98 protein-coding genes, 1 pseudogene and 1 riboswitch are annotated in these 115,343 nt (G+C 67.3%); of the genes and pseudogenes, 52 read left to right on the plus strand and 47 right to left on the minus strand.

Annotated features, from left to right (window positions below):
- Positions 1-139: 139 nt before the first annotated feature.
- The 3 genes from AC3ERS_RS29165 to AC3ERS_RS29175 form a co-directional block, all read right to left on the minus strand.
- Positions 140-5,701 (minus strand): DEAD/DEAH box helicase, encoded by a 5,562-nt coding sequence (locus AC3ERS_RS29165; RefSeq protein ID WP_431971322.1) that lies wholly within the window; start codon positions 5,699-5,701, stop codon positions 140-142.
- On the minus strand, positions 5,698-6,591 hold the full coding sequence (locus AC3ERS_RS29170; protein ID WP_431971323.1) for a hypothetical protein: 894 nt from the start codon (positions 6,589-6,591) through the stop codon (positions 5,698-5,700). Before AC3ERS_RS29170 ends, AC3ERS_RS29165 begins: the two co-directional genes overlap by 4 nt.
- A gap of 188 nt (positions 6,592-6,779) precedes the next feature.
- Positions 6,780-9,629: a hypothetical protein gene (locus tag AC3ERS_RS29175; RefSeq protein ID WP_431971324.1), complete on the minus strand. Its 2,850-nt coding sequence runs from the start codon at positions 9,627-9,629 to the stop codon at positions 6,780-6,782.
- Between the two features lie 814 nt (positions 9,630-10,443).
- Here AC3ERS_RS29175 and AC3ERS_RS29180 point away from each other — a divergent pair.
- Both AC3ERS_RS29180 and AC3ERS_RS29185 read left to right on the plus strand, forming a co-directional pair.
- Complete coding sequence (locus tag AC3ERS_RS29180) at positions 10,444-10,989, plus strand: DUF4365 domain-containing protein (protein ID WP_431971325.1); 546 nt, start codon at positions 10,444-10,446, stop codon at positions 10,987-10,989.
- The gene (locus AC3ERS_RS29185; protein WP_431971326.1) at positions 10,986-12,245 is read left to right on the plus strand and encodes a recombinase family protein; all 1,260 of its coding nucleotides are present in this window, start codon (positions 10,986-10,988) and stop codon (positions 12,243-12,245) included. Before AC3ERS_RS29180 ends, AC3ERS_RS29185 begins: the two co-directional genes overlap by 4 nt.
- A 662-nt stretch (positions 12,246-12,907) precedes the next feature.
- Here the strand turns inward: AC3ERS_RS29185 and AC3ERS_RS29190 are convergent.
- Positions 12,908-14,092, minus strand: a complete 1,185-nt coding sequence (locus tag AC3ERS_RS29190) for an NAD(P)/FAD-dependent oxidoreductase (RefSeq protein ID WP_431971327.1) — start codon at positions 14,090-14,092, stop codon at positions 12,908-12,910.
- Positions 14,093-14,320: 228 nt separating this feature from the next.
- Here AC3ERS_RS29190 and AC3ERS_RS29195 point away from each other — a divergent pair, with 228 nt between their 5' ends.
- The 3 genes and pseudogenes from AC3ERS_RS29195 to AC3ERS_RS29205 all read left to right on the plus strand — a co-directional run bounded on the left by AC3ERS_RS29195 (position 14,321) and on the right by AC3ERS_RS29205 (position 16,031).
- A complete protein-coding gene (locus AC3ERS_RS29195; RefSeq protein WP_431971328.1) occupies positions 14,321-15,502 on the plus strand; it encodes an NAD(P)/FAD-dependent oxidoreductase in 1,182 nt (393 codons plus the stop codon).
- Positions 15,503-15,548: 46 nt separating this feature from the next.
- Positions 15,549-15,713 (plus strand): annotated as a pseudogene (locus AC3ERS_RS29200) (RNA polymerase subunit sigma-24); the annotation flags it as partial.
- A gap of 126 nt (positions 15,714-15,839) precedes the next feature.
- Positions 15,840-16,031, plus strand: a complete 192-nt coding sequence (locus tag AC3ERS_RS29205; RefSeq protein WP_488186870.1) for a hypothetical protein — start codon at positions 15,840-15,842, stop codon at positions 16,029-16,031.
- 32 nt (positions 16,032-16,063) lie between these two features.
- Here AC3ERS_RS29205 and AC3ERS_RS29210 read toward each other — a convergent pair whose 3' ends face one another.
- Positions 16,064-16,684 (minus strand): TetR/AcrR family transcriptional regulator, encoded by a 621-nt coding sequence (locus tag AC3ERS_RS29210; RefSeq protein WP_431971330.1) that lies wholly within the window; start codon positions 16,682-16,684, stop codon positions 16,064-16,066.
- A gap of 100 nt (positions 16,685-16,784) precedes the next feature.
- Between AC3ERS_RS29210 and AC3ERS_RS29215 the strand changes: the two genes are divergently transcribed.
- Complete coding sequence (locus tag AC3ERS_RS29215) at positions 16,785-17,597, plus strand: SDR family NAD(P)-dependent oxidoreductase (RefSeq protein WP_431971332.1); 813 nt, start codon at positions 16,785-16,787, stop codon at positions 17,595-17,597.
- 192 nt (positions 17,598-17,789) lie between these two features.
- Here the strand turns inward: AC3ERS_RS29215 and AC3ERS_RS29220 are convergent, their stop codons facing one another.
- A complete protein-coding gene (locus AC3ERS_RS29220) occupies positions 17,790-18,683 on the minus strand; it encodes an NAD(P)H-binding protein (protein WP_431971333.1) in 894 nt (297 codons plus the stop codon).
- Positions 18,684-18,750: 67 nt separating this feature from the next.
- Here AC3ERS_RS29220 and AC3ERS_RS29225 point away from each other — a divergent pair, with 67 nt between their 5' ends.
- A complete protein-coding gene (locus AC3ERS_RS29225) occupies positions 18,751-19,557 on the plus strand; it encodes a LysR family transcriptional regulator (protein ID WP_431971334.1) in 807 nt (268 codons plus the stop codon).
- A gap of 141 nt (positions 19,558-19,698) precedes the next feature.
- Here AC3ERS_RS29225 and AC3ERS_RS29230 read toward each other — a convergent pair whose 3' ends face one another.
- Positions 19,699-22,581 carry a helix-turn-helix transcriptional regulator gene (locus AC3ERS_RS29230; protein ID WP_431971335.1) on the minus strand — a complete coding sequence of 961 codons (2,883 nt, stop codon included), beginning with the start codon at positions 22,579-22,581 and terminating at the stop codon, positions 19,699-19,701.
- A 135-nt stretch (positions 22,582-22,716) separates the two neighbouring features.
- Between AC3ERS_RS29230 and AC3ERS_RS29235 the strand changes: the two genes are divergently transcribed.
- From AC3ERS_RS29235 to AC3ERS_RS29245, 3 genes are all read left to right on the plus strand, one after another.
- Complete coding sequence (locus tag AC3ERS_RS29235; protein WP_431971336.1) at positions 22,717-23,877, plus strand: epoxide hydrolase family protein; 1,161 nt, start codon at positions 22,717-22,719, stop codon at positions 23,875-23,877.
- 166 nt (positions 23,878-24,043) lie between these two features.
- Complete coding sequence (locus AC3ERS_RS29240) at positions 24,044-24,943, plus strand: RNA polymerase sigma-70 factor (protein ID WP_431971337.1); 900 nt, start codon at positions 24,044-24,046, stop codon at positions 24,941-24,943.
- A 21-nt stretch (positions 24,944-24,964) separates the two neighbouring features.
- Positions 24,965-25,786, plus strand: coding sequence for an SDR family NAD(P)-dependent oxidoreductase (locus tag AC3ERS_RS29245; RefSeq protein WP_431971338.1), 822 nt, complete (start codon positions 24,965-24,967; stop codon positions 25,784-25,786).
- Between the two features lie 144 nt (positions 25,787-25,930).
- On the opposite strand, the gene AC3ERS_RS29250 is transcribed toward AC3ERS_RS29245, so the two are convergent.
- Positions 25,931-26,341, minus strand: coding sequence for a RidA family protein (locus tag AC3ERS_RS29250; protein ID WP_431971339.1), 411 nt, complete (start codon positions 26,339-26,341; stop codon positions 25,931-25,933).
- Between the two features lie 78 nt (positions 26,342-26,419).
- Here AC3ERS_RS29250 and AC3ERS_RS29255 point away from each other — a divergent pair, with 78 nt between their 5' ends.
- A complete protein-coding gene (locus AC3ERS_RS29255) occupies positions 26,420-26,812 on the plus strand; it encodes a winged helix-turn-helix transcriptional regulator (RefSeq protein WP_431971340.1) in 393 nt (130 codons plus the stop codon).
- Between the two features lie 101 nt (positions 26,813-26,913).
- Here the strand turns inward: AC3ERS_RS29255 and AC3ERS_RS29260 are convergent, their stop codons facing one another.
- Both AC3ERS_RS29260 and AC3ERS_RS29265 read right to left on the minus strand, forming a co-directional pair.
- Positions 26,914-27,909 carry an alpha/beta fold hydrolase gene (locus tag AC3ERS_RS29260; protein ID WP_431971341.1) on the minus strand — a complete coding sequence of 332 codons (996 nt, stop codon included), beginning with the start codon at positions 27,907-27,909 and terminating at the stop codon, positions 26,914-26,916.
- A gap of 283 nt (positions 27,910-28,192) precedes the next feature.
- On the minus strand, positions 28,193-29,119 hold the full coding sequence (locus tag AC3ERS_RS29265; RefSeq protein ID WP_431971342.1) for an MBL fold metallo-hydrolase: 927 nt from the start codon (positions 29,117-29,119) through the stop codon (positions 28,193-28,195).
- A gap of 125 nt (positions 29,120-29,244) precedes the next feature.
- Here AC3ERS_RS29265 and AC3ERS_RS29270 point away from each other — a divergent pair, with 125 nt between their 5' ends.
- Positions 29,245-30,135 carry a LysR family transcriptional regulator gene (locus tag AC3ERS_RS29270; RefSeq protein WP_431971343.1) on the plus strand — a complete coding sequence of 297 codons (891 nt, stop codon included), beginning with the start codon at positions 29,245-29,247 and terminating at the stop codon, positions 30,133-30,135.
- Positions 30,136-30,172: 37 nt separating this feature from the next.
- On the opposite strand, the gene AC3ERS_RS29275 is transcribed toward AC3ERS_RS29270, so the two are convergent.
- The 5 genes from AC3ERS_RS29275 to AC3ERS_RS29295 are packed head-to-tail and all read right to left on the minus strand — an operon-like array spanning position 30,173 to position 35,425.
- The gene (locus AC3ERS_RS29275; RefSeq protein WP_431971344.1) at positions 30,173-31,126 is read right to left on the minus strand and encodes an STM4011 family radical SAM protein; all 954 of its coding nucleotides are present in this window, start codon (positions 31,124-31,126) and stop codon (positions 30,173-30,175) included.
- Positions 31,123-32,463, minus strand: coding sequence for an STM4012 family radical SAM protein (locus AC3ERS_RS29280; protein ID WP_431971345.1), 1,341 nt, complete (start codon positions 32,461-32,463; stop codon positions 31,123-31,125). The genes AC3ERS_RS29275 and AC3ERS_RS29280 overlap by 4 nt, the downstream gene beginning before the upstream one ends.
- The gene (locus AC3ERS_RS29285) at positions 32,460-33,302 is read right to left on the minus strand and encodes an STM4013/SEN3800 family hydrolase (protein WP_431971346.1); all 843 of its coding nucleotides are present in this window, start codon (positions 33,300-33,302) and stop codon (positions 32,460-32,462) included. Before AC3ERS_RS29285 ends, AC3ERS_RS29280 begins: the two co-directional genes overlap by 4 nt.
- Positions 33,299-34,441, minus strand: coding sequence for an STM4014 family protein (locus tag AC3ERS_RS29290; RefSeq protein WP_431971347.1), 1,143 nt, complete (start codon positions 34,439-34,441; stop codon positions 33,299-33,301). Before AC3ERS_RS29290 ends, AC3ERS_RS29285 begins: the two co-directional genes overlap by 4 nt.
- A 3-nt stretch (positions 34,442-34,444) precedes the next feature.
- The gene (locus AC3ERS_RS29295) at positions 34,445-35,425 is read right to left on the minus strand and encodes an STM4015 family protein (RefSeq protein WP_431971348.1); all 981 of its coding nucleotides are present in this window, start codon (positions 35,423-35,425) and stop codon (positions 34,445-34,447) included.
- Between the two features lie 153 nt (positions 35,426-35,578).
- Between AC3ERS_RS29295 and AC3ERS_RS29300 the strand changes: the two genes are divergently transcribed.
- The 4 genes from AC3ERS_RS29300 (at position 35,579) to AC3ERS_RS29315 (ending at position 38,761) form a co-directional block, all read left to right on the plus strand.
- Positions 35,579-35,905 (plus strand): hypothetical protein, encoded by a 327-nt coding sequence (locus AC3ERS_RS29300; RefSeq protein WP_488186269.1) that lies wholly within the window; start codon positions 35,579-35,581, stop codon positions 35,903-35,905.
- Between the two features lie 22 nt (positions 35,906-35,927).
- Complete coding sequence (locus tag AC3ERS_RS29305) at positions 35,928-36,956, plus strand: DUF6745 domain-containing protein (RefSeq protein WP_431971350.1); 1,029 nt, start codon at positions 35,928-35,930, stop codon at positions 36,954-36,956.
- A 228-nt stretch (positions 36,957-37,184) separates the two neighbouring features.
- Positions 37,185-37,592: a YciI family protein gene (locus AC3ERS_RS29310; protein ID WP_431971351.1), complete on the plus strand. Its 408-nt coding sequence runs from the start codon at positions 37,185-37,187 to the stop codon at positions 37,590-37,592.
- A complete protein-coding gene (locus tag AC3ERS_RS29315) occupies positions 37,589-38,761 on the plus strand; it encodes an RNA polymerase sigma factor (protein WP_431971352.1) in 1,173 nt (390 codons plus the stop codon). The genes AC3ERS_RS29310 and AC3ERS_RS29315 overlap by 4 nt, the downstream gene beginning before the upstream one ends.
- Before the next feature lie 184 nt (positions 38,762-38,945).
- Here the strand turns inward: AC3ERS_RS29315 and AC3ERS_RS29320 are convergent, their stop codons facing one another.
- Together AC3ERS_RS29320 and AC3ERS_RS29325 are read right to left on the minus strand one after the other, a co-directional pair.
- Positions 38,946-39,737: an alpha/beta fold hydrolase gene (locus tag AC3ERS_RS29320; protein ID WP_431971353.1), complete on the minus strand. Its 792-nt coding sequence runs from the start codon at positions 39,735-39,737 to the stop codon at positions 38,946-38,948.
- A gap of 136 nt (positions 39,738-39,873) precedes the next feature.
- On the minus strand, positions 39,874-40,305 hold the full coding sequence (locus AC3ERS_RS29325) for an SMI1/KNR4 family protein (protein WP_431971354.1): 432 nt from the start codon (positions 40,303-40,305) through the stop codon (positions 39,874-39,876).
- Between the two features lie 140 nt (positions 40,306-40,445).
- On the opposite strand from AC3ERS_RS29325, the gene AC3ERS_RS29330 reads away from it, so the two are divergent.
- The 3 genes from AC3ERS_RS29330 to AC3ERS_RS29340 all read left to right on the plus strand — a co-directional run bounded on the left by AC3ERS_RS29330 (position 40,446) and on the right by AC3ERS_RS29340 (position 43,436).
- On the plus strand, positions 40,446-40,619 hold the full coding sequence (locus AC3ERS_RS29330; RefSeq protein ID WP_431971355.1) for a hypothetical protein: 174 nt from the start codon (positions 40,446-40,448) through the stop codon (positions 40,617-40,619).
- A 397-nt stretch (positions 40,620-41,016) separates the two neighbouring features.
- Positions 41,017-42,726 (plus strand): cutinase family protein, encoded by a 1,710-nt coding sequence (locus AC3ERS_RS29335; RefSeq protein ID WP_431971356.1) that lies wholly within the window; start codon positions 41,017-41,019, stop codon positions 42,724-42,726.
- A 239-nt stretch (positions 42,727-42,965) separates the two neighbouring features.
- The gene (locus AC3ERS_RS29340; protein ID WP_431971357.1) at positions 42,966-43,436 is read left to right on the plus strand and encodes a GNAT family N-acetyltransferase; all 471 of its coding nucleotides are present in this window, start codon (positions 42,966-42,968) and stop codon (positions 43,434-43,436) included.
- Here the strand turns inward: AC3ERS_RS29340 and AC3ERS_RS29345 are convergent.
- Both AC3ERS_RS29345 and AC3ERS_RS29350 read right to left on the minus strand, forming a co-directional pair.
- Positions 43,399-45,009 (minus strand): ABC transporter permease, encoded by a 1,611-nt coding sequence (locus AC3ERS_RS29345; protein ID WP_431971358.1) that lies wholly within the window; start codon positions 45,007-45,009, stop codon positions 43,399-43,401. The two genes, AC3ERS_RS29340 and AC3ERS_RS29345, sit on opposite strands and share 38 nt — an antisense overlap.
- 17 nt (positions 45,010-45,026) lie before the next feature.
- Complete coding sequence (locus AC3ERS_RS29350; RefSeq protein WP_431971359.1) at positions 45,027-45,941, minus strand: ABC transporter ATP-binding protein; 915 nt, start codon at positions 45,939-45,941, stop codon at positions 45,027-45,029.
- 82 nt (positions 45,942-46,023) lie between these two features.
- Here AC3ERS_RS29350 and AC3ERS_RS29355 point away from each other — a divergent pair, with 82 nt between their 5' ends.
- From AC3ERS_RS29355 to AC3ERS_RS29380, 6 genes are all read left to right on the plus strand, one after another.
- Complete coding sequence (locus AC3ERS_RS29355) at positions 46,024-46,605, plus strand: TetR/AcrR family transcriptional regulator (RefSeq protein ID WP_431971360.1); 582 nt, start codon at positions 46,024-46,026, stop codon at positions 46,603-46,605.
- A gap of 39 nt (positions 46,606-46,644) precedes the next feature.
- Positions 46,645-47,361: a haloacid dehalogenase type II gene (locus tag AC3ERS_RS29360; RefSeq protein ID WP_431971361.1), complete on the plus strand. Its 717-nt coding sequence runs from the start codon at positions 46,645-46,647 to the stop codon at positions 47,359-47,361.
- A gap of 123 nt (positions 47,362-47,484) precedes the next feature.
- Complete coding sequence (locus AC3ERS_RS29365; RefSeq protein ID WP_431971362.1) at positions 47,485-48,375, plus strand: DMT family transporter; 891 nt, start codon at positions 47,485-47,487, stop codon at positions 48,373-48,375.
- Positions 48,376-48,414: 39 nt separating this feature from the next.
- Entirely contained in the window at positions 48,415-49,065 is a 651-nt protein-coding gene (locus tag AC3ERS_RS29370) for a class I SAM-dependent DNA methyltransferase (RefSeq protein ID WP_431971363.1), read from the plus strand.
- Positions 49,066-49,199: 134 nt separating this feature from the next.
- Positions 49,200-50,549 carry a WS/DGAT/MGAT family O-acyltransferase gene (locus AC3ERS_RS29375; protein ID WP_431971364.1) on the plus strand — a complete coding sequence of 450 codons (1,350 nt, stop codon included), beginning with the start codon at positions 49,200-49,202 and terminating at the stop codon, positions 50,547-50,549.
- A 258-nt stretch (positions 50,550-50,807) separates the two neighbouring features.
- On the plus strand, positions 50,808-51,926 hold the full coding sequence (locus tag AC3ERS_RS29380) for an NAD(P)H-dependent flavin oxidoreductase (protein ID WP_431971365.1): 1,119 nt from the start codon (positions 50,808-50,810) through the stop codon (positions 51,924-51,926).
- Here the strand turns inward: AC3ERS_RS29380 and AC3ERS_RS29385 are convergent, their stop codons facing one another.
- A complete protein-coding gene (locus tag AC3ERS_RS29385) occupies positions 51,927-52,904 on the minus strand; it encodes a DUF5996 family protein (protein WP_431971366.1) in 978 nt (325 codons plus the stop codon).
- 373 nt (positions 52,905-53,277) lie between these two features.
- Positions 53,278-54,054 (minus strand): FadR/GntR family transcriptional regulator, encoded by a 777-nt coding sequence (locus tag AC3ERS_RS29390; protein WP_431971367.1) that lies wholly within the window; start codon positions 54,052-54,054, stop codon positions 53,278-53,280.
- A gap of 107 nt (positions 54,055-54,161) precedes the next feature.
- Here AC3ERS_RS29390 and AC3ERS_RS29395 point away from each other — a divergent pair, with 107 nt between their 5' ends.
- Entirely contained in the window at positions 54,162-55,631 is a 1,470-nt protein-coding gene (locus AC3ERS_RS29395) for an ABC1 kinase family protein (RefSeq protein WP_431971368.1), read from the plus strand.
- Positions 55,632-55,738: 107 nt separating this feature from the next.
- Here AC3ERS_RS29395 and AC3ERS_RS29400 read toward each other — a convergent pair whose 3' ends face one another.
- Positions 55,739-56,338 (minus strand): DUF459 domain-containing protein, encoded by a 600-nt coding sequence (locus AC3ERS_RS29400; RefSeq protein ID WP_431971369.1) that lies wholly within the window; start codon positions 56,336-56,338, stop codon positions 55,739-55,741.
- Between the two features lie 97 nt (positions 56,339-56,435).
- Here AC3ERS_RS29400 and AC3ERS_RS29405 point away from each other — a divergent pair, with 97 nt between their 5' ends.
- The 3 genes from AC3ERS_RS29405 to AC3ERS_RS29415 all read left to right on the plus strand — a co-directional run bounded on the left by AC3ERS_RS29405 (position 56,436) and on the right by AC3ERS_RS29415 (position 60,509).
- The gene (locus AC3ERS_RS29405; protein WP_488186871.1) at positions 56,436-57,224 is read left to right on the plus strand and encodes a 2OG-Fe(II) oxygenase; all 789 of its coding nucleotides are present in this window, start codon (positions 56,436-56,438) and stop codon (positions 57,222-57,224) included.
- Positions 57,211-57,951: an SDR family oxidoreductase gene (locus AC3ERS_RS29410; protein WP_431971371.1), complete on the plus strand. Its 741-nt coding sequence runs from the start codon at positions 57,211-57,213 to the stop codon at positions 57,949-57,951. Before AC3ERS_RS29405 ends, AC3ERS_RS29410 begins: the two co-directional genes overlap by 14 nt.
- Positions 57,952-58,136: 185 nt before the next feature.
- Positions 58,137-60,509, plus strand: a complete 2,373-nt coding sequence (locus AC3ERS_RS29415) for a lysylphosphatidylglycerol synthase domain-containing protein (protein ID WP_431971372.1) — start codon at positions 58,137-58,139, stop codon at positions 60,507-60,509.
- 13 nt (positions 60,510-60,522) lie between these two features.
- Here AC3ERS_RS29415 and AC3ERS_RS29420 read toward each other — a convergent pair whose 3' ends face one another.
- Positions 60,523-61,215 (minus strand): methyltransferase domain-containing protein, encoded by a 693-nt coding sequence (locus AC3ERS_RS29420; RefSeq protein WP_431971373.1) that lies wholly within the window; start codon positions 61,213-61,215, stop codon positions 60,523-60,525.
- Positions 61,216-61,321: 106 nt separating this feature from the next.
- Between AC3ERS_RS29420 and AC3ERS_RS29425 the strand changes: the two genes are divergently transcribed.
- Positions 61,322-61,903 (plus strand): TetR/AcrR family transcriptional regulator, encoded by a 582-nt coding sequence (locus AC3ERS_RS29425; protein WP_431971374.1) that lies wholly within the window; start codon positions 61,322-61,324, stop codon positions 61,901-61,903.
- A gap of 156 nt (positions 61,904-62,059) precedes the next feature.
- Here the strand turns inward: AC3ERS_RS29425 and AC3ERS_RS29430 are convergent, their stop codons facing one another.
- A complete protein-coding gene (locus AC3ERS_RS29430) occupies positions 62,060-62,662 on the minus strand; it encodes a cysteine hydrolase family protein (RefSeq protein WP_431971375.1) in 603 nt (200 codons plus the stop codon).
- Between the two features lie 81 nt (positions 62,663-62,743).
- Positions 62,744-64,315 carry a fatty-acid--CoA ligase FadD5 gene (fadD5, locus tag AC3ERS_RS29435; protein WP_431971376.1) on the minus strand — a complete coding sequence of 524 codons (1,572 nt, stop codon included), beginning with the start codon at positions 64,313-64,315 and terminating at the stop codon, positions 62,744-62,746.
- A gap of 463 nt (positions 64,316-64,778) precedes the next feature.
- On the opposite strand from fadD5, the gene AC3ERS_RS29440 reads away from it, so the two are divergent.
- Complete coding sequence (locus AC3ERS_RS29440; RefSeq protein WP_431971377.1) at positions 64,779-65,750, plus strand: NAD(P)H-dependent flavin oxidoreductase; 972 nt, start codon at positions 64,779-64,781, stop codon at positions 65,748-65,750.
- A gap of 53 nt (positions 65,751-65,803) precedes the next feature.
- On the opposite strand, the gene AC3ERS_RS29445 is transcribed toward AC3ERS_RS29440, so the two are convergent.
- Positions 65,804-66,781 (minus strand): MBL fold metallo-hydrolase, encoded by a 978-nt coding sequence (locus tag AC3ERS_RS29445; RefSeq protein WP_431971378.1) that lies wholly within the window; start codon positions 66,779-66,781, stop codon positions 65,804-65,806.
- Positions 66,782-66,977: 196 nt separating this feature from the next.
- Between AC3ERS_RS29445 and AC3ERS_RS29450 the strand changes: the two genes are divergently transcribed.
- On the plus strand, positions 66,978-67,274 hold the full coding sequence (locus AC3ERS_RS29450; protein WP_431971379.1) for an acyl carrier protein: 297 nt from the start codon (positions 66,978-66,980) through the stop codon (positions 67,272-67,274).
- Positions 67,271-72,361 (plus strand): SDR family NAD(P)-dependent oxidoreductase, encoded by a 5,091-nt coding sequence (locus AC3ERS_RS29455; protein ID WP_431971380.1) that lies wholly within the window; start codon positions 67,271-67,273, stop codon positions 72,359-72,361. The genes AC3ERS_RS29450 and AC3ERS_RS29455 overlap by 4 nt, the downstream gene beginning before the upstream one ends.
- Before the next feature lie 236 nt (positions 72,362-72,597).
- On the opposite strand, the gene AC3ERS_RS29460 is transcribed toward AC3ERS_RS29455, so the two are convergent.
- The 3 genes from AC3ERS_RS29460 to AC3ERS_RS29470 form a co-directional block, all read right to left on the minus strand.
- Positions 72,598-72,993, minus strand: a complete 396-nt coding sequence (locus AC3ERS_RS29460) for an RNA-binding S4 domain-containing protein (protein ID WP_431971381.1) — start codon at positions 72,991-72,993, stop codon at positions 72,598-72,600.
- 75 nt (positions 72,994-73,068) lie between these two features.
- Positions 73,069-73,725 carry a C40 family peptidase gene (locus AC3ERS_RS29465; protein WP_431971382.1) on the minus strand — a complete coding sequence of 219 codons (657 nt, stop codon included), beginning with the start codon at positions 73,723-73,725 and terminating at the stop codon, positions 73,069-73,071.
- 15 nt (positions 73,726-73,740) lie between these two features.
- Positions 73,741-73,913: riboswitch (cyclic di-AMP (ydaO/yuaA leader) on the minus strand.
- A gap of 208 nt (positions 73,914-74,121) precedes the next feature.
- Entirely contained in the window at positions 74,122-74,403 is a 282-nt protein-coding gene (locus tag AC3ERS_RS29470) for a hypothetical protein (protein ID WP_431971383.1), read from the minus strand.
- Positions 74,404-74,552: 149 nt separating this feature from the next.
- On the opposite strand from AC3ERS_RS29470, the gene AC3ERS_RS29475 reads away from it, so the two are divergent.
- From AC3ERS_RS29475 to AC3ERS_RS29505, 7 genes are all read left to right on the plus strand, one after another.
- Complete coding sequence (locus AC3ERS_RS29475) at positions 74,553-75,734, plus strand: AAA family ATPase (RefSeq protein ID WP_431971384.1); 1,182 nt, start codon at positions 74,553-74,555, stop codon at positions 75,732-75,734.
- A gap of 197 nt (positions 75,735-75,931) precedes the next feature.
- Positions 75,932-77,884: an acyl-CoA dehydrogenase family protein gene (locus AC3ERS_RS29480; protein ID WP_431971385.1), complete on the plus strand. Its 1,953-nt coding sequence runs from the start codon at positions 75,932-75,934 to the stop codon at positions 77,882-77,884.
- A 397-nt stretch (positions 77,885-78,281) separates the two neighbouring features.
- Positions 78,282-79,244, plus strand: a complete 963-nt coding sequence (locus tag AC3ERS_RS29485; RefSeq protein WP_431971386.1) for an alpha/beta fold hydrolase — start codon at positions 78,282-78,284, stop codon at positions 79,242-79,244.
- Between the two features lie 262 nt (positions 79,245-79,506).
- A complete protein-coding gene (locus AC3ERS_RS29490; protein WP_431971387.1) occupies positions 79,507-79,794 on the plus strand; it encodes a hypothetical protein in 288 nt (95 codons plus the stop codon).
- 469 nt (positions 79,795-80,263) lie between these two features.
- Complete coding sequence (locus AC3ERS_RS29495) at positions 80,264-81,094, plus strand: hypothetical protein (protein ID WP_431971388.1); 831 nt, start codon at positions 80,264-80,266, stop codon at positions 81,092-81,094.
- Between the two features lie 27 nt (positions 81,095-81,121).
- Positions 81,122-83,062 (plus strand): fumarate reductase/succinate dehydrogenase flavoprotein subunit, encoded by a 1,941-nt coding sequence (locus tag AC3ERS_RS29500; protein WP_431971389.1) that lies wholly within the window; start codon positions 81,122-81,124, stop codon positions 83,060-83,062.
- A 2-nt stretch (positions 83,063-83,064) separates the two neighbouring features.
- The gene (locus AC3ERS_RS29505) at positions 83,065-83,811 is read left to right on the plus strand and encodes a succinate dehydrogenase/fumarate reductase iron-sulfur subunit (protein ID WP_431971390.1); all 747 of its coding nucleotides are present in this window, start codon (positions 83,065-83,067) and stop codon (positions 83,809-83,811) included.
- Between the two features lie 81 nt (positions 83,812-83,892).
- On the opposite strand, the gene AC3ERS_RS29510 is transcribed toward AC3ERS_RS29505, so the two are convergent.
- From AC3ERS_RS29510 to AC3ERS_RS29525, 4 genes are all read right to left on the minus strand, one after another.
- A complete protein-coding gene (locus tag AC3ERS_RS29510; RefSeq protein WP_431971391.1) occupies positions 83,893-84,090 on the minus strand; it encodes a hypothetical protein in 198 nt (65 codons plus the stop codon).
- A 154-nt stretch (positions 84,091-84,244) separates the two neighbouring features.
- Positions 84,245-84,478, minus strand: coding sequence for a DUF397 domain-containing protein (locus AC3ERS_RS29515; protein ID WP_431971453.1), 234 nt, complete (start codon positions 84,476-84,478; stop codon positions 84,245-84,247).
- 2 nt (positions 84,479-84,480) lie between these two features.
- Positions 84,481-84,684, minus strand: coding sequence for a DUF397 domain-containing protein (locus AC3ERS_RS29520; protein ID WP_431971392.1), 204 nt, complete (start codon positions 84,682-84,684; stop codon positions 84,481-84,483).
- Positions 84,681-85,526 (minus strand): helix-turn-helix domain-containing protein, encoded by an 846-nt coding sequence (locus tag AC3ERS_RS29525; RefSeq protein ID WP_431971393.1) that lies wholly within the window; start codon positions 85,524-85,526, stop codon positions 84,681-84,683. Before AC3ERS_RS29525 ends, AC3ERS_RS29520 begins: the two co-directional genes overlap by 4 nt.
- A gap of 462 nt (positions 85,527-85,988) precedes the next feature.
- Here AC3ERS_RS29525 and AC3ERS_RS29530 point away from each other — a divergent pair, with 462 nt between their 5' ends.
- Complete coding sequence (locus tag AC3ERS_RS29530; protein ID WP_431971394.1) at positions 85,989-86,279, plus strand: hypothetical protein; 291 nt, start codon at positions 85,989-85,991, stop codon at positions 86,277-86,279.
- Complete coding sequence (locus AC3ERS_RS29535) at positions 86,279-86,485, plus strand: hypothetical protein (protein ID WP_431971395.1); 207 nt, start codon at positions 86,279-86,281, stop codon at positions 86,483-86,485. The genes AC3ERS_RS29530 and AC3ERS_RS29535 overlap by 1 nt, the downstream gene beginning before the upstream one ends.
- A gap of 1 nt (position 86,486) precedes the next feature.
- Here AC3ERS_RS29535 and AC3ERS_RS29540 read toward each other — a convergent pair whose 3' ends face one another.
- On the minus strand, positions 86,487-87,416 hold the full coding sequence (locus AC3ERS_RS29540) for a DNA-3-methyladenine glycosylase family protein (RefSeq protein ID WP_431971454.1): 930 nt from the start codon (positions 87,414-87,416) through the stop codon (positions 86,487-86,489).
- A gap of 335 nt (positions 87,417-87,751) precedes the next feature.
- A complete protein-coding gene (locus AC3ERS_RS29545; RefSeq protein WP_431971396.1) occupies positions 87,752-90,592 on the minus strand; it encodes an FAD-binding and (Fe-S)-binding domain-containing protein in 2,841 nt (946 codons plus the stop codon).
- A gap of 323 nt (positions 90,593-90,915) precedes the next feature.
- On the opposite strand from AC3ERS_RS29545, the gene AC3ERS_RS29550 reads away from it, so the two are divergent.
- Together AC3ERS_RS29550 and AC3ERS_RS29555 are read left to right on the plus strand one after the other, a co-directional pair.
- The gene (locus AC3ERS_RS29550) at positions 90,916-92,796 is read left to right on the plus strand and encodes an ABC transporter ATP-binding protein (RefSeq protein ID WP_431971397.1); all 1,881 of its coding nucleotides are present in this window, start codon (positions 90,916-90,918) and stop codon (positions 92,794-92,796) included.
- Between the two features lie 332 nt (positions 92,797-93,128).
- Positions 93,129-93,623, plus strand: a complete 495-nt coding sequence (locus AC3ERS_RS29555) for a hypothetical protein (protein WP_431971398.1) — start codon at positions 93,129-93,131, stop codon at positions 93,621-93,623.
- A gap of 54 nt (positions 93,624-93,677) precedes the next feature.
- Here AC3ERS_RS29555 and AC3ERS_RS29560 read toward each other — a convergent pair whose 3' ends face one another.
- On the minus strand, positions 93,678-94,673 hold the full coding sequence (locus AC3ERS_RS29560) for an oxidoreductase (protein ID WP_431971400.1): 996 nt from the start codon (positions 94,671-94,673) through the stop codon (positions 93,678-93,680).
- 108 nt (positions 94,674-94,781) lie between these two features.
- Positions 94,782-95,849: a DNA polymerase IV gene (locus AC3ERS_RS29565; RefSeq protein WP_431971402.1), complete on the minus strand. Its 1,068-nt coding sequence runs from the start codon at positions 95,847-95,849 to the stop codon at positions 94,782-94,784.
- Positions 95,850-95,943: 94 nt separating this feature from the next.
- On the opposite strand from AC3ERS_RS29565, the gene AC3ERS_RS29570 reads away from it, so the two are divergent.
- Both AC3ERS_RS29570 and AC3ERS_RS29575 read left to right on the plus strand, forming a co-directional pair.
- A complete protein-coding gene (locus AC3ERS_RS29570) occupies positions 95,944-96,525 on the plus strand; it encodes a TetR/AcrR family transcriptional regulator (protein ID WP_431971403.1) in 582 nt (193 codons plus the stop codon).
- Positions 96,522-96,965 (plus strand): PaaI family thioesterase, encoded by a 444-nt coding sequence (locus AC3ERS_RS29575; RefSeq protein ID WP_431971404.1) that lies wholly within the window; start codon positions 96,522-96,524, stop codon positions 96,963-96,965. Before AC3ERS_RS29570 ends, AC3ERS_RS29575 begins: the two co-directional genes overlap by 4 nt.
- Positions 96,966-97,031: 66 nt before the next feature.
- Here AC3ERS_RS29575 and lon read toward each other — a convergent pair whose 3' ends face one another.
- Positions 97,032-99,407: an endopeptidase La gene (gene lon / locus AC3ERS_RS29580; RefSeq protein ID WP_431971455.1), complete on the minus strand. Its 2,376-nt coding sequence runs from the start codon at positions 99,405-99,407 to the stop codon at positions 97,032-97,034.
- Between the two features lie 268 nt (positions 99,408-99,675).
- On the opposite strand from lon, the gene AC3ERS_RS29585 reads away from it, so the two are divergent.
- The 6 genes from AC3ERS_RS29585 to AC3ERS_RS29610 all read left to right on the plus strand — a co-directional run bounded on the left by AC3ERS_RS29585 (position 99,676) and on the right by AC3ERS_RS29610 (position 105,403).
- Positions 99,676-101,031 (plus strand): DUF445 domain-containing protein, encoded by a 1,356-nt coding sequence (locus AC3ERS_RS29585; RefSeq protein WP_431971405.1) that lies wholly within the window; start codon positions 99,676-99,678, stop codon positions 101,029-101,031.
- A gap of 110 nt (positions 101,032-101,141) precedes the next feature.
- The gene (locus AC3ERS_RS29590) at positions 101,142-101,933 is read left to right on the plus strand and encodes a TIGR03084 family metal-binding protein (protein WP_431971406.1); all 792 of its coding nucleotides are present in this window, start codon (positions 101,142-101,144) and stop codon (positions 101,931-101,933) included.
- A 358-nt stretch (positions 101,934-102,291) separates the two neighbouring features.
- A complete protein-coding gene (locus tag AC3ERS_RS29595; protein WP_431971407.1) occupies positions 102,292-102,957 on the plus strand; it encodes a hypothetical protein in 666 nt (221 codons plus the stop codon).
- Between the two features lie 54 nt (positions 102,958-103,011).
- The gene (gene lhgO / locus AC3ERS_RS29600; RefSeq protein WP_431971408.1) at positions 103,012-104,190 is read left to right on the plus strand and encodes an L-2-hydroxyglutarate oxidase; all 1,179 of its coding nucleotides are present in this window, start codon (positions 103,012-103,014) and stop codon (positions 104,188-104,190) included.
- Positions 104,191-104,283: 93 nt separating this feature from the next.
- A complete protein-coding gene (locus tag AC3ERS_RS29605; RefSeq protein WP_431971409.1) occupies positions 104,284-104,784 on the plus strand; it encodes an SRPBCC family protein in 501 nt (166 codons plus the stop codon).
- Between the two features lie 10 nt (positions 104,785-104,794).
- Positions 104,795-105,403, plus strand: coding sequence for a ribonuclease H family protein (locus AC3ERS_RS29610; RefSeq protein WP_431971410.1), 609 nt, complete (start codon positions 104,795-104,797; stop codon positions 105,401-105,403).
- 97 nt (positions 105,404-105,500) lie between these two features.
- Here AC3ERS_RS29610 and AC3ERS_RS29615 read toward each other — a convergent pair whose 3' ends face one another.
- The 9 genes from AC3ERS_RS29615 to AC3ERS_RS29655 all read right to left on the minus strand — a co-directional run bounded on the left by AC3ERS_RS29615 (position 105,501) and on the right by AC3ERS_RS29655 (position 115,025).
- On the minus strand, positions 105,501-106,268 hold the full coding sequence (locus AC3ERS_RS29615) for a hypothetical protein (protein WP_431971411.1): 768 nt from the start codon (positions 106,266-106,268) through the stop codon (positions 105,501-105,503).
- A gap of 129 nt (positions 106,269-106,397) precedes the next feature.
- On the minus strand, positions 106,398-107,576 hold the full coding sequence (locus tag AC3ERS_RS29620) for an MlaD family protein (protein ID WP_431971412.1): 1,179 nt from the start codon (positions 107,574-107,576) through the stop codon (positions 106,398-106,400).
- Complete coding sequence (locus tag AC3ERS_RS29625) at positions 107,573-108,664, minus strand: MCE family protein (protein ID WP_431971413.1); 1,092 nt, start codon at positions 108,662-108,664, stop codon at positions 107,573-107,575. Before AC3ERS_RS29625 ends, AC3ERS_RS29620 begins: the two co-directional genes overlap by 4 nt.
- Before the next feature lie 8 nt (positions 108,665-108,672).
- The gene (locus AC3ERS_RS29630; protein ID WP_431971414.1) at positions 108,673-109,782 is read right to left on the minus strand and encodes an MCE family protein; all 1,110 of its coding nucleotides are present in this window, start codon (positions 109,780-109,782) and stop codon (positions 108,673-108,675) included.
- Positions 109,782-110,780 carry an MCE family protein gene (locus AC3ERS_RS29635; RefSeq protein WP_431971415.1) on the minus strand — a complete coding sequence of 333 codons (999 nt, stop codon included), beginning with the start codon at positions 110,778-110,780 and terminating at the stop codon, positions 109,782-109,784. The genes AC3ERS_RS29630 and AC3ERS_RS29635 overlap by 1 nt, the downstream gene beginning before the upstream one ends.
- On the minus strand, positions 110,777-111,820 hold the full coding sequence (locus AC3ERS_RS29640) for an MCE family protein (protein WP_431971416.1): 1,044 nt from the start codon (positions 111,818-111,820) through the stop codon (positions 110,777-110,779). Before AC3ERS_RS29640 ends, AC3ERS_RS29635 begins: the two co-directional genes overlap by 4 nt.
- A complete protein-coding gene (locus AC3ERS_RS29645) occupies positions 111,817-113,295 on the minus strand; it encodes an MCE family protein (protein ID WP_431971417.1) in 1,479 nt (492 codons plus the stop codon). The genes AC3ERS_RS29640 and AC3ERS_RS29645 overlap by 4 nt, the downstream gene beginning before the upstream one ends.
- Before the next feature lie 7 nt (positions 113,296-113,302).
- Complete coding sequence (locus AC3ERS_RS29650) at positions 113,303-114,166, minus strand: MlaE family ABC transporter permease (RefSeq protein WP_068060715.1); 864 nt, start codon at positions 114,164-114,166, stop codon at positions 113,303-113,305.
- 4 nt (positions 114,167-114,170) lie between these two features.
- Positions 114,171-115,025, minus strand: a complete 855-nt coding sequence (locus tag AC3ERS_RS29655; protein WP_431971418.1) for an MlaE family ABC transporter permease — start codon at positions 115,023-115,025, stop codon at positions 114,171-114,173.
- Positions 115,026-115,343: the final 318 nt, after the last annotated feature.

Here is a 115,343-nt window from a genome sequence, read left to right on the forward strand (position 1 = left end):
CCCGCGCCCCCGAACCTGAACCGGCGTCCGACACCTCTCTCGTCCTGATCTCCTTTGGCGCGGGATATTCGGTCCTAAAGATGGACAGGACCGTGAGCGGTCGAGATCGTGACGCCGGTGGCGAGAACAGCCTAAGTCGCTATGACAGCATCTTGAGGACCTGGGCCGTCGCAAACGGCAAATTCCTGGCGATTACCATATCGTCGATCAGCGGCACTTGGATTCCGCCGAACTCCTTGGCATCGGCAAGTTCCTTGGTCGGCGGCATATCTGGCGTCAGCGGTCCGTGCACGCCTATAATCCACTGCTGCGCACCGCGCATTGCGAGTATCGGCGCCTCTACAGTCCCGATACCCGGCACGTCAACCGCCGCCTTCCGCGCAAAATGAATGTCGCTTAGATCGCGGCTGTCGAGGTCGGTGAAGAGCTTGTCAGCGGCCAGATCGAACCTGATCTGGTCGAGCGTCGGAACCGTGCCGTACAGAAGGTGCCGAAGCAAACTGGCACCGACTTTGCGGTCGAGCAGGCCGTGCTCGAAGCGGTTTCGGAAGCTCCGGAGACACTGGTAGCAGGACTCGTCGCAGTTAGCCGGGCAGGACTCCAGTCGCTCCAGTGTCTGCTCGAAGATTGTCAACCCGAAATCACGCACCCGCCGCGTGAACCCCGCGCCACCGGCAAGCGTGTCGTACAGGTAGATCTCTGCTTCCAGGCCCTCATGCCCGCGCGGCGTGAGCGCTGGTCTGTACTCGGCCTGTAACTCGGTTGCCTCGACGCCGAGACGCTTCGTGGCCGCGATCGTCAGTGCTTCGGCGATCGTTCGGAGCGCGACGTGGGTAGACAATAGCGCGGGCTGAAGCTTAACCGGACTATTTACCCGCAGCCGTACGAGCAGGACGTCCGAGATGAAGTCGGTACCGAGCACCAAGCCGCGCGTCGACATCGAGCCAGGGCAATCCGGGTTGTCCTCATCGGGGTATGGCTTCTTGTGCGTACCGAAGACCTCGCCAGTGGCTTGCGCCGTTGGCTCCACGAGACCGCACATTGTGCAGTAGTTGTAGCCCTCGTTTCTCGGCCCAGTGTTGGTCACCAGCAATGTCGACCGCTGGTATGTCTGTTCCAAGCCGTCCGTGACGGCAGTCCAAGCGCTCTCTTCGCTCGGCCCTTCGGCGACCAGCTTGGCGCGGGTCGCGTAGCTTATCGCTGGCGCGTCATCTGGGCTAGTGCCGGGCTCCTTGGTAACTCTGTGGGCGAACCCTGGCGGACGCATCCAGTTCATCGCCTCGCCGAACTTTCCCTCCGAGCCACACGCCGGGCAGTCCCGCTTCTCACCACGCTCGGCCTTACTCGGTGGTAGGTGCATCGCATAGTGACATATCTGGCACTCGAAGTAGAGCCAACGCTGTTGCCATGCCTTGGACCGATCCGAGTGCACCGAGGAATAGATCGCCCCCGACGTCCACTCCTTATTGTCGATCCAGACGACCTTGCCTGGCGCGTACTGGCTGAGTGCGACCGGGAGCCCTTGGCTCGGGGCGTAGCGAAACTCCGTGTGGAAGCGCTCAGACTTGTTGGCATCGAACACGTGAAAGGATACGACGTCTGTCGGGAACGCATAGCGCGGGAGGACACCCTTGTAGAGCAGTTTGTCCAGCAGGTTGGTCTGGCTGCGGGGCTCGCTCGGCAACTCAGCCCCATCCTCGGCTGGCCCATCGGCTTCAACGTCCATGTCTTGAGAGTCCGCGTCGCCTTCCCCCGGGTCGGGCGACTCCCTGTCCTCTACAACGAGCGCCCAGTCGATGTCTTCGAGCGTCATAGTCACGATGCCGTCGAGGATCATAGTCTTGGCGGGGCCCAGTTCTGCGGGCAGCCATCCCGCCACTTCTGCACGAAGCGCCGCCTCACATTCCTTGAGCCATTCCTCGAAGTCAGTTCGATTGAGGGTCGAGGACTTGCCGAGAAAAGCCTTGACGCTGCCGAGCACCTCAAAGAGCTGAGGCTGCTCCTCTGGGGCGATCGTAGGGAGACGATCCTGGTGGTACCGCTGCAGCAAGTACGCTGTGACATGCCGTCGGGCAATTTCGCCGTTGTCCATCGTGAGGATCGGGTCCTCGACCTTCCCGCGAATCATTGAAGCGGGGTCGCGGAAGTAGTGATCATCATGCGTGTCCGCGCTGCCGAAAGCGAGCACCGTTGCGACTGCGGACCCGCGGCGGCCCGCGCGACCAGCTCGCTGTTGATAGTTTGCCCGTGACGGCGGCATGTTTCGCAGGGCGACGCCCGATAAGCTGCCAATATCGATTCCGACCTCCATGGTCGTGGTGCACGAAAGGACATCGATCGCCGGCTGCTCCTGCTCAGTGGAACCAGGCAGCGTGACATTCACGTCCTGGAAGAGCAATTCATACTGCTCCGCCCGCGAGAAAACCTCGTCGGACTGCGCTACGTTTAGCTGGGCTGTGTGCTCACGTGCAATAATGCTCATCGGTGTCTCGGGCGGTTCCTTCAGCGCCCGTACAGAACTGGCGCGATAGTAGCCCTTGCGCGCCTGAAAGACCTCATCATGATCCGGGTCCAATGTTCGGACAGTGTCCTGGCCGCAACTCACGCACTTCGCGCGTCCCGGGAACGGACGCTGCGTGTACCTGCACCGCTCGCAATAGGCCCACATCCCTCCCGTACTCAAGGCGACCTTGCTAGCGGAGAGGCGGAACTTCCCACCGGACACCGGCTCACACAAAGCCAGCTGCAGCAGGGGAAGCCACGCGCGAGCGAACTTCTTCTTCGCAGGAGGGGTGCCGAGCCACCGATCCAACGCCGCAAAGTTGCCCTTGTGCGGTTTGACGCCCCCTTTTATTTTCCACCACTCCCCCTCGGTCATTGAGGAAAACCAAATCCCTGGTGATGGATTCGACCAATGCGATAGCCACAATCGAACAAGCGCCAGCCGCGCCTCATCGGTGGTCGCGATGCCGTCGATGGCGGGGAGCTTCGCCAGCAGATTTTCGGTCAGTGTCCCGGTCTCGCGGAGCGACGCCAAGCCCAGCGACGAAAGGCCGTAGTATTTGTCGGTCAGCGTCGCGTAGATGGCCCGAAGTAACGACAGTGGCGGCACAGTATTAAGCATGATTAATTCGACCAAGGCAGCGTGGTTACCGTCCAGCGCACCCTTGTCGATCGCCTTACCAACATCATTGAGAACGTGGATGGATTCGGCCTGCCGTAGCTCCGGTCGAAGCCGGACCGACAGCCGATTTGCTCCGACCATTACAGCGAGAAACAGGTTTTCAAGGTTCAGTTGATTGCTAATGACCTGTTGCGCCTCAAGGTCACGCCATCCCCGAAGGATCAGCGGACGGATAACGTCGCGCATCGAGTAAGTCTGTAGATTTGGCGCCAGCCGGGCCGCTACCTGACGGGAATCGGCGAAAGCCAGCACTTTGCGACCCCGAAGGGGCGCAAAGTCCGAGTATTCGCGACTTGGCGGTTGCACTTCAATCTGACGAGTCACGAGTGCTTGGAAAGGCTGGTCACCCTTCGTCTGGTGGTCCTGCACCGATGACCGTCCAAAGCCCGCCAACCGTCCGCATACGCCGCACGGCTTGAACTCACCGTTAGCCTTCGTCTCCTCCTCGTCATCATCCCCAAATATGACTGTCTCGCCGCCACGCAGCTTAGGAATGGCGAGCGTCCGGAACCGCGAACCTAGCTTCTCAGGGTTGAGTCGGCCCGTGACGAGATCGAGATCAGCAGTCTCAATATCTGCATCGCGCGACGGATTTTCGAGTAGGAGGTCGAGAGCGAACAGTTCGGGGATGGTGCCCGCCGCAGCTTGGAAGGCACCGCCCTGTTCGTGCCACAAGAAGGTCGGCTCAGTCAAGTCGTCGGTATAGGCGCGAGCATAGGACGAGCCACAGTGCCGACATGTGTAGTATTCGAAGACTCGCGCTCCACAACCACAGGTCGCCTGGGGTTGTGCGTAGAGTTTTCCGATAGGCCCCCGCCCTGGAAGCTCTTCGTCGTTAAGCTCGGAGCAGTCAGGAGCGAGACACGCCCAAAGTCCAGGCAGACCTCGGAAGAACGCATGCACACGACATGGAAGGAGCCCGGGCTCGTCTGGTCCAGGACGGGCAGCGCTCCCTAAGGCGATGAGCGTTGTGACTGCCCGATCGGCGAGCAAAGCATCGGTGTCCGGGAATAGGGCGGGCCCGAGTTCGCTGACTGGCTGAGCTTTCTGCATGGTCTCGTTCACCGCCATGCTCATCGGGCCGAAGCTCTTGAGCGCGTCATACAGTAGTTCCGCGACCGGTGTGGCGCCTGGCGTGACGCCACGATATGCAAGCAGGCCAGTAACTGCCTCAAGCCGCTCAGGATCGTTGTTCCCGTCGTAATAGTCCGTAATCGGCACTGCCGCCAGCGCAACTGCATCTTCGGGCTTCCCGGGAACCGCGCCCGTCCGCAACCTCAACTCGCCCTCGACCGTGCGGAACTCGGTTTCATCCTTGCCGCTAAGTTGGGCGGCAAACTCACGGGCGTACCCAGCACTCGCGAAACTTGCGCTGGTAGTGATGACCTGCAACCGCTCGGGATCGATACCAAGACGCGCCCGAAGACGTCGGAGCAGGAGCGCAACCTCGGCGCCCGCGGCACCGCGGTAGAGGTGTGCCTCGTCGACGATCAGGAGGAAACGCTCGTCGGGATTGTCTGCGAGCCACTGTTGAGTAGTGTCAAAGACCGGCCGCTCGAGCGGCCGCATGAGCATGTACTCCAGCATTGAGTAGTTCGTGATCAGCACATCCGGCGGCGCGGCGAGCACTTCGTGGCGGGTCAACAATTCAGGGTCTTCAGGCTGCATAACTGCGCGAATGAACTCGCCAGCGTTGTTTTGCCAGCGCGTGCCCTTCTCGCCGTACCACTTCTTGATATCGGGCTTGGCCGGCCACTTACCACGAGACTGCAGCTTCTCGATCAATTCGACCGCTTGGTCGTGCCATTGCGAACTCGAATCCTTCGCACGGTCGTAGAGCAACACATAAAAGTCTTCTATGGATCCGAGTCGCTGCTGGTCCCGCTTGGCAGTGCGCACCCCGGGGTACAGCGTCCGGCTGGTGTAACGGGCGAAGCGAGCCGGACGGCCGGCCCACGCCTCAAACTGCGATGTCACCCGCGGGTCGCCCAGCAGGAGTCGCATACGACCGAGTTGGTCGTTCACCAGTGCGTTCATTGGGTAGAGGACTATGGCCCGCACCGCGGCGGTTCGGAACGATTCGGGGTGATGCGCCGCTTCGCCTGCGAGCTTTGCCAGCATCGGTAGCAAGAACGTTTCCGTCTTGCCAGAACCGGTACCTGTAGTCACCGCGAGACTGGAGCCGTCGCGAGTTGACCACTCCAGCGCTTGTGCCTGGTGGGTGTATGGCGGGTCATACAGCAAGGCATCAAGGCCGCCTGCCTTCTGTGTCAGGGGCACGAACAAGTCCCGGACAGCAGCGTCTAGATCAAGCTCTGCAAATGTCCGATTCGTGGTGTAGCGCGGTGTGCTCTCGATGTACGGTTCCCGGAATAGCACACCTTCGGACTCTAGAAGTTGACGACGTTGTTCGATGACTGTCGGATGGCCTACGTGGTACGTCGCCTCGATGTAATCCCGGAGCGCTGCCTGAATCTCGGCAACTGTTTCGGCGATCGTTGGCCCATCAACTGTCACTGTGGTCCCTCCTTTACTGCATCCATCCAGAGCATGTCACTCAGCAGTCGTTCTAGGGCTGGCATCGCCCCACTGGGTATGCGGAACGAGAACAAGGCACCCGACGGTTCTACGAGCGGCAAACTGACCAGCTGAAGGTAACGTTCGGTGAACCCGGGGATCGGCGAGAAGAACTCGACGGCGGTCGCACTACCTACCGCGGGCGCCTTCCGATAGAACTGCGGCACGCCGCGCACCGCATCCATTGCCATTTGCGTCCTCCAGGCTTCGTCGCGTCCGGGGGTCGTTGGATTATCGATCGGAAACTCGACGAGCTTCTGTAACGACCCGGCCTCCAGCCTGACGAGGCACCACAGGTCTGCACCGTACGCCTGCGGTCGGCGTGCCACGAAGTCACCGGTGTCCCCCGGCTTCGGAGGACGCCACCGTCCCCTGTAATACCGGACCGGGGTGCGCGGATCCAAGACACGAAGCTCCGAGATCTCACCACTCGGCCTGGCGGCGTCCAAGTGCTTACGGAGCCGATGCAAGAGAGCCTGAGCATCTTCGCGGCGCGGGCTCGCGACCCACTGCTCACGATCGATCAGCTGGAGTCCAGCGGCAGACATTCGCTCGGCCGCTGTCTCGGGATCAAGGCGGATGCTCCGGAGGTGCGCATCCTGCTCGATCGCATCACCGAGTTCTTTGTCCACGAGCGGCGCCCCGAACGGTCGAATCCCGAGAAGAAGGTAAGTTCCGGGCTCACGCTCGATGTACGAAGGCGGACCGAGGTACAAGAGCCGGACAGAACTGTCTACGTTGTGACGGAGTTCGAGCAAATCTCCCCCTGCCACAAGAAGATCGACCAACCCCGCCAAATCGTCACGCGTGACGGCGTCATCGGCACTCACGGGCCGGACAGCCCCGAGGACGGCGTCGACCAGGCGGCTGGAGCTAGTCGGGCACATGAACGACGCAGCACGCCGCAGAGAAGCTGCAAGCCCCTCAGTAGCAGTAAGCGCTATGCGGTCCGGATCAAGGCCAAGTACCCGAGTAGCCAAGTTGGACGCTTCATCCGGGGACAGGCTCGACACTCTCATCAGAAGCCTCGCCCTGCAGTCTCAGTATTGATGGACCTAGTGCCGAGTACAGCGAAGCGTGCCGCGCGCAATAACACTGGCGACGCCACGACCCACTCCAGTAGATAATCGAGGTCGCAAGCGTTCCATTCGGTTACATCGCCCGGTCGTCCGGCGAGGGTCAGTACGAATCGTGCAGCTGAGGGCGTCTTGATCCCGTTTCTGCGGAAGGTGGACTTCATTACCTCAGCGAAGCCAGCCTCCAGTGTCTGTGGGGTGAGCCATAGATACAGGTTGCGCCCGATCTCGGCAGCGAGAAACCTATGTGCGGCCGATACGCCGACAGCACTCTGCATCTCGTCCAAGTGGTCCACTAGTTCGTCGGCTCGCTCGACCGAGCGTTCCACCTGCGCCCAGTGCGCGCCGCAAATCGACATGACATTGGCTCGCGCGATAGCTTCGAGTGCGACGTGCTGCTGGTACACCGCGAACGGGTCTGCCGGCAACTGCGCTGTTGCCCACCTCCGGTGCGCATGGATAAACCGCCTAATGTCGTTCGGCGACTTCCCATAGCAGGGCACATACGGCTGGAGCTTTCCGAGGGCAAACACCGCATTCGGGTTCGTCGGCGCGATCACCAGGACCTCGGATTCATCAGACGTGGCACGCAGCAAGCCCCCTCGCGGCGGAAGCACAACGTCTACTCCAAAGGTATTGCTGATTGCATCGAGCGGTGCATCTACGGCAAAGAACTCGACCGTCGCGCGACCGCCATCCGTACGGTCGTGCAACGTAGCAACAACGGAGCCATCGCGCTCCTTGCCAAACCGCCAACGAAACGGTTGAAAGCCCCGCTCACAGCTGAGCGAGACAGCGCCGACGCCCCAGCGGGACACAGTGAGCACGCAGGACTCAGCCTCGTCATACGAGTCCTTGAACAGTTTGTCGTTGCGGATGGACTTCGTGCAGGCCGTCCAAGCTTTTTCAGTGAGCGGCAACCGTACCGTTCGTCGGATCTTCACCAACTCGCTACCTTCACCGCCCAGCAAGCTTACGGTCAGATCTGCCGCGGCACCTGGAGGTCCATCGACGACAACTGTTGCGCGCTCGTCCCATAGCTCGGCGAGCGTTGGTCGCGCTGGCGACGCCAGCAGCCGCATGCCTTCGCCCCTGGTAGCACCTTCTGGCCGCACCTGCGGATCGCGGATCGTGATTGCCAAAGAGCCCTTCGCCAGTTCCTGGCCAAAATTCCGGTGAAATGTCGCGGTGACATCGTGAGTACCAACATCGAGTCCTTCTAGGGAGATGATCAACTCGGACTCACCGCCAGGCCACTGCACGAAGTGCGAATCGTTATCCACCATGAGAAGGCAATGAGACGGCAGCGAGTCAGCGCGGATCCCGACGATGGCGGGTTCACCCGGGAGCCATTCGACCGCGCCCTCGCCGTCCCAAGCACTGGCCACTATGCCGACTGGCCGGACTGCGAGACCCGACAAAGTAGAGATACCGTGCGTCACCAAGAGCGCGGTGTCAGCATCAGTTAGGCGATTTGGCATGTCGATCTCGTACGCACTCACCCCAGATGCCCGAATCGGAACCTGTCGACACCATGAAACGTTCGGGGCAGCCTGGGTCTCCAGCCCGACCAGGATGTAGCGATGGCCAGCGCGGACGATCTGTCGCTTAACTTCGATTGCAAGCCCGGCGCCCTCGCAGCGGTATAGCCACCACGGACCACGCGTCATGACGCATTGATCCTCTATCAGGCTATTCACCGGGTCGGTCCCATGCTCCAACTGCACGAACGGCTTCGATGGATCCGGCCACATGTCGAAGCGTACTTCCTGCCCGCCGAAGATCAACGCTCCGGTGGGAACCGGTCTCCGTGCGCCAGTCACACGCGCGCGCATCGTCCGCAGTTCGTCGTATGCCTCCGGCAATCGCTCGCTCAGCGGTATCAAGTCCGGCAATTCGGCATAAGCGTTCCAAACGCCGTCGAGATAGCGGAGAAAGAACCGGGGATCGGTGGGCGCCGGCAATCGCTCCCGCTTAGTCTGGTAACCCTCCCTTTTCGAGTCAGTGGCCTTCTTGAATCCTGATGCTCGCACCCGGCTTGCGGCCTGTTGTGCCGACGCCAGCCACAAGCGTGACTGTCGCTCACGCGACAGCCCGTCTACCAGCCGCTTAAGCGTCGAACTGACAAGATACGGCGAGCTCTCGTCTTCTCCCGACAGCAGCGCGGCCGCGACTTGGCCAAGGAGCGCCGTATTTTGGCAGAAGATCCGAAACCGCTCGGTGTACCCCTGCGACCGAACGGCTAGCCGAATGCCGAGTTCGACGGGATCGTCGAGGAGCGATGAGGATAAGCCCGTACGGAACTCGTACAGAAGTTGCGCGAGCTGGCGCTGCAGGTAGGTTGGCAGTACAGCATGCGCGATGGGCCATGCGATTATCGTGAAGTTCTTGGCGAAGGCTCCGGTTGGCACTGCACCGCCATATTCGTCTGCAAACTTCAGGAACCGGTCCTTGATCCAGCGCCGTTGATCGCTGTGCCACCCTGGCGTCGACTCCTCGAAACTCGGCCAGTACTCGTCGCCGACGTAGTCGTACCCCGACTCCGCCGCGTAGACGACGAACGGCAGCCACGACAGACGATGCCTAGCAGAAAACCCCTGGGAGACAGCGTTCCGAACACCGCTGAGCAGAAGATCATAGTCCGTGGCCCCCAGATCGTGCTCCAATGCGAAAACCGGTGACGCTGGCTCCAATTGTTTGCGTGCTTCACTTAAGATCCGGAAGTGGCTGTCGAGCTTGGCGTGGACGTACCGCAGGACCTCGACAGGCTCGCTCGAAAGTTCAACAGTCATAGTTGGAACAACCTCCATTCCGAGCGGCCTACTGAAAATCCTGGGTAGTTCCCAGCTTGCCGCAAGACCGCCTCCCATGTCGGTGTAGTTCGTTTGCGGCGTGTCGGAACCGGTTGTGCCGCACAATGTTCGGCTCGTGACCAGCGGGTTGTTGAACCGGTCTGCGCCGGAAGAGCTGAAGGTTCCGGTCGCGCCACTGCTGCCCAAGTTCACCCCGCGCCCGCAGGGCAGGAGCACCGCACCAAGCGACGAGAGGACAGCGCATCGGCAATTCGCTGTATGGACCGATGAGCCAATGGCAGCGCCTGCATCGCGTGCTCGTCGACGAGCTTGGCGGCCATGGATTGAATGATGCGTCGCGGGTGATGATTGCCACGACGTCGGTGGGAGCCGAACGGGGCATAGACCAGGGTCGAGCCCAGCCGACTGCGGCAAGCTTGCTCGAAGATGTACGTGTGTCTGCCACGCTGAAATCCCCCTGTCGGTGGGCGCTTCGGCGGCCAACATGGACAACGCCGAAGCGTTGAAACTGCTCGTGTAGCCGTCCCGGCGATCCGGTCGCGACGCAGTCCGAGGCGACGCCAGTCCGGCAAGGTGCACCGCGGTCGTCGAGTTGCAGCGATAGATTCAGCCTTGAAGTCGATAACGTAGATTGCGCCCGACCCCCACATGGTGGCGGCCGGTGAGCGGCAGCCACCCGAGTGGCACTGCTGCTCAAACACGTTGCCGCTCAGCGCTCGCCGAAGATCGCAGATGCTCGACGAGATTCCACATCTACTAGGCAGCGCAATCAGAGCTGTGGTAGATAATCTGCGTGACCGATGTTCTACCTACAGTGCACGATTCGGATGTGCCGTATGGGAGTCTGGCACCGCCACAATGCAAAGAGCAGCTTTCAGTCGTTTACGCCCATGCTGTGGCAACTGCCGCACGGTGCAAGTTGGAGCATATCCGAATTGATGATGAAACAGTCGATGCAACGGTTCGACAGGTCGCCGACCATAAAAAATATAGAAAAACCTCCATTGATATCCAGTTGAAATGCTCCTCGTCGACGGAGGAAAATGATGAATACGTCAAATGGCGGCTTAAAGACTACAACTACGACGACCTTCGCGACCCCTGTCGAATGAATCCAATTATCCTGATTGTGGTCATGGTTCCAAAGAATTTTGAATCATGGGTCAGTTTCGATCCAGATAGATTCAGAATAGAAGCACGCGGATACTGGATTTCTCTTCGCGACTGGGGAAGTATCTCAAATACTACTCGTACAATAAAAGTTCCAAAAAAGAACCGGTACGACGTATCGTCCTTGCTGGGCATTATGAAACGTGTCGGCGATGGAGGTACGCCTTGAAATCGGAGCTTCTTAACGAATCGCTTCCAGTCGACCTCAAAATTACGCCGCATATCCTAGGGACATTCCTGTCAAGTTCGGGATGGATTCTCGAGGATGCAGACGATATATCCGAGACTTGGCATCACGGCGATGCGCAAGATCGTCCGAGTATCAGACTACCTACCACAACGCGACTGCGCGATTTCCCGATCCGATTCAATGAATCACTGAGGACACTCTGCGAGATAAATGACTGGAGCATTGAGCAACTTGCCAGTGCGGTGATTCAAGTTCGATCGGACGTGCTACTTTTGCGAGCCGATGAACTTATCCGGTACGACAGCATTCCAATAGTCCAGGCGCAAGACCTTATCGTCGGCTCGGTTAAATTGCTCACCGCAGCCGCTCGATCAACAATTGAGCCGCGGCCGACACATCGCGGTCGGGCCTCAAGTGCAGTGCGAGCGTTCATGAACGATGACGTTCGAATGGGCCATACTCAGCGTGGAAGTTTTGTCGTTTCGATTGTGACAACCCTCGGAGATGGCGACGCTATCAACAGTCAAGATGGCGTGGATTACAGCGGAGAAGAAGGCAGCAGCGCTGGTCGCAACTTAGAAGCTGGCATCGTTTCTCGTGAGAGTGCTTCCAGAACGAATCCCGAATCCGAAAGTCGTGACCTCTCAATTGCTTCCTTTCAGCGTCGCGTCATGTCGACTTTGGCGAGGGCGCTGGCGGTGGTGCCAAATTTGAACATTAGCAGTGGCACCGCTGACCTGGACTTGGCAGTTGATTCTGGCGTAAGCGCCGAATTGTGCGACGCATTGCATACAATGACGAGATTTGAAGGATTACGCGCACTCGACATTAATTTCAAGTGGGCGCCTGCCGAACCTGTGCATCATCCACCTGTTACCCGGCTGACTTTGGACAGAGACACAATACCAGGACTTCAATACTTGACGGAAACGTTCCGGCAACGTGATGCACCGCCTGTCAGGCAAACTATCTACGGATACGTAGTCAGACTGGAGCGTGATCAGTTTACAGACAACGAAGACAAGTCAATCGCACTTATCCGGGGAGTTATAGGACGCAGCGAGCGGCGGCAGATACGCGTAGTTATCGATGGGGCGCTACATGCGATGGCAATTTCTTCGTACCAAAATAAAATTCCCGTTCTTCTGACCGGCGACTTGGAAAAGATCGGCCGAGACTACTGGATGACTGGCGAAATTAATCTAGTCCATGCACCGTTCAAGACCGGATACTAGACATAAGAAGCCTCATGCAGTCGTCACACCACCTATCGTAATTCATCCGATCACAACTGCCGACCTAGTCTCACCAAAAAGCCGGGGCGACCGGCGGGTCAGGAGGCTTCCCAACCGCAACCACAATCCGCCAGACGGAATCGGGAGGGCAGTAGCCGCGGCGGGCTGCGCCGCGAATGGACCGGGTGCCTACGCACCTAACGGGCGCTGCTCGTCCCCAGAGCTCGCACCCGCGGACGGGCAAGAAGTTCGTCCGTCCCGAAAACCTGATCGTCAAACGACCCGCTGAGGTCGCCGACCGCACGGATGCCGGGCACTGGGAATCTCAATGTTGTTGTCAAGCGGCGGTTTTTGTCGTTTGGGTGGCGCTTCGTGTTGTGGCGGCTTTGGTCGCGTGGCACTGCCCAGAGCACTTCGACGCTGCGGTGGGCCGGAGCGTAGGTTCTTGCGGGCGCGGGCGGACAGTTGAACTTTCGACGCGAGGATAGGAAATGAAGCGCTTCGTGAGACAACAGAAATCACCATGCGGTGAGACACGATGAAGTAGCACTGGTCACAGCATCAGCAGATGAAGTCAGCGCTGAGACCCTACAGTTGTAGGTCTCAAAAAATGTGACGAACTGTGTGGTCGAGTCCGACACCTTGCCCCGTCCGGCGCGGCGTCACGCGGTGAGGGCGCGGGTCGGCTCGGCTGTGGTGATGTGTCGGCGACGGGACGGGAGCATCGATGTCGGGTGCGAGATGCTCCAGACCGCGCTCTTGCAGATGAACTCCTTGAGTCGCGCGGCCGCCTTGCCGGTGAGAGCGGAGGGCTTGGGCTGGTCTTCGGGGGTGACCCACTGCACGATGGCGTCGCGGCGGCCGAGGCTGATGCACTGGGCGGTGTAGCCGATCGAATTGCGGGGGATCTTCCGGCCGGTCAGGCGTGCGGCGATGGCATCGGCGGCCTGGTAGGCCGTAGGGACTCCCGAGGCGCACGACATACGCAGCGGATCGCCGTTCGCCCCGGGAGCGAGCGCGGCGTCGCCGACGGCGTAGACGTCGGGGTGCGAGACCGACCGCATCGTGTCGTCGACGACGATCTGCCCGGTCGCCGACACCTGCAGGGTGGTGGCCGCGGCGATCGGGTGGACGGCGAAACCGGCTGTCCATATGGTCATTTGGGCCGGAATCGTGCGACCGCCGGTGGTGACCGCGCCGGTTCGCTGGACGCGGGCGATCTCGGTGTTCTCGTGCACACCGATGCCGAGCCGGTCGAAGACTTTGCGCAGGTGCTGTTGGGCCTTGCCGCTGAGCCAGGCGCCGAGGCCGCCGCGAGCAGCGAGGACGACGTCGAGATCCGGTCGGGCTTCGGCGATTTCGGTGGCGGCTTCGATACTGGTGAGTCCACCACCGACGATCAGTACCGTCGCACCCGCTCCCAGGCTCGCCAGACGCTCGCGCATCCGTAGCGCGGACTGCTTGCCTGCGATGTCGTAGGCGTGTTCGGCCACACCGGGCACACCGCAGTCGGCGGCTGCGCTGCCGAGGGCGTAAACGAGAGTGTCGTATGCGATCTCGCGTGAGCCATGGGCGGCGACGATGTCGACCGTCTTGCGGTCGGCATCGACCGCGGTCACCCGTGCCAGCTGCACTCGCACACCCGTGTCCGCGAAGACGTCGGTCAGCACGCGGCTCTTCAGCTCCTGACCTGCCGCCAGCTGGTGCATGCGGACCCGCTCGACGAATTCGGTATCGGCGTTGACGAGGGTGATTTCGACATCGGCGGGGTGCAGCCGCTTGGCGAGGCGACCGGCGGCGTTGGCTCCGGCGTATCCGGCGCCGAGAACGACGATGCGGTGGGTCATGGTCTCACTCCTGTCTGGGTGGTGTTCGCATCCTGAACCGGACAGCGGCGCGAAACCTGACAGAAGCGGACTGTGATCTAGGTCATCACCCCTCGACGAGGAGTCCGTGTGCTCGCATGACCGACGCGAGATGTTGCGTGTCCCAGGTCACAGCAATGGATTGTCACGTTCTCCGGGCCCGCCCTGTCCCCTAGCCGACCCCAACGAACGAGCCCCAGGGAGCAAGCGATGAACACCACCACTGTCCACCAGATAGTTGTCCTCGGCGGCGGCTACACCGGCCTGATCGCCACGGCTCGGCTGGCCCGCTACACCCGCAAGCTGAACACCCGCATCACCCTCGTGAACCCCTCGCCCCGCTTCACCGAGCGGCTGCGCATGCACCAGGTCGCCACGGGTCAGGAACTGACCGACTTCCAGATCTCGGACCTGCTGAAGGGCACCGGCGTGGAATTCCACCAGGCCGCCGCCACCGCCATCGATACCGCCGACCGCATCGTCACCCTCGACGACGGTGGGGTCCTCTACTACGACACGCTGGTCTACGCCCTCGGCAGCGCCACCGACACGAGCACCGTTCCCGGTGCGGCGGATTATGCCTGGACCCTCAACGATCCCCGTCTGGCACACCGCTTCTCGCAGCGGCTGACCGAGATCGCCGCCGTGGGTGGCACGGTCACTGTCTGCGGTGGCGGACTCACCGGAATCGAGGCGGCCGCCGAGATCGCCGAGGCGCACCCCGGGCTGACCGTCAACCTGGTCAGCGCGGCCGAACCCGGCTCCATGATGGGCGAGAAGGCCCGCGCCTACCTGAACCGTGTCCTGGACCGGCTGGGTGTGGTGCGCATGGTCGGGGTGAAGGTCACCAAGGTGCTGCCCGACGCCGTGCGTCTGGACACCGGTGAACTCGTCCCCTCGGACCTGATCCTGTGGACCACCGGGGTGCGAGTGCCGCCGCTCGCCAAACAGGCCGGAATCGCCACCGACGCGAAGGGACTCATCATCACCGACCCCACCCTGCGCTCGGTGTCGCACCCGGAGATCCATGCCATCGGAGATGCCGCCCTGGTGCGGCAGGCCTGGGGGCAGATCCACGGCACCTGCCAGAGCGGCGTGGTCACCGCCGACTACACCGCCACCGTCATCGCCCGGCTGCTGCGCGGAAAGACGGTGAAGCCGTTGCGCTTCGGCTACTTCCACCAGCCGGTGAGCCTGGGCCGCAAGGACGGGGTCATCCAGTTCACCAACGCCGATGACACCCCGAACCGCTGGTACCTCAAGGGCAAGGCCGCGGTCATCTACAAGGAGCAGGTCAGCGGCACCCCGCCGGTGGCCGCCAAGGTGAGCCGCTACGTGAAACTCCCTGTGCAGCTGTCGAAGGGCGGCCGCGCCACCCGTAAGACCGCATGACGATCCGGGGTCCGGGGCCGAGGAACCACCAGGTTTCTCGGCCCGCCCATGTCTTCCCGAACCGCTGATCACGGCGCCGAACGCCGCTGAGGAGACCGAAGTGGCCGATACCGTGTCGACGGCCATGCTGGTCGTCCTCGAAACCCTCGACCCCACTGAGCGCGCCGTATTCGTGCTGGGTGAGATCTTCGGCTACTCCTACGCCGACATTGAGCCCCATCGGATGGGTCTCGGTACGTGGCTCGTGTTCGAGGTCGTCCTCCGGAATCAGGCGGACGCCCGGCTCGACCGGTGGTGAGATCCAGAGGGTTCCGTCATCGCTGCGACACACCTCGTGGTGGCCGTGACCGTGGGCTTCCTCGACGTAGACGCGCAACCCGTCGAGCACCAGTTGCGTGCTGCCCTCGGCAGCGAGCTCGTCGCCATGGACATCCCAGCCGCCGAACCGCGCCCCCGCATCACACAGCACCAGGAAGAGCCCGTCGTGCACGGGATTTCGGATGGATCCGAGGTAGTTCACGATGGGTAGCTTATGAGCAGAAGCCGCGGAAAGACCGTGCCCTAGCTGTCGCGGACGGCGGTGAGCACCCGGTCACAGAGCCGTTCGAGTTCCTCGATCCCGCCCTGGCCTTCGTGCTCGAGCCAGACAGCGGTGGCTGTGTCGAGGCACGCCAGCGCGGTGGCCACGATCGCTTGGCCGCGTAGACCGGGCGGGGCATCGCTGTCGCCGAGTCGCCGTTCGACCTCGGGTGCGAGTTGTTCCTGCCAGCGCAAGTGCTTTTCGAGGTGGGCGGCCCGCAAACCAGGGCTGGCGGCGACCAGCCGGGCGATCGCGAGACCGCGCTGGGGTGTCGCCCGGATGTTCAGCGCGGCGAACGCATGCCGCAGTGCCTCCCAGATCGGTTCGTCGTCAGGGCGCGCACGCAGCCCTTCGAGGATGACGGGGCCTTGCTCGGCCAGATCGCCGAAGACGATGTCCTCCTTCGTGCCGAAATAGCGGAAGAAGGACCGGCGGGAGATCCCGGCCGCGGCGACGACCTGGTCGACGGTGGTGTTCTCGAATCCCTGGTCCAGGAACAGTGCCAGAGCGACGTCCACGATCTCCTCGCGAACACGACGGCGGGTCCGCTCCCACATCCGGCCCGTGGCCGTCGCCTCCGGCTGGTCCTGATGCCTCGTCACACCACAACCGTATCCGATGTGATGCCTGCCTGAACCTGTGCGTCCATCTGGCACTTGATGCTAGTTTGGCACTCGATGCCAGATGTTCTAAGGAGTTCGTATGCCACTCGACCACCACGGCGCGCTGACGCTCGTAACCGGCGCCAGCTCGGGAATCGGCGCGGAGTTCGCCCGTCAACTCGCCCGCCGCGGCTCCGATCTCGTCCTCGTCGCACGCCGCGAGGACCGGCTCGAGGCCCTGGCCGCCGAACTGGAGGCCGCGCACGGCGTCGCCGTCACGGTGCTCGCCTGCGACCTCGCCGAACCGGGCGCCGCCGCACGCCTGGCCACCCAGTTGCACGACCGTGGTCTGCGGCTGACCGGGCTGGTGAACAACGCAGGCTTCGGCACCCACGCGCCGTTCATCCACGAAAACCCCCAACAGATCCGTGCCGAGATCGCCCTCGATGTGCAGGCAGTCGTCGAATTGACCAGGACCTTCATCGATGATCTGCGCACATCCGATCGCGGTGTCCTGGTCAATGTCGCGAGCATGGCCGCCTATACCCCCATCCCACGGATGGCCGTCTACGGCGCCGCGAAGGCATTCGTACTCAGCTTCACCGAGGCCCTCTGGTACGAACACCGCGGCACCGGGCTGCGGGTGCTCGCTCTGTCACCGAGCGCCACCCGGACCGAGTTCTTCGACACCGCAGGCCCGCAGGCGGCGGCCGGCCAGCGGCTGCAGACGCCACAGCAGGTCGTCGAGACCGCACTGCGCGCGCTGGATCGGCGCGACCCGCCGCCCAGCATCGCTGTCGGCAGGATGAACCGACTGGCCGCGACGCTGAGCCGACTGGCCAGCCGCAAGCGGTCGGTCATGATGATGGGTGCGCTGACCGCCCGCGCCGCCGCGACGGCAAGCGCCCGGTGAGCGTGGCGCTTGTGCTCGTCGGCGGCGGCGTCGGCGGACTGGCCGGGCGGGTGCGTTCGACGGTCCGCGCGAGCAGAGAGTGGAGCCCGTCGACACCGACCTCGTCCTGGGCACCTCGACCAGAACTACAGCCAGCGCGCTACCGAGCAGCTCCAGCCCGCAGATGCCCGATGATGAGGACGGTCTTGGCGCTCATGCCCGGACCGCCGGCGCGAGAATCTGCTCGCACCACTCGCGGAAGCTCGTCGGGCTCGCGGTCGCAGCGGTGCGCGGCACGCCGTGGTCGAGGCCGTTGTTCTTGGCGTGCATCATGTCGACGTAGGCGGTCGCGATCGGATCGCTGACGCCTCGCGCGGTCAGTGCGGCGCGGAAGTCGTCGAGAGACTGCCGCTGGTAGCGGACGGGGCGACCGAGCACCTCGGACATGGTGTGCGCCATATCGTTCGGTGCCAGATCCTCCGGTCCCAGCAGCGCGACCTCGCCCGTCCCCGACCAGGAGCGGTCGAGCAGCAGGCGGGCGGCTGCGGCGGCGATATCGCGGGTGGCGACTATCGGTGCCGTGCGGTCGGCGTCGGCGGTGCCGGTGAACACGCCGTCGTCGCGGATCGAAATCGCCTGCCACAGCAGGTTGTCCATGAAGGACGGGTTCGCCAGCGCCCGATAGGCCACGCCGGAACTCGCGATCAGATCGTCCATTGCCAGCGACGCCGTCACCTGCCCGGCGCGACCCGCGACGGGAGTACTGCGCCCGAGCGCCGAGACGCCTACGACGCGCCCGACGTCGTGGGTGGTGAACGCCTTCACGGCGGCGCGCGTGAATCCGGAAAACGCGGCATCCAGGTTCGGCGCATGGAGATCGGGCGGGACCAGCCAGAAGACGGCGTCCGCGCCGGCGAAGGCCCGGTCCACGACATCGGCATCGCCGTGCGATCCGGTGACGATATCGACGCGGGAGCGGATCGCTTCCGGGAGCTTCCCGGGATCGCGCACAATGACGCGCAATTCCTCACTGCGAGTGGATGTTTCGAGCAGGATGTCGAGCAGTCGGCTGCCGATGTGACCTGTGGGGGCGGTGATAACGATCATGCTTCGAGTCTGGTGACGGTTCGTCGCGACGTCCAAGACCCTTTCCGTAGATTGATACCGTGAGGGTATGGATCTGGATCTGCGCAAGCTCCGCTACTTCGCCGCGGTGGCAGAGCACCGGCACTTCGGCCGGGCGGCGGAAAAGCTCTACATCGCCCAGCCTGTACTGAGCCGTCAGATCAAGGCTTTCGAGCAGGAATTGGATTGCGCGCTGCTCGTGCGAACCACCCGCAACGTGGAGCTGACCGCTGCCGGGAAGCAGCTCTACGAAGAGGCGCAGGGGATCCTCGCGGCCGTCGACGCGGCGGTGCGGCGCGTGCACGATGTCGACCGCGGCGCGCGACGGCTGGTGATCGCCTTCTCAGCCGGATTGCGTGTATCGGAGGCGATCCGGGAATTCGCGGTGCGCCACCCGGAGGTCGAGACCGATGTCGTCCCTGCGCGCTGGTGGGAGCGTGACACACCACTGCGGGACGGACGGGCTCAGATCGGTTACCTGCGACGACCTTTCGATGAATCCGGGTTGCGCACCATCCCGGTCGGTCACGAACCCCGGGTTGCCTGCATGCCCGCGACCCATCCGCTCGCGTCGCGCAGGCAACTCACCCTGGCCGATCTCGACGGTGAGCGGATGCTCGACGTCCAGAACAGGCGGACGTTGTCACTGGAAGAAAAGTTCGAGCTCATCGCCTCCGGGCACGGCCTGATACTCGTCCCCCTGAGTGTGGCACGCGCCTACGTCCGCCCCGACCTCGTCCACCGCCCCGTCACCGACGCCCCCGAGGCTGAGACATGCCTGGTCGTCGCCGCGGACCACCACGACAAGCTCCTGCGCGAATTCCTCGACATCGCCATTGCGACACTGCGGCACTGAATCGGCGACGGGCCGGTATGTCATCGCATGCGAAGACTCGGCGGCCCGGCCGAGAACGCGGCGGTGATCGAAGCAACTGCACCGACTGCCCGGCCGTTCGTCGGCACGTTTCGGCCGCCGCGTCGCCGGGCGCGGGCGGACCTACGAGATCATGTTGTGCCGGTGGGCGATTGCGGCTGCTTCGGTGCGGCTGGACGCGCCGAGTTTGGTGAGGATTCGGGAGACGTGGACCCCGGCGGTGTTGGGGCTGATGAACAGCTCGGTGGCGATGCTTCGGTTGCTCATCCCTTTGGCGACCAGGCGCAGCACATCGAGCTCACGGGCGGTGAGACCGAAACCGCGCGGCGCGGCGTTCGGACTCGGAGAGCCAGCAGGGGGATTGTCCACGGTGAGGCGGGCGCGGAGGGCCAATTGCTGTGCGGCATCCAGAATCGGGACCGCCCCGAGCTCGGTGGCGCGCGATACGGCTAGTCGCAGCGCAGCGATTGCCGATACACGATTGCCCTCGGCGACACCGGATTCTGCCGCGGCGAGTAGAGCTTGCGCGTGTTCGTAGGGTTGGCTCAGGGCGCCCCAGGCATCGGCAGCCGTTGACCAGTCGAGTGCGGTTCCCGTGGTGTGCGCGCGGAATACGGCGGAGTGCGCGATGGCGACCGGTGAAGTCTGCGGCATCGAGTCGGCCAAGGCCCGCAGCTCGGCCGGGACCTGCGGTACTCGGGCGCTCAATGCCAGCAATGGCCAGGTTTCGTGCGGATGGGCGGTCAGCACGGCCGTGCCGTCGGCCACCGATTGATCGAGAATCGCTCGCGCCGCTTCCATATCCCCGTGCTGCATGGCGAGTGCGGTGCGTAGGACGTGCAGCTGGATGCGATACTGCTGCGCCCAGACACCGTCGCCGAGCAGTGTTGCGGCCTGCGCGGCCAGCCTCTGCGCCTGCTCTGTATCACCTTGTGCCAAAGCTATTTTGGCGTAAGACAGCCGCAGCGCCGCCACGCTCAGCGGCGGCAGCTGCGTCAGCTGCACGTCATCGACCACGCCGAGCGCTTCGGGCCAGCGGCCGAGCGCGGTCAGCGCTTGGGCCCACTTCACGAACAGGATCGGTCCCGATTCCTCGAAGCGGAAGGCGGCCTGCGCTGCGCGGAGTCCTCGTTGGACCACGCCGATCGCGGCCTCGTATCGGCCGGCCCCTACCAGTACCGCCGATTCCCACACCGCGACGTCGACGGCGATTCGAGTGTCCGAGGACAGCTCGGCGGCAAGCCTGGCCTGTTCGAAACACACTATGGCGGTGTCGATGTCGTCCGCGGACGCCAATCCTCGGTAGGCGTGGGCGCGGGCGGTCAATCGCGCGATCCGCACCGGGTCCGGGGTCGGCCCGTAGCCGGGACCGAAGTCCAGTCCCGCATCCGCGATGTCCGCCGGAGATTCGACGGTGCGCAGGACCGCGGTGGCGTCCTCGGCCGCGCCGGCCGGATCGCCCGTGAAAACGCGATGGACGGCGCGGGCAGCCAAGACTTCTGCGCGGAGAAGTGTCGGTGGCTGTACGGGCAGAAGTTCCAGGGCACGGTCCACATCGGCGCCTGGGCCCGCTCCGGTGCGGCTGCGCAGCGCGGCGCGCAGTAGATACAACCGGGCGGCCCGGGACGGGTCGATGGCCGGGTCGACGGAGGCCAACGCGTCATCGACGGCGGCGATGCCGCGCACGACTTCGCCGCTACGATCGCAGGCAGCCGCAAGCTGTTCCAGCGCAGCACTTTTCGTTGTACCTAGAAGTTCCGCGGCAGCTAGGCGGTCCCACAGGTCCACAACCCGTTGCAGGGGATCCAGCTGGGCAGCGGCGTCGTCGAGGACCGCGGCGGATTTCCAGTAGGCGATCAGCGCCTGCCGCAGGTCATCAGAGGCCTCGGCATGGTGGGCCAGCTCGGCGTAGTAGACCGGCGAGGGCAGCGTCGCGCGGCGAGTGCGCAGGATCTCGACCAGTCGAGCGTGCATGCGGGCGCGTTCGGCAGGCAGCAGGTCCTCGTAGACGGTCTGGCGGATCAGCACATGCCGAAATTCGTAACCGGTGTCGGTGGTGAGCAGCAACTGCCGATCGATCAATTCTCGGACGGCCGCGAGCAGGGACGCGGCGGGCAGCTCGCTGAGGGCGGCCAGCATGTCGTGTCGCACAGGTGAGCCGATGACCGCGGCCGCGGCAACGACGACGCGGCCGGCGTCGCCCAGCCCCGACAAGAAACTCAGCAGCAGGTCGGTCAGATCGGCGGGGATACGCTCCGGCGATCGGCTCAGCGCCTCGATGAACAACGGATTTCCGCCGCTGCGCTCGAAGACCCGGGCGATCGCCTCCGGTGCAGGTTCGCTGCCCAGCAGCGCTGCCAGCTGCCGCCCGACCTCGTGTCGTGTCAGCGGCTGGGGGGCGACGATGCGCACCGCGGGGTTGCGGCGCAGCTGGGCGACCAGGTCACGAAGCGGCCCGGATTCGGCGGGCCGGTAGGTGCCGATCAGCAATACCTGTCGCTCGGCCAGATTGGCCACCAGGAATGCCAGCAATTCCCGGGTGCCCTGGTCGGCCCAATGCAGATCCTCCAGCACGAGCACGACCGGTCGCTGCGTACCCAGCTGCTCGAGCAGCATCAAGACCTCACCGAACAGCTGGGTGCGATCCGACTCGATGGCAGGCAGCCCGGATCGCACCGCCAGCTGCGGCAGCCAACGCGCCAGCGCGGGCTGCGGCGGCAGCAACGCAGCCACTCCGTCGACGCCGAGCCGGCGCACCACGCTCGGCAATGCGGCGACGAAGGGCGCGAACGGCACTGCGGTGCTGCCGAGTTCGGGACAGCGTCCGATCAGGGTGAGCACCGACGGATCGAGGCGGCGGCTGAACTCCGCCACCAACCGGGATTTCCCGATCCCGGCCTCACCGCCGATCAACACCGCGGCCACCTGCTCATCGCCGACCGCATCCGCCAGCTCCGCTACCTCCGCGGCACGGCCCACCAGCACGCCACTGACCACGCCACTCACACGGCGATCATTGCGCATCAACCACTCGGCTCGACAGTCCGCGGGCTTCTTTACCCGGCTGGATCAGGACAACGGCCCGAGAATAACGAGATTTCGTGATTCGGCGGCGCCCTCGTTACCGGAATTGTCTATGTCATGAGCAGCAACGAGATCCGCCCCTTCCGCATCGACATCCCGCAGGCCGACCTGGACGACCTGCGCGACCGCGTGACCCGCACCCGCTGGATCGATGAGGTCTCCGCAGCCGGTTGGGAGCGCGGGGTGCCGACCGCCTACCTGCGCGATCTGGCCGCGTACTGGGCCGAGAAGTTCGATTGGCGCGCAATCGAATCCGGCCTCAACGCACACCCGCAGTTCACCACCACCATCGACGGCCAGAACCTGCACTTCTTGCACATCCGCTCGCAGCATGCCGACGCCATCCCGCTGCTGCTGATCCACGGCTGGCCCGGCACCGCGGCCGACTTCCTCGACCTGATCGGCCCGCTGACCGACCCGGCCGCACACGGGGAGCCCGAGGCCCCGGCCTTCCACCTGGTCATCCCGACCCTGCCCGGCCACGGATTCTCGGGCCCGCTCACCGAACTGGGCTGGCACGACGGCAAGGTCGCTGCCGCCCTGGCCGAGCTCATGGCCCGACTCGGCTACGACCGCTACGGCGTCCAGGGCGGCGACCATGGTGCGTTCCTCGCGCCGCGCCTGGGCCGCGAGCACGGCGAGCACGTGATCGGGGTGCACGCGAATGCCCTGGTCACCTTCCCGACCGGCGATCCCGCCGATATGGCCGCCCTCACCGATGCCGACAAGCAGCGCCTCGCGGGCATGAAGGAATTCCAGGACAACGGGTCGGCCTACATGAGCTTGGCGGGTTCGCGCCCGAACACGTTGGCGCAGTTGCTCGCCGATTCGCCGGTCGCGCAGCTGGGCTGGATCGTCGAGAAGTACAAGGAGTGGACCGATGCCGCCGACGAACTGCCCGATCAGGCCATCGGCCGCGACAAGATCCTGACCACGGTCACGATCTATTGGCTCACCGATACCGCTCGCAGCGTGGCCAACTACTACTACGAGCGGTTCCACGACGGGTCGATATTCGCGCCCAAGCCCAAGGGCACCGTGCCGACCGGTGTCGCCGTCTTCACCACCGCCGATTTCGCGATCCGCCGTTTCGCCGAGAAGGCGCACAATATCGTGCACTGGTCGGAGTTCTACTCCGGCGGCCACTTCCCGGCCCTGGAAGTGCCCAACCTGCTCGCCGGTGACCTCCGCGAGTTCTTCGGCGGCCTCACCCACTGACACCAGCTATGGCGGGTCGCCTTGGTACAGACCGAAGCGGCCCGCCATCTCCGTGGGTTCCGGATTGACATGACACATAGGTCCGGTGTGTTGTGCGTGGGGCAGTCGAGCGAGCGGACAGGAATCATCCATGGTCGAAGTACGTCCTGGGGATCGTGGTGCGGCCATGAACGAAGCCAGTCGCGAGGATCCCGCCCTTGCGGCCTTCGGGATCCATCGCAACCTGCTCTTCACGGTCGCCTACGAGATGCTCGGCTCGGCCGCCGACGCCGAAGACGTCGTGCAGGAGACCTGGCTGCGATGGGCGGCAGTCGATCTCGACACGGTACGAGACCAGCGTGCCTACCTGGTGCAGATCACCACCCGTCAAGCCTTGGACCGGCAACGCACGCTCGGCCGCCGCAAGGAGACCTATGTCGGCCCCTGGCTACCCGAGCCGCTGCTCACCGCGCCCGACGTGGCCCAGAACATCGAGTTGGCCGACAGTATCTCCACGGCAATGCTTCTGGTGCTCGAGACCCTCGCCCCGACCGAGCGGGCGGTATTCGTCCTGCACGAGGTGTTCGACCTGGGGTACGACGAGATCGCGGCCGCCGTCGACAGGAACCCCGCGGCCGTCCGCCAGATCGCGCACCGCGCCCGCAGGCACGTCGATGCCCGTCGCCCGCGTTCGGTGGTCTCCCCGCGCCAGACCCGGATGGCTCTCGAGTCGTTCCAGCGCGCTCTCGAAACCGGAGACCTACAGGGCCTGCTCGACGTACTCGCCCCCGATGTCGTTTTGATGAGCGACGGTGGTGGCATCAAGCAGGCCGCACTGCGGCCCATCATCGGCGTCGACAACGTGGTCCGGTTCATCCTCGGCGGCACTTCCAAGACCGAAGCAATGATCGCGATCGACTCCACCGTGGTCAACGGCAACCCGGCACTCGTCTTCCGCCTGGACGGCGCTCTCGACGGCGTCATGGCGTTTCGTGTCGAGGACGCCCGCATCACCGGCCTCTACTTCGTCCGCAACCCGGAGAAGCTGAACCGCGTCGAATCCGAGACGCCGCTCACCCTGCGATGAAATCGCAGGTAGCGGCGGATTGTGCAGACGAGATTCCCGTCGAATTATGACCTCGTTCACACACTGTCACGGGCGCGCGAGACGGTTCGTCTAATGCGCATGACGAACCCAGAACAGACCTCGGTGCTGATTACCGGTGGCAACAAAGGACTCGGTCTCGAAGCGGCTCGGCGGCTCGGGGAACAGGGTTGGACGATCTTCCTCGGCTCGCGTGACGAAGGTCGCGGACGGGCAGCCGCGGACAAGCTGACCGCCGGTGGCGCGAACGTGGTGATGGTCCCGCTGGACGTGACCTCGGACGAATCGGTGACCGATGCGGTACGGCTCGTTCGCGAGCACACCGACCAGCTGGACGTGCTGATCAACAACGCAGGCGCACCGGGCAAGGGTGTCGCGCCCGCGGATGCCACAGTCGAGGAGATTCATTCCGTCTACGACACCAACGTGTACGGACCGATCCGGGTGACACACGCGTTTCTGCCCCTGTTGCAGGCGGCGGAGAATCCGCGGGTGGTGATGGTATCCAGCGGTGGCGGTTCCTTCACGGTCGTGACCGATCCCGAGCAGCCCTTCTCGAAATTCCACGAGCTGGCCTACAGCTCGTCCAAAGCGGCGCTGAACATGATTACCGTCCGATACGCCCAGGCGCTCCCGAAGATCAAGTTCAACATCGCCACCCCCGGAGAGATCGCCAACCGCAAGTTCGCCGCCACCGACATGAACAACCACACCGGCGCGCTGACTGTCACCGAGGGCACCGACTCGATCCTCCGTCTTGCGATGATCGACGCCGACGGGCCGACCGGGATTTTCATCGACCGTCTCGGCCCCGTTGCGTGGTGACCGTCGCGTAGCCACGACCTGCGGACGACGCCGCGGACCCGGTCCGAGTGGCGAATGCGGGCCAGGTCCGGCGAGGTGGCACCGAAACGGGTGGGGCCCAACGGACATTCGAACGAAGCCCCACCCCTGTCGGCGGTGTGGATCTCAGTCGAGTACGGCGAACGCCTCGACCTCGACGAGCACGTCGGGCTCGAAGAGGTAGTCGACGCCGATCGCCGACACGGGCGGCAACGGCCGCGGTATTCCGAGCTCGTCTGCGACGCGCTCGATGCCCGCGACGAAGTCGTCGTACTTGTCCGGGCTCCAGTGGGTGACGAAGAACCGGAGGCGTACGACGTCGGCGAAACTCGCTCCGGCGCCGGCCAAGCCGCGTGCCGTGTTGCGCAGCGCGTGCGCGACCTGGCCGGTGAGGTCGTCTGGCGCAACGGGTTTGCCCTCGGCGTCGCGGGCGATCTGACCGGCCACGTGCACCTGTCGAGTACCCGTGCTGATCGAAACATGGTGGTACGGAACGGGAGCGAACATGCCCTCGGGGGTCAGCAGCTGCACTGCCATGGTGTGTCCCTTCACAGTCGGAGTTGGTATCCGATGTCTACCTGGTACTCGAAGGGAACTTCAACGAGACTAGGTGTCATGACGGAAACCGCTCCACACAGTTCGGACAGTCCTCAGCTCACCGAGCAGCATCGCGAGCTGCTCGACCAGGTGCTAGACAAGTGGTCGTTGCAGATCCTCGACGCCCTGTGCGAGCGGCCGTTGCGCTTCAACGAGCTCCGGCGGGCGATCCCGATCGTGACGCAGAAGCCACTCACGGCGGCACTGCGGCGCCTCGAGCGCAACGGGATGGTCGAGCGCATCGTCACGAGTACGCGACCTGTCGCCGTCGAGTACCGAATCACGCGGATCGGGAAGTCGTTGCAAGACCTCATCGACGCACTCCTGCACTGGACCACCGACACATTGCCCGCCGTCGAGCGCGCACGTGCGCGCTTCGACGACCAGGTTCGAGCTGAAGAAATGCCATGACTGTGAGACTGGAAGCGGCAGCGTGCGACCAGATCTGGAGCCGCAGGTCACTACGTCGGCAGCTGCCACGACTTCCGAGACCCCACAACGGCGACTGCCGGTCATGAATCGAGGAAGCGCAATAGCTCCGCGGTGACGAACTGGGGGTTCTCCTCGATGAGCCAGTGCCCTGCGTTCGGCACGTCCACCGCGCGCACGATGTCGGTCATACGCGGAGCCACGGTGGCTCGGACCGGGTCGAGTTGCCCTTGGGCGGTCATGAGCAGGGTCGGGACATGTATCGGTACCGCTGCCGCGGTGTCGCGAACGTCCTTGTCGAGAGCGCGGTAGAGCTCGAAGCCGCCCGACAGGACCTCGGGCCTGCGGTAGGTCCGCGCGTACTCGTCGATCTCGGCGTCGGTGAAGGGGGACCGATCCGAGGTGCCGCCGAATGCCGTGCCGCCGAACGAGACCTGGGGATAGAACAGTGCCAGGTACTCGCGGACGTCGCCGCCGACGACCACCTCGGGAACCCGTCGCTGGGAATGAAAGGCGATGTGCCAGCTCAACGAGCGGTACGTGGACGCGTCGATCGCGGGCCCGGGTAGCGGAAGATCGAAGTAGCCGAGACGCGCTGTGTCGGCAGGGAATTGGGCGGCGTAGTGGAATGCCACCGCGGCGCCGAAATCGTGCCCGACGACGCGAGCGTCACGCACCCCGAGCCGATCGGCGATGAGGGTGTGTACGTACCGCGCCAGGGTGGCTTTGTCGTAGCCGCTCGGCGAGCCGGTGCTGTCACCCAGTCCGGGGAGGTCGATGGCATAGACGGTGTGATGCTCGGCGAGTGCGGGCATGATCGGCCACCAGCCGTACCAGGTCTGTGGCCAACCGTGTATCAGCACCACTGGCGTGCCGCTGCCGCCGGTCACGTAATGCATACGGACGCCGTCGATGTCGGCGAACTCGTGTCGGAAGGTCTTGTCGAACTGAGGATCTCCCTGCGTGGCGGCGGCGTAGGAGGGCACATCACCGGGCGTCGGCGTGGAACAGGCCGCGGTGACGATCGTGAGCAGGAGGATGAGCGCGACGGCTGCCGTCCGCGCGGATGCCGTGATCATGTTTTCCTGTCCTGGAGAAGGAGTCAGCGCCTGGACGCGCCGTCGAGCGATCCGCGGAGGATGTCCGCGGGGCGGCCGGTCTCCTCGATCACGTGGGTGAGTGCTCAGCGGACGCTGGGTGCGGGGTGTCCCGGTGCTCATCGAGGTCCTTCCGTCGAGAGGCGCCCAGTCTCGCTCGGCTCACGACGATCTGGCACGAAAACTTGCTGTTCCGGCAAGATGGGCTCGCGTGCGCTGCGCGCAGATACTCAGCGATCGCCTCACGGCGCGAGCCAGCGGTGAGTCATTGCTCGGGGACGCCATTGCGGTGGGCATGCGACGCTGCGTGCTCGGCGCACAGGCAGCCGACGCCTTGCTCGATCCACTCCTGCCCCACCCAGTCCGGATGCCGTTCGATCATCAGGGCGCGCACTTCCTCGATGATCGTGTCCTGGCTCATCGACGAGTCGCGGCGGATCCAGGTCTCGTCGCGCAGCAGCCGCAGGTAGTCACCGACATCGGTGAGCAGGCGCTGGCCACCGATATCGCCGTGGCCGGGAACGACCACCTTCGGCTGTTCGGCGGCCAGCCGCTGCATCACCTCGATCCAGCCGATGCCGGACACGTCGGTGTCGTGTGGCGGGAACCAGGGGAAGATCGCGAATTGTCCCGCCTCGACCAGATCTCCGGTGAACATCACCTCGGCGTCGGGGATCGTCACCACTTGGTCGCCCTTGCTGTGCGCTCGGCCGGTGGCGCGCATCTGCACCACCCGGCCGCCCAGGTCGAGGTCGTAGCGGTCGTCGTAAACGATGTCCGGGGTTGCCAATTCGACGTTCTCCAGGTGCCGGGCGATCGACGACCCGAGCCCTCGGAACATCTCGAGGTAACCGGCGCCCTTGGTGGCCAGGTCGGTGGCCTGCGCCTGGTTGATCAGGAAGGTCGCCGCGTCGCTGAATACCTGTGCGCCGAAGGCGTGCTCGGGGTGGAAGTGAGTCGTGGTCAGATACAACGTGCGGCCTGCGGCGTAGTCGGTCGCGAACTCGAGCACCTTCTCGGCGTTCGCCGGACCCATTCCGGTCTCGACGACCAACACCGAATGCGTGCCGCCGATAATCCCGATGTTGGGGACCAGCTGCACGTTTCGGTTCGGCACGACCACGAGATCGCGGGCGATTTCCCGCACTCCCGTGATCTCTACAGCGGGTTCGGGCAGCACGTATTCGGTCATGGCGTCGGTACTCCTCGGAAAAGGCTGGGCCGCAACACCGGGTTTTCGTCGCGGCCGATTGGACTTCTCCAGTCCAGCGCGGCTCGGACCGCGTCGTCCAACACCTCTTTCGTTCACTCGATACCGTGCCGGTATCGTCGCCGGTGATGGACCTGCGCGCTCTGCGATACTTTGTGGCCGTTGCCGAGGAACGCCACTTCGGACGCGCCGCCGCCCGTCTCCACATGTCCCAACCGCCACTGAGCCGGGCCATCAAACGCCTCGAGGCCGAACTCGGCGCCGATCTGCTGCATCGCTCCAGCACCGGAGTCGCACTCACCCCGGCCGGAGCCGTGCTCTACGACGAGGCGCGCGCACTGCTGGAGCAGGCCGAGCGGGTGCGCGCCCGGGTCGGCGCCGCCGCCGGACCGGCCGCCCTCACGATCGGCATACTGGCCGACAGCGCCGAACAGGCCGGTACCCGCCTCGCCGCCGCCTTCCGCGAACGCCATCCCGAGATCCACATCCGCGTCCGCGAAGCGGATCTCACCGACCCGACCACCGGTCTGCGGAATGACCTCGTCGATGTCGCGCTCACCCGCCTGCCGTTCGACGACGCCGGCATCGACACCGTGATGCTGCGCTCCGACCCGGTCGGGGTAGTGCTGCGCAGCGATGATCCACTCGCAGGCCACGAAACCTTGCGGCTGAGCGACCTTGCCGATCGCCGCTGGTTTCAACTGCCCGAGGGAATCGACCCCGTCTGGCGCGCCCATTGGAACGCCACCGAGCCCGGCGGTGAACTCCGGCGCGGTCCCGTCGTCCGCACTGTCCACGAGTGCCTGCAAGCAGTGCTCTGGAGCGGCACGGTCGGGCTGACACCGCTCACCCATGCGCTACCCGACGGCCTCATCGCCGTCCGGCTGACCGATATGCCGCCCAGCAGCCTTGTCGTCGCGTGGAACAGCACCGCCGCAAACCCTCTCATCCGGTCGTTCGCACAGATCGCCGCGGCGACCTATCGCTCGCCGCCGTAGTGAGCCTCAATTCCGACTCGACGGTGGGATCGCTGGTTCAGGTGGACGTTGCCGTCGTCGAGGCGAGGGGAATCGAGGTGCGCGCGGGGATCGCGGGAAGGCCCAGCGAAGTTTCGGCGCGCACGCGGTTAGGCCGACTCTCGACGGTGGGGATTCTTTCGAGCACTCCTCCCGCGAACACCTCGTAGAGCGGCACGGTTTCCAGGTGGACGTAGCCGATGTGGCAATCGCATTCGGTGCGGGGACAGGGGCGGGGAGCAAGGGCAGCACGGTAGGAGCCGTCGTAGAGGTTGCCCAGGGTATCCGGAACGAAATGGCAGCGGCGGACGTCGCCGTCGCCGTTCACCGAGATGACCGAGGAGCCGGTGCGGCACGGAAGACCGGCTGAGGGATGGGGATTGCGGCTGAAGGGGAAGAGGGGGTCGAGAGCGGTCCAGTCGGCCGCCGCGGCGTCGGTGTAGGTGTGGCCTTCGGCGGCGTTGACCCAGAGATAGACGTGCTCGGGTAGGTCGGCGCGCAGGCGGCGGGCGTGCTCGAGATGTTCCGGGAGGCCGACGATTCCGACGCTGAAACGTACACCTGCGCGCGCTATCCGGATGGTCTTGTCCAGAAAGCGATCGTAGGGGGTCTGGCCAGGGTGGTAGGTGCACCAGAGGGCGACGGTACCGAGGTCGGCGTCGGCGAGCCATTCGGTACGGCAACTCAGGTTGGTCTGGATGGCAACGCGATCGATGTGCGGCTGGTGCGACAGTTCGATCATGGCGCGGCGATACCAGGACCGCACGAGCCCTTCGCCCCACGGGGTGAACAGTATCGAGAGGCGGTCGCCGGTCTGCGCACACGCCCACGCGGTGAATCGTTCGAGGGCGGCGCGGTCGGCGCGGAGCTGGGCGGCCGAGTCGCGGCGTTTGGCGAAGGGGCAGTATGGACAGTCGTAATCGCAGGAGGCCAGCGGTCCGCGATAGAGGATGGTGAGATCCACCGCGGTCACCGATGTTCGTAGGCGGCCATGGCAGCGCGTACCGCGGGGGAGAAGAACTCGGGGCCGATGGCGTCGGAGTAGGCCAGACCCTCGGCGGTCAGCCCCAAGTGGCCCGATCGCGGGTCGGCCAGCCAGCCTCGCTCGGCGAGAGTGTCGAGTTCGGCGGCGAAGCTGTCGTGCGGTTCGTGGCCGAAACGCAGCCGGTAGTCGGCCACCGCGAAACCCTCGGCTTGGAGCAGCGATTGCAGCAGGTAGCGACGCTCGGGCTCGTCGCCATCGATCACCCTTCCGTATCCGGCGTGGGTGAAATCCGTTGTGGTCACGTAGGTATCGATGATCGCGCGGACTTCGCGCGGGGCGACGGCGTAATCGAACGAATAGTGCGTGCTAGAGGTATAGGAGCGCGCTCCGCATCCCAGGCCGATCATGCCGTCGGTCTGGCAGGCGTAATCGTCCGGTCCTTGCGGCGGCGCGTCGACGCGGCGGAACATGCGCATGGAAACCTGCTCGTAGCCCTCCGCCAGGAGGTGGTCACGGCCCTCGGCGTAACGCCGCAGCCGCTCTTCGTCCCACACGCGTTCGGCCACAACCGGATCGGCGTGCCGACCGAGCCCGGTCAGCGGGCGGACGTAGAGCGGGTAGAGGTAGATCTCCTCGGGTCGCCACGCCAGTGCGGCATCGAGCGACTCTCGCCAGGTCGCGGCGGTCTGACCGTCGATGCCGTAGATGAGGTCGATGTTCAGCACCGGGATGGCGGTGTCCCGGATTCGCCCCAGCGCGGCTTCGACATCGGCGCGTCGCTGCGGCCGAACGGCGGCGCGTGCCTCCCGTTCGACGAAACTCTGCACACCGAGGCTCAGCCGGGTCGTCCCGCGCTCGGCCAGGACCGCGAGGCGGTCGGCGGTCGCGGTGCTGGGCGATGCCTCGACCGAGAGCGGGATCGTGCGCAGGTCGGCGCCCATGATGTCCTCGGCGATGTCGCACAGCCTGGTCAGCTCGTCTGCTTCGAGGAAGGTGGGAGTGCCGCCCCCGATCGCGGCGATGGCGAAACGCGGGGTCTCGGCATCACCCAGGGCCGCGCGAACGGCCTCGGCTTGGCGGGTGAGCGCGTCGAGGTAGCGGCCGGTGAGACCCTCGGGCGCGCCGACGCGGGTGAACAGATTGCAGAAACCGCAGCGCACCTCGCAGAACGGGATGTGCAGATACAGCGACAGCGCACGCCGCGATTGCCCGGACCAGAGGTCGGTGAGCGCGGGGCGCGGAGCGAGTGGGCGGTAGGCGGTCTTGTGCGGGTAGGCGTAGACGTAGTTCTGATACGGCCGGGGCAGGGTGATCGTGCGGGTCATGCGGGTGGCTCCAGGAAGAAATGTCCGTAGGGGACGGTCCATACCGATTCGTGTCCGAGCCGGTGCCCGGTGAAGCCGTCGTCGCCGTAGGCGGTGCCGTGATCGGAACACACGATGGCGAAACAGCGTCGCCGCGAACGCATCACGTCGAACAGTCGGCCGACGTGCCGGTCGATGTATTCCAGCGCTGCCGCGTGGGTGGCGCGGTTGTCGCCCGCCTCGCGGGTCGCGCCGGGCAGGTGAAACCAGTTGGGCTGATGCAGGGCGGAGGCGTTGACGAACAGGAACAGTCGCCGCTCGGCAGGCAATGCCGCTACCACCTGCTCGGCGCAGGCCACCTGCGCCTCGAAAGAGGTGGGCGAGGCGACGGAGAACGCTGGTTCCCAATGGCTCTCGGCGAACATACCCGGCAGGACGCTGCCGAGCGCGCCCTGCTTGTTGAAGAAGCCGACGCCGCCGATGCAGGCCGTGTGATAACCGCGCGCGGCCAGCGCGGTCACCAGATCGGGCTCGTCGAAGACGAAGGTGCGCTCGGCGGTGGTCTCGCTGCCCGCGAAACGCGCGGCGAACAGCCGTGGGTGCGGGCCCGGTGTCGCCGGTGTCGGCAGGAATCCGGCGAAGATGGCGTGATGTGCGGCGTAGGTGAAATTGCCTGGGGCGTGGCGTTTCTGCCAGCCACCGCCGGGGAGGTGCGCGCTGATATTCGGTAACCGGCCCGCCTCCGCCAGTTCGGACGCGACGTCGTAACGCAGGGTGTCGAGGGTGAGCAACAGCAGATCGTCTCGGCCGATCACGATGTTCATGTCCGGCTCCTGCGCCGGAGCCTGTGCGATCGTCACAGCGAGACTCCTTCGAACGCGCCGAGCAGTTCTGGCGAACCGGACTGCTGGGCACGGTGATATCGACCGGTCGCGGCGACGACCTGAGCTGTGTAGGTATCCAGTCCTGCGGCCGGGCCCTCCGGCAGTCCGGTGAGCCGGGGCAGCAGATCCCCGAAGGCGTTGACCTCGGCGACCATGAACCGTCGCCACCCGACGGCGGGCAGCACATCGACACCGACACACAGTGTCGCCGGAAAACAGGCGGCGGCCTGCTCGCAGATCGACAGTGCCGTGGCCCAGTGCTCACCCGCGGCGGCGCGGAATCTCGCCAGATCGCCACGTGCACCACCCAGGTGCAGGTTGGTCAGCGGTGTGCGGCTCGTCCTGACGACGGCGTGTGTCGCGCGCCCGCCGACCACCACGACCCGCAGGTCGGCGGACCGGCCGTCTTGGGAGACCTTGGGAATCCAGCGTTCCAGGTGCAGTCCGTCCGGTGCGAGCCGGTCGATGATGGTCGCGATCTCCCGTTCGGCGGTGTAGCGACGCACGCGCAGCGAGTTGTGCAGGTGACCCTCCGGCGTGATCTCCACCGAGGTGGTCGCGCGCAGCCGTCCGTCGCGGCTGGATTCGATGGCCAGCACCCCGGAGGCCGACGAACCGTGCGCGAGTTTGACGAACACGCGCGGCATCTCGGCCTCGCGCATGAGACGCCGCACATCCGCCCAGCCGCGCACCGAGGCGCGTCCGCCGGAGGTGGGCGAGGACGGCACCGGCACCCCCGCGCGCGACAGCCGCGCATGGCACAGCCGCTTGTCGAACAGCACGGCCAGGTCAGCGGTGTCGTCGAGCCGGAAACCGCCGCGCAACGAGCGCGCGGCGTCGAGGAACCGCGCGTACCAGCGAGCCGAACCCTCCACCCGTGTCGGCTCGGAAATCCCCCGCAACAGCCGATCGACCCCGGGATTCTCGCCGGGCGAATCCAGCCGCACGATCTCGTCGCCGCTGAAATCGGCGCCGCCCTCGCTCAGCACGTCTCGCCATTCGACCACTCGGATTTCCGCCGACCCCGCGGCGCGGGCGGCGTCGGTGAACATGCCGACGCGCCGGTTCTCGCCGTTACCGACGATCACCCAGCGCGGCGGTGTCGAGGCGGACACGGCTCATTCACCGACGGAGACGAACCGCCAGACGGTTCCGTCTTCCTCGTCGCTGTCCTCCTCGGCGTCGTCGGAGTCGAGCTCCAGGCGGACACCGGCGGGCTCCAGCGTCTCGCGCAGCCGGGTTCGCATCTCGTCGGACAGATAGTTGTAGTGCATGTCGAGCACACTCAGATGGCTCAACGGCTGACCGGTCAGCAGCGCCGCCACGCCGTCGTCGGTGAGGACGCCCATCGAGATGTCCAGGCTCTCCAGCCGGGCCACCACGGGCGCCGCGGCGAGGGCGGCGCAGACGTCGTCCTGGGTTTCGCTGTTGCGCAATGCGAGATGCTTCAGCGCGGGCAGGCGGTCGCCCGACAGGATGGGCGCGAGGTCGGCCACCTCGCTGTCTCCGCCGTACTCCGACGTGCCGAGCCACAGGTCCAGGTGCGCGAGTGCGGGCAGGTCGCTTGCCGCGATGCCGCGCACGACGCCGGCCGGCAGGCCGCCGCTCTCCACGACGAGCGTGTGCAGGCGTTCGTGCCGCACGGCGGGGAACTCCAGGTTCTGACCGCCGCGAACGCCGAAAACCTCCAAGCCGGAGAAGGTTTCGAGTAGTGGGGTGACCAGGCCCTGGTTGATCCAGGACATCTCGCACTCCTCCATGACGATGTCGCCGAGGAACAAGGCGCGCAGCGCGGGTAGCCGGTCCTCGGCCGCGCACAGGGCCTCGATCACCTCGTCGGGCCCGTTGCCGTACACGTCATCCCACGTACCGACGATCAACGCGGTGATCTTCGTCGTGTCGACCGCACCGAGGAAGCGAGCGAAGCACTCAACCCACGTCTCCTTCGCGTCATAGGTTTCCACGCTCAGACGCCATGCGACCGCGTCCGGCTCCGGCAACACAACGCTGTTCTGCTTCTTCTTCGCGTCGGTCTCGGCATCGGGGAAGGTGAAGGCGGGCAGGCCGCCGAACTCCTGCAAATGGTCGCCGATGGTCATGTGATGTGCCCGCCCCTTCTGGCAGTGCCGTGATCGTCACGAGGTTTCTACCAAGCCGCACCGACACCGGAGCGGGCCGGGCAGTTTGTCGGTGTCCGTCGCTACGGTCTCGGGTGAACGGCGCCGAATTCGCGCCGTGACGGGAGGAACTTCATGTATCGGCAAGGCGATGTCCTGATCGCGCCTCTTGCGGAAAATGCTGTACCGCAAGAACTTCTGCACGCCCCTTCGGTGGCGCGTGATCCACGCGGTCGGCTGGTGCTCGCACTGGGCGAGGTCACCGGGCACGCGCACGCCGTGCAGGGGCCGGGCAAGCTGATCCGCGAATCCGGTGCGACGGGACCGATGCTGCTGCATCTACCCGAGGGCGGACGCGTCGTCCACGAGGAGCACGCGGCGATCACGTTGCCGAAGGGGTGGTTCCGGGTGGTGCGCCAGCGAGAATACGTGCCCGGCTCGGTCCGCATTGTCGCGGACTGACCGCGCAAGCGAAAGGCATTCGATGACAACAGGATTCAGCGAGTACGCGACAAAGCGCGACGAATGGCGTTCGGTGTCGGCGGCCACCGGGCCGGGGGATCGGGCGGCGGCCGAGAACGGGGTGCGGGCGGCCTACCGGCAGGCCGGGCTCGATACACCGGAAACCATTGTGTGGGCACGCTCTCCCCTGGAGGCGGTGCGAATACTACGGGCTACGCGGGACACCGGCGCGTCGGTCCGCGAGGCGCTGCGCAACGGCCCGCTGGCGGCCGAACGCGCCCGCGTCGACGCCGAACTCGGCCCCACGAGTTTCAGTGAGCACTGGCGTGAGACCGGCGCGGACCTCTGGGAGCTGACCGCCGCTGTGGTCGACCGAATCCGGGCCGGTGTCATGGATGAGATGACCGGTAACCGCCAGGAGCGGAACGCGATTCGCCTGCTGCTGCTCGATGCCGTCCTCGGTCAGCACGATGCCGCGTGGCTCTCGGCGTTCGGTACCGAGCCCGGTGAGCCGTTGGCGGCGGCGGCAGTCGTCGCCCGCGAGGCGGGCTGGTGGTGGCCGTACGAGAAGATCGCGGTGATCAGCGAGCGGCCCACCACACTGCACCGCGACGAAGCGGGACGACTCGACAATGGAGACGGCCCAGCCCTCGCCTACACCGACGGGTTCGCCCTGTTCGCCTGGCGCGGCATGCCGATCCCCGCCGAATTCCTCGACGATCTGCGCGCATTGACGGCCGAGCGCATCCGCGACGAGGAGAACGCCGAACTGCGCCGGGTGATGCTCGAGTACTACGGCTACGACCGCTACCTCGACGAATCCGGTGCGCGACCGATCCACCGTGACGAGACCGGCGTGCTCTGGCGCATCGAACTCGACGGCGACGAGGACGTGGTGATGGTCGAGGTGATCAACTCGACGCCCGAACCCGACGGCACCAGCCGCACCTACTGGCTGCGCGTGCCGCCGGATACCGAGACCGCGCGCGCCGGCGTCGCGTGGACCTTCGGACTCAGCGCCGAAGAGTACGAGCCGCTCCGGCAGACGTAGAACACCTCGGTCCGGGAACCGAGGGCCCGGAGAAACGCCACGAATTCGGAATCGACTCCAGTAGCCGCGCGGCGAGACGGAGGCGGAGTTCGTGCGCGGCCGTCGCCGAAATGAACAGGCCCTACGAAAAGATGCGGAAAATTTCGACCGCGGATGTCGAGAACGGCGTCACGGCTCCGTCCCAGGGGTGAGCGACCGACTAGGGTCGCAAGCCGAAGGGAGAACGTCATGGCCAAGTACCTGTTCCTCAAGCACTACCGAGGCGCGCCCGCGTCCGTCAACGACGTGCCGATGGATCAGTGGACGCCCGCGGAGATCGAGGCGCACCTGCGGTACATGAACGACTTCGCGGCCCGCCTGGAAGAGAGCGGCGAGTACGTCGACAGTCAGGCCTTGGCGCCGGAGGGCGCGTGGGTCCGCTACGACGGCGAGGGCAAGCCTCCGGTGACCGACGGCCCGTTCGCGGAGACCAAGGACCTGATCGCGGGCTGGATGATCATCGACGTCGACTCGTACGAGCGCGCCGTCGAGTTGGCGGGCGAGTTGTCCGCGGCGCCCGGCGCGGGCGGCAAGCCGATCCACGAGTGGCTCGAGGTTCGGCCGTTCCTGACCGCTCATTCGACCGTCACCGAATGACGGCCGCCGACGCGGTGGACGAGGCCCAGCTGCGGGATCTGATCCCCGGCGTCCTGGCGGCCCTCCTCCACCGCGGGGCAGACTTCGCGACCGCCGAGGACGCCGTCCAGGAGGCACTGGTCCGTGCGGTCGAGACGTGGCCGAACCAGCGCCCCGGCGACCCCAAGGGCTGGCTGATCACCACGGCGTGGCGTTGCTTCCTCGATCTCGCCCGATCCGACGTCGCGCGCCGCCGCCGCGAGCTTCGGGTCTCCGACGAGCCGCCGCCGGGACCGACGACCTCCGTGGACGAAACGCTGGAGCTGTACTTCCTGTGCGCGCACCCGAGCCTCACCCCCGCGTCGGCCGTCGCGCTGACGCTGCGTGCCGTCGGCGGCCTCACCACTCGCCAGATCGCGCAGGCGTACCTGGTGCCAGAAGCGACGATGGCCCAGCGGATCAGCCGGGCCAAACGCACGGTGAGCGCCATCCGGCTGGATCGTCCCGGAGACCTGCGCACCGTGCTTCGGGTGCTGTACCTGGTGTTCAACGAGGGGTACAGCGGCGATGTCGACCTCGCCGCGGAGGCGATCCGGCTCGCCAGGCAGCTGGCCGCGACCACCGACGACCCGGAGGCCGCGGGACTTCTCGCACTGTTCCTGCTCCACCACGCGAGACGCCCGGCCCGCACGCGCGCCGACGGCAGCCTCGTGCCGCTGTCCGAGCAGGACCGCGGCCGCTGGCGGCGCGACCTGATCGCCGCGGGCGTGGCCGTGCTCCAAGCCGCGCTGGCCCGGGACCGGCTGGGGGAGTACCAGGCGCAGGCCGCGATCGCGGCCCTGCATGCCGACGCGCAGACAGCCGACGAGACCGACTGGGTGCAGATCGTCGAGTGGTACGACGAGCTGGTCCATCTCACCGACAGCGCGATCGTGCGGCTCAATCGCGCCGTCGCCGTCGGTGAGGCGGACGGACCGCGGGCGGGGCTCGCCGAACTCGCCGAACTCGACCCGAAGCTCCCGCGGTACACCGCCGCGGCCGCCTATCTCCACGAGCGGGCCGGCGACGTCGCCATGGCGGCGGAGCTCTACGTGGAGGCCGCCGCGCAGGCGCCGAACCTCGCCGAGCGCAACCACCTCACACTCCGGGCGGCCACCCTCCGCCAACGTCTTTCGGGCGAAGGCGGCTGAGCGCCCCTTACGGTCACGGGTTTGTCGGCGGCGGCGAACAATTCCGCGCACCGGTCCCAGCTGCTGGCCAGAAACCGAAGCCCGTGCACGAAAATGACCGGGGCGCGGCCGCTTTCGTTGGCGCGGTCGATCTGTGCGCGGGCGTGCGCGTGGATCGAGGTCGGTGTGGTCGGGTGCCGCTCCTTCACTCGCCCGCTGCCTGTTCGATGACCGCCGCGACAGCGTCCGGTTGGGAGACGAGGGCGGCGTGCGAGGCGTTCAGCTCGCTGGTGCGCGCGCCGATGCGCTGGGACATGGCGCGTTGTGCGCTGGGTGGGATCACGTGGTCCTGGCCGGAGACCACGTACCAGCTGGGTGTCTTGGTCCAGGCCGCGGGGCCGGACAGTTCGATATTGGCGATGACCGCCAGGGAGCGCTGATGGGCGAGCATGTCAGCGGCGGTCGCGGCGTCGACGTCCTGGGCGAAGACCTCGTGGAAGTAGGCCGGTTCGACATAGGCGTCCAGCCCGGTGCCGGTCAAGGTGAAGGCCAGCGCCGGCGGCAGCAGCTGGCTGCCGGGAAAGCGGATGGGATCGAGCGCGAGGGCGATCGGCTCACCCTGCTGCGGGGCGAAGGCGGCGACGTAGACGAGCGCCCGCACGTCCGGATCATCGACATTGGTGATCACCGCGCCGCCGTAGGAGTGCCCGACGAGCACGATCGGCCCGTCGATCGCCGTGAGAGACCGTTCGATCGCCGCCGCGTCGCTGGCGGGTCCGCGTAGCGGGTTCTCCGGCACCACGACTCGATACCCGTCGGCGCGGAGTTCGGCGGCGACACCGTCCCAGCTGGTGGTGTCGGCGAACGCACCGTGCACCAGCACGATGGTCGGTCGCGCGGGTTCGGCGGTGGCGACCGAGGGCACGATGCCCACTGTTTCGACCGCGATCAGGCTGAGGGCGAACAGCAGCGACTTGTGCGTACGGGTGAATCGCATCGAAGTGTCCCTTCTCGAGTCGACCGTGCAGGGCAGGTGAGGGTACTGCTGTAGGCGGGTGCGCGATCCGGGCCGAGATGCAGCCGAATCGATCACAATAACGGTCGTCGCGCCCACCGCGACGCCCTGCGGTTACTCATCGCTGGGCGTTTCGCATGCGATCGATCCTGGCTTGCATGAACTCCTTGAAGCTTTCGTATCGCACGTAATCGCCGCCGCCCAGCTCCCACACAGGAGCGGTCGAGCAGTTGTCGCCGGAACACCCGGTCGTCGCGATGTAATAGTCTCCCGAGGCGCCGCCGATGACGACGAGTCCGTCGAAGGATTCCATCTCCAGCTCTTCGGGCTGGATCTCATATTCGCGAAATACGTTCAGCAGGATATTCCGGTCGGCTGAATCCTTGGACAGATCGAAGGTCGAGTAAAGACTGTCGGCGCCGGAAAAGAACTTCCAACCATTGGCGTTTCCGAGCCAATCCTTGTACTGCTCGTCGAACGCGACCCCGGCTCGCCGCTCGGCTTCCTGCACCTCCGCCGGAGAAGCCGGAGGATTGGGGGCGGTCAGCATCCATGACGACACCTTCCCCGCGGCCCGGTCTGCCTCGTACCACCGCTTCTGCTCCTGTGTAAGAGGCCGTGATCGCGAACTGCCACCAGTCATCTGGTGCGGCTTCGGGCGGGCTGGAGCAGGTGCAGCACACGGCCATCGTGGCCGCCAGATTGGGATACCGGTCCAACGTCTCGTCGGTCTTGGTGATCCGCAGCGGCCATCCGTCGTCCGTGGTGGTCTCGCGTGACTTGTCCGCCAACGGCTCCGCGGCCGCGATACCGCTTCCGACGATGACCACCGTGCAGGCGGTCAGCAAACCGAAGAACCTGTGATGACGCCCCGAATACGCATACATCCCCCAGATGCAGGCATGGACGAGCAATTCACACTTGACGAATCCCCTTGCACAGTAAGCGAATTCCCCGACAGAACTGCCCCTTACAATGGGCCACGCTAGCACAGCGCTCTTGGCCGGGCGAGCCTTCGCCGCCGAGCCAGGAGTCGATCACGGTGATCGCGGTGGCCTGGACCGAACGATGCCGACGCGATGGTCGGCGACTCGAGTCGGAGGCATTGCCGAGTCGGCTACGGATGCGGCTGCGGCTGCCTGCCCGACGTCAGGGCGGAATCGATCACAGTAACGCTCGCCGCCCCGCCCACGACGTCCTTGGTGACACATGGCCCGTCGGGGGGCCTGTCCACCTGTCGGTAATGGAATGGGATCGGACCATGGCTCTTCGCGAGTTCTTCGCGCGGCATCGTATTGCTTCGGCCGTCGCTGCACCAGCTGCCTTGGGGGTGGCGGCGATCGTCGCTGCCTCGTTCGCAGTCACGTCATCACCGCATACCGCGGACACGCAGCTCAAGGCGTCCGTCACGGAATGCCACGACATGGTCACCATCTCGGTGGCCGGTCGCGGTGACACGCCCCAGGCGGGGACCACGAGACTGCTGGTCGACGCCAACGGGAACGAGTTGCCCGCCGCGTTGGCCGGCGACCACAACAGCCGCTGGGTCGACCCGGTCGTGAACGCTCCGGCCGACGACGTGGACCCCGGCTCGTACGCCGCGGTCTACATCGCGTACCCGGCGAACATGTCCACCTACGAGGACGCCGTCGACGCGGGCGTCGAGAACACCCAGCAGGTGATGCGGGAGATCTCGGAGGCCTGCCCCGACACCAAGTTCTCGATCGTCGGATACAGCGAGGGCGCCGACGTCGTCCGCCGCGTCGCGATGAACATCGGGCATCAGCCGGAGGGCGATCACGGGATCGTCGATCCGGACGACGTGCTCGGCGTCGTCATCCTCGCCGACTCGGGCCGCTCGGCGGGCGACGGGCCGTTCCCCGGCTCCGAGGACCCCTTCCGCAACCCCGACGGCTTCGACCAGCAGTATCAGGACGGCAGGAAGCCCGTCTCGGGTCAGGGCGCGCTGCCCGGCACCAGCGGTGACTTCGGTGCGCTGAACGGCAAGATCGCGTCGTTCTGCTCCGAGGGCGACCTCACCTGCGCCGCGCCGGAGAACATCTCGCTGTTGCAGCTGGTGGTGAACGTCGGCAGGCAGGTGAACGTGGATCAGCTCGAGCGCGAAGGACTCAATCAGACGACCGGAATGGACGTCGCCGTGGTCCTCGGCCGCATCGCGATGGCGGCGTTCGCCGACATCCAGTCGCAGCCGAACTGGATGGCCAGCGACGAGACCTTCCTCGAAGTCCTGCTGCGGGTCTCCGATCCCGAGTACAAGCCGGGCGACAAGCCGAAGGAGCCCGCGAAGGCGGACTCGATCTCGACCGAGCAGATGTCGCCGCTGGCGTACCTGCCGCAGAAGGTGCTGAACGAGATCATCGGCCTGATCGTGACCAACCAGAACACGATCCCGGTGGTCATGAGCGACCCGTACAAGCTGACGCTCGGCCCGGACCACACCGGCCACCACTTCGACTACTGGCGCGACGCCGACGCCGGTGAGGGCAGGCCGCTGACCTCCGCCGAGTACGCGGCCGCCTGGCTCACCCACCTGGCGAAGCAGGCTCAGGCCGGCGAGACCGTCGACAAGTCCTCCCAGCCGGACGCGGCCGACTTCGCGGCCGCGAACGAGGCGGTGGCGTCGGCCACGGCGAAGCCGAAGGCCGCCGCCACCACGACCTCTGCCGCGCCGACCACGACGGCCGCGCCGACGAAGACCGGTGCCGCCGTCGCGTCGACCACCGCGGCTCCGACCACCACGGCGCCGACGACCACGACTCCGGCCCAAACCCCCAGCGCGACAACTACGCCGGAGACGACCAACCCCCAGGCGCGGACGTCGGTCGCGGCACCCGCCGAGACCGTGGCCCCTGCTGAGCCCGTGGCACCGACCACCACTCAGCCGACCACGACCCAACCCGCCCCCACCACAACGCAATCCCCGGCGCCGACCACCACCGGCGCGAGGTGAGCTAGCCGCGATATCCGCGACGCCTTCACGATCGAGCATCGATCGTGAAGGCGTCGTGCGTTGTGGATGCGCCAATGACGCCCAGCCGGTGCGCCACAGAGGCTTTCACATCCGCAGACGTGCGGACGGGTGTGAGAAGTACGCGATTGTCGGGGGCGGAGGGGGAGTGGACGTCGGAAGATGGGGTGGTGGCGGGTTGTTCAGTGGAGGTTCGGCGGCTCGGGGGCGAGGAGTGGACCGTGCTGCGCGAGGTGCGGTTGCGGGCGTTGGCGGATGCGCCGGGGGTTTTCGGAGCGAGCCTGGGGGAAGCGCGGCGGCGTGGTGAGGGGGAGTGGCGTGCTCGGGTAGTCGAGCGAGCGCAGTTCGTCGCGGTGGTGAACGGCGAGGTCGTGGGGGCGGTGGCGGGTGTGGCCGAACACGAGAGTTGCTCGGTGCATGTGATGTCGATGTGGGTGGATCGCCATCTGCGGGGAGCCGGGGTCTCGGACCGATTGGTCGAGACCGTGGTGGGTTGGGCTGGGAGCGAAGGGTTCACGCTTGTCCGTCTGGAGGTGACGGACGGCAACACGGCGGCGGAGCGCCTTTACCGGCGACACGGTTTCGTGCGGAGCGGGCGGTCGGGCGTCATCTCGGAGGGCGACCCTCGGGTGGAGTTCGAGATGGTGCTCGCGGTCACTGACCGAGGGCCCGTCGAAGATGCGGCTTCGTGATCGAGAACGAACCGCTGCGCATCGGGATGTCGCGGTGGGTGAATCCGCGCACGGCGGCCGCGGTCGATCCGATTGCGAGGGCGAGAGCTAGCGCGAGCGACCACAAGTCGGCAGGCTCGAGCGGTGTGCGCCCGACCCATTCCAGCGGGGACAGCTGTCGCGACCATTCGGGTAGGCGCAGGGTGTCGGCGAGGGTGGCGATGACGGCGACGAAGACGAACGCACCCCAGCCCACCCCGAGCCATTGCGGGCGAATCCCGTAAAGCGCCAATGCGATTCCGAACAGAACGAGTACCCCGGGAAGATAGGCCAGCGTCGCGAAGGTGAGACGCGGGATCGCCGACGAATCACCGACCGCGAGCGCATCGCTCACCCCGAGTGCCAGCCCGCTCACGGCGAGGACGATCGCGGCACCGCCACCTACCGCCACCGCTTCGGCGAGCAACCATCGCCAGCGCGACATCGCGCCGGACAGCACGGGTTCGAGCCGATCACCGGGTTCCTCCTCGGCGGTCCGGCCGACTCCTTGCACCGCGAATCCGGCGGCGATCAGCACGAGCTGAACCACGACGAAGGACAAGTAGGCGTCGGGATCCGCGCTGCCGCCGCCGAGTACGTCTCGCAGGGACGAGTTGTCTTCCATCACGGTGCGGATGGCGTCGGCGAGCGCGCCGAACGAGCTGGCGACGAGCGCACCGATCACGCTCCACACGATGACGTTGCCGCGATGCTTGCGGATCGCGAAGCCCATCGGCCGCAACAACATCGGCGTCGCGGCGGCGGGGCCCCGACGCGCGGCGAACACGCCCGCGCCGAGATCTCGCCGCCCGGCGATCGCGCACGCCGCGCCGACCAGCGCCACCGCGAACGCCAGCGCCAGCAGCACCGGCCACCACCGCGCCGCGCCGAACGGCCGCGCCTGCTCGGCCCAGCCGATCGGCGACAGCCACACCAGCCCGTTGCCGCGCACGTCGCCGATACCACGCGCGAGGAAGGCCGCGACAAGGATGCCGAGACAGAGAGCGGTCACGCTCCGCGCCGCGGCGACAACCTGCGCCGACAGGGCTGCGATCGCGGCGAAACACCAGCCGAGCGCGGCCGACGACACCGAATAGAGCACGGCGGCATGCCAATCCAGACCCACGCCGACGAGTACGGCGATCATCGCCACCGCGACGACTCCCAGCGCCACCCCCGCCGCAACGACGGCCGCGGCGACGCCCACTACGCGCCCGATCGATCCGGCGCGCAACAGTTCGGTCCGCCCGGATTCCTCTTCGCGGCGCGTCATTCGCGTCACCAGGTGAATGCCCATGAGCGGAAAGGCGAGCGCGCTGAGGAATCCGAATTCGTAGGCGATGACGCCGCCGAGATTCTCGAGTCCGTAGGGCTTTCCGTTGATCGCGAACAGGGCCGTGCCGGATTCGGTGGCCTCGCGGTATCCGGCCAGCTCGGCGGGCGTCCCGTACAAGCTGTCCAACGACCACACGGTGCCCGCGAACACGGCCGCCAATCCGACCACCCAGCACACGATTTGCCGCCTGTTGCCGCGCCGGCCGAGGGCGATCGTCACCCAGAATCCGTGCATCGCTATACCCCCACCGATTCCGCGTCCGCGTAGTTGCGCAGGAACAGTTCGTCCAGACTGGGCGGGTTCGCGGTGATCGACACCAACCCGGCCGCGTGCAGACAGCCGATCGCCGCGTCGACGTGCCCCGCGTCGACACCGAAGGCGACGGCGTATCCCGCGCCGTCGTTGTCGACGCGCACCCCGCTCACGCCGGGCACGCCGTCCAACCCGCTCGGTCGTTCGAGCGTGACGGCGTGCACGTGTGTGGTTGTGTGGCGGCGCAATTCGTGCAGCGTCCCGCTGGAGACGGTACGCCCCTGCCTGATGATGCTGACCCGGTCGGCGAGCGCCTCGACCTCGGCGAGGATGTGGCTCGACAGCAGGACCGTGCATCCCGCGCGTTTGCGTTCGGCCAGTGTCTGCTGGAACACCTGCTCCATCAGCGGGTCCAGGCCCGATGTCGGCTCGTCGAGGATCAGCAGCTCGCTGTCACAGGCGAACGCGGCGATCAGCGCGACCTTCTGCCGGTTGCCCTTGGAGTAGTCCTGGCTCTTCTTGCCCGGATCGAGTTCGAACCGCTCGACGAGGTCGGCGCGGCGGGCCGGATCGAACCGGCCGCGTGCGGCGGCGAGCACGTCGAGGCATTCGCCACCGGTGAGACCTGGCCAGAGCGAGACGTCGCCGGGCACGTAGGAGATGCGGCGGTGCAGGCGCACCGCGTCGCGCCACGGGTCGCCGCCGAGCAGGCGGGCCGTGCCGCCGCTCGACCTGATCAGACCGAGCAGTATCCGGATCGTCGTCGACTTGCCCGCGCCGTTCGGGCCTAAGAATCCGTGCACCTCACCCAGCTCGACCCGCAGGTCGAGGCCGTCGAGCGCGGTGAAATCGCCGAACCGCTTGCGCAGTCCGATCGTCTCGATGACGGGAGCGGGCATGCTTGCACCACCCTTTCAGCATTCAAGTGTGTACTTATGGTACACACCGTAGGTGCGCACGACTAGGCCCTAGGATGAGGTCATGCCGCTTCCCCGATTCACCCGGCTGCCCGCCGACGAACAGCGCCGCATCCTCGACGTTGCGCAGCGCGTCTTCGCGGAAGACGGCGTCGACACCGCCTCCTACAACCAGATCATCGCGGCGGCGGGCATCTCGAAATCCTCGGCGTACAACTACTTCGACGGCCGCGAAGACCTGCTGTACACCGCACTGGACGACGTCGCGACCCGCCTGGCCGGGGTGCTGGGCAGCTGGCAGCGCGTCACCGACGACGCCGCGTTCTGGGCGCAACTGACGACCGTCGAGCAGCGGCTGCGCGCCCACGTCGAGACCCATCCCGCCGATCTGGCCCTGATCGATCCGGCCTTTCTGCTGCGCGAGCAGGGCGCGTTCCAGTCGTGGATCGCCGACTTCGTCGAGAACGGCGTCGCCATCGGGATCATCACCGTCGCAGTCGACCGGAGCTTGCTGGTCGCCGCGACCGCGGCCGTGCTGCGCGCCGTGGACGGCTGGGGCGCGGCCGAAATCGCAGCGGGGCGGGTACCCGATCCGGAACAGCCGTGGATCCTGCTGCGCAACCTGTGGGGAACTCCTCGCCGGTGATCCGGGCGGCGATGGCCGCTCGCGTGATTGGATTTCAGGGTGGGTGATACGAGTGGAGTGCGCGCGCTGTTGTTCGACGTGCAGGGGACCGCGACGGATTTCCATTCCACGGTGCTCGGCGCGTTGCGCGAGACGAGCGCGGGGCGGCACTCGGACGTGGATTGGGTGGAGTTCGTGGACCGTTGGCGCGCGGAGTATTTCGAGGTGTTGCGGGACGCCGAAGTGAGCAGGGATCGGTGGACCACGGTGCACTCGGTGTACCGCGACGCGCTGAATCGGCTGCTCGCCGCCTACGGCGTGACGGATCTCGACGAGGCCGAGCGGGAGTCGCTGACGCGGGCCTGGCAGCGCATCGTGCCGTGGCCGGACGCCGTCGCGGGCCTCGCCCGGCTGAAGACGCGATACACGCTGGCGACCTTGTCGAACGCGGATGTCTCTGCGGTGGTGAATATCTCGAAGCTGGGCGGATTGCCGTGGGACGCGATCTTCACCGCGGAAATGGCGGGCGCGTTCAAGCCGGACCCGGCGACGTATCGAATGGCCGCGACCTATCTGGGCCTGGCTCCGGAGCAGATCATGATGGTCGCCTGCCACAAGTACGACATCAGGGCGGCGGGCGCGCTCGGTTTCCGCACCGCGTTCGTGGCGCGGCCGCTGGAGTTCGGCGCGGGCGGCGCTGTCGACGTCGAGTTCGAGGACGAATTCGACCTCAACGCAACGGATTTCCTGAATCTGGCCGATCAGCTCGGCTGTTGACTCGCGCGTCCGTACAGCGGGCGAAATAGATCTGTCGGATCATGGGATCACCCGCTACGCTCCTTCTGAATCGAAAGCGAGCGAGAGCATGAGAACTGCGATGCGGGCTCGGGGGACGGCGCGATGACCAGGCGCGGTTGGCTGCTGTTCCTGGCTATGGGCGTGATCTGGGGTGTGCCGTACGCGATGATCGCGGTCGCGGTCGAGGACTTCGATCCGGTGTTCGTCGCTTTCGGCCGCACGCTGATCGGCGGCCTGCTGCTGTTGCCGATCGCCCTGTACACCGACGCGCTGCGACCGGTGCTGCGGCGCTGGCGGCCCCTGCTGCTCTACACGCTGGTGGAGATCTCCGGCCCTTGGCTGCTCATCGGGTACGCCGAGACCACCCTCAACAGCTCCACCGTCGGGCTGCTGATCGCGGCGGTGCCGTTGATCGCCGTGCTGATCCTGACTCGCCTCGGGCACGAAACCATCGACGCGCGACGCGTTCTGGGCCTGATCGTGGGATTCGCGGGCGTGGCCGCACTGGTCGGACTCGACGTGGATCTGTCCAACCCCGCCGCGATCGGAGCCATCGCGCTGACCACCATCGGGTATGCGGTCGGGCCGATCGTCATCAATCGTTCACTGGCCGATCTGCCGCCGATGGGCGTGGTCACCGCGTCGCTGCTGGTGGCGACGGTGCTCTACACGCCGTTCGCCGCGCTGCGCAAGCCGGAGCATTTCCCAGCGGACGCCGCGCTTTCGGTGCTCGGCCTCGCGATCGTCTGCACCGCGGCGGCGTTCCTGCTGTTCTTCGCACTGATCAGCGAAGTGGGTCCGGCGCGCGCCACGGTGATCACCTACATCAACCCGGCGGTGGCTATCGTGCTCGGCGTGACGCTGCTCGACGAGCCGCTCACCGCGGGCATGGCGATAGGATTCCCGCTGGTCGTGCTCGGATCGTTCCTCGGAACCAGGCAGTCTCGCGCCGCCGCTCCGCAGGACGACCCCGCGCTGTCCGCGACGCCCTGAGACGTACGAAATACCGTTTCGCGCAAAGGAGTTCCGGTCTTGACCCATGCCGATGTCGACGCCACCCGCACCGCCTACGACGACATGGCCCAGCTCTACACCGACTTCGTCCGCGGCCATCTGGCGACGCAGCCGTTCGACCGCGCCGTCCTCGGCGCATTCGCGGAGCTGTTGCGGGCCGATGAGTCCGGGCCGGTCGCGGACCTCGGCTGCGGCCCGGGAAGGATTGCAGCACATCTGGTCTCGCTGGACGTCCCGACCTTCGGCATGGACCTCTCGCCACGCATGATCGAACTGGCCCGCGCGGAGTACCCGGGTCTGCGGTTCGAGGTGGGCTCGATGGAGGAACTGACCATCGAGGACGGCGCGTTGGCGGGACTCGTGGCCTGGTACTCGATCATCCACCTGCCGCCGGAACGGGTGCCCCACGTGTTGCGCGAGTTCCATCGGGTGCTCCGCACCGGAGGGCACGCACTGCTGGCGTTCCAGGCAGCGGACGCCGCCGACACCGTGCTTGGCTTCGACCACAAGGTGACTCGCGCCTACCGCTGGTCACCCGACCGGCTCGCCGAGCTGTCGCGCGAAGCGGGTTTCACCGTGATCGCCCGAATGGTCTGCGCACGGCGGCCCGACGAACGATTCGATTCGGGATACCTGATGCTCGCCAAGGTCGCCGATCCGGTGCGCTGATAATGCGCACGTCCCCGGACCCAGCCGGGTAGCTTTGGTACGGGTGCCCAGGTTTCTGTGGTGCGTCCCACCCGACAGCGTGGTCGATTGTTCATCGCACAAAATCTCCACCGTCGTCAGGGGGCGACACATATATGGAACTCATCGCACCGGTTGATGCCCTGTTCTTGTTGGCCGAATCCCGCGAGCACCCGATGCACGTCGGCTCGCTGCAACTGTTCGAACCGCCGGAGGGCGCCGGGCCGGAGTTCGCCGCGCAGACGCACCAAAAGCTCTTGTCCTGCCGCGAGATTCACCCCACCTTCCGCAAGCGCCCGGCCAAACTCCTCGGCTCGCCGCAGCTGGCCTGGACGCTCGAGGACGAGGTGGAACTGGACTACCACGTTCGCCGCATCGCGCTGCCCGCCCCCGGCGGCCAGGAGCAGCTGATCGAGCTGGCCTCCGGGCTGCACAGCGCCCTCCTCGATCGGCACCGTCCGCTGTGGGAGATCCACCTGATCGAAGGATTGCAAGGCGGCCGATTCGCGCTCTATTCGAAGATGCACCACGGCCTGATCGACGGCGTTTCCGCCCAGCGGCTGCTCCAGCGCACCTTTACCGACGATCCGTACTCGACCGAGGCCCGCGTGCCGTGGAATCTGCCGCGCTCGGGACGCAAGAAGGAGCCGCAGCGGTCCGGATTGCTCGGCGCGGCAAAGAATCTCGTCGCGGCCGCCGCTTCCGGTCCGCCGCTGCTTCGGGCCGCGCGGGCCGCGTTGCGCGAGCAGCAGGTGACCCTGCCGTTCGAGGCGCCCAAAACCATGTTCAACGTGCCGATCGGCGGCGCCCGCCGCTCCGTCGTGCGCTCCTGGCCGATGGAGCGAATCAAGCAGGTGCGCAAGGCGACCGGGACGACGATGAACGACGTCGTGCTCGCGATGTCGTCGGGTGCGCTGCGCGGCTACCTCGCCGAGCGAGGCGCGCTGCCGGACAAGCCGCTGATCGCCATGGTGCCGATGTCGCTGCGCGCGGCGGACGACACCGAGACCAACGGCGTGAAGGTCGGTGCGCTGCTCTGCAATCTCGGCACCCATCTGGCCGATCCGATCGCCAGGCTGCGGACGGTGAGCGAGTCGATGCAGAAGAGCAAAGAGGTCTACAGCGAGCTCTCGCCCGCCCAGTCGATGGCGCTCTCGGCGCTGATGGTCAGCCCGATCGCGCTGAACCTGGTGCCCGCGCTCGTTCCGTGGACCACGCCGCCGTTCAACATCGTCATCTCCAATGTGCCCGGCCCGCGCGAGCCGATGTACTGGAACGGCGCGCGACTGGACGCCATCTATCCGCTGTCCATCCCGTTCGACGGCCAGGCCGTGAACATCACGCTCACCTCCAATGCCGACAACCTGGACTTCGGCTTGGTCGGCTGCCGGCGCAGCGTGCCCCAGCTGCACCGCATGCTCGACCACCTGGAGGACGCGCTCGCGGAGCTGGAGAACGCGATCTGACGTCGGACGCGACCCAGCTCGAGAAGGGGTACCGCGACAAAACTAGAACGTGTTACTGTCGATCTATGGTGCCCCCACCGGTCGATGACGACGCCGCCGCGGCATGGCGATACCTGCGGTGTGCGGCGGATTCGGCCGGTCGGGGCGTCCGTCCGTCGCGCGCGAGGCGAACCCGGCGCGGCCACCATGTAACCCGTTCTAGGACGACCGCGGCCGCCGTGATCCGGTCGCGGCGTGGATAAGGGAGACCAGCACCCGATGCGTACCGAAATCTGCGACCGGCTGGGGATCGAGTTCCCCATCTTCGCCTTCACCCACTGCCGCGACGTGGCGGCCGCGGTCAGCAATGCCGGTGGGCTCGGCGTCCTCGGCGCGGTGGGCTTCACCGCCGAGCAGCTCGAGGTCGAGCTCGCCTGGCTGGACGAGCACGTCAACGGCGTGTACGGCGTCGACCTGGTGATTCCCTCCAAGTACGAGGGCAAGGGCATCGACGACCTGACGCCCGAACAGCTGGAAGCCAAGCTCGGCGAGCTGGTGCCCCAGGGCCACCGGGATTTCGCGGAGAAGATCCTGGCCGACCACGGCGTGCCGCACCTGCCCGCGGAGGAGCACCACAACCAGCTGCTCGGCTGGACCGCGACCACGGTGGCCCCGCAGATCGAGGTCATCCTGAAGCACCCCAAGGCCAAGCTGGTCGCCAACGCGCTCGGCACGCCGCCCGCGGACGTGATCGAGCAGATCCAGGGCTCCGGCAGGCTGATCGGCGCGCTGTGCGGTTCGGTCAAGCATGCGATCGATCACAAGGCCGCGGGGCTGGACTTCGTGGTCTGCCAGGGCACCGAAGGTGGCGGGCACTGCGGCGAGATCTCGTCCATGGTGCTCTGGCCGCAGGTCATCGACGCGATCGGCGATATGCCGATGCTCGCGGCAGGCGGCATCGGCGACGGCCGCCAGGTCGCCGCGGCCATGGCGATGGGCGCGGCGGGCGCGTGGACCGGTTCGCTGTGGCTGACCGTCGAGGAGGCCAATGTGCCGCCCGCGCAGATGCAGACCTACATCGACGCGAGCAGCCACGACACCGTGCGCTCGCGCTCGTGGACCGGCAAGCCGTGCCGCATGCTGCGCAACGACTGGACCGACGCCTGGGAGTCGGCCGAGACCCCCGACCCGCTGCCGATGCCGCTGCAGATGATGGTGGCGCTGGACGGCGTCAAGCGCGGCCACCGGTATCCGGAGGCCGCGAAGGACGTCAACTTCAACCCGGTCGGTCAGGTGGTCGGCATGATGACCAAGGTGGAGCGCTCCGCCGACGTGGTCGCCCGGCTGATCAACGAGTACGTCGAGGCGTGCGATCGCCTGAACAAGCTCAACGGCTGATCACTCGGGCCATTCCGGCCAGCGCGGCGCCTTCTGCTCCAGCACCGGATCGGTGACGCCGCCCCAGCAGGCCAGCTGGTCGGCATCCCATCCGGCGAGCTCGGAGCCGTTGGCGTAGACGGATTGGAAGAATTCGAGCGCGGCGCCCACCGGGTCGGCGGTGCGGCGCGCGTCCGCGTAGGCGTAGTACGCGGCGTGGCTCGATCCGGACGCCACCCACCGTGCGCCCGCGGGTTTCAGCGTGCGGTCGGTCAGCCCGTCCGGTTCCGGCGCGACGTAAGAATAGAAGGTCGGCTCGGGCAGTTTGTCGTCGCCGAACCAGAAACCGGCGCTGATCACCTCGCGCGAATAGGCCTCGCGGGTCACCGAATCGACGGTCGAGGGCAGGTCGATCCGGCGCGGCGAGAACCGCTGCACCGCGAGATCGAAGGTGTGCCAGAACAATTGGACGGGGCTGATCTTGCCGGAGTAGGTGGCGCTGAACTCCTCCAGTATCCGGCCGACCTGGCTGTGCACGCGAAACGCCCTGCGCGCCTTGTCCGGATCGTAGGCGGCGTGGTCGGTGTCGTCTTCGAACGGGCGACCGGCGTCGGGCAGATCGAAGGGGTGCGGGTGCGGCATGACGACCTCGATGCCGAGGTCGCCGAGCCCGCCCATGACATCGGTGTAGAACGTGGCCACGGACTGCTGGAGGAGGTCGATCTCCACCTCGATGCCGTGATCGGTCGCAATGCGCAGCACGTGGTCGAAGAAATCGAAGGAACAGGTGAAGACCGGCCCGGTGCGGGCGGTACCGAGCGGGACGGTGGTCCAGCCGCGGGCGGTGAGCCGGAAGGTCATGTGCCACCAGTGGTTGCGGCGGATGCCTTTGGCGAGGGCGACCTTGCCGACCACCTGGGCGAAACGGTGCAGCGTCTCCTTGGTCGGACGCCAGGATTCCAGCGGTATGTCGGGCAGCGAATCTGCTGACTCGGTCATGACGGAAACGGTACGACCGAGTCGGGCAATTCGCCAGCAAATCGCGGATGCGGCCTGCCCGCCCCGTCATCGACACCCGGCCAGTCCGATGACGGGACGGCCCGGCGCCGTGAGCGTCGGCGCCGGGTCTGCGGGTCGCCCTCCGCGCTCGAAGGACCGGCCGCACCGATCACCCTTCCCCGTGATCGGACCGCGGCAGCGGGAGCCTCGAGCGCGCCGGGCGACGCCGTCCAGCCAGATTCAGGATACCTGTCTCAGACGCAATGATCGACTATCTGTAATGAACAAGTGACCAACTCATTCGGAGGTCACCGCGCGCGGAACCGCGCGAAGCCATCAGACTCAGACAGTCCGATTCGTGCGTTTTGCCGGATCAGGCGGTGGCGGCGTGCGCGTCCTCGACGTCGGCTTCCCCGCCGCCGAGCAGCTCGTCGAACCGGGCGATGACCTTGTCGTGGTACATCCCGAACAGGTCCTCGAACAGCGCGAGCTGCGCCTCCGACGGGCCGGAGCCGGATTCCCACACCGCGACGAGCGCCCGCCACACCAGTACGTGCAGGTCGGCGGCGCCCGCGAAGTACGCCTCGATCGCCTCGGGCACCTCGAGCACCATCTCGCCGATCGTGTTGAGAATCGCGCGCTGCATGCTCAGCCCGAGCGCGGTCAGCAAACGCCGAACCAGTGCGACCTCGATGGCCAGAATCTGGCGGAAGTCCGGAACCTCCAGCCGGGCAAGGGCTTCCAGTTCGTCGATGGCCGCCTTCAGCTCGGCCGGGTCGACCTCCTGTTCGCTCGCGGTGTAGGCGAGCAGCGCCTCCATGACGATGCCGCGCTGCACATCGACGATGTCGTGGAACATCTCGATCGCGACATCCGGCATCGGCACCGAGAACCGGAACAGGTGGCGGTACACGTCGAGGCCGCCCGCCTCTCGCACATCGCGGATCGTGAAACCCTTACCGCGACGCGCCTCGACGAATCCATACGATTCCAGCCTGCCCAAGGTCAACTGCGCGGTCGCGCGATTCATATCGAATTCTTCGGCGACCTGGCGGACCGACGGCATCAAATCCCCCGGCTGATATTCCCCCGCGGCAACCCGGCGCGCCAGCTCGTCGGCAACGTCGGCGACTACCGTCTGGGATCCCATCGGATGCCACCTTTCGACTGTGTTCCAATACGTCCCAGACAGTCTAAGCCCTGCTGTGCGAGACTGCACCTGTGTAACACTGATCCGCCCACAGTGTGAGGTGATTCATGACCATTCGACGTGGGCCCGCTCCCTCGGACGACGAATCACGCGGTAGACGCCTCTTCGCGGTGCCGTCGAATGGCGCGCCTCCAGTCCGCCGGTCGGTGCGCAACGCCAGGTTGGCCGGGCTGCCGGTGGCCTTCGCGGGCCGTCGCGCCGTCGGCGTCGGCAAGCGGGCGCTCGGCCGTTCCGCCGCCGAAGTCGACCGCGAGATCCAGTTGCGCACCGCACAGCACATTTTCGAGGTGCTCGGCGAACTCAAAGGCTGCGCGGCGAAACTCGGCCAGCTGCTCGCGATCTACGAGCTCGCGCTGCCGCCGGAACTCGCCGAGCCCTACAAGATCGCGCTGAGCCGCCTGCACGACGCCGCGCCCGCCATGCTTCCCGGAGCCGTGGACGCCGCCATGTCGGCGAGCATGGGCCCGGACTGGCGTTGGTATTTCCGGGAATTCGACGAACGCCGCGCGGCGGCCGCCTCGATCGGCCAGGTGCACCGCGCGGTGTGGCGCGACGGCACGCCCGTCGCGGTCAAGGTGATGTATCCCGGCGGACGCGCGGCGGTGACAGGAGACCTCGAGCAGCTGCGCCGATTCACCGGGCTGGCCGCCGTCTTCCTGCCGGGCGCCGACATCACGGGCGTGCTCGACGCGATCACCGAGTGCGTGCTGGAGGAGCTCGACTACGCCGCCGAGGCGCGCTATCAGGAGGCGTTCGCGGCCGCCTACGCCGACGATCCCGATATCCGCGTCCCGCGGGTGATCGCCAGGCACGGCGACGTGCTGGTGACCGAATGGCTGGACGGCACGCCGGTCACCCGCGTCATCGAGTCCGGCTCGCAGGCGGAACGGGATCGGGTCGGCATGCTCATGGTTCGTTTCATGGCGTCCGCCTGGCCGCGCAGCGGCCTGCTGTACGGCGATCCGCATCCGGGTAATTTCCGGGTGCTGCCGGACGGCAGGCTCGGCGTGGTCGATTTCGGCGCGTGCGCGGTCTGGCCGCCGGAGGGGTTCGACGAGATGGCACGGGATTGCGTCCGCGCGGTGTTCCGCGGCGGGCCGCGCGAGCTGGAGGCGGCGACGCGGCGGCACGGTTTCGTCGAGCCCGGCCGCGCCTTCGACGCCGAGGCGCTGTTCGCGACCATCGCGCCGTGCACCGAACCGTTCGAGCACGACACCTACCGGCTGAGCACCCGCTGGTTGCGCAAACACGTTCTGCGACTGACCGATCCGCGACTGTCGAACATCATCCGGCAGCTGACCATGCCCGCCTGGATCACCCCGTTCGCGCGCTCGATGCTCACGCTGATCGCCGCGCTGTGCCAGCTGGGCACCGAGGGGCCGTACCGGGCCGAGATCGCGCGGTGGTTCCCGGAATTGGACGAGATCGCGCACGGTCCCGCCGACGAACAACCGGTAGCCAGCGCCGCGACACCACTGTTCCGCGACCGGGAGACGGTCTCGGCGCCGGTGGGCTGACCTGGTCGAATAACGAATTCCCGCCGCGCGTTTGCGTCTGAGACAGCAATGTGCGGCTTGTTCGCAGGCGAGATGCCACCTTTTCATCGAGGGCATCCGCGAGAAACTCAGCGGGACAACCACTCCCGCCAGGCGGGCAGGATCAGCGCCGCCATCGCGTCGTAGCCGCCCGCGCCGGGGTGCGCGCCGTCGCCCGCGCGCACCTCCCGCATCCACACCTCGTTCGCGCGTAACGCGTGGTGCACGCGCACGTACGGCGTCCGAGCCGCGGCGCAGATCTCGGCGAAGCGTTCGTCGAGGCGCGCGGTGCGGGCGTTGTGGGCGTCGTCGTCGATCGGCGGCGGCGCGACGAGCAGCGCGGGCCAGCCGCGCTCGGCGGCCGTGGTCAGCATGCCGGTCAGATTGGCCGCCGTGGCGTCGGGTTCCACACGCGGCGAACCGTTCTCGTGCGTGGCGTCGTTGACGCCGAACGAGAAGACCACCCGCGCCTCGGTCCCCTCGGGCAGCCGCGGCGCGCACTCGGCCTGCCAACGCGCGGCGATATCGGCCGAGGTCTCGCGGCGGACGCCGAGGTTGTATCCGGTGAAGGGCACGGCGTCGGCGTGCGCGGCGACGCCGAGCCGCCCCGCCCAGCCATGACAGAGCGGATCGCCGACGCCCGCGACGAACGAGTCACCGACGAAACAGATGCGAAGATCACGAGCCACCGGTCGATCCTCCCGTGTCCCTTCTTGTGCCGAGATCCCGGCCGCTCGAAATTCGGCCGACGAAGGCAATAAGATCACCGTGTTCGTCCGGGAGGGAGTGACGTTGTCAGGGGAATCGGTGAGTCAGGCGCCCGCGCCGCCCGCGTGGTTCACGGAATTGTTCGCCCATCGGCGCTGGATCCGCAGGTCCGGACCGTTTCCGCACGTGTATGTACGCGATGTCTTCGTCGACGACTTCTACCAGCGGCTCGCCGCCGAATACGAACGCGTGCGCGTTGCGCGGGCGGGCTCGTTCGAGAAGGTGGCCGACAACTACAGCGCCGACGCGATCCCGCTCACCGACCTGCGCAACGGACCGCTCGCACTGTTCACCTCGCGGGAATGGCACGACCTCATCGCGTCGGTGGCGGGCGTGGAAGTGACGGGCGACGTGGAGGGTTCGATTCACCACCACGCGCCGGACAGCCCCGCGGGCTGGCCGCACAACGATCTGAATCCGGCGTGGTTCTCCGGCTCGGCTCCCGGGCCGGGTGAGGTGCGGTTGCCCGATTCGAGCGTGAACACCAAGACCGGGACGAAGTCCGAGGGCGTCACCGCGCGGGAGACGGTGCGCGCCGTCGCGGTGCTGTTCTATCTGGGCAATCCGGGATGGCAGCCGGGCGATGGCGGGGAGACCGGGCTGTACGCCAACATCGCCGATCCGACGCCGACGCTGGCGGTGCCGCCGCTGGACAACTCGATGGTGGTGTTCGAATGCACCCCGCGGTCCTGGCACACCTACCTCGGCTACAACCGGGCGCCGCGCAGCAGCATCGTGATGTGGCTGCACCGGCCGAAGGAGGACGCGATCCAGCGTTGGGGAGGAGACCGCATTGTCTACTGGTGAATCGGCCCGCGGCGGCCGCCGGGTCTGCCTGCTCACCGGGGCGGGCGGCACGCTGGGCGACGCCTTCTGCCGCGCCCTCTACACCTCCTACGACATCGTCGCCGTCTGCGGCGCTCGCATTCCCGCGACGCCCTCGCAGCACGAGTGGTTCGTGGATCCCTTCGATCCGCAGGCCGACGTGCCGGAGAACGACTCCCGGGTCTTCCTGATCCGTTCCGATCTGACCGCGCCCGGCGAGGTCGAGCGCGTCATCGACCTGGCGCTGGCCAAGTTCGGCGGCATCGACCTGCTGGTCAACAATGCCGCGAGCCTGCGGCTGCATCCGCAGGGGCTCGTCGACGGGGATTCCGCGATCGACGACTTCGAATCCCAGTTCGCGCTGAACGTGGGCGTGCCGCTGCGGCTTTCGGCCCGGCTGGCGCAGCGCGGCTGGATGCACGACCTCGACGGCAACCGGGCGCGCAACCGCAACATCGTCAACGTCTCCAGCCTCTCCGGCTCCAAGGTGTACCCGGGCGGCCAGGCGGTGTACGCCGCGTCGAAGGCGGCGCTGAACCATCTGACCCGGCACCTCGCGGCGGAGTTCGAGGAGTTCGGCGTCCGCGCCAACGCGGTGGCTCCGGACAGCTTCCCCGCTCGGGTTCCGACGGAGAAGGTGCTCCAGGCGATCGTGGAACTGGACGCGGGCGCGATGAACGGAGGCGTGTACAGCGTCGTCGCGAACTGAGCCCGCCGGGCCCTCGCGGCGCCGCCTCTGGCAGTGTGAGCAGGGGCCGAAGCGGCACCGCGCGACGCCGCACCGCCGCGGCGTGTTGGTGCCGATCGCCCGCGGTGACCTGCTGCATACTCACGGAACGTGAGACAGGGGGTCGCCGAGCCAGCGCCAACTCGATCCGAAAGTGCCGATACGACATGCGAGTCGACGGGCGGGAGATCCCGGTAACGGGCAATCTCCTGGAACCGCTGATCCGGCGGACCACGGACATCGTCCGGGTCATGCTCGCGGCGCTGTGGCTCGGTGTGGTGATCGCGGCCTCGGTCATCACCAGACCGGAATGGCTGGCGCTCGAGGATTCGGTGTCCGACATCGTCGGCTTCCTCACCCCGGACCAGTCCAACCTGGTCTACCTGCTCTACGGCATCGCGATCCTCATCCTGCCGTTCGCGATCCTCATCGAACTGGTCATCGGCAGGCAGTGGAAACTGCTCGCCGGATACGCCGCCGCCGGACTCGTCGCCGGCCTGCTGCTCTCCATCACCGGCACCGGCATCTCCGCGCCGCAGTGGCACCTCCAGGTGCCCGATCGGCTCGACACCTTCCTTTCCCAATTCCTCGACGATCCGCGCTGGATCGCGATGCTCGCCGCGGTGCTCACCGTCTCCAGTCCGTGGCTGCCGACCAGGCCGCGGCGCTGGTTGTGGTTCCTGCTGCTGGCCTTCGCGCCGATCCATCTCGTGGTCAGCACCGTGGTGCCCGCGCGGGCGATGTTCGGCCTCGCGGTGGGCTGGCTGGTCGGCGCGCTGATCGTCTGGGTGGTCGGCACACCGGCGCTGGAGGTGCCGCTCGACGCCGCGGTGCGGGTGCTCGCCAAACGCGGGCACACCGTCACCGGATTCACCGTGGTGCGGCCCGCGGGCTCGGGGCCGCTGGTGCTCTCGACCGCCGTGACCGGCCCGGAGCGCGAGCTGACCGTCGAGATGTACGGCAAGAACCAGCGCAGCCACGGCGCACTGCGCATGCTGTGGCGCTGGCTGACCTTTCGCAGCAGCGAGACCGGGGCGCTGCACGGTTCCATGCACCGCGCCGTCGAGCACCGCGCGCTGATGACGATCGCCGCGGGCGATCTCGATCTCGCAGGCCAGCAGGTGGTCGCGGTCGCGGCGCTGGATCGCGGCTGGATGCTCTACGCGCACACCGACTCCGGCGGCGTCCCGATCGCCGAGATCCCCGGCGAGCGGCTGCCCACGGTGTGGAAGGCGCTCGACGCGCTGCACGGGGGCCGGATCGCACACGGCGACCTGCGCCCCGAGGACATCCGCGTCACCGAGGACGCCGTGCTGTTCAGCGGTTTCGGCAGCGCCGAGTTCGGCGCCTCGGACACCCAGATCCAATCCGACATCGCGCAGCTGCTGGTCACCACGGCCGCGATCTACGGCAAGGAATCCGCGGTGCGCGCGGCCATCGAAGCGCTCGGCGAGCAGACCGTGCTCACCGCGACCCGCCGCCTCATCAAATCAGCCACCCCCTCCGGTATCAGGATGTCGATTCCGGAGTGGAAGTCGGTCGTGTCCGAAACCCGCGACGAGGTGCGCAAGCAGACCGGCAAGGACCGGATCGAGGCCGATCAGATCACCCGGTTCTCCCGTAACCAGATCATTCAGCTGGTGCTGCTGATCGGGCTGGTCTACGTGGCGTACCCGTTCATCAGCCAGGTCCCGACCTTCTTCACCCAGCTGAAGACCGCCAACTGGTGGTGGGCGCTGCTCGGGCTCGCCGTCTCCAGCCTCACCTACGTCGGCGCCGCGGCCGCGCTGTGGGCCTGCGCCTCCGGCATGGCGAACTTCCGCAACCTGGTCATCATGCAGATCGCCAACACCTTCGCCGCGACGACCACGCCCGCGCGCGTCGGCGGTCTCGCCTTGAGCGTGCGGTTCCTGCAGAAGAGCGGGCTAGGCGCGGTGCGAGCCACCGCGGCCGTGGCGCTGCAGCAGGCGGTGCAGGTGATCACCCACGTCAGCCTGTTGATCCTGTTCAGCATCGTGGCGGGGACCTCGGCGGACCTCTCCCATTTCGTGCCGGATCCGACCATCATCTACCTGGCCGCCGGTGTCGGTGTCGGCATCATCGGCACATTCATGTTCGTGCCGAAACTGCGGCGCTGGCTGAACAATTCGGTCCGGCCGCAGCTCCAGGAAGTGCTCGGCGAACTGGGCCAGCTGGCGAGGGACCCGAAGCGGTTCGCCATCATCGTGGCGGGCGGTGCCGCCGTCACGCTCGGCATGGCGGGTGCGCTGTGGGCCAGCGTGGAGGCCTTCGGCGGCGGCGCCACCTTCGTCACCGTCACGATCGTCACCATGATCGGCGGCACCCTGGCCTCGGCCGCCCCGACCCCCGGCGGCGTCGGCGCCGTCGAGGCGGCCCTGATCGGCGGCCTCGCCGCCTTCGGCCTTTCCGTGGACATCGCGGTGCCCGCGGTGCTCCTCTACCGCGTCCTCACCTGCTGGCTGCCGGTGTTCTGCGGGTGGTTCACCATGCGCTGGATGACCTCGAAGAACATGATTTAGGGCGGAGCGCGAGCTAGTCCTTGGTCGCGCGGAGGATTCCGGCGATCGGCGGGACGGTCTCGAACTCGACCGAGCGGAAACCCGCTGCCAGCAAGGGTTCTCGATAACGGCGGATGTCGACGGCGGCGAGCGGGTCGGCGTGGTGGTCGGTCGCGGTGTCGCGGGTGCGGTGGGCCGCGAAACGGGACATCGCGCGGATCGCGCCCGGTAGTACCCGGCCGGTGGGGTGGGTGTCGGCGAGGAGCAGTCTGCCGCCGGGGCGGAGCACGCGGAACATGTGGGCGAGCGCGGCCTCGCGCTGCGCCTCGGGGATGTGGTGCATGACGAAGGTGCAGGTCACCACGTCGAAGGAGGCGTCGGGCCGGTCGAGGGTCTGCGCGGGGCCGAGCTCGAAGCGGCAGTTCGGCTGTTTCGTGCGCGCGGTGGCGTAGGCGATCATCCGCGGCGACGGATCGCGGCCGACGACCTCGCCCGCGGGACCGACACGGACCGCGAGCGCACGGGCGAGATCACCGGGACCACAGCCGATATCGAGCACGCGATCGCCGGGCGCGGCGCCGCTGTGGGCGATGAACTCGTGGTCGAGCGCGCGCCCGCGGCCGAGCGCGAACGCGGAGCGGAGGAACCGGTAGCCGCGCGGGCGGGTGATGAGGATGCCGATCTCGGCGGGTTGCTTGTTTGCGGACTGTTGTGCGTTTCCGGACATATGTTCATGATCGAAGGTGGCCGCCGCGGCGACCAGAAGCAGAAGTACGGAATCCGTCCGGTTCGGGACAGTGCGGCCCGGTCCGTCCGGAAACGCAGGGATTGAGATGCACGAGACCACCGACCGCCGGGTGCGGCGCACCAGGGCGACATTGCACCGGGCGCTGATCGAACTACTCCTCGAACGCTCCTACGAGCGAATCACGGTGCGCGACATCCTGGATCGCGCCGACGTCGGACGCTCCACCTTCTACGCGCACTTCCGCGACAAGGACGACCTGCTACTGGTGAGCAGCACCGAATACCTGCGCGCGGCCATCACCGCCGCGCGACCGGACGACCCGGCCGCGCCGCCGCCTTCGGCGCCGCTGGCGCCGATCTACACGCTGTTCCGGCTGGCCTCGGAGAATCCCGAGGTGTATCGCGCGCTGCTCGGGCGCAAGGCAGGCGGCCAGCTGCTGCGTGCCACCCGCGGCATGGTCGGCCGGGTGCTCACCGAACAACTGTCCGGACGCTTCGCCATGGACGACGAGGAATTCGCCGCGATGGTGAACTTCCTGTCCTGGGGCGTGGTCGGCACGCTCGGCGCTATCGCCGACGCGGACCCGCCGATCCGGGCGGACATCGCCTATCGCCGGTTGGAGACGCTGATCGGCCCGGGCCTGACGGGACGCGTCCGAGCGGATTGATTCCCCGTCCGCTTCCGCTGACACTCGACCTTCTCGCCGGGCGCGGCGGGCGGGTGCGGCGCGGAGAATCGATGGGGCGCGCTGTCGTGCTCAGCGGCGGAAGCGATCGACGGTTTCGGCTGCGGTGGTGGGCGCGGAGTTCGAGTGGGCGTTCGCTCAGCGGTGGATGATGTCGAGGGCTTCGGCGGCGGTCACGCATCCCGCGGTGACGAGCTCGAGGTTGGCGAGGGTCGCCTCGTGCGAGGCGGGATCGGCGGCGGTGACGCAATCGGCGACTGGGTGCACCGTGAAACCGAGATCCGTTGCGTGGCGGGCGGTCTGCTCCACGGTCAGGTTGGTGGCCACGCCGGTGACGAACAGGGTGTCGAGGCCACGGTCGGTCAGCCAGTCGGCGAGGGCGTTGCCCGCCAGCCCCGAGAGCTTCTGATTGTCGTAGGTCGCGCTCGGTTGCGCCGCCATCTCCGTGATGAGCTGGGTGCCTGGCGATTCCGGGCGGAACTCGGTCTGTGCCGCGCCGACCGACCGCATGAAACCGGTGTTGCGCACCAGCCCGCCCTCGCCGACGGGAATGGTGAAGCGCGTGAAGATCACCGGGAGCTCGGCCGCGGCGGCCGCGTCGTGGAAGTCCACCGCGCGCGGCACGACGCCGCTGGCCGCGACCGGCGCGGCGAGCATCGGACCGAAGAATCCCTCGGGCCGGATGACATTGACCTGCCAGTGCAGGGCCAGCACGGCGGCGCGGATGCGTGGAATCGCCATGCGTCGATCCTGACGCATCCGCGCCGCGCGCGTGGCCGGTTTCCACGACCCAGTTCGCGGAACCGACACGCAGGCAAGGTACTAGGACGAATAGTCCTTGCGCAGCTGGACTTTCACGACCTTGCCGCTGGCGTTGCGCGGCAGCTCGGGCACGATCACCAGATCCTTGGGGTGCTTGTACCTGGCCAGGTTCTCGTTGAGGTACGGCTCCAGCTCGTCCAGGGTCAGCTCGGCATCGGGGTCGATCAGCGCGACCACGGCGACCGGCACCTCGCCCCACTTCTCGTGCGTGCGCCCGACCACGGCGGCCTCGCGAACCTTGGGGTGTCCGAAGAGCACGTTCTCCACCTCGGCGCAGTAGATGTTCTCGCCGCCGGAGATGATCATGTCCTTCTTGCGGTCGACCACCCAGACGAACCCCTCGTCGTCCGCGCGAACCAGATCGCCGGAGTGGAACCAGCCGCCCGCGAAGGCCTCCGCGGTGGCTTCTGGCTTGTTCCAGTAGCCCTGCATGAGAGTCGGTCCGCGGTAGACGATCTCGCCGACCTCGCCTGGCGCGACATCGTTCATCTCGTCGTCCACGATGCGGGCCTGGATGGTGGGGATCGGCTTGCCCACCGAACCGAGCTTGCGCAGCGCGTCCTCGCCTTCCAGCACGCAGGTGATCGGCGACATCTCCGTCTGGCCGAAGACCGCGACATTGGCGGCGTTCGGGAAGCATTCGGCCATGGCGCGCAGCACCGAGTCCGAGGCGGGCGCCGCGCCCCAGCTGAGCATGGTGAGCGCGAGCTTGCGGTCCTTCACCGTGGGCTCGGCGCAGATGGCCTGCCACTGGGCGGGTACGCAGAACGCGGTGGTGGCCTGCTCCTTCTCGACGGCGTCGAGGAACTCGGTGGGATCGAACGCGCCGAGCGGATGCAGCACGGTCTTGCCGCCGAGCAGGAAATACGGTGCGAGACTGCCGAGTCCGGCGATGTGGAACAGCGGCGAGGTGCAGAAGCCGATGGCCTCGGGGCCGAGGTCCATGGCCCGGATACAGGTCAGCGCCTGCGCGTTCATGTTCGCGTACGAGAGCACCGCGCCCTTCGGGCTGCCCGTGGTGCCCGAGGTGTACATGATCAGCGCGGGGGTGTCCTCCGGAATGTCCAGCGGCGTGTGGGGCGTCCCCTCCTCGGCCAGCACGTCGTCGTAGCCGAGCACGTCTTCGGCGGTCTTGCCGCCGATCACGATGCAGGTCTCGAGTGCGGGCGCCTGCGCGAGCACGGCGGTGGCCAGCGGCTGTAAGACCGTGTCGGTGACGATGGCCTTGGCCCCGCTGTCGCCGACGATGTACGCGACCTCCGGCGGGGTGAGCCGGAAGTTCACCGGCACCGCGATGGCGCCGAGCGCGTTGATGCCGAAGACCGCCTCGATGTATTCGGGGTAGTTCAGCGCGAGAAGGATCACCCGGTCGCCGAACCCGACGCCGCGCCTGGCCAGCGCGTCGGCGAACTTCAGCGACCGCTCGTGCAGCTGCTGCCACGTCGTGTCCACACCACGGAACCGCAGGGCGACCGCGTCCGGACGCATCTGCGCGTGGGCGGCGATCTGATTGTTCCAGTGGTTGCGCCGCGACCTGATCGGCTCGTCGAGCGCCTGTGCACCGGTGGTCATGCCACGTACTCCTCTCGGACCGCCTGCAAGCGTCCGCCGGAGTGGCCGACCGCGTGGACGGGCTGAATTGAGATGAGAATAACAACTAACTTAACCGGACGGCAAGAGATCAAGAGATGAATCCTCGTTAATTGTCTCAGCGAGGTTCCAAGATCGTGAAAACCGACTTCAGCTGCACTTATGCGGATATCCTTCGCCTTCATCGGCGCTCCGCGAGCGCCTAATACCCACTCATCCATGCGAACCGCGACTCACTTACCAGTTGTACACAAGTCGATTTTCGTGTCACGATCATGGCGTCGGGGCGGTCCGGCACGCCCACGCGAACCCGGCGGTGGGACGAGCCGTCACCGTTCGAGGAACACAGCGGTTCCGGCAACAGCGCGGTTCGAGGAACACAGCGGTTCGGGAACACAGCGGCGAGCGATCCCCCGGACGCCGCGGTCACACGGAGGAGAGCGCAATGCTGCGTACCAGGTTCACCGAGGAATTCGGGATCGAGCACCCGATCGTGCAGGGCGGCATGATGTGGGTCGGCCGGGCCGAACTCGTCGCCGCCGTCGCGAACGCAGGCGGGCTCGGTTTCATCACGGCGCTGACCCAGCCCACCCCGGACGATCTGCGCAAGGAGATCGAGCGCACCCGGCAGCTGACCGACAAGCCCTTCGGCGTGAACGTCACCATCCTGCCCTCGATCAACCCTCCGCCGTACGCGGAGTACGTGCAGGCCATCATCGAAAGCGGCGTGAAGATCGTCGAGACGGCAGGCAGCAATCCGGAACCGTTCCTGCCGTACTACAAAGAGGCGGGCATCAAGGTGCTGCACAAGTGCACCAGCGTGCGGCACGCGCTCAAGGCGCAGAAGATCGGCGTCGACGGCGTGAGCATCGACGGCTTCGAATGCGCGGGACACCCCGGCGAGGACGACATCCCCGGCCTGATCCTGATCCCCGCCGCGGCACGCGTGCTCGATATCCCGATGATCGCCTCCGGCGGCATCGCCGACGCGCGCGGCCTGGTCGCCGCGCTCGCGCTCGGCGCGGATGGTGTCAACATGGGCACCCGCTTCCTGTGCACCGCGGAGTCGGCGATCGATCAGAAGGTCAAGGAACAGATCGTCGCCAACAGCGAACTCGACACCCAGCTGATCTTCCGCACCCTGCGCAACACCGCGCGCGTGGCGGACAACGAGATCAGCCGCAAGGTGGTCGAAATCGAGAAGGCGGGCGGCACTTTCGAGGACGTGCGGGAACTGGTCGCGGGCGCGCGCGGCCGCCGGGTCTTCGAAGAGGGCGACCTGGACGCGGGCATCTGGTCGGCGGGCCTGGCCCAGGGCCTGATCCACGACATCCCGACCTGCGGCGAACTCATCGGCCGCATGGTGGAGGAGGCGGAGGAGCTGATCAGCGCTCGCCTCGCCTCCATCCTCGCCTGAGTCGTTGCGGCTCGGGAATCCCGGCCCGCCGCGCCGACGAGTCCAACCGAGCGTCAGCGCGAAGGGTTACGGGCGGCTCGTGCCGTGACCGCGGCGAGGTCGTGACCGGCGACGATCTCGATGTCGTCGGGCAGGGCGTGCAGGCGGTGGATGACGGCGAAGGCGGCGTCGCGATCGGAATCGAACAATTGGCCCGGCATGGGCGCCTTTTCGCGCAGCAGGTCCACCTGGAGTTTGCTCCACACGGCGTCGCCGGCGAGCAGCACGCGGGTGCCGTCGTCCACCGCGAGCAGCACGCCGATGCTGCCGGGGGTGTGGCCTGCCAGGTCGAGCAGCAGCACGGAACCGTCGCCGAACAGGTCCTTGCTGCGCGGGAAGGTCAGCACCGGAGGACCGTCGAGTTCGAACGGGTCGAAAGCGCGACCGCGCAACGGACCTCGGGCCACCCCGACCGGCGCGTGCTCGCCGAGCATCGCCCAGGCGTGCTCGGCGGCGGGAAGCCGGACCGGTATCTCGCCGGGCAGTTCCAGCAAGCCCGACACGTGATCCCAGTGCAGGTGCGTGGGAACGACGAAATCGATGTCGCCGCCCGCCAGATCGCGCGCGGCCAGCGCGTCGGACAGACCGAGCACCGGCTTGTCCGGCGCGGCCAGCAGCGACACTGGGAACGGCAGCTCGGGTATCACCCGCTCGTGCACGCCTGAGCACAGCGCGGGGTCGACGAGGAACCGGGCCTTCGGGTGTTCGATCAGGAACGCCGACATGATCAGCGGCAGCTCCCGCAGGCTGCGCACGCCCTCGGCGACGATGGTCTCCGGAGCGGTCATCTCGCCCTGCGCAAGCACGGTTAGCCGGACGGTAGCAGAAGGTCGCGGCGGCTCGGCGACGGTCAGCCGGGCCAGCAGGTCGGTGTCGGGACGACGTGGGCGCAGCAACCGCGCAGGGGTCGCGGCGAGCGCGGCGCAGCAGCGCAGCACGGTGGGCAGCGTCGGCGTGCGCTCGGCGCGCGTGGCACGGTCGGGTTCGGGCACGGTTGTCACCGTATGTGACGCGCTGGTTTCCGGAAAGCATCGGCGACACGCGCGGCGGCGGAAACTCTCGGCGTGTCGCCAAACGCGCAGGCGCGCAGCGGAAAACGGACGTTTTCCGGCCCTCTCCGGTGCGGCATAATCGCGGGGGTACCGTTCCCGGGCCGCAATCCGCCGGGAGACGGGGAGGGAGGACGAGATGCGGCCCAGTCACCCGGACGGGCGAAGTGATACCGATCGAAACGGCCATACCGACGTGCGCGGCAGGCGTGCCGCGCACACCGCCGCCGCGGTCACAGCGATCGCCGAGTTGCTCGGCGTCGAGACCGCGGCCGTGTCCACCGATACACCGTTCGCCGAGCTCGGTCCGATCTCCGCGCAACTCGCGCGGCTGACCGCACAACTCGAGGACGCGATGGGCGTCGAGGTGTCGCTGGAAGCCGTGTACGACCACCCCGATATCGAGCAGCTGGCCGCGTTCCTCGCGATGCCATGACGGCAGGCACTCCGTCCATACAGCCACCGGTCGCCATCATCGGCATGGCGTGCCGCGTGCCCGGCGCAGCGGGCTTGGAGGAATTCTGGCGGCTGCTGACGAGCGGGCGCGACGCCACCGGCGATCCACCGCCGGGCCGCGAGGTGACCAGGCGGGCGGGCTATCTCGACGACATCGAGTGGTTCGACAACGACTGGTTCGCCATCTCCGCCCGCGAGGCCGCGCTGATGGATCCGCAGCAACGCGTCGCGCTGGAAGTATCCGTCGAAGCGCTCGACGACGCCGGAATCGGCTATCGCACGCGCGGTTCGGACGCCGCGGTGATTTTCGGCGCGTGCGGATACGACCACGGCGTCACGGTGCTCGGCGGCGGCGAGCAGGACGCGCCGTACGCGGTGACCGGTTCGGCATTGAGCATCATCGCCAACCGGCTGTCCTACGCGCTGGATCTGCACGGGCCGAGCCTGGTGGTGGACAGCGCGTGTTCGTCCTCGCTCGCGGCGGTGGACCTGGCCCTGCGGCTGCTCGCGGACGAGACGGTGCCGTTCGCGATCGTCGGCGGCGTGAATCTGACGCTGCTCCCGCACACCTCCGACTACCTGGCCGAGAGCGGATTCCTCGCGCCCGACGGACGCAGCAAACCGTTCTCCGCCGCGGCCGACGGCTACACGCGCAGCGAAGGGTGCGGCGTGCTGGTCCTGCAGCGCACCGCCGACGCGCATCGCGAAGGCAATCGGGTGTACGCCGAGATCCTCGGCGCGGCGGTCGGTTCCGACGGGCGCTCGAACGGCCTCTACGCGCCGAACGGGCGCGCCCAGCGCGAGACCATCCGCACCGCGTGGTCCCGCGCGGGCCTCGACCCGCGCGGGGCGGGCTACATCGAATGCCACGGCACCGGAACGGCTCTCGGCGACGCGGTGGAAGTGGGCGCGCTCGCCGCGGTGCTCTCCGACGACGACGCCGCGGACACCTGGATCGGTTCGGTGAAGTCCAATCTCGGCCACCTCGAGGCCGCGGCGGGCGTGACGGGGCTGATCAAGACCGCGCTGTCGATTCACCACGGTGTCATCGCGCCGACCATCCACTTCGACACCCCGAATCCGCTGCTGAAGCTCACCGAGCGCGGGCTGCGTGTGCCGCGCGAGCCGGTCGACTGGAGCGCGACTCCACCGCGGGAGCGGCTGGCCGGGGTGAGCTCGTTCGGGTTCGGCGGGACCAACGCGCACGCGGTGCTGCGCGGGCATCCGACGACGACGGCATCGCGCGGCGAGGAGCCTCCGGTGCTGATCCCGGTGACCGGGCGCGACGTCGCGGATCTACAGATCCAGGCGTTGGCGCTGGCGCAGCGGCTCGATGCGGCGGGCGAGTCCGCGGCGAGCACCTTGGCCACGGCGGCGGCACGGTTGCTTCCCGAACACGCGCGGGCCGGCGTGCTCGCGCACGACCGCGCGGAGGCGATCGCCGGATTGCGCGCGTTGGCTCGCGGCGAAAGCGGCGCAGGGATCACCGGTCCCAGTACGGGCAGGCAGCGCGGCGGTGTGCTTTTCCTGTTCGCTGGGCAGGGCGGACAGCACGCGCGGATGGGACGGGCGTTGGCGGCGCGCTATCCCGTGTTCGCGCGCGCACTCGCCGAGGCCGCGGACGCGATCGCGGCGCAGGGCGGGCCGAGGGTGTGGACGCCGCGCTACGGGTTCGGCCTCGGCGGAGACGGCCGCGCGGCCACCGAACTGGTGCAGCCAGCGATCTTCGCCTACCAAGTGGCTTTGGCGAAGTTGCTCGACTCCTGGGGTGTTCGGCCCGACGCCGTCGTGGGGCACAGCCTCGGCGAGATCGCGGCGGCCGCGGTGAGCGGCGGGCTGACGCTCACCGATGCGGCGCTGGTCGCGGTGCGGCGCAGCCGCGCCTTGGCGCGGCTCGACGGACAGGGCGCGATGGCGTTGCTGGAGGCGACGCCGGACGAGGCGGAGCGGTTGGTCGCGCCGGTACAGGCCGAAGTGGGTATCGCCGCGGTGAACGCACCGCGTTCGGTGGTGGTGTCGGGGACACCGCGCTACGTCGACACCATCGTGCGACGGGCGAAGCGCCGCGGCATGTTCGCGCAGCGCATCGCGGTCGACTTCGCCGCGCACAGTCCTCAGGTGGCCCCGATGCTCGCCGAGTTCGTCGACGGATTGGCCGATTTGGCGCCGCGCACACCGCACACGCCCATGTACTCCACCGCGCGCCGCGCCGCCGTACTGACGACCGCCGCGCTGGATCGCGGCTACTGGGCCGAGAACGCCTCGGGCACAGTGGAACTCGCGGCCGCGCTGGAGCAGGCGGCCGCGGACGGGCTGACGACGGTGCTGGAGCTCGCGCCGCATCCCGTCCTCGCTCCGGCGGCCCGCGAGTTGCCCGACTTCCGCGATTCCACGCATCCGGTGGCGGCCCGTGACGACGAGGCGGGGACCTTCCTGCGCTGCCTGTCCCGGCTGTACGACGAGGGCCGCTCGCTCGACTGGTCGGCGAGCGGACCGTATCTCGCCCCGCCGCCGCGAAGACGCTGGCGGCGTAGTCGATTCGCGCCGGTCACACAGACGCGCCCGGAAACGGCGATCCCCGCCTTCCGCCCGGATTCGCTGGACGACCATGTGGTGCAGGGTGTTCCGACGGTACCGGCCGTCTACTGGATACGCCGACTGCTGCACCTGGCGAACGGCGCGGCCGCCGGGATGATCGCCGATTTCGTGGTCAACGAACGCACCGACCTGACCGTCCTGGCCGCCGCCGAGTACCACGCGGACGATACGAGCGTGCGGGTGCGAGCGGGCGACACGGTGCTCGCTTCGGCGCGGCCCGCACCCGGCCCCGCGCCCGCCGACATCGTCGCCTGGATGCGGGCTGTCGACGCGAACCGCGCCACCCAGCACCGCATGCGGCCGTTGGCGCCCGGCGCCTTCTACGAAGCATTGCGCCGCAGGGGTCTCGAGTACGGTCCGCGATTCCGTTCGCTCCGTGCGCTCTCGGCCGCGCCGGGCTGCGCGGTCGGGCACTTCGACGCCGCCGAATTACACAGTGCCGCAACACTGGACGGCTGCCTGCATCTCCTGGCCGCCGCCGCGGACGGCGCACTACCCGACGGACTCGTCCCGCTGCCCATCGCGATGGACACGGCGTGGGTGTCCACCGAACCGGGGCGTGTGGCGGCCGAGGCGCACGCCGTCGTCCGTGAGCGCACGGCGCGGGGCTTGATCGGCGACATCGTGGGCACCGATCAGCACGGCGTTCCGGTGCTGGCGTTCGCCGGCGTGCGCGTCCGTTTCGCGGACGCGGCCGCGCTCGGCCACATTCGACAGGACGAGGATTTCGGCGAGGACGAACGCGGCGCGTTCCGCATCGAAACGTGGCAGCCGATGCTCGCGGGCGATCCCCGCTCGTCACAGGCGGCGCGGAGTGATTCCGGCACGCACGCGTCCCGCGTCGCACACCGTCGGCGCGCCCTCGTGGTCGGTGAGTCCGATCTCGCCGTCCGCCTGTCCCGCGCGCTGGAGCGCTCGCTGCCGACCGAGCGGATCGCGCGCGAACCCGACGCCGCGAGCGCCGTTCTCGCATCGGGGTCGCCGGCCCGCGACGCCGCCGACCGCACCGCGCTGGTGGTGGTCTGGCCCGAGGACAGCGCCGATCTCGGAGCGGCCGCGACGACCTCGCTCGGACGGGCGCTGGACCTGCTCCAACGCGCTCGAGCCGACACCTCGATCGTCTCGCTGACGGTGGTGCTCCCGGCACGCGCGCGGCGCGGCGGAGTCATCGCCAACGCCCTTGCCGGACTCACTCGTACCCTGCAACTCGAATCGGGGCGCGAGGTGCGTTTGGTGTGGGCCGATTCCGACCCGCGTACGCTCGCCCGGCTCACCGAACTCGTCACCGAACCCGACGATTCCCTTCCGACCGAAGTCGAAATGACCGGGGGCGACATGGCCGTCCGGCGGTTCGTCCCGGCCGCGCCCGACGCCGCGCCCCTCGTGATCGATCCGAGCGGAACCTATGTGGTGACAGGCGGTCTCGGTGCGCTGGGCGCGGTCGCGGTGCGCTGGCTGCTCGACTCCGGCGCACGCGACGTGGTGGTGCTGACGCGTTCGCCCCGCCCGGTGCCCGCCGTGCTGGACGGGTCCGAGGATCACGTCGTCGTCGTCCGCTGCGACGTGACCGATCGAAGCGATCTCGCCAACGCGCTCAACGACATTCGCGAATGCGGTTCCACCATCCGCGGTGTGGTGCATGCCGCGGGCGCGCTGGAGGACGCGGTCTTCGACGCCGTCGACCAGGATCAGCTGGCGCGGATGTTCGCGCCGAAGGTCGGCGCCGCGGCCGACCTGCTGGCGCTGACCGCCGCCGACCCCACCGATTTCGTGCTGCTGTTCTCCTCGGCCACCGGCGCTTTCGGCGCCCCGGGTCAGGCCGCCTACGCCGCGGCCAACGCCGCGATGGACGCGATCGCCGCATCGGCGGACGGTGGGCGCGTGCTCAGCATCGGCTGGGGCGTGTGGACATCGGGTCTCGCGGCGGCGGCAGGCGGCGCGGAGCATCTGCGACGAGCGGGGATCGCCGCACTCGACGCGGAACGCGGCGCGGCGATGCTGGCCAAGGCCTTGCGGTACCGCGGGCCGTATCTTCTGGCGCTGGACTACACGCCCTCCGGCCACCGGTCTCCGGTAGCCGACCGGCTCCGCGAGCTCTTCGGCGAATCGGTATCCGGGCGGGTTCCGGACGCGATCGGTGCTGCGGCCCAGGGACTTTCCGTCGCATCCCGCAACGGATCTGTCCGCCGGTCCGATGGCGCGGCGGGCACCGAACCGGAGCCGATCACCGCCGCCATCCGCCGCGTGCTGGCCGCCACACTGGACCGGCCTGCCGAAACCATCGGCGCCACCGACGATTTCAACGATCTCGGCCTCAGCTCGCTGCTCGCGATCGAGGTGCGCCGCACCCTGGAGGCCCGGCTGCGCATCGCGATCTCGACGGCCGAACTCTTCCAGCACCCCACCATCGCCGCCCTCGGCGCCGCACTGGCCGACCGAGTCGCCGCAGACGACAGCGAGGCACCGTGACGGCGAGTTGTTCACGGAGACGTTCGGGCAATGGTTTTCGGCACGCGTTGGTCGATCCGGTAGCACGGGCTCGAGGACCTCATCGCCGTGGAGGGCCGGCAACCACTATCCGTCCGACATCGAGTCGACGGTGGCCTCCACCGCGCCCGAGATTCGCCAGGGCCATGTGACCGCCTTCGGCCACGACGACGGGCGGCGTGAGGATCTCGTGGTGGTCGCGGCGACGACCTGAGCGGTCAGTCCTCGGTGCGGCCGAGCAGACGGTCGGTTTCGCGACGCTCGCGTTTGGTGGGGCGACCAGTGCCGCGATCTCGGCGCGGCATGGTCGCGAGGATCTCGGGGGAGGGCGGCGGCGGGCTGCGGTCGATCAGGCATTGCGCGGCGATCGGAGCGCCGACGCGCTTGGTGATGACCCGCTCGACGATCACGATGCGTTCGACACCGCCGGCCCGGATACGGATTTCGTCACCAGGCCGCACCGGTTGGGCGGGTTTGGCCGTCGCGCCGTTGACGCGGACGTGCCCGCCTCGGCAGGCCTCCGCGGCCGCGGACCGGGTCTTGAACAGGCGTACCGCCCAGATCCAGGAATCGACCCTGGCCTGCGATGGGGCAGCCTGTATTCCCTGCGGCACTGGTTCAGACTATGCGTAGGTCCGCCGTCGCTCCAACCACGGCGGGCGACGACGGACCTCGTCCGACTGTTTTCGTCAGTCCACGATGCGACGCGCGGTGACCACCATGTCCGGACGCAGCGGGGTGTAGGACACCGGCTGGCCCGACTGAACGGCGTTGAGCAGCTTGCCGTCGCCCGCGTAGAGGCCGACGTGGCCGCCGCCGTTGGTCACGACGATGTCACCGGGCTGCAGGTCCTGGAAGGCGACGGGAGCGCCGACGTGGGACTGCTCGAAGCTGGTGCGGGGCAGCTCGATGCCAGCCTGCCGGTAGGCCCACTTCACGAGGCCGGAGCAGTCGAAGCTCGACGGACCCGCGGCGCCCCAGGAGTACATGGCGCCGACCTTGGACTTGGCGGCGTCGAGAGCGATGTCGCCCGGGCTGTTCTGCTGCTCGAACAGGTTGGGCATCTGGAAGTTCGGGAACTGCGGCGCGGCGAGCGGGGCCTGCTGAGGGGCGCCGGGCTGCGGCGCGGCGAGCGCCTGCTGAAGCTGCTGGTTGAGCTGCTGGACCGGCTGCTCGAATTCTTGGGGGACCGGCACATCGAAACCACCGAGGCCGGGGATGTTGATCGTGGCGGCCATCGCGGGCACCGCGGGCATCGCGCCGGTGGCGGCCACCGCACCCAAGACGAGAGCACCCTTCACGGAATTCGGCAGTCGCGATTCCCGCTGCAAGCTGTGTTTACCCACCGAGCTGAGTCTCCGATCTTCCTGCTCTTCCACCGACCGGGTTAGCTGACGGGTTCGGGCCGGGAAGATCGGCCCTACCGCGGCGGCCTTGTGGCTTTTGCGGATTCACCCCAGACGAACCTGTGGGTCCCCGGTTCGACAGCCGGATCCTGGTGTGGCTCCGACAGCCGATTAGGCGGTGACTTCATGGCGCCACTCCACTTACGAAGCGACTCCCTCCATGAAGTCACGAAGAGATTACGATGTCGGCGCGGTGTTGTCCAGCGCACAGCGCGTGGTTTTCGGCCTCTTGTGAAAATTCACTGGACGACCGGGCGAAATGCTGCTGCGCCCGTTAGGTCACGACTAGGTCACGGCGCGTCGAGTAGCTGTTACGAACCGTGCAGTGCCTGTTCGCTATCGCGCGTCGCGGTCGGCGACCGCCCGCTCCAGCTCCACGATCCGCCTGCGCGCCTCGGCGAGTTCGGCTTCGAGCCTGGCCACCGCCAGCTCGAGTTTGCCCAGCGCCATGACCAACGGGCCGACCGCGAGATCGGCTACCAGTTGCGGGTCGTCGTATCCCTGTTCGATGGCGACGAGGATGTTGGACCGGATCAGGCCGGCCTGGGTCGCCCCGGCGGGCACGGTCCACGACTCGACCACCTCGGCGGTGGTGTGGGGAGCTGACTCCTCGGACATGACCCCTCCGTTCCCGCGCGCCGACCGTTCACCGAACCGCCCCAAGCGTAAAGACTTCCGCGCAGAAGACAAGCGCGAAATACCCCTCTCTACGACATCACGTAGAGATAGCAAGATTCCGATGTCCGAACGCGCTACGGTGTGTGGGCATGGACCCCGTGCGCAATCCGTATGCACCCGGCGCGGGTCAGCGCCCGCCCGAACTCGCCGGGCGCGACAAGCAACTCGCCGCCTTCGACATCGTGCTGGAGCGCATCGCCAGGGGCAGGCCGGAACGCAGCGTGATGCTCACCGGATTGCGTGGCGTCGGTAAGACCGTGCTGCTCAACCAGCTTCGCTCGGCGGCCATCTCGCGCGGCTGGGGCACCGGGAAGATCGAGGCGCGGCCGGATCAGGAACTGCGCCGACCGCTGTCCTCCGCGCTGCACATGGCCACCCGCGCCATCGCCATGGCGCACCGCAATCCGGAGCGGGTCGACGATTTCCTCGGCATTCTCAAAGCCTTCGCGCTGCGGGCCACCGCGGACAAGGGCATGCGGGAGCGCTGGCAGCCCGGTATCGACGTGCCCGCGGTGTCGGGGCGCGCCGATTCCGGCGACATCGAGATCGATCTGGTGGAGCTGCTCAAGGAAGCCGCGGCGCTGGCCGGCGACATCGGCGTCGGCATGGCGATATTCATCGACGAGATGCAGGACCTGGGCCCCGCCGACATCTCCGCGATCTGCGGAGCCTGCCACGAACTGAGCCAGGACGGCGCGCCGCTCATCGTCGTCGGGGCGGGTCTGCCGCACCTGCCCGCGGTGCTTTCCGCATCGAAGAGTTATTCGGAGCGCCTGTTCAGCTACCACCGCATCGATCGGCTGGACCGGGAGTCGGCCGACCGGGCGCTGATCGCGCCCGCCGAGCGCGAGGAGGTGAAGTTCACCGAGGAGGCGCTGGAGGCACTGTACGAAAAGGCCGATGGATATCCCTATTTCGTGCAGGCCTACGGCAAGGCGGTCTGGGACCAGGCCCCGGAGAGCCCGATCACCGCCGAGGATGTCGAGGTGGCCTCGCCCGCCGCCGAGGAGGAGTTGGCGGTCGGGTTCTTCGGATCTCGCTATGAGCGGGCAACCCCCGCGGAGCGGGAGTACATGCGAGCCATGGCCGATCTGTCCGGCGACGACGGTCCGGTCGCGACGGCCGCGGTGGCCGCCGAACTCGGCCGCAAACCGGCCTCGCTCTCGCCCGCGCGCGACGGCCTCATCAAGAAGGGGCTGATCTACTCGGCCGAGCGCGGCACGATCGGCTTCACCGTCCCGCACTTCGGACGCTACCTGCGCAGCGTGTGATCGCCACTTCGACGGGGGACGCACCGCGAAGGCGACGCCCGTCCATAGACCGCGCACGCCCGGAGCGCACCCGCGTATTCACCTTTCTATCAAGATCATTAGAAATCGATAGAAATCGATACCCCCATTCACCTACCGGTGAGTAACCGACTTTCCTACACTCGAATGTGATTCTGATCACCTCCGAGGAGGACACCATGGCGACTGCCGCGAAAGTCGACGCCACCGAAGAACAGGCTCGCGCACTGGTCGAGGAATCCCGCGAAACCGGCTGGGCCAAACCATCGTTCGCCAAGGAGATGTTTCTCGGACGGTTCCGGCTCGATCTGATCCACCCCTACCCGCAGCCGAGCGCCGAGGACGCCGCCCGCACCGAGGCCTACCTGGCGCGGCTGCGGCCGCTCTGCGAGAGCATCGACGGGTCGGTGATCGAGGCCGAGGGCCGCATCCCGGACGAGTACGTCAAGGGCCTGGCCGAACTCGGCTGTTTCGGCCTGAAGATCCCCGAGTCCTACGGCGGCCAGGGCCTGTCGCAGTACGGCTACAACCGCTCGCTCATGCTCGCAGGCTCGGCGCATCCCAGCATCGGCGTGCTGCTCTCGGCGCACCAGTCCATCGGCGTGCCCGAGCCGCTGAAGCTGGCGGGGACCCCCGAACAGAAGGCCGAGTTCCTGCCCCGCTGCGCGGCGGGCGCGGTGAGCGCGTTCCTGCTGACCGAGCCCGATGTCGGTTCCGATCCGGCCCGCATGGCGAGCACCGCGACCCCGACGGCCGACGGCGAGGCCTACGAGCTGAACGGCGTGAAGCTCTGGACCACCAACGGCGTCGTGGCCGAACTGCTCGTGGTGATGGCGCGGGTGCCCAAGAGCGAAGGGCATCGCGGCGGCATCTCCGCGTTCGTGGTGGAGGCCGACAGTCCGGGCATCACCGTCGAGCGCCGCAACGCCTTCATGGGTCTACGCGGCATCGAGAACGGCCTGACGCGCATGCACAACGTGCGGGTACCGAAGCGCAACCTCATCGGCAGGGAGGGCGACGGGCTCAAGATCGCGCTGACCACGCTCAACGCGGGCCGTCTCGCCATCCCGGCGTTGTGCACCGCCGCCGCCAAATGGTCGCTGAAGATCGCCAGGGAGTGGAGCGCCCAGCGCGTGCAGTGGGGCAGGCCGGTCGGCGAGCACGCCGCGGTGGGCGAGAAGATCTCCTTCATCGCCGCGACCACCTACGCGCTGGAGGCGGCGCTCGACCTCTCGGCGACCATGTGCGACGAGGGCCGCAACGACATCCGCATCGAGGCCGCGCTCGCCAAGCTGTGGGCCAGCGAGATGAGCTGCCAGATCGCCGACGAACTGGTGCAGATCCGCGGCGGACGCGGCTACGAGACCGCGGCGTCGCTCGCCGCCCGTGGCGAGCGGGCCGTCGGCGCCGAGCAGCTGCTGCGCGACCTGCGCATCAACCGGATCTTCGAGGGTTCCAGCGAGATCATGCGGCTGCTGATCGCGCGCGAGATGGCCGACGCGCACATGGCCGCCGCGGGCGCGCTCGTCGACCGCAACGCCGAGCTCAAGGACAAGGCCAAAGCCGCCGTCGGCGCCACCGGCTTCTACGCCAAGTGGTTCCCGCAGCTCGCCGTCGGCGCGGGCACCGTGACCGGTACCTACGCCGAATTCGGTGCACTGGCACGGCATCTGCGGTTCGTCGAACGCAACTCGCGCAAGCAGGCGCGTTCGCTGATGTACGCCATGGCCCGCTGGCAGGCCGGTCTCGAGTACCGGCAGAACTTCCTCGGGCGCATCGTCGACATCGGCGCCGAGCTGTTCGCCATGTCCGCGGCCTGCGTGCGGGCCCAGGCGCAGCTCGCGAGCGGAGGACCCGAGGGGCACGCGGCCGTGGAACTCGCCGACACGTTCTGCCGCCAATCGCGCGTCCGGGTGCGCAGGCTCTTCGACGCGCTGTGGGAGAACACCGACGACGAGGACCGCACGCTCACCAGGGGAGTGCTGGACGGGCGGTACCAGTGGCTGGAGGACGGCATCTTCGACCCGAGCGAGGGCACCGGACCGTGGATCGCCGACTGGCAGGTGGGACCGTCCACCGAGGCCAATCTGCTGCGTCCGTTCTTGCCTTCGACGCGAACCCACGCCACGTAGAGGTCGGCGCAGAGCGCCCGGTGGGGCCGGTCCCCACCGGGCGTCAGGCGACTCTGCGCGAGTATCGCCGATTCGGTAGAGAGTCATAGATTGCCGATACACGCGGGCGGCTGTGGTTCGTCCGCAAAATCTGGGGGTTTCTAGGAGGTTCGGTAGACCGCCCGATACGAAGGTCGTGAGCGGGCGATCGAGCGGAATCTCCGTCTATCTAGCGATCCGGCTAGATTTTCGTAGATTCTCCTGCGAAGAGGTCGGTCAACCGAAACCGATCGACCGGCGGCCTCGGTTGGACAACGTGTCCATAACGTCCGGTATGGGCGGCTAACGGCGCGGAAATGGATATCGAACAACCTGTCAAGACGCTCCGGCACAGGTGCCACGCCGCAGGAGAAAGCCAATGTCGACGATCGCCCGCCGCGCCGCCGATTACGACGGCCACCGTGTCACGGTGTCGACCGATGACGGTATCCCGATCTCGGTCCGCACCTTCGGCGCCGACGATGCGCCGCTCACCGCTGTGTTCGTGCATGGGCACTGCCTGCACACCGAATCGTGGTCCTTCCTGCGGGAACAACTCACGCGCCAGTGGGGCGACGCCATCAGGATGGTCTTCTACGACCACCGGGGCCACGGCGCGTCCGGCGTGGCCGCCCCGGCGACCTACACCATCGACCAGCTCGGCCACGATCTCGACGCGGTGCTGCGCGCGGTCACGCCGGTCGGCCCGGTGGTGCTGATCGGACACTCCATGGGCGCGATGGTGCTGCTCGCCTACGCCAGGCTGTTCCCGGAGGCCATCGGGACGCGCGTGGTGGGCGTCGGCCTGATCGCGGGCGCCGCCAACGGGCTCACCGAGGTCGGCGTCGGCCGGCTCCTGCACCGGTACGCGGTGGTCTCGCTCCAGACCGCCGTGCTGCGCGCGCCGCGGGTCATGCAGGCGTCGAAGCGGTTCTCCCGGCGCATCTTCGAGCCGATCATGCGCGAGGCCAGCTTCGGCACCAGGAAGATCAATCCGAGGATGATCGCCGTCGCGACGGCCATGCTCAACGAGACGCCGCTGCTGACCATGTCCAGCTTCCTCGGCTCGCTGATCGCGTTCGACGAGACCGCGACGCTGCACCGGCTCGGCACCATCCCGGCATTGGTGCTCGCGGGCTCGGCCGACATCGTGGTGCCGTTCGCACACTCGGTGCTGCTGGCCGCGCAACTGACCAGCTCGGAGCTGGTCCGGGTCGAGGGCGCGGGCCACAGCGTCATCCTGGAGCGGGCCGAGGAGGTCGCCCTGTCGATCGTCGCCCTGGTGAACCGGGTATCGGCGACGATGACCACCCCCGGCCCGGAGTACGCCGCCGCCAGCTGATCCGGCCGAACTTCACCGCTGCGGTTGCGAACCGTCGCGGGAGCGCGCACCCTCGATGCACCCCCCGAAGACGCGGGCAACATATCCGCAAATCTGAGAATCCCGAATCGCACGAGCTTGTTCGGGATTCTTTCTGTACTGTGTTGTAAATCACGTTGTGTGGTGAGTCACACGACTCGGTAGCGCGCGGCCCTGGGGAGATCTCCGGAACCGCCCGTGCTGGCCGGGCTCGCACGGCCACCGGGGAACTCAGGAGGTAACGATGACACGCAGCGATATCGCGGAACTCCGCTACGCGGTCAACCAGCTCCGGCAATCCATCGGCGCACTGCGCACCCACTACGGCGACGCGAACACGGTGCGACGGCTGGAAAACGACCTCGACCGGCTCGTCATCGATGCCGACGAGTTCGAGCAGTCGCCGCCGCCCGAAGTGACCCGGCGCCCCCAGGAGACCATCTACGTACCGGACAGCAAATCCGACGAGGCGGCCTGGATGGGCGCACAGGACGAGGGCCTAGGCTTCCACTCCCGCCCACGCACGAAGTAGCGACTCGACAGCGGTGCTCGCCCGTCGATTCGGGCGAGCACCGCTGCGTTCATCCCCGGAGTCGCGCGATCCGCCCACCGTCGTTGTCGCGGAAGCCGATTCGAGACGGCGTGGTGCCGCCGAGCACGACGACGCCTGTCGCTCAGACTCGAAGGCACCCAGAGGGCGCCTCCCGTGGACCACGATCGGATCAGTGATCGTCGACGCGAAGCCGGGGCCACCCAGCGGTTTTGCCGCCGCCCGCAGCACGCCGACCAGGGCGGCGTCCGAAATTCTCGCGCCCTCCGACCATCCGGCCGTAGCCGCACCCACGCCCCATGTGTGGCGCAAATCATAGGCGGCAGGGCGGGTCGGTATTGCCGGGACCACGCTCGAGCCATAGCTGACGTGTCGTATGGTGCTCAGCATCACATTGGATCGCGGTCGGTATCGATTCCGTCCGCAGAGCAGATCAGCGAGGCATCCACCTGTGAGTGCCGCACCGACCGCCACCCCCCAGCAAGGGACCGGCGTTTTCAGCAAGACCAGGGCCCGAATCTCCGAGCGCACGCTCCGCACCGACCGCTGGTGGGTGCCGCCGCTGTTCACCGTGCTCGGGCTGGCCGCTTTCGTCATCTACGCGACCGTCAGATCGTTTGTGCGAACGGCATATTGGGTGCCGGACTACCACTATCTGACGCCGTTCTACTCGCCGTGCCTGAGCGCGTCGTGCGTCCCGGGTTCCAGCCACTTCGGCGAGCCCTTCGGCGAACTGCCGATGTGGATTCCGCTCGGCTTCGTAGTGCTCCCGTTCCTGCTCGGCTTCCGTTTGACCTGCTACTACTACCGCAAGGCCTACTACCGCGCGGTGTGGTTCTCCCCGCCGGCCTGCGCCGTGGCCGAACCGCACGGCAAGTACACCGGCGAGACCAGGCTGCCGCTGATCGTCCAGAACGTGCACCGCTACTTCTTCTATGTGGCCGTGGTGGTTTCGTTGATCAACAGCTACGACGCGATCATCGCCTTCCACGGCAAGGACGGCGGGTTCGGCTTCGGCCTCGGCAATATCGTCCTGCTCGGCAACGTGATCCTGCTGTGGGCCTACACGCTGTCGTGCCACTCCTGCAGGCACATCGCGGGCGGCAGGTTGAAGCACTTCTCGGCCCACCCGGTGCGGTACTGGTTCTGGACCCAGGTGTCCAAACTCAACACCCGTCACATGGGGCTGGCGTGGACCACGCTCGGCACCCTCGTGCTGACCGACTTCTACGTGATGTTGGTGGCCAGCAACACCATTTCGGACCTGCGGTTCATCAACTGACCGCTCGACTCAGGAGTACTCGCGGCAATGCCAGAAGTGGAACGGCACAAGTACGACGTCGTCGTTATCGGTGCCGGTGGCGCCGGACTGCGCGCGGTGATCGAGGCCCGCGAACACGGGCTCTCCGTCGCGGTGGTGTGCAAGTCTCTGTTCGGTAAGGCGCACACCGTGATGGCCGAGGGCGGCTGCGCCGCCTCGATGGGCAACGCCAACGAAAAGGACAGCTGGCAAACCCATTTCAGGGACACCATGCGCGGAGGCAAGTTCCTCAACAACTGGCGCATGGCCGAACTACACGCCCAGGAGGCCCCGGACCGGGTCTGGGAGCTGGAAACCTACGGGGCGCTGTTCGACCGGACCGCCGACGGCCGGATCAGTCAGCGCAACTTCGGCGGCCACACCTACCCGCGGCTCGCGCACGTCGGCGACCGCACCGGACTCGAGATCATCCGCACCATGCAGCAGAAGATCGTCTCGCTGCAACAGGAGGATCACGCGGAGACCGGCGACTACGAGTCGCGCATCAAGGTGTTCGCCGAGTGCACCATCACCGAGCTGCTCAAGGACGGCGAGCGGATCTCGGGCGCGTTCGGCTACTGGCGCGAATCGGGCAAGTTCGTCCTCTTCGAATCTCCAGCGGTGGTGCTCGCGACCGGCGGCATCGGCAAGTCGTACAAGGTGACCTCGAACTCGTGGGAGTACACCGGCGACGGGCACGCGCTGGCGCTACGGGCAGGCGCGACGCTGATCAACATGGAATTCCTGCAATTCCACCCGACCGGCATGGTCTGGCCGCCCAGCGTGAAGGGCATTCTGGTCACCGAGGGCGTGCGCGGCGACGGCGGCGTGCTGAAGAACACCGACGACAAGCGGTTCATGTTCGACTACATCCCTTCGGTGTTCAAGGGCCAGTACGCCGAGACCGAGGCCGAGGCCGATCAGTGGCTGAAGGACAACGACTCCGCTCGCCGCACCCCTGACCTGCTCCCCCGCGACGAGGTCGCGCGCGCCATCAACTCCGAGGTCAAGGCCGGGCGCGGCACCGAGCACGGCGGCGTCTACCTCGACATCGCCTCGCGACTGCCCGCCGAAGAGATCCGGCGCCGCCTGCCCTCGATGTACCACCAGTTCAAGGAGCTGGCCGACGTCGACATCACCAGGGAGCCGATGGAGGTCGGCCCGACCTGCCACTACGTGATGGGCGGCATCGAGGTCGACCCGGACACCGGCGCCGCGACGGTGCCGGGGCTGTTCGCGGCGGGCGAATGCTCCGGCGGCATGCACGGCTCGAACCGCCTCGGCGGCAACTCGCTGTCGGACCTACTGGTCTTCGGACGCCGCGCAGGACTGGGCGCCGCGACCTACGTGGAACTGCTGACCGAGCAGCCCGAGGTAGCCGATGCCGACATCGCGGCGGCGGCGAAAGCCGCTCTGGCACCGTTCGATCCGCCCGCCGAAGGCTCCGGCGAGAATCCCTACACGCTGCACACCGATCTGCAGCAGGCGATGAACGATCTGGTCGGCATCATCCGCAAAGAGCACGAGCTGGAGCAGGCCATCGAGCACCTGGACGGGCTGCGGGAACGCTTCGCGCAGGTCACCGTGGAGGGGCATCGGCAGTTCAATCCCGGCTGGCACCTCGCCATCGATCTGCGCAACATGCTGCTGGTGAGCGAGTGCGTGGCGCAGGCCGCGCTGCTGCGCACCGAGAGCCGCGGCGGGCACACCCGCGACGACTTCCCCACGATGGATCCGGTCTGGCGCAACAAGCTGCTGGTCTGCGCGATCGATCCGGCCGACGCGGCGGAGGACGTACCGCGGGTGCGGGTGACCCCGGAGGACCAGAAGCCGATGCGCGCCGACCTGCTGGCGCTGTTCGACCTCACCGAACTCGAAAAGTATTACAACTCCGCCGAGCTCGCCGGGCACCCGGCCAGTTCGGCCTCGGCCACAGAAGGTGAGGCGTAGCAATGGGTTACGACGCCAAATTCCGCGTGTGGCGCGGTGATCAGGATGGCGGCGCGCTGGAGGACTTCACCGTCGAGGTGAAAGAGGGCGAGGTGGTCCTCGACATCATCCACCGGCTACAGGCCACCCAGGCGCCCGACCTAGCGGTGCGGTGGAACTGCAAGGCGGGCAAGTGCGGTTCGTGCTCCGCGGAGGTCAACGGCCGTCCGCGTCTGCTGTGTATGACCCGCATGTCGACCTTCGAACCCGACGAGCTGATCACCGTGACGCCGATGCGCACCTTCCCGGTGATCCGCGACCTGGTGACGGATGTGTCGTTCAACTACGAGAAGGCGAGGGAGATCCCGTCGTTCACCCCGGCGCCGGATCTGAAGCCCGGTGATTACCGGATGAACCAGGTGGACGTGGAACGCTCGCAGGAGTTCCGCAAGTGCATCGAGTGCTTCCTGTGCCAGAACACCTGTCACGTGGTGCGCGACCACGAGGAGAACAAGCAGTCGTTCGCCGGACCGCGCTTCCTGATGCGGATCGCCGAGCTGGAGATGCATCCGCTGGACGTCGCCGATCGCCGCGAATTGGCCCAGCAGGACCAAGGTCTCGGCCTGTGCAACATCACCAAGTGCTGCACCGAGGTGTGCCCGGAGCACATCAAGATCACCGACAACGCGTTGATCCCGCTCAAGGAACGGGTGGTCGACCGTAAGTACGATCCGCTGGTCTGGTTGGGGAACAAGCTTTTTCGGCGCTGAATCGCGAGCCGAAGCGTTCTCGGAGCCGAAGCACCGATGACAACCGGCCGGGTTCTTGGCCCGGCCGGTCGGCGCACCCGTTCACAGCATCGCGACGACACCTATGGCGACCAACCACACCAGCACACCGACGAACAGCGCCGACAGCAGTGAGCTGGTCAGTACGAATATGCCCACCGATGACACCGCGAAGAGCAGTCCGACGATCAGCCATTCCACCCAATCGCCCGGACGCAGCTTCTTGTACCGGGGTGGGGAGTTCTTCAACCCACGGTCCACAAGCTGTGGGCTACCCGCTCTCGGCCGAGGTAAACGTGTAACCGTTGTCGAATCTGCTTCGTATCGTGATCTTTTCGCCAAAGATGATCACGGATCCGGATACGCCACGACCCGGCCCGCGGGCTTTCGCACCGTCGGACCGGGCCGTCGAACGTCAAGGTAGATCGAACTCGCCGTCGTGTACCCCCGCGGTGAAGGCGGCCCATTCCCCCGGGGTGAACACCAGCACGTGACCGTTCGGGTCCTCGGCGCTGCGCAGGGCTACGTGGCCCGCCGCGAGCAGCGCCACTTCCACGCCCCCGGATCCCGCGCCACCCGCGCTGCGCCACTCGGCGCCGGTCGAATCCACCGTGGCGCCGAGCTTGCCGTGCACCGCGTCCTCGGACATGTTCACGGGCGGGCGAATTCGCCGTCGGCGACGCCCGCCGAGAAGGCGTCCCACTCGCTTGGCGTGAAGATCAAAGCCGGACCCTCGGGGTTCTTGCTGTCGCGGACGCCGACCTGCCCACCGGGCAGGAAGGCCACTTCCACGCAGTCCCTGCTGCCCGAACGGGTGCTCTTGATCCAGGTCGCGCCGACGAGTTCGGTGCTCATGCCGCACACTCCTTCGCTAACTGCCTAAGCAGATGTCTACTGGGTTGGATGTCCAGCGCAGAGCGCTGGAGGCACTCGTGTGCCAGGTGGTAACGCTGAACATCGGCCGGTCTTTCGAGGTAGAGGTCCCCGGTGAAGCCTTCTACGTACACCACCGGAGGCTCGACCTGATGTCCCTTGCTGTCGGTGCCGAACCCTAGAACGGTGAACGGACCCGTGGAATCGCCGAGCGGGACGCCGGCCGCGAACGGCAGGATACGCAGGGAGACATTGGGTCTGGTGCTGAAATCGGCAAGATGACGTAGCTGCGCCGCCATCACTTTGGCGCCACCCACCGCGCGGTGCAGCACCGACTCGTGCAACACCACCTCCACCGTAGCGGGCGAGGCCTTCCTCGTGACGAGAGCTTGGCGTTGTATGCGTAATTGCACGCGCCGCTCGATTTCGTCTTCGGTGTCTTCGGGATAGCAGAGCCGGTTCAGTGCCCGCGCGTAGTCGGGGATCTGCAACAGGCCGAGCACGAGCTCGGGTTGATAGGAGCGCAGCTCGCGCGCCGAAGCCTCCAAACCGACGTAGACGTCGAAGTTTTCGGGGATCAGATCGCCGAACGCGTGCCACCAGCTCTTCACCGCGGCCTGCTGCGCCAGGCCCTTGAGCCCGTCACAGAGCTCGTCGGGGATGCCGTAGATACGACATAGCTCCTGGATGTCGATGGTGCGGATGCGGTCGGCCTGGCCCTTTTCCAGCCGCTGCAAAGTGCTCGCGCCCCACTCCATCAGGCGGGCGGCCTCGGCGATGGTGAGCCCGGCCTGGCTACGCCAGTCCCTGAGGTATCTGCCCAATTGGCGGCGCGGTAGGGTAGACGAGCCGTTGTCGGAGGCCGCGGGAGTGCGGTGGGTCTCGGAGGTCGCGCTCTCCGAATTCGCTGCTGTTCTTGCCGAACTCGCTGACACAGTACGCTCCGCTCTGTGCTCGGACTCCTCACCCGAGGCGATCCGGGGCGCACCCACAAGCTCGGTTCCCCGTGACTTCGCTTGGGCAATAAGGGCAATGGGGCTTCGTGTGGCTCTGCTGTGGCGTTGTCCAACGTCGGTAGCGGACTTCCTCGTCCACTATGGAGAATCCTGCCCTCCCGGTTGGATTTCGTGCTGGGAATTCGCGCGAAATCTTTTGAGATCCCCGAACACTGCCGTGTCGCGGCGGCTCCGGTGGTGTGCTGGAAGTGTGCTCGGATCGAGCGCCGCACCGGGAAACGGACCGAGGAACGAGGAGTCATGGCCGTACACGTCATAGGGTCGTCGTTGATGACCAGCGATCTGACCCCACATCGAGCGCGCAGCGTAGGACAGGAGAGCTGGGTGGTCTCGTACCTGCCAGGGCGCACCCTCACCTGCGCGCAAGCTGTTGCGGCGCTGCGAGTTGCCGAAGTTGTGCCAACCCTGCTTGACACCGTCGGCGAGCTCGCCGACGAGGTGGGGCTCACCGCGCTCGAGGCGGTCGGCATGGCGGTGCACCAAGCGCCATGGGACGAACGGCCCGCGCCGCGGCGCACCCGACTATTCGGCGCGACCCGCGAGCGGGTGGGGGTCGCCTGATGCAATTGACGAATCTGAACATGCACGTCGCCGGACTGCTGGTCTGCGGACGCGACCCCGGCGTGATGACCGACGAACAGGCCCACGCGGCAATGCAATTACATATCGACTGCACGGTAGACAGCTGTCTGGTGCGCCGCCGGGCGCGGACCACGCTGGTCGAATCCGGCAAATGCGTCTTGGACGAGCGGGCGCTGCAACTCTGAGTCAGTGCCAGGTGTGATCGGTGAGCGGGGTGCGGGGGCCGAATTTCGGCTTGTACGCCAAGCCGCTGATCTCCAGCAGACGGACGGCCCGATAGCGATGCGGGCGAAGGGGTTCGAGGTACTCGACCATCGCCTCGTCGTCGATCGGGCGGCCGAGCAAGGTCCAGCCGACGACGGCGGCCAAGTGGTAGTCGCCGACCGAGAGGGCGTCGGCGTCGCCGTAGGCCCGCTGGGCGGTCTCGGCGGCCGTCCAGATACCGATGCCGGGCACCGAACACAGCCGGCGCGCTGCCTCGGCCGGATCCTGGTCGGTGGTGCGCTCCAGCGATTCCGCGAGCCGGGCCGCGCGCACGATGGTCTGCGCGCGCTGGGGTCCGACGTTCGCGCGATGGAAGGTCCAGGACGGGATGCGCCGCCAGGTTTCGGCGTCCGGTGGCAGGCGCAGTCCCTCCGGAGCGGGTCCCGGCGCGGGTTCGCCGAACTGACGCACCAGCTTTCGCCAGGAGGCGCGCGCCGAGATCGTGTGCACCTTCTGCTCGAGCACGGAGGGCACCAGTGATTCGAGAACCAAGCCGGTACGCAGCATGCGCAGACCGGGGAAGCGGCGGTGCGCCTCGACCACCTTGGGGTGTTCGGGCGCGAAATCGGACAGGTCCTCGTCGAGGCAGAGCATGTGCTCGAGCCGGTCGAGGAATTCGGCCGCGCCGGGCCCCCACGCCTGTCCGCGCACCGAACACCGGTCGTCCTGGACGAGCCGGTAGGTGACCGGGCCGCTCGGCATCCGCGAGGCGTGCCAGTGCGCGCCATCGGCGGTCACCTGATGACAGGGGTCGCCCACACCGTGGCGCAGCGGCGCGATGGTGTGCGCGAGATCGATCGGCCGGTCGGACCGCACCGTTCGAGCCAGGCCGGACCGCGCGGCCGTCGCCATCTGTTCGCGCACGGACCCATTGTCCGGGAGTCCCGTGCGGCGACCGCACCCGGCCGGTCGTTTTGCGGAGGGTTGGCTCGGGCGCGCGGATACGGCGCCGGTATTTCGTAACGTGATGAATTGACGTCGCGATATTCGTTCGATCGGCAAACAGCTGGCAGTCGACACAATGGAGGATTGAATGATCACCAACGCGCTCAACTGGCTGCTCAATGCGTGGGGCAGTGTCTTCGCGGGTAGCTCCGGTTACCAGATACCCCCTGGCATGCTGCCCTTCGGTAGCTGAGGCACGCTCGCGCACTCGCCGCGAACATTCTGCGGCGAGTGCGGAATCCTCACTCTCCCACGAGGAATTGCGCCAGATGTCGACCGGGTCGTCCGGCCAGCTGAGTGCTCTGGGTGCGGCAGGAGAATCCGTCGGCGACGAATATCGCGTCTTCGGCAGCGGCACGTAACGCGGGAAGCAATCCATTACCGGCCACCGCGACCGAAATGTCGTAATGGCCTTTCTGCATTCCGAAGTTTCCGGCCATGCCGCAGCATCCGGCGACCTCCGTCACTTTCGCGCCGGTGCGGGTCAACACCCGGCGATCCGCGTCGAAACCGAGCACCGCATGCTGATGGCAGTGCGGCTGGACCACCACCTCGGCGTCGGGCCGCCGGGGTGGATGCCAGTCCGGGTGTCCGATCAGGAACTCGGCGAGCGTGCGGACCGCCGCGGCGGTGGGCGCCGCGCGGGGATCGTCGGCGAGCAGTTCGGGAAGGTCGGCGCGCAGGACCGCGGTGCACGAAGGCTCGAGACCGACGACGATGCCGCCCGCGCGGACGTGCTCGTCCAACTCGGCGAGGGTGGCGCGGAGTTTGGCGCGCGCACCGTCCAGTTGTCCGGTGCTGATCCAGGTCAGGCCGCAGCACAGCCGTCGCCGGGGGATGCGCACGCGATGACCGAGCGATTCGATCAGGGTGACGGCCGCCTCCGCGATCTCGGGATCGAAGGCGTCCGTGAAGGTGTCGAGCCAGAGCAGTACATCGGCGCGCTCATGAGACGGTGGTCCTGCGACCTGGGCTTCGCCCGGTGCGGCCGTTCGTAATTCGGAAGACGACGGAGCTCGCAGCGCCCGCGCCCTTTCGGTGCGGCGGAAGGGACGGTCGGCCAGCCGAGGTATGTCTCGGCGGGGGTCGATGCCCGCCGCGCGCAGGCCCGTCCGGCGCAACCAGCCGACACCGGCGATCGCGTTGGCGGCGCGGGGTATTCGGCTCGCGGGGCGGAGCCAGCGGGGCAACCAGCCGAGCGCGTAGTGGTCGCGCGGGCGCGGTCGGCGGCGATAGCGGCGGTACAGCGCCTCGGCCTTGTAGGTCGACATGTCGACGCCCGCCGGGCAGTCGGAGCGGCAGGCCTTGCACGAGAGGCACAGGTCGAGCGACTCCGCGACGGCGGGCGCGGACCAGGGCAGCGCACCGCGCACCACTTCTTGCAGGACGCGGGCGCGACCGCGGGTGCTGTCCTTCTCGTCGGCGGTGGCCAGGTACGAGGGGCACATGAAGCCGCCCGCGGCGGAGCTGTCGGCGCGACACTTGCCGACGCCGACGCAGCGATGCACCGCGGTGCCGATGTCGCCGTCGTCCTGCGGGAAGGCGAAGCCGCCCGCGGCGGGAACCCGCGGCAGACCCGCGACGCGCAGGTCGGCGTCGACCGGGCGCGGCTCGACCAGCACGCCGGGATTGAGCACGGCATCGGGATCGAACAGCGCCTTGTATCCGCCGAACGCCGCGAGCGCTTCGGGGGAGTACATCACCGAGAGCAGTTCGGAGCGGGCCCGCCCGTCGCCGTGCTCGCCGGACAGCGAACCGCCGTAGCGCACCACGAGTTCGGCGGCGTCGAACAGGAACGCCCGGAACCGTTGCGGCGCTTCGGTGATCGGCAGGTCGAGGCGGACGTGGATGCAGCCGTCGCCGAGGTGGCCGTAGAGCAGGCCGTCCACACCGTGCTGCGCGGTGAGCTCGGCGAAATCGCGCAGGTAAGCGCCGAGGTGTTCGGGCGGGACGGCGGAGTCCTCCCAGCCGGGCCATGCCGGTCGGCCGTCGGCGGTGCGTCCGGCCAGACCGGCGCCGTCGGCGCGGATCCGCCAGAGCGCCGCGACCGCCGCGGCGTCGGTGACGATGCGGGTGTCCAGCGCGTGCGTCGTCCGGCACAGCCGCTCGGCCATCGCGAGCGCCTCCGCCGCGCTCGCGCCCGTGGTCTCCACGAACAGCCAGCCGCCGCCGCGCGGGAGTTCGGGCACGGCGCCGCGATGCGCCCGCACCACGTCGACGAGGCGGGAGTCGATGCCCTCGACCGCGATCGGCGCGCACGCCATGACCGCGGCGACGTCGTCCGCGGCCGTGGCGATGTCCGGGTAGCCGAGCACCGTGAGCACGGTGGCGTGCGGCAGTTCGACCAGCTGGACCTCCGCGTCCAACAGCAGCCCGCAGGTGCCCTCGCTGCCGACGAACGACTTGGCGACGGCCGAACCGCGTTCCGGCAGCAGATGTTCCAGGCCGAAGCCGGAGGCTTGCCGGTCGAAACGACCCAGATCGGTGCGCAATACCGCGAGGTTGGACCTGGTGAATTCGGCCAGCCCCGGCACCGCGGCCGGGTCGTTCGCGAGGACGCGCTCGGTTCCGGTTCCGTCCAGGATGCGCAGCTCGCGCACGGTGTCGGAGGTGCGGCCCCACGCGACGGCGCGCGGCCCGCAGGCGTTGTTGCCGATCATGCCGCCGAGGGTGCAGCGGTTCTGCGTCGAGGGATCGGGGCCGAGCCGCAGCCCGTGCGGGCGGGCCGCGCTCTGCAATGCGGACAGCACGACGCCCGGCTGCACCCTGGCGGTTCGCCGGTCCGGGTCGATGCGCACGATCCGATTCAGATGCCTGCTGAAGTCGAGCACGAGGCCGGATCCGATCGCGTTGCCCGCCACCGACGTTCCCGCGCCGCGCGCGGTGACCGGCAGGCCGTGTTCGCGAGCGAAGCCGAGGGTTTCCGCGACATCGGAGTCCGATCGGGGGAACACCACCGCGGTGGGCAGCACGCGATAGTTCGACGCGTCGGTGGCGTATTCCGCGCGCCGCCGCGGGGACGCGTCCACCTCGCCGTCGATTCGCCCGCGCAGCGTTGTCGCCATCCGCTCCTCGGTCACCATGTCAGCCTAGGCGTACCTGCGCCTTCGCTCCGGCCACGCGCAGGCCAGGGGCAGGACTTCGCCCGGCAGCGCCTCCTGTGCGGACCTCCCGCCCTCGCTCCGGCCGTTCGCGGGTCGAAACGGGACTCGCCCGACAACTCCCGCTGTGGTGCGGGGCGAGCTCGGCCGACCGCGCGCGCCTCGGGAAGCCGCCCGGCCGGTGGCGGTTCGTTCTCCGAACGCGGAATTCGCGGCGACGCGGGAATCGACTTGCCCTCAACCTTTGTTGAGGTCCTAATGTCGGTGGCCAGCAGTTGGATGGCGGGGGTCGAGAGGGAGCGATCGTGAGTATCGAATCGGTGGCGTGGAGCCAGATGTATCGGCGGATGAACGCGCCCGACGAGCAGCGTCCGTTCAGTCTCGCCACCGCGAAGCGGATTCTCCGATTCGCCGCGCCACATCGGCGGCGGATCGGGGTGTTCCTGGCGTTCAGCGTGATCTCCGCGCTGCTCGCGGTGGCGACGCCGGTGCTGGCGGGTCGTGTGGTGAACGACATCGTCGGCGGAGCCGCGCCACGCGTGGTGGCGACGGTCGCGGCAGTTATCGGCGTGCTCGCGGTGCTCGACTCTGCGCTCGGGCTCGGCATCCGCTGGCTGTCGTCGCGGATCGGTGAGGGCCTGATCCTCGATCTGCGCAGCGCGGTGTTCGACCACGTGCAGCGGATGCCGATCGCGTTCTTCACCAGGACCAGGACCGGCGCACTGGTGAGCCGGCTGAACAACGACGTGATCGGCGCGCAGCGCGCGTTCAGCGACACGCTGTCCGGCGTCGTCGCGAACCTGGTCACGCTGGCCTTGACGCTGGGCGTGATGCTCGGCATCTCGTGGCGGATCACGCTGCTGGCGCTGGTGCTGCTTCCGGTGTTCGTGATCCCGGCGCGGCGGATGGGCAACCGGCTCGCCGGACTCCAGCGGGAGGCGGCGCGGCTGAACGCGGCCATGAGCACGCAGATGACCGAGCGGTTCTCCGCGCCGGGCGCCACCCTGGTGAAGCTGTTCGGCCGTCCCGAACAGGAATCCGACGAGTTCGCGCTGCGGGCCCGGCGGGTGCGCGACATCGGTGTGCGCACCGCGATGCTGCAAACGGTGTTCGTCACCTCGCTGACGCTGGTCTCGGCCCTCGCGGTCGCGCTGGTCTACGGACTCGGCGGCTGGTACGCGCTGCGCGGGCAGCTGGACGCGGGCGCGGTCGTCGCGCTCTCGCTGCTGCTGACCAGGCTGTACACGCCGCTGACGGCGCTGGCCAGCGCCCGGATGGAGATCATGTCCGCGCTGGTGAGCTTCGAGCGCGTCTTCGAGGTGCTGGATCTGCGCCCGCTGATCGAGGACGCGCCCGACGCGATCGCGGTCCCGGACGGCCCGGTCGCGGTGGAACTGGACGATGTGACCTTCGCGTACCCGTCGGCGGACAAGGTGTCGCTGGCGTCGCTGGAAGAGGTCGCGACGCTGGACACCAGGGGCGGGGTGGACGTGCTGCACAATGTGTCGCTGCGCGCCGAACCCGGGCAGCTGGTCGCGTTGGTCGGCTCCTCCGGAGCAGGCAAATCGACCATCGCCCAGCTGGTTTCGCGCCTGTACGACGTGGACGGCGGGGCGGTGCGACTGAACGGCGCCGACGTGCGGCAGATCGGCGCGCGCTCGCTGCACGAGACGGTCGGCCTGGTCACCCAGGACGGGCACCTGTTCCACGACACGATCCGGGCGAACCTGCTGCTGGCCCGCCCGGAGGCGACCGAGGCCGAGCTGTGGGACGCGCTGCGGCGGGCCCGCCTGCACGATCTGATCGCCGGGCTGCCGGACGGCCTGGACACCGTGGTCGGCGAGCGCGGTTACCGCCTCTCCGGCGGGGAACGCCAGCGGCTCACCATCGCCAGGCTGCTGCTCAAGCAGCCGCGCGTGGTGATCCTGGACGAGGCGACCGCGTCGCTGGACTCGACCTCGGAAGCCGCCGTGCAGGAAGCGCTTTCGGAAGCGCTGGAGGGCCGCACCGCACTGGTCATCGCGCACCGCCTGTCCACGATCCGCGCCGCCGACCAGATCCTGGTGCTGGAGGACGGCCGCGTCGTGGAACGCGGCACCCACACCCAGCTCCTGGCCGCCGAAGGGCGCTACGCCGAGTTGTACCGCACCCAGTTCGCGGACGAGCCGGTCACCATCGCGGCGTGAGCGAATTGCGCGAAAGGCCGCGTCGCGCAACGTCGACGCGGCCTTGTCCCGATGCACCTCGCACCGAAACGCCAACCAAATGCAGTGCGCGTGAGACCTGCATGAGCAATCATTGACCTGATCGAATCGTCGGAGCGCGGAAGGGACAGTGACGTGGAGCAAGCCACGGTGTATCGCTGGAACATCCGCAACGGCACCGGCGTGTTGGTTCGACCGGACGGTCCGCCCGCGTGGTTTCACTTGTCCAGTGTCGTGGAGGGGGACATACACGCCCTGCGAGAGGGTGACCGGGTCGACGTCGAAATCGAAGACGTTCCGCAGGGGGAATACGAATGCAGGGCGGTATCCGTGCGCAGGCACGCCTCGTAGTCACTGTCACTGCCGCGCTCGCGGCGATCCTCACGGTTCTGCTCGCCTTGGCACCCAAGGCAACCGGGCAACCTGCCGGTGAGTACCACTATCACCCGCATGACACTCGCTACCGCTACGACGGAGAGCACGGCAGTTTCACCGGCGACGTGATCTACGCCAGCCAAAACGCCGACGGCGGAAACAGGCTGATCTGGTCGCTGCGGCTCTCACCCTCGGTGCAGGCGATCGTGCAAGGACCGATGACATGCGGAGCCATCGTCGAAGGCAAACGCGGGTACAGCGACTCGCACGCCGGCATTCCCGCCGACTACTGGTGGCATTCGGTCGTCACCGACCTTCGTCTCGACACGACGTATCGCCTGGTCGCGAACTGCAACTTCACCGCAGCGAACGGACACACGACCGCGCCCGGAAACGTCCGGTACACCGTCGAATTCACGCTGCACTCGACATAGCGCGGTGCTGGGCCGCGTCGGGGTGTCCTCGACGCGGCCTTTCGGCTGTTCAGCTCAGAATTCGCCCGCGACGCCCAGGACCGTACGGCCGGAGTGCTTTCCGCTCTTGATGTCGGCGAGCACGGCCGCCGCCTCGGTGATCGGGGCGTAGCTTTCCAGGGTCGAAAGATGCTGGGGGCGAAGCTCGTTGCCCAGACGCGACCAGAGTCCGCGGCGCTTCTCGATCGGCATGTTGACCGAGTCGACGCCGAGCAGCGCGACGCCGCGCAGGATGAACGGCATGACCGTGGTGGGCAGGTCGTGGCCGCCGGTGAGGCCGCTCGCCGCGACCGCGCCGCCGTAGCCGATGCAGCTGAGCACGTAGGCCAGCGATTTGCCGCCGACGCTGTCGACCGCGCCCGCCCATTGCGCCTTGGCCAGCGGGCGCAGCTTCGCCTCGGGATCCTCCGGCAGGCGGCCGATCACCTCGTTGGCCCCGAGTTCGGAGAGCAGATCGCCCGCGTCTTTCTTGCCCGTGGACGCGATGACCTCGAAGCCGAGGCCGGACAGGATGTCCACGGCCACGGTGCCGACACCGCCGGTCGCACCGGTCACCAGGATCGCGCCGTCGTCGGGGGTGAGACCGCGGTCGAGCAGGGCCTGCACGCTCATCGCCGCGGTGAAACCGGCGGTGCCCAGGGCCGCGGCGTCGCGGGTGTTCAGCTCGTCCAGCTTCACCACCCACTCGTCCGGCACCTTGGCGTATTCGGCGAAGCCGCCGTGGTGTGAGACGCCGATCCCGTAGCCGTGCGCGACGACCTGATCACCCGGCGCGAAATCGTCGGACTCGGAGGCGACGACCTCGCCGGTGATATCGATGCCGGGCACGATCGGATAGTTGCGGACCACACCGCCGCCCGGCGTGATGGCGAGTCCGTCCTTGAAGTTGGCGCTCGAGTAATGCACCTTGATCGTGACGGTGCCCTGGCCGAGGAATTCCTCGTCGACCTGCTGCCGCGTCAACACGATCCCGCTGTCCGATTCGTGTGCCACCATCGCCCAGAACTCCATGCGGTCGAGCATACGAGGATCGGTGCCCGCTCGCGGCGCTCCGGCACTGCGCCGCACGTCGACCCGCGTGCGCTCGGTGTGAGAAAGAGTTGCTTCAGACGGCTGCGACTACTCCTCCGGCACGAACTCCAACCGCACGCCGAGCAGGCGCACCGGACGGTCGAGATCGAAGCGGTCGATGATGCGGAGGGCCGTCTCGGTGAGGGTGGCGACGTCGGCGGTCGGCTCCGGGAGTTTGGCCTGTTTGCTGCGCGTGTAGAAGGTCTTGGTCCGCACGGTGACGGAGACGCGGATGCTGATCCGGCCTGCCTCGGCCATTTCCTCGGCGACCTCGGTGGCGATCCGCGCCACCTGCGCGCGGATCTCGGCGGGGTCGGTGAGATCGTGTGGGAAAGTCTCGGATTTGCTGCGGCCCACCGGGATTCGCGGTTCGGTTGTCACTTCGGTGTCGCCCTTGCCGTGGCCGAGCACCCAGAGGTAGGGGCCCGTCGTGGGGCCGAACGCGTCGGCGAGCCGGTGCCGGTCGGCTGCCATCAGGTCGGCGACGGTGTGGATGTCGAGTTCGGCGAGGCGAGCGGCGATGCGGCTGCCGATGCCCCACAGCGCGTCGGTGGGGCGGTGCGCCATCACCTCGGTCCAGTTGGCGGCCGTCAGCCGGAACATGCCCGCCGCCGCGCCGGCGCCGGGCGCATCGGAGGATTTGCCCGCCGACTTGGCGAAACCGGTCGCGAGCTTGGCGGTGAGCTTGTTGTCGCCGATGCCGATCGAGCAGCTCAGGTCCAATTCCGCGATGGCGCCCCGGATTTCGCGGGCGAGCAGTTCGGGATCGTCGGTGTCGGCGGCCAGGAACGCCTCGTCCCAGCCCCACACCTCGATCCGGCCGGGGAAGGTGCGCAGCAGCGCCATGACCTCCTCGGAGGCTTCTTCGTAGGCGGCCATGTCGAGCGGCAGGAAGACGCCCTCCGGGCATTTCCGCAGTGCGCTGCGCAGCGCCATGCCCGCGCGGACGCCGTAGGCGCGGGCGGGGTACGACGCGCAGGTCACCACCTTGCGCGGTTCGTTCGGGTCGCCGTGGCCGCCGACGATGACCGGCTTGCCGCGCAGTTCCGGGTGGCGACGGAACTCCACCGCCGCCTGGAACTGGTCGAGATCGACGTGCAACAGCCACCTGGCCACCTCTCCGTCATACCGCACGGGTATGACAACCAGGCGCGATCAGGTGAACCTGCTCATCGTTGCGCCGTCGGAAAAACAGAACTAAATTCTGGATATGAAGATCCGAGATCGGTTGCTGCTGGCGGCCGAGCGCCAGTTCGCCGACCAAGGGGTGCTGGACGCGACGCTCGCGCAGATCCGCGAGGCGGCGGGCGCGAGCGTCGGCGCGCTCTACCACCACTTTCCGGACAAGGCGGATCTGTACCGGCAGGTGTGGGCGCACGCGCTGACCGACTACCAACAGCACTTCTGGGTGGTGGTCGGTCAGAGCACCGACGCGCGCGAGGGCATTACCGGGGGAGTGCGGGAACACCTGCGCTGGGTGACCGAAAACCAGCACCGGGCAAAGGTTCTCACCTCGGCCCGGCCGCCCGGCGTCCGCGAGAGCGAAAGCAACCGCACCTTCATGATCGACATCGCCCGCTGGTACCGCACCCACGCGGCGTACGGCGCGGTGCGTTCGCTGGATCTGGATCTCGTCTACGCACTGTGGCTCGGCCCCGCGCAGGAGTATTCGCGGCAGTGGCTGGGCGGTGACATCCGCACCGCGCCGACGGAGGTCGGCGCGGAACTGGCCGAGGCGGCCTGGCTGGCCCTCGACGCCGGATCGATACCGAAAAGAATGGAGCGGCAATGACCGTCGGCACATCGGCACTCGATTTCCACCAGGCCCAACAGGTACTGGCCGCGCAACCTTTCGCGGTGCTGGTCGGCACCGAGCTCACCCGATTCGGCGACGGCGCGGCCACTCTCGTCATCCCGATCCGACCGGAGCTGGGCCAGCAGTTCGGCTTCGTGCACGGTGGGGTGCTCGCCTACGCCGCCGACAACGCCCTCACCTTCGCGGCCGGCACGGTGCTCGGCGCGAACGTGCTGACCGGCGGGTTCACCATCACCTATCTGCGCCCGGCCGCCGGAGTTCGGTTGCGCGCGGAGGCGGCGGTGACGGGGTCCACGCGGCGGCAGGCGGTGGTGCGGTGCGAGATCTACGCGGAGTCGGAGACGGGGGAGTCGGTGCTGTGCGCGGTGGCGCAGGGGACAACGCGCAGTGTCGAGCGTGAGCTCGGGGGCTCGTGATCGGCGATCACCACCGAAAACGAAGGGGCCGGGCACGGTTTCCCGCACCCGGCCCCGAAACCGAACTCACGCAGTAGCGGCGAACGCCGGTCGCTTCAGCGTCTCCTCCACCACCGGCTCGATGGCGTAGGCCAAGATCTCCGCCACGTCGGCGACCGGGCGCACATCCAGCGCCGCAAGCACTTCGGCGGGGACCTCGTCCAGGTCCGGCTCGTTGCGAGCGGGAATGAACACGGTCTTCAGTCCGGCGCGCTGGGCGGCGAGCAGCTTCTGCTTGACGCCGCCGATCGGCAGGACCCGCCCGTTCAGGGTGACCTCACCGGTCATGCCGACATCCGAGCGCACCTGGCGGCCGAGCGCCAGCGACACCAAGGCGGTGACCATGGTGACGCCCGCGGACGGACCGTCCTTGGGCACCGCGCCCGCCGGGAAGTGGATGTGGATATTGCGGTCCAGCACCGACGGTTCGATGCCGATTTCCTCCAGGTGCGAGCGCACGTAGGTCAGCGCGATCTGCGCCGATTCCTTCATGACGTCGCCCAGCTGGCCGGTCAGAGTCAGCGAGCGCTCGCCCTCGGCGGCGTTGGCCTCGATGTAGAGGACATCGCCGCCTGCGCCGGTCACGGCCAAGCCGGTCGCCACACCGGGGACCGCGGTGCGCTCCACCGAGTCCGGGGTGAAGCGGGGACGGCCGAGGTAATCCTTCAGGTCGCCGAGACCGACGGTCAGGCGGCCGGAAGAGATTGTCGGCGAGGCGGTTTCGGGCACGTCGTAGCCGAGCTCCGGGTCGTAGCCGAGACCGATGTCGGACACCGCAGCGCCGGAACCGATTTCACCCTCCGAGAGCCGAGTCGCCGCCTTGCGCAACGCCTTCGCGATCAGGCGCTCCATCTGCCGCACGCCGGCTTCCCTGGTGTAGTTCGCCGCGATCTCGCGCAGCGCCTCCTCGGTGATGGTCACCTCGTCGGCGGTCAGCGCGTTGCGTTCCAGCTGCCTCGGCACCAGGAAGTCGCGGGCGATGGCGACCTTGTCGGCCTCGGTGTAGCCGTCCACGGTGATCAGTTCCATGCGGTCCAGCAGCGGGCCGGGGATGGTCTCCATGACATTGGCCGTCGCGATGAACAGCACGTCGGACAGGTCGAGATCCAGATCCAGGTAGTGATCGCGGAACGTGTGGTTCTGCGCCGGATCCAGCACCTCGAGCAGGGCCGCCGCCGGGTCGCCGCGGAAGTCGGAGCCGACCTTGTCGATCTCGTCGAGCAGCACGACCGGGTTCATCGAGCCCGCCTCCTTCATGGCGCGCACGATGCGGCCGGGCAGCGCGCCGACGTAGGTGCGGCGGTGCCCGCGGATCTCGGCCTCGTCGCGTACGCCGCCCAAGGCGACCCGAACGAACTTGCGCCCCAACGCCCGTGCCACGGACTCACCCAGCGAGGTCTTCCCGACGCCGGGCGGACCGACCAGCACCAGCACCGCACCGGACCCGCGTCCGCCGACGACCTCCAGCCCGCGCTGAGCGCGCCGGGCCCGGACCGCCAGGTACTCGACCATGCGGTCCTTGACCTCGTCCAAGCCGTGGTGGTCGGCGTCCAGCACCGCGCGGGCGGCCGCGACATCGGTGGAGTCGGTGGTCTTCTCGTTCCACGGCAGCTCGAGCACGGTGTCCAGCCAGGTCCGGATCCACCCGGATTCCGGGCTCTGATCGCTGGCCCGCTCCAGCCTGCCGACCTCGCGCAGCGCCGCCTCGCGGACGGACTCGGGCAGGTCGGCCTGCTCCACGCGGGTGCGGTAGTCGTCGGCGCCATCGGGCTCGTCCTCGCCGAGTTCCTTGCGAATGGCGTTGAGCTGCTGGCGAAGCAGGAATTCGCGCTGGGTCTTCTCCACGTTCTCGCGGACCTCGTCACTGATCTTCTCGGTGACCTCGGCCTCGGCGATGTGCGCCTTGGTCCACTCGATCAGTCGGGTCAATCGTTGCACCGTGTCGGGAGTCTCGAGCAGTTCGCGCTTCTGGTCCGCGGACAGGTACGGCGCGTAGCCCGCGGTGTCGGCGATCGCCGACGGGTCGGTCAGCTGGTTGACCGCGTCGATGATCTGCCACGCCTCGCGGCGCTGCAACACCGAGACGACCAGCTTCTTGTACTCGGCGGCCAGCTCCTTGGTGCGGCCGTCCGGGGTAGGAGTCTCGACCGGCTCGGCCTCGACCCACAGCGCGGCGCCCGGTCCGGTGACGCCGTGACCGATCTTGGCTCGGCGCTCCGCCTTCAGTACCGCCGCGGGCGCTCCACCACGCATCCGGCCGACCTGTTCGATGGTCGCGACGACGCCGTAAGTGGCGTAGCCCTCGGTCAGTCGCGGCGCGAGCAGGACCGCCTCTTTCTTCCCGGCGCGCGCGGCGTCGATCGCGGCCTGCGCCGATTCGTCCAGTTCGATGGGCACGACCATGCCCGGCAGCACGATCGGATCGGTCAGGAACAGCACCGGCAGATTCTGAGGTGTAGTCACGTGTTCGACCCTTCCAAAAGTTGAGCGATGCCTACTCAACCCCACCCATTCCGGGTTTGTTCCACCCTTTCCGGACGTTCGCTCAGGGCGAAGGCACGATCGAAGGCCGTGGCCGTCTGTGACAGTGCCCGCTCTCGCGTTGACACCCTCGCGAGCGCAATGAGAATGTGGGTGCCTCTACAGCTCACGGCACTAAGGGGAACGCAGGATGAACACTCTCGCATCCGGGGTGTTCATCGACTGGGAAGAGCTCACCGGCCAGACGAAGTTCGTGGTCGACCTGGTCACTTTCCCGATCTTCAGCGCCCTCGCGGGCTGGCTGACCAACTGGACCGGCGTGCTGATGCTCTTCTGGCCGGTACAGTTCCGCGGATTCCGGGTGCCGGGGCTGCAGGTGCTGTACCCGTACCTGCCGCGACGGGTGCAGGTGCTGCCGACCTTCTCCGAGGACGGGCGCAGGCTCGGCTTCCAGGGCTTCATCCCGGCGCGGGCGGAGAAGATGGCCAGCATCTGTGTCGACAAGGCGCTGATGCGGATCGGCAGTCCCAGGGACTTCATTCACGAAATCGACCTCGACGGCATCGCCGACTACATCGCCGAGCTGGCACGCACGCAGGTGCGGCCGCTCGTGGACGAGGTGATGTACCGGGAGAACCCGGACCTGTGGCGCTCGGTGCCTCGGCAGATGAGACAGGTCATCTACCAGCGGGTCGACCGGCAGCTGCCGAAACTGTGCCGCCGAGGCTTCGACTCGCTCGGCGACAACATCGATCAGCTCATCGACATCAAGAGCTTCGTCATCCGCTACCTGCGCGAGAACCCTTACATCCTGAAGGATCTCACCACCACGATCGCGGCCCCCGAGCTGAAGTTCATGGTCCGCGTCGGCCTGCTCGGTGCGCCGTTCGGCCTGCTGATGGCGCTGTATCTGCATGTGCACGACCGCATTCCGGTGCTCGGCTGGGTGCCCGCCTGGGTGATCGTCCTGCTCAGCGCGGCCGCGATCGGCGTGATCGTGAACGTCATCGCGGTGAAGATGGTCTTCGAGCCCGGCGAGCCGCAGCCGCGCTACAAGTACCTGTGGCGCCAGGCGCTGCTGGCCAAGCGTCAGTCGCAAGCCGCCACCGACCTCGCGCGCATCCTGGCCTACCAGGTGCTCACGCTGCCCAACCTCTCCGCGGAACTGCTGGAGGGACCGAACGGCGACAAGACACGGCAGCTGATCGAGCGCCTGATCTCCGAGGAGATCCACCGTCAGCTCGGGCCGACGCATTCGATGGTGCGCGCCGCGTTCGGCAAGCGGCAGTTCGACAACCTGACGGTCGGCGCGGCCGGGGCCGCGGTGGGGTTGGCGCCGAGCATGGTCGAGGACGAGGAGTTCGCGCGCGAGCAGGCGAAGAAGATCGACGAGTTCGCCGCGCGCAAGCTCCAGCAGCTGAGCCCGGGCGAGTTCATGGAGATGTTCTACGCCTCGGTGGAGCAGGACGCCTGGCTGCTGTACCTGCACGGCGCGCTGCTCGGGTTGGTCGTCGGCGCGGCCCACCTGGTGCTTTTCGGGTGGTGACGGGGCGCCGATAAATACAAGCACGCATGCTTGCATTTTTTCGGCGGCGCTGCGATGCTGGGTCCCACCTGGCACACGCGGCGGTGTGCCCGCGATCGGCAAGGGAACTCATGGCTGACCTCGAAGCGCTGCTCGGCGATTTCGCCGGCGAATGCGCGGACCTGGAATCACTGGTCGCCCCGCTGGCCCCGCAGGACTGGGCGCGGCCGACGCCCGCCCCCGGCTGGAGCATCGCCCACCAGATCGGACACCTGACCTGGACCGACGAGATCGCCACCGTCTCGGCGTCGGACGCCGAGGAGTTCGCGAAGCAGGTCGCAGCGGCCGCGCCGAGGGCGCTGACCTTCGTCGACGAGGCGGCCGAGGAAGCCGCCGCCGCGCCGCCCGCCGACCTGCTCGAGCGCTGGCGCGCCGGGCGCAAGACGCTGGTCGAGGCGCTACGCGCGGCGCCGGCGGGCACCAAGCTGCCCTGGTTCGGCCCGCCCATGAGTCCCGCCTCGATGATCACCGCCCGGCTCATGGAGACCTGGGCGCACGGACAGGATGTGGCCGACGCGCTCGGCGTGACTCGCGAGCCGACCGCTCGGCTGCGCAGCGTCGCCCACCTCGGCGTGCGGACCAGGAACTTCGCCTACTCGGTGCGCGGCAAGGCGGCGCCCGCCGAGGAATTCCGTGTCGAGCTCACCGCGCCCGACGGCACGGTCTGGACCTGGGGGCCGGAGGACGCCGCGCAGCGGGTGACCGGACCCGCGCTGGACTTCTGCCTGCTGGTCACCCAGCGCCGCCACCTCGATGACCTGGCGGTGCGTGCCATCGGCGCGGATGCGGAGGAGTGGTTGACGATCGCCCAGGCCTTCGCCGGACCGACCGGGGAGGGACGGGCGGCGGGACAGTTCGCCTGAGCCGATCCCCCCGAACGGCGAGCAGCCCGGCCGGACAACGTCCGACCGGGCTTCACCCGACCCGATTCGAAAAACTCGGGAGCGGGCGAGCGCCAGACTTGGGTGCGCCGTTCGCGTCGACGGCCGGACGACGTTGGCCGGGTGTCTAAGAGTGGCAGTCGAGAATGACGCTCGCCAGCTATCCGCTTTTTACCCGCTCTTCAACCGGCGGAAACATCCGTAGCCCGGTCTATTGTGATCCTGCTCGCACGGATGCGGTGCCCGATCGGGCGGCGTCGTAACCTGGACATGCGTTCGGCTTTCAACGATGCGGGCCGACGACGCGAGGGGAGTCGGGGCGGAGGGAAAGGAACGCATCGTGACGGCACACAATCCTGCTCAGATCGTGCGTCATACCGCGATCGTGTTGGCCGGCGCGGCCAGTCTCAGCCTGACTTTCGTTGCCGGCGCGTACATCGTGAACCAGATGGCCGATCCCCAGCGCGCGGGCACGGTGCAGGCCGCACCGCTGTCGCCCGCACCCGTCGTCGAACCCTTCACGCCGCACCCCGGCCCCCGGACCGCCGTCACCGTGCTGAACAGCGAGACTCACGCGCTGTCGCCGATCTACCAAGCCGCCGTGTTCCCCGCCAGAACGGCTGTGCCGCAATCTGATCCGGCCGCCGCTCTGTCGCGACCCGCCGGGCTCGGCGGTCGATTGGGCCTCGGCACCGCCTATGTCGGCGCGCAGGTCGCCCCGGTCCGCACCAACACCGTCGCGTTCACCGTCGACACCAACGCCTTCTCGGCGCTCACCGGCCTCGTGCTGTCCGAACCCGTGCGCGACCACCTCGGCATCCACCTCGACCCGGCCGGAATCACCCAGCTCCGCACCGAATTCGACACCCGCACCGGCGAGCTCTCCCTCGTCTTCTCCGACGCCAACCTCGGCGAACACACAATCCAACTCCAGCGCCACCCAACCCCCTCCACCCCGGACGCCCCCACCGGCCACGACGACCCCCACCCCACCACCACCATCTGAGATCTCCCCTGGGAGGTGGCGCGCAGCGCGGCGGCAGGGAAGTACTGTCGGGGCGTGTACGACTTTTGCGTGATCGGGGGCGGGATCGTCGGGGTGGCGACGGCTCGGCGGCTGGTGGAGCGGTATCCGGGGGCTCGGCTGGTATTGGTGGAGAAGGCCGCGGGGCTGGGGGTGCATCAGACGGGGCACAACAGCGGGGTGATTCACTCCGGGATCTATTACGAGCCGGGGAGCCTGAAGGCGGAGCTGTGCAGGCGGGGTGCGCAGTGGACGAAGGATTTCGCTGCGGCGCAAGGGATTCCGTACGACGTATGCGGAAAGCTGCTGGTGGCCACCGATGCCGCGGAGTACGAGCGGATGCTGGCGCTGTACGAGCGCTCGATCACCAACGGGGTGCAGGTCGAGCTGCTCGACGCAGCCGAGCTGGTCCGGCGCGAGCCGCGGATCACCGGCGTCGGCGCGCTGTTCGTGCCGGGTACCGGCATCGTCGACTACCGGAAGATCACCGCGGCGCTGGCCGAGCAGGTGCGCGCGGCGGGCGGTGAGATCGTGCTCGGCGCCGAGATCACCGCGATCGAGGAGACCGATGCGGCGGTGACGGTCTCCGGCCCGGCCGGCGCGTGGACGGCGCGCACCCTCGTGGCCTGCGCCGGTCTGCAAGCCGATCGGATGGCGCGGCTGGCGGGCCTGCCGATCGACTTTCGCATCGTCCCGTTCCGCGGCGAGTACTACCAGCTGCCGCCGGAGCGCGCCGGACTGGTGCGGACGCTGATCTATCCGGTGCCCGACCCGAACCTGCCGTTCCTCGGCGTGCACCTGAGCCCGACCATCGACGGCGAACTCACCGTCGGCCCGAACGCGGTGCTCGGCCTAGCGCGCGAGGGCTACCGCAAAGGCAGCGTCGATCTGCGCGACGCCACAGAGATCGTCGGGTTTCCCGGCATGCACCGGGTGGCCCGCGCGCACGTCAGGACGGGGCTGCGCGAACTGCGCAATTCCCTGTTCAAGCGCGGGTACCTGGCCGAATGTCGCCGCTATTGCCCGGAACTCACCGCGGCCGACCTGCGGCCGCGCCCTGCGGGCATCCGCGCCCAGGCCGTGCTGCGCGACGGCACCCTGGTGCACGACTTCATGATCGAACGCACCGCGCGCTCGGTGCACGTCCTCAACGCGCCGTCGCCCGCGGCGACTTCGGCCATGCCGATCGCGGAGTACATCGTCGATCGGATCTGATTCCACCAAGCAACCGCCCGGTCATGAATCTGGAAAGCCCTCTCACCCACATTGCCGGCAATCTCTCGAATAAAGAGGAGAGTTGTAGTACTTTTGTCCGCAGCCGTGGATCAGGGAGGGCCTATGGGCCACATCAAGTACGCGAGTGACGTCGGGGCTCCGGTAGAAGTAGCGTTCACCTACACAGACAACCACCAGTTCGTACCCGACTGGATGTTCGGCGTCGCTTCCTTCGAACCGACCGGCGAGGTGGACCAAGGTCTCGGCGCACTCTTCGCCACGGCGGCGAGGCTCGGCCCGTGGCATCCCACGATCTCCTGCGAGATCACCGAATATCGCCGCAACGTGGTGATCGGGTATACGCTGCGTGGGCGGTTGTCGGGAACCCTGACGCTGCGCTTCGACCCGCTCGGGTATGGACGGTCGGTGCTGACTTCCGAAGCGGAGTACGCTGCACCTCGCGGCTTCCTCGGCCGCATGTGCGCACGCTTGGTCGACAGTGCCGTGCGATCGGCGCTACGTCGTACCGAGTCTCGATTGCGAAGGGAGATAGAGGAATTCCACGGTACCGATCTTGTCGGTCGGATTGCGTAGGGTGCCAGCCATGATCATCGTGAGCACCGACGGATCCTGCCTCCGAAATCCCGGCGGCGCTATCGGCTGGGCTTGGGTCAATCATCAAGGGAGCACTTCGCGCAGCGGGGGAGCCTCGACGGGGACGAATCAGATCGCCGAGCTACGCGCGATCCTGGAGGCCGTCGACGCGCACCCTGGCGCCGAACCCCTTCTGATCGAAAGCGATTCGCTCTATGCGATCAAGTGCGCGTCGGAATGGATCTCGAGCTGGCGGCTGAACGGCTGGCGGACCTCGTCCGGTGGCGCCGTCAAGAACGTGGAGATCATCAAACAGATCGACCGCGCCATCTCGAGCAGGCCGGGTCCGGTCCGATTCCGTTGGGTACGTGGCCATGTCGGCAACTACTTCAACGAGATGGCGGACACCCTCGCGGGCGAGGCGGCCCGTAAGGCCGCGGCTTCGGCGGCCGCCGAGGTCGACGCGCCCGAACCGGCCGTTGTCACCGCGGCGGAGAGCACGGTTCCGCTCGCGCCGAAGACCGTGTCGAAAAGCTCTGCACCGCAACACAAGACCACCGGGCCGCGGGCCTCGGGGAAGGCGGTCGCGGCGGCTCCTCAGACCTTGACCCTGTTCTGAGCAGCTCCGCGACCGCATAGCAGGACCGCCCGAAAGACCTCCGGCGGTGGTGACTGGGCCCACCGCCGGAGGCGCTTTCGGAGAACTTTCCGAACGATCAGTTGCCGGGCTGCGGCTGGGTCGGCGCCGGAGCCTGGCCGGGCGCGGGAGCGCCGCCGGGCAGGCCGGTGCCCGCACCCTTCAGCATCGGCGAGTCGAGCTTGCTCACCTTCCACTTGCCGCCCTCGTTCTGCAGATCCGCGACGATCACCACGAACTGCCGATCCGGCTGCTGCTGAGTGAAATTGGTGCGGAACTGGGTCAGCGTCACCAGCACCTTGGCCTCGCTGGTGTCACCGCCCTGGTATCCGCACTGCACGTCGTCGGCCCAGGACTTGACCTGTGCTTGCACCATGGCGTCGGTGAGCGCCTTGGTCGCGTCGTCGAATTCCTTCAGGAACTCGCCGGTGGAGCCCTCCTTGACCTTCGTGAAGTAGCCCTCCAGGTCCTTCGAGTAGTCGTAGACCGAGACGTCGCGACCGAAATCGCAGGCCGCGCGCGTGGCGTCGTTGACCGCCGCGAGCTCGTCCGACTTCTTCTGGGCCTGGAGATAGAAGACCACCACCGCGGTGACGGCCGCGACGAGCAGGATGCCCGCCACGAATGCCGCGATCACCGGCAGCAGATTCGACCGGTCCTGGGCCGCCGCGGGAGCGGGCTTCGGCTTCGGTTCGCTCTGCTTCTCGCCCGCCTTCCCCAGGTCAAGCTTGGCCGTCTCCGCGTCGCTCTTCCCGGCCGCGGCGGCGCTTTCTGCGCTTTTCTCGGCGGGCTCGACGTTCTTCGTGGTCTCGGCGTCTTTATTGGTGTCGGCGTCGTCGGTGGACATCGATAAATCCTGCACTTTCCCGGCGCGCGCACGCACCGTATCGGCTGGCCGGTCCGCATGGGCGAACCGTACGCGTTCTACCAGCGAGTATGCCGGGCCGATGGCACAGCCACCGGCCCGGGTGCACACTCACCGCACCGGGGGGAGGGTCCGCTCGTTCGGATCCACACCCGGCGGCATCTGGGCGCCGTTGTTCGGCACGTCGGGCCGCGGGGCGTTCGCCGCACCGCGGATCTGCTGGCCCGGCGGCGGGTTCACACAGTAGTTCCATTTCGGGATGGTGCCGTCCTGCACCACCTCGTTGCGGATCTGCGGGGTGTTGTACGTGCAGTACGGCCGCGGCCAGATGTCGATGATCGCGTGGAACTCGCCGTCGTGCGCCGGGATGCCGAGCGCCTCGACGCCCACGGCGAGCGAGGGGAACAACGCCCGCAGCGCGGGCAGGCGCAGCTGCGCGGCCTTGGTGATGGCGACGAAGTTGGTGGCGAGGCTGGTGATCGGATCCGACGTCTTGTCCAGCACCGCACCCAGGCTCTGCAGCTGCCCTGGGCCCGAGTCGAGGACGCTCTGCAGCTCCGCGTTGGCCGCGTTGAACTGCGCGAACAGCTCCCCGGAGTTGGCGGTGAGGGTGGCGAGATCCGGCTGCGCCTGCGACGTGGTGTCGGCGATGGTACGCAGGTTGGTGATCAGGCTGGTCGTCTGCGGCAGCAGCGAATCCAGACCCGACGTGGCCAGGCTGATGCCGTTGACCAGGCCGCGCAGCTGATCCGGGCCGCCGCTGAGCGCGATGTCCAGCTCGGCGAGGATGACGCTGAACTTGTCCGGATCGACCTGCGCGATCAGCTCGCTGGTGTTGTCCAGCACCGACCACACCGGGGTCGGCGTCTTGACCGTCTCCGGATCGAACTGGACCACCGCGCCGTCGGCGAGGAACGGGCCGTCCTCGGTGCCGGGACGGAAGTCGATGTACTGCTCACCGGCGGCGGACAGGGCCTGCACCGCCACGTCGGTGTCGACCGGGATCTTGTACCGGCTGTCGATCTCGGCCTGTGCGGCGATGGCCTGCCCGCGATCGGTCAGCTCGATGGAGGTGACCTTGCCGACGCGGTAACCGCGCAGCGTCACGTCGTTGCCCGGCTGCAGGCCGCCGGAGCGGTCCAGGTTCACCGTCACGGTGTAGCTCGACCGCAGCGGGTTGATCCGCATGACGCTCACCAGCAGGTACGACGCGCCGACGATCAGCACGATCACCAGGCCGATCGCCGAGAGGATCAGCTTGTTCGACCAGATCTTCGACAGCGCGCTCATCGGTGGCCTCCTTCCACCCGCTGCTGCACGAGTTGCAGCACCTGGATCAGGCTGCCCGCGAAGTCCTGCAGGTCCTCCAGATTCGGGAGCCTGCCGTGCTGCGGGTCGGTCAGCGCGCTGAGATCGAGGTTGGTCGCGGTCGCGTAGACGGCGAAGCTGCGGCCGCGGAAGGTGGCGTCCACCTTGGGGCGGATCTCGTGCAGACGATCCATCAGGAGGCCGAAGTCGTCGCCCGTTCGCGAGAGCGCGTCCATCAGCGCCTGCGTATTGACCAGCAGGTCACCCAGCTGATCGCCGGTGGTGTCGGCGTAATCGCCGAGCGCGGCGCTGGCGACCGACACCTTGGTCAGCAGTTCGCCGATGGCCCGGTTGTTCTCGGCGATGGCGCCGATCATCTGGGGCAGCGTGTCGGCCACCTGACCCAGCTCCGAGCGCCGCGATTCGAGCGTGTTCGCCAGCGTGCCGAACTGGTTCAGCACCGCGTCGACCCGGGCGGTGTTGTCGTTCAAACTGCCGACCACACCGGTCAATTCGGTGATCAGGTGCGCGACCTGCTCCCCGCGCCCGCCGACGATGGAATCCAGTTCCGAGGTCAGCTTGGTGAGCGAGGCGATGCCGCCGCCGTTGAACAGCATGGACACCGAGATGAGCAGCTGTTCGACGGTGGCGCCCGCCGAGGTCTGCTCGAGGGTGAGGGTGTCGCCGTCGTGCATCATCGGCGCGCCCGGTTCGACCTTCGGCTTGGACAGCGCGACGAACACGTCACCGAGCGGAGTGGCCTGGCGCAGCTCGGCGGTGCTGCCCTTGGGCAGCTCGATATCGCTCCGAATGCTCAGGTCGACGACCGCCTGGAAGTTCTTGGTCTTGATGTCGGTGACGACACCGACATCCGAACCGCCGATCTTCACCTTCGCCTGGTCGGGCAGGTTCAGCGCGTTCTCGAACACGGCCTGCACGGTGTAGGTCTCACCCGCCTGCCCCGGCTTGGGCAGCGGTAGATCCTCGACGGTGAGACCGCAGCCGGAGGTGATGCCCACCCCGGCCACCGCCGCGACGGCGACGAGCGCCCTGCGTGCCTTGATCGTCATGCGGTACGTCATTTCGTCAGTCCAAGCAGTGCGGCGGTGAGTCCGTAGTCGGGTCCGAAGTCCTGCATATTTCCGGTGCGGCACCCGTCGGCCTTCATCTGTATCCGCTCGCAGAACAGCGCGACGATCTCGCCGTTGAGCGCGGTGCCGATGATGGCGTGCAGGCGCACGTAGCGGCCCTCGCGGTTCACGATCCGGTCGACGTTCTGCAGTGCCATCGGCGCCACGTCGGTGACCTCGGTGAGGCCGTAGGCGTTGTCCCTGAGCTGCTGGGTGACGTTTGTCAGCCCGGTCAGGCTGCCCGACAGCTGATCCTGGTAATCGACGAGCGTGGTGCTCGTGTTGGCCAGGAAGTCGTTGAGCTGGTCGAGCGTGGCCTGCAGACCGGGCGCCTGCTCGGCGAGCAGACCGGTCATCTGGGTCACCCGGTTGCTGAAATCGCGCACGGACTGGTCGTTTTGGGCCAGCATCGTGGTCAGCTCGTTGAGCTGGACGATGATATTGGAGATCGCGTCCTTGTTGTCGACGCCGACCTTCAGCGCGCCGGAGAGCGCGTTGAGGGTGTCCCGCATCTTCGCGCCGTTGCCGTCCAGCATCGGGTAGAGCACCCGGCCGGCGAGCGGGCCGATTCCTTCGGAACCCTCCTGCGGCGCGAGTGCGGCGGCGAACTGATCGATGGTCTTGATCATCGTGTCCAGCTCGACCGGGGTTCTGGTGCGCGCCTTGGGCAGATGCGTGCCTTCGCTCATCGCCTCGCCCTCGGTGTAGACGGGGGTGAGCTCGATGTGCCGATCGGTGACGATCGACGGCGAAACGATCGCCGCCTCCGCGTTCTTCGGGATCTTCACCCCGGAATCGATCGACAGATGCACCTCGACGAGGGTGCCCTTCGGCACGATCTTGTCGACCTTGCCGACCTGGAGTCCGAGCACCGTGACCGGGTTGCCCTCGTAGATGCCGGCGATGTTCTCGAAGTCGGCGGTGATGTGCATGGTGCCGCCGAGCGCGTCGTTCACCGAGGTGGGCAACAGCGAGCAGCTGCCGACCGTCAGCGCGGCGGCGCTGATCGCGAAAAGCTTTGCGACGGACTTGATTTTGCCTGTGGTGGCGAATTTCATCACTGGCACCCCTCGATGGCTTGTGCGAAGCACAACCAGTTGTCCGGGAACAGCCACGGCAGACCGACGTCGCCGTACGGGCCGCTGCCACCCCACGAGTTCGCCAGGTAGCGCACCGTGGGCGGCATGATCGACAGCATCCGATCCAGGTTGTCCTTGTTCTTCTGCAGACCCTCGGCCATGGTGTTCAACTGCTGGATGGTCGGGCCGAGCTGACCCTCGTTCTGCGCGCCGATCTCCTGCAGCTGCTTGGTCAGCGCGGCGATGTTGTCGAGCAGCTGACGCAGCAGGTCCTGCCGCTCCATCACCCGGTTGGCGATGGCCTCGCCCTGGGTGATCACCAGCAGCACGCTGTTGCGGTTGTCGCCGAGGATCTGAGTGACCCGGTCCAAGTCTTTGAGCAGCTTGTCGACCTCGTCGCGGCGGGTGTCGATCACCTTGGCCAGCGCGCCGACGCTGTCCAGCGCCTGCGCCGTCAGCTCGGCCGAGCCGCCCATCGACTCGTTGATGACATTGAGCGACTCGGCGAGCTTGGCGGTGTCGAGCGCCTCGAACTTCGGGGTGCCGATCTGCACCACGTCGGCCAGGTTGTACGGAACCGCGGTGTTGGACAACGGGATCCGGCCGTCCTTCAGTCCGGAGCCGTTGCCCGGATCGAGGTCGACGTACCTGGCGCCGAGCAGGGTGGCCATCTTGATCGAGGCGCGCGCGTCCGGACCGAGCTCGACGTTCTTGTCGACGTTCATCGTGAGCAGCACGTGGCCGCCCTCGAGCTTCGCACCGGTCACCGTGCCGACCGGAACGCCCGCGGCGTTGACCTTGTCGCCGACCTTGATACCGGCCGCCTGCACGAACTCGGCCTTGACGGTCTGATCGCCGACGCCGAGCATCCGGATGATGCCGGATGCCATCAGCAGCACCACGATCAGAGCGGCGCCGATGAGGCCGAGCCAGAAGTAGCGGTTGCTGTCGAAGCGGTTCTTCATCTTCGCGATCATGGGCGGCACACCGCCGAGTGCGCGTTGCCGCCGATCTGCGAGAACAGACCGCGGGGGAAGAGCACACCGTACAGCGAGACGTCGAGGCCGCACAGGTAGGCGTTGGCGTAGCCGCCCTCGGAGGTGTGCCTACCTGCCGCCGAGAGGATGTTCGGCACGTCGATCGCGGCCTGGTCCAGCTTGGCGCCGTTGGCCAGCAGCAGCGTCAGCGCGGCGCTCGTGGAGTTCTGCGCCACCTGCAGCTTGGGCTGGATGTTGCCGACCATGCCGACCAGCGACGTGGTCGCGCTCGCGATCTGCTCGGTGGAATGCAGCAGGATCTGGCCCTGCTCGTAGAGTCCGCCGATCAAGGCCCGGGTCTGGGTCACCAGGGTCTCCAATTCATCACCTCGTTTGGCCAAGCCCGCCATCACACCGGACAGGTTGGTGATCACGTCGGACAGGATCGCGTCGCGGCGCTGGAAATCGGTGGCCAGCTGGGCGGCCTGCACGATGAACGAGCTCAGCGAGACGTTGTCGCCCTGCAGCGCCTGGATGAACGTCTCCGAGAGGCGGTTCACCTGCTCGGGCTGCAGTACCTGGAACAGCGGCTGGAATCCGTTGAGCAGACCCGACACGTCGAACGACGGCTCGGTGCGCTCCAGCGGAATCGACGCATTGTTCTTCAGCGGCGCGGGATTCGACGCTCCGCCCGGGGACAACGCCACATAGCGCTGGCCGATCAGGTTCTGGTAGCGGACCAGCGCCTTGGTGTCGTCGTAGATGGTCTGGTCGCTCTCGACGATGAACGTCACGTTCGCGACCGACTCCCTGGTCCGATTGTCACGAGCCAGCTCGATCTTCTCGACCTTGCCGACCCGGACACCGGCCATGCGCACGTCGTCGCCTTCGCGGAGGCCGAGCACATCGGTGAACGTCGCGGAGTAGGTCTTGGTGTCGCCGGGCACCACGCGCGCGAGCGTGTTCCAGACGACCACCGTCACCAGGATCGAGACGATCGCGAAGAGTCCGAAACCGATCAGCGGCTTACGAATACTCATCGGACGGCACCATTCTCGGACACTTGCAAGGTTCCGCCCTTCAGAATCGGACTCAGCAGCAGGTACTCCGCGGTGGTCGGCTTGCGGCCGAGCAGCTGCTCGATCGCCGCGTCACCCTGATAGGAGATCGGGCGGGCGGCCGCCGGGGTCGCGGCGGGAGCCGCCGCGGGCGCGGGAGCGGGCGCCATGCCCGGCAGGCCGGGCAGCATCGGGAACAGGCCCTCGAGTGGCGTGCCCGCGAACGGCTGTTGCGCGTTCTGCTGCAGGTCGGCGACGACCCGGCCCGGATCGGGCATGGTGACGCCGGGGATCAGCGGCAGGCCGGGCATCGGCACCACCGGTGGCAGACCGGCCGCCGATTCCAGCGCGCGCGGCCGCAGGTTCTCCGGCAGCGGCGGCAGTTCGTTCACCTCGGGAGCGGTGGCGCAGCTCGGGCCTGCCATCCCGCCGTAGCGCGGGCAGTCCGCGACGGTGTACGGCTTGTACGGCGTCAGCGTGATACCGGCGTTCCAGACCTGTTGCTGCTGCGGACCCCAGTGGAAGGTGGTACTCATCGCCCTGGTCGACTCGCTCAAGTTCAGCAGCGTCCTGGTGATGGCGTCGGGGTCGGCCGTCAGCGCGCCGAACATGTCGGCGGTACCGACGGTGACCTGCTTGCCGACATCGGGGTTGCGGGCGAAGAGGGCGTTCACCGTGTCCACCGTGCCGCTGGTCCCGGTGATGAGCGCGACGAGCTCGTCGCGGCGTTCGGCGATGGTGGTCGCGGTCTGCACCGAGCTGCCGAGCACGTCGAGCAGTTCGGGCGCCGACTGGTTCAGCGCGCGGAACGAACCGGAGAAGTCGTCGAGCAGCACACCGAGATCCGGAATGGACTCGTCGACCGCGAGCACCCAGCGGTCCAGCCGCTCGATGGTCGAGCCCGGCATCCGGCCGCTGCCGTCCAGCGCCTGCGAGAGGGTGCCGAGGACGCGGCCGAACTGCACCGGGTCGATCTTGTCCAGGATGTTGCGGACCGTGGTCAGCGTGTCCTGCAGCGCGATCGTGCCCTTGCTGCGGTCCTCCTCGATGATCGAGCCTTCCTTCAGGTAGGTGTCGGCCGGTCCGTTGAAGACCAGTTCGATGGAGGTGACGGCGAACAGGTTGCTCGGCACCACGCGCGCGGTGACGTTGGACGGGATGTCGCCCGCGTACTCCGGCTTCAGTTCGATCTGCACCTTCTGCAGTTCGCCCTTCGCCGCGACCTCGACCGAGTCCACCACGCCGACCAGGACGCCGCGGAACTTCACGTCGGCTTCCGACGGCAGGCCGTCACCGGTCGTGGTCAGGCTGGCGACGACGTTCACCTTGGGTACGAAGTAGCCGGTGTAGCGCGCCATGAGGAAAGCGAGCACCAGCGCGAAGACGACGAGTCCGCACACGCCGGCGATCAGCAACTGCCGCATCGTGGGCCCGCGCCCACTGGGATCGATGATCATCTGGCCCTTACCCCGAGATCCGGATTCCGGGGTTGACCCCCCATATCGCCAACGTCATGAAGAGGTCCGCGAAAACGACCAGGATGATGCACATCTTGATCGCCCGCCCCGCCGCGACACCGACGCCTTCCGGGCCACCGGAGGCGAAGAAGCCGTAGTAGCACTGGATGAAGGTGGTGATCGCGACGAAAATGATCGCTTTGAGCAGCGAATACAGTACGTCGGTCGGTATCAGGAACTGGTAGAAGTAGTGCGCGTAGGTGCCGCTGGCGGTGCCGCCGACCAGCTGCACGGTCAGCGAGCAGGAGAGGTAGGCGGTGGCCAGGCCGAGGCAGTACAGCGGGACGATCGCGACGATCGCCGCGAACATCCGGGTGCTGACGAGGTAAGGCAGCGGCCGGATGGCCACCGACTCGAGCGCGTCGATCTCTTCGGAGATGCGCATCGCGCCGAGCTGCGCGGTGAATCGACAGCCCGCCTGGGCCGCGAAGGCCAGCGAGGCGAGCAGCGGGCCGAGTTCACGGGTGGTCGCGAACGCGGAGATCGCGCCGGTGATCGGGCTGAGGCCGAGCAGGTTCAGCGAGGTGTAACCCTGGATGCCGACGGTCATGCCGCCGAACGCGCTCAGGATCACGATGACGCCGATGGTGCCGCCACCGACGACGAGATTGCCGTTGCCCCAAGTGACGTCGGAGAGCAGCCGCCACACTTCCTTGGGGTACTGCTTGAGCGCCAGCGGAATGGAGCCGACCGACCGCAGGAAGAAGAACACCTGATGGCCGAGCCGCGCGACGAGATCGACCGGCGCCTGCGCGGAACGCTTGAGTCCCTGGAGGGGCCGCAGCAGCGGCGGTACGTAGGTTGATGACACCGGCTCAGACCACCTGTGGGGGGAAGAGTGCGTTGTAGACCTGGGTGATGATGAGGTTCACGCCGAAGAGCATCAGCGCGGAGCTGACCACCGCCGAGTTCACCGAGTTGGCGACACCGCCGGGGCCGCCGCGGGTGTTCAGACCGGTATCGCAGGCGATGATGGCGGCCAGCAGGCCGAAGATCAGCGACTTCACCAACGCGACGAACAGGTCACGGGTCACGGCGAACGACGAGAAGGTGCTGACGTACGAACCCGGCGTGCCGCCCTGGGCGAAGATGTTGAAGATGTAGCCGGTCAGGAAGCCGACGAAGACGACGAAGCCGCAGAGCAGAACACTGACCAGCATCGCGGCGCCGAGCCGCGGTGCGACCAGGCGGCGCATCGGATCGACGCCCATCACCTTCATGGCGTCGATCTCCTCGCGGATGGTGCGCGAGCCGAGGTCGGCGCAGATGGCGGATCCGACCGCGCCCGCGATCATGATCGAGGTGACCAGCGGCGCGCCCTGCTGGATGATGCCGAGGCCGTTGGCCGCGCCGATGAACGACGTCGCGCCGACCTGACCGGCGACCGCGCCGACCTGAATCGAGACGATGACGCCGATCGGAATCGCGACGAGCAACGTGGGGGCCGCGGCCACATTGGCCATGAAGGCGCACTGCCGGACGAATTCACCGAAGGGGAACCGCCGCCGGAAGATGGCGATGAACAGTTCCGCTACCGCGGCGATACCCATCGTGATCTGACGGCCGAAGGTCTCCAGTGACCGCTTGGGATGGTCTTCCCAGTACGACCTCGTCCAATCGACCGCTTCACTTATCCGTGATCCCGTGGGAGGACTCTTGGTCGACTGCACTGACTAACCCCTCTCGACGCCGGTTGCTCACCCCGACGACTTGTTTGCTTGACGCACCTTACTACGGAGTAGTGCAGAACACACCATCGTCATGTGATTGCAGTCATAGATTCGAGTCACCTTCGTGGAAACCTCACGAGAACGCTGCGACCTCCTTGTCTCCGGCACCAAAATTAAGCACCAAAATTTTAGAACAAGTTACAGTTGAGGCGCCGCCATATGGGCTTCTCTTCTATCTCCGGTCAATTACGAGGAAATCTTTCATCTAAAAGCTGGCGTCATTTTGAATGCTTGCTGAATGAGTTCTACCGAATTTGA

Source organism: Nocardia sp. bgisy134, from assembly GCF_057708325.1.

Excerpts from the sequence above, each read along its gene's own strand:
- AC3ERS_RS29420 (WP_431971373.1), bottom strand. The coding sequence starts at position 61,215 with ATGTCCGGAAACGCACAACAGTCCGCAAACAAGCAACCCGCCGAGATC.
- AC3ERS_RS29175 (WP_431971324.1), bottom strand. The coding sequence starts at position 9,629 with ATGACTGTTGAACTTTCGAGCGAGCCTGTCGAGGTCCTGCGGTACGTC.
- AC3ERS_RS29365 (WP_431971362.1), top strand. The coding sequence starts at position 47,485 with ATGACCAGGCGCGGTTGGCTGCTGTTCCTGGCTATGGGCGTGATCTGG.
- AC3ERS_RS29385 (WP_431971366.1), bottom strand. The coding sequence starts at position 52,904 with ATGACCGAGTCAGCAGATTCGCTGCCCGACATACCGCTGGAATCCTGG.
- AC3ERS_RS29430 (WP_431971375.1), bottom strand. The coding sequence starts at position 62,662 with ATGGCGATTCCACGCATCCGCGCCGCCGTGCTGGCCCTGCACTGGCAG.
- AC3ERS_RS29255 (WP_431971340.1), top strand. The coding sequence starts at position 26,420 with ATGACGGAAACCGCTCCACACAGTTCGGACAGTCCTCAGCTCACCGAG.
- AC3ERS_RS29315 (WP_431971352.1), top strand. The coding sequence starts at position 37,589 with ATGACGGCCGCCGACGCGGTGGACGAGGCCCAGCTGCGGGATCTGATC.
- AC3ERS_RS29295 (WP_431971348.1), bottom strand. The coding sequence starts at position 35,425 with ATGACCATCGGCGACCATTTGCAGGAGTTCGGCGGCCTGCCCGCCTTC.
- AC3ERS_RS29505 (WP_431971390.1), top strand. The coding sequence starts at position 83,065 with ATGGGTTACGACGCCAAATTCCGCGTGTGGCGCGGTGATCAGGATGGC.
- AC3ERS_RS29355 (WP_431971360.1), top strand. The coding sequence starts at position 46,024 with ATGCCGCTTCCCCGATTCACCCGGCTGCCCGCCGACGAACAGCGCCGC.
- AC3ERS_RS29280 (WP_431971345.1), bottom strand. The coding sequence starts at position 32,463 with ATGACCCGCACGATCACCCTGCCCCGGCCGTATCAGAACTACGTCTAC.
- AC3ERS_RS29325 (WP_431971354.1), bottom strand. The coding sequence starts at position 40,305 with ATGCTGACCGCCCCCAATCCTCCGGCTTCTCCGGCGGAGGTGCAGGAA.
- AC3ERS_RS29190 (WP_431971327.1), bottom strand. The coding sequence starts at position 14,092 with ATGACCCACCGCATCGTCGTTCTCGGCGCCGGATACGCCGGAGCCAAC.
- AC3ERS_RS29470 (WP_431971383.1), bottom strand. The coding sequence starts at position 74,403 with ATGTCCGAGGAGTCAGCTCCCCACACCACCGCCGAGGTGGTCGAGTCG.
- AC3ERS_RS29575 (WP_431971404.1), top strand. The coding sequence starts at position 96,522 with ATGACCGTCGGCACATCGGCACTCGATTTCCACCAGGCCCAACAGGTA.
- AC3ERS_RS29455 (WP_431971380.1), top strand. The coding sequence starts at position 67,271 with ATGACGGCAGGCACTCCGTCCATACAGCCACCGGTCGCCATCATCGGC.
- AC3ERS_RS29620 (WP_431971412.1), bottom strand. The coding sequence starts at position 107,576 with ATGAGCGCGCTGTCGAAGATCTGGTCGAACAAGCTGATCCTCTCGGCG.
- AC3ERS_RS29515 (WP_431971453.1), bottom strand. The coding sequence starts at position 84,478 with ATGTCCGAGGACGCGGTGCACGGCAAGCTCGGCGCCACGGTGGATTCG.
- AC3ERS_RS29500 (WP_431971389.1), top strand. The coding sequence starts at position 81,122 with ATGCCAGAAGTGGAACGGCACAAGTACGACGTCGTCGTTATCGGTGCC.
- AC3ERS_RS29485 (WP_431971386.1), top strand. The coding sequence starts at position 78,282 with ATGTCGACGATCGCCCGCCGCGCCGCCGATTACGACGGCCACCGTGTC.
- AC3ERS_RS29540 (WP_431971454.1), bottom strand. The coding sequence starts at position 87,416 with ATGGCGACGGCCGCGCGGTCCGGCCTGGCTCGAACGGTGCGGTCCGAC.
- AC3ERS_RS29645 (WP_431971417.1), bottom strand. The coding sequence starts at position 113,295 with ATGATCATCGATCCCAGTGGGCGCGGGCCCACGATGCGGCAGTTGCTG.
- AC3ERS_RS29375 (WP_431971364.1), top strand. The coding sequence starts at position 49,200 with ATGGAACTCATCGCACCGGTTGATGCCCTGTTCTTGTTGGCCGAATCC.
- AC3ERS_RS29310 (WP_431971351.1), top strand. The coding sequence starts at position 37,185 with ATGGCCAAGTACCTGTTCCTCAAGCACTACCGAGGCGCGCCCGCGTCC.
- AC3ERS_RS29450 (WP_431971379.1), top strand. The coding sequence starts at position 66,978 with ATGCGGCCCAGTCACCCGGACGGGCGAAGTGATACCGATCGAAACGGC.
- AC3ERS_RS29240 (WP_431971337.1), top strand. The coding sequence starts at position 24,044 with ATGAACGAAGCCAGTCGCGAGGATCCCGCCCTTGCGGCCTTCGGGATC.
- AC3ERS_RS29530 (WP_431971394.1), top strand. The coding sequence starts at position 85,989 with ATGACCAGCGATCTGACCCCACATCGAGCGCGCAGCGTAGGACAGGAG.
- AC3ERS_RS29545 (WP_431971396.1), bottom strand. The coding sequence starts at position 90,592 with ATGGTGACCGAGGAGCGGATGGCGACAACGCTGCGCGGGCGAATCGAC.
- AC3ERS_RS29520 (WP_431971392.1), bottom strand. The coding sequence starts at position 84,684 with ATGAGCACCGAACTCGTCGGCGCGACCTGGATCAAGAGCACCCGTTCG.
- AC3ERS_RS29390 (WP_431971367.1), bottom strand. The coding sequence starts at position 54,054 with ATGGGATCCCAGACGGTAGTCGCCGACGTTGCCGACGAGCTGGCGCGC.
- AC3ERS_RS29380 (WP_431971365.1), top strand. The coding sequence starts at position 50,808 with ATGCGTACCGAAATCTGCGACCGGCTGGGGATCGAGTTCCCCATCTTC.
- AC3ERS_RS29615 (WP_431971411.1), bottom strand. The coding sequence starts at position 106,268 with ATGTCCACCGACGACGCCGACACCAATAAAGACGCCGAGACCACGAAG.
- AC3ERS_RS29640 (WP_431971416.1), bottom strand. The coding sequence starts at position 111,820 with ATGAGTATTCGTAAGCCGCTGATCGGTTTCGGACTCTTCGCGATCGTC.
- AC3ERS_RS29215 (WP_431971332.1), top strand. The coding sequence starts at position 16,785 with ATGCCACTCGACCACCACGGCGCGCTGACGCTCGTAACCGGCGCCAGC.
- AC3ERS_RS29195 (WP_431971328.1), top strand. The coding sequence starts at position 14,321 with ATGAACACCACCACTGTCCACCAGATAGTTGTCCTCGGCGGCGGCTAC.
- AC3ERS_RS29630 (WP_431971414.1), bottom strand. The coding sequence starts at position 109,782 with ATGAAATTCGCCACCACAGGCAAAATCAAGTCCGTCGCAAAGCTTTTC.
- AC3ERS_RS29350 (WP_431971359.1), bottom strand. The coding sequence starts at position 45,941 with ATGCCCGCTCCCGTCATCGAGACGATCGGACTGCGCAAGCGGTTCGGC.
- AC3ERS_RS29260 (WP_431971341.1), bottom strand. The coding sequence starts at position 27,909 with ATGATCACGGCATCCGCGCGGACGGCAGCCGTCGCGCTCATCCTCCTG.
- AC3ERS_RS29415 (WP_431971372.1), top strand. The coding sequence starts at position 58,137 with ATGCGAGTCGACGGGCGGGAGATCCCGGTAACGGGCAATCTCCTGGAA.
- AC3ERS_RS29300 (WP_488186269.1), top strand. The coding sequence starts at position 35,579 with ATGTATCGGCAAGGCGATGTCCTGATCGCGCCTCTTGCGGAAAATGCT.
- AC3ERS_RS29440 (WP_431971377.1), top strand. The coding sequence starts at position 64,779 with ATGCTGCGTACCAGGTTCACCGAGGAATTCGGGATCGAGCACCCGATC.
- AC3ERS_RS29625 (WP_431971413.1), bottom strand. The coding sequence starts at position 108,664 with ATGACGATCAAGGCACGCAGGGCGCTCGTCGCCGTCGCGGCGGTGGCC.
- AC3ERS_RS29265 (WP_431971342.1), bottom strand. The coding sequence starts at position 29,119 with ATGACCGAATACGTGCTGCCCGAACCCGCTGTAGAGATCACGGGAGTG.
- AC3ERS_RS29235 (WP_431971336.1), top strand. The coding sequence starts at position 22,717 with ATGAGCAGCAACGAGATCCGCCCCTTCCGCATCGACATCCCGCAGGCC.
- AC3ERS_RS29535 (WP_431971395.1), top strand. The coding sequence starts at position 86,279 with ATGCAATTGACGAATCTGAACATGCACGTCGCCGGACTGCTGGTCTGC.
- AC3ERS_RS29250 (WP_431971339.1), bottom strand. The coding sequence starts at position 26,341 with ATGGCAGTGCAGCTGCTGACCCCCGAGGGCATGTTCGCTCCCGTTCCG.
- AC3ERS_RS29585 (WP_431971405.1), top strand. The coding sequence starts at position 99,676 with ATGAACACTCTCGCATCCGGGGTGTTCATCGACTGGGAAGAGCTCACC.
- AC3ERS_RS29560 (WP_431971400.1), bottom strand. The coding sequence starts at position 94,673 with ATGGAGTTCTGGGCGATGGTGGCACACGAATCGGACAGCGGGATCGTG.
- AC3ERS_RS29480 (WP_431971385.1), top strand. The coding sequence starts at position 75,932 with ATGGCGACTGCCGCGAAAGTCGACGCCACCGAAGAACAGGCTCGCGCA.
- AC3ERS_RS29610 (WP_431971410.1), top strand. The coding sequence starts at position 104,795 with ATGATCATCGTGAGCACCGACGGATCCTGCCTCCGAAATCCCGGCGGC.
- AC3ERS_RS29475 (WP_431971384.1), top strand. The coding sequence starts at position 74,553 with ATGGACCCCGTGCGCAATCCGTATGCACCCGGCGCGGGTCAGCGCCCG.
- AC3ERS_RS29320 (WP_431971353.1), bottom strand. The coding sequence starts at position 39,737 with ATGCGATTCACCCGTACGCACAAGTCGCTGCTGTTCGCCCTCAGCCTG.
- AC3ERS_RS29225 (WP_431971334.1), top strand. The coding sequence starts at position 18,751 with ATGGATCTGGATCTGCGCAAGCTCCGCTACTTCGCCGCGGTGGCAGAG.
- AC3ERS_RS29490 (WP_431971387.1), top strand. The coding sequence starts at position 79,507 with ATGACACGCAGCGATATCGCGGAACTCCGCTACGCGGTCAACCAGCTC.
- AC3ERS_RS29335 (WP_431971356.1), top strand. The coding sequence starts at position 41,017 with ATGGCTCTTCGCGAGTTCTTCGCGCGGCATCGTATTGCTTCGGCCGTC.
- AC3ERS_RS29570 (WP_431971403.1), top strand. The coding sequence starts at position 95,944 with ATGAAGATCCGAGATCGGTTGCTGCTGGCGGCCGAGCGCCAGTTCGCC.
- fadD5 (WP_431971376.1), bottom strand. The coding sequence starts at position 64,315 with ATGACCACCGGTGCACAGGCGCTCGACGAGCCGATCAGGTCGCGGCGC.
- AC3ERS_RS29590 (WP_431971406.1), top strand. The coding sequence starts at position 101,142 with ATGGCTGACCTCGAAGCGCTGCTCGGCGATTTCGCCGGCGAATGCGCG.
- AC3ERS_RS29220 (WP_431971333.1), bottom strand. The coding sequence starts at position 18,683 with ATGATCGTTATCACCGCCCCCACAGGTCACATCGGCAGCCGACTGCTC.
- AC3ERS_RS29635 (WP_431971415.1), bottom strand. The coding sequence starts at position 110,780 with ATGATCGCGAAGATGAAGAACCGCTTCGACAGCAACCGCTACTTCTGG.
- AC3ERS_RS29425 (WP_431971374.1), top strand. The coding sequence starts at position 61,322 with ATGCACGAGACCACCGACCGCCGGGTGCGGCGCACCAGGGCGACATTG.
- AC3ERS_RS29555 (WP_431971398.1), top strand. The coding sequence starts at position 93,129 with ATGCAGGGCGGTATCCGTGCGCAGGCACGCCTCGTAGTCACTGTCACT.
- AC3ERS_RS29395 (WP_431971368.1), top strand. The coding sequence starts at position 54,162 with ATGACCATTCGACGTGGGCCCGCTCCCTCGGACGACGAATCACGCGGT.
- AC3ERS_RS29305 (WP_431971350.1), top strand. The coding sequence starts at position 35,928 with ATGACAACAGGATTCAGCGAGTACGCGACAAAGCGCGACGAATGGCGT.
- lon (WP_431971455.1), bottom strand. The coding sequence starts at position 99,407 with ATGGTCGTGCCCATCGAACTGGACGAATCGGCGCAGGCCGCGATCGAC.